100 protein-coding genes, 2 pseudogenes and 1 riboswitch (1 of these 103 cut by a window edge) are annotated in these 113,464 nt (G+C 71.6%); of the genes and pseudogenes, 38 read left to right on the forward strand and 64 right to left on the reverse strand.

All coding sequences use genetic code 11. The annotated features are described in order from the left end of the window. Positions 1–188 (reverse strand): annotated as a pseudogene (locus ACH4YP_RS33795) (cytochrome ubiquinol oxidase subunit I); the annotation flags it as partial. Positions 189–294: 106 nt separating this feature from the next. Between ACH4YP_RS33795 and ACH4YP_RS33800 the strand changes: the two are divergent. Together ACH4YP_RS33800 and ACH4YP_RS33805 are read left to right on the forward strand one after the other, a co-directional pair. Beyond that, a complete protein-coding gene (locus ACH4YP_RS33800) occupies positions 295–858 on the forward strand; it encodes an RNA polymerase sigma factor (protein WP_398494623.1) in 564 nt (187 codons plus the stop codon). Further along, positions 851–1,888, forward strand: a complete 1,038-nt coding sequence (locus ACH4YP_RS33805) for a CU044_5270 family protein (protein ID WP_398494625.1) — start codon at positions 851–853, stop codon at positions 1,886–1,888. The genes ACH4YP_RS33800 and ACH4YP_RS33805 overlap by 8 nt, the downstream gene beginning before the upstream one ends. Here the strand turns inward: ACH4YP_RS33805 and ACH4YP_RS33810 are convergent, their stop codons facing one another. Continuing rightward, positions 1,889–2,737, reverse strand: coding sequence for a bifunctional 5,10-methylenetetrahydrofolate dehydrogenase/5,10-methenyltetrahydrofolate cyclohydrolase (locus ACH4YP_RS33810; RefSeq protein ID WP_398494627.1), 849 nt, complete (start codon positions 2,735–2,737; stop codon positions 1,889–1,891). 21 nt (positions 2,738–2,758) lie between these two features. Next, a riboswitch (ZMP/ZTP riboswitch) is annotated at positions 2,759–2,845 on the reverse strand. Between the two features lie 15 nt (positions 2,846–2,860). After that, a complete protein-coding gene (locus ACH4YP_RS33815) occupies positions 2,861–3,715 on the reverse strand; it encodes a hypothetical protein (RefSeq protein WP_398494629.1) in 855 nt (284 codons plus the stop codon). A 93-nt stretch (positions 3,716–3,808) separates the two neighbouring features. Here ACH4YP_RS33815 and ACH4YP_RS33820 point away from each other — a divergent pair, with 93 nt between their 5' ends. Next, positions 3,809–4,342 (forward strand): MarR family winged helix-turn-helix transcriptional regulator, encoded by a 534-nt coding sequence (locus ACH4YP_RS33820; protein WP_398494631.1) that lies wholly within the window; start codon positions 3,809–3,811, stop codon positions 4,340–4,342. 21 nt (positions 4,343–4,363) lie between these two features. Here the strand turns inward: ACH4YP_RS33820 and ACH4YP_RS33825 are convergent, their stop codons facing one another. Then, positions 4,364–4,738, reverse strand: coding sequence for a nuclear transport factor 2 family protein (locus ACH4YP_RS33825; RefSeq protein ID WP_361073103.1), 375 nt, complete (start codon positions 4,736–4,738; stop codon positions 4,364–4,366). Positions 4,739–4,924: 186 nt separating this feature from the next. Here ACH4YP_RS33825 and ACH4YP_RS33830 point away from each other — a divergent pair, with 186 nt between their 5' ends. Next, positions 4,925–5,221 carry a hypothetical protein gene (locus ACH4YP_RS33830; RefSeq protein WP_361073105.1) on the forward strand — a complete coding sequence of 99 codons (297 nt, stop codon included), beginning with the start codon at positions 4,925–4,927 and terminating at the stop codon, positions 5,219–5,221. A gap of 128 nt (positions 5,222–5,349) precedes the next feature. Further along, a complete protein-coding gene (locus tag ACH4YP_RS33835) occupies positions 5,350–5,577 on the forward strand; it encodes a hypothetical protein (RefSeq protein ID WP_398494633.1) in 228 nt (75 codons plus the stop codon). Between the two features lie 294 nt (positions 5,578–5,871). Here ACH4YP_RS33835 and ACH4YP_RS33840 read toward each other — a convergent pair whose 3' ends face one another. The 3 genes from ACH4YP_RS33840 to ACH4YP_RS33850 form a co-directional block, all read right to left on the reverse strand. Beyond that, positions 5,872–7,110: a hypothetical protein gene (locus ACH4YP_RS33840; RefSeq protein ID WP_398494635.1), complete on the reverse strand. Its 1,239-nt coding sequence runs from the start codon at positions 7,108–7,110 to the stop codon at positions 5,872–5,874. 131 nt (positions 7,111–7,241) lie between these two features. Beyond that, complete coding sequence (locus ACH4YP_RS33845) at positions 7,242–8,318, reverse strand: polyprenyl synthetase family protein (RefSeq protein WP_398494637.1); 1,077 nt, start codon at positions 8,316–8,318, stop codon at positions 7,242–7,244. Beyond that, positions 8,315–9,592, reverse strand: coding sequence for a tetratricopeptide repeat protein (locus ACH4YP_RS33850; protein ID WP_398494639.1), 1,278 nt, complete (start codon positions 9,590–9,592; stop codon positions 8,315–8,317). The genes ACH4YP_RS33845 and ACH4YP_RS33850 overlap by 4 nt, the downstream gene beginning before the upstream one ends. Before the next feature lie 896 nt (positions 9,593–10,488). On the opposite strand from ACH4YP_RS33850, the gene ACH4YP_RS33855 reads away from it, so the two are divergent. From ACH4YP_RS33855 to ACH4YP_RS33880, 6 genes are all read left to right on the forward strand, one after another. Next, a complete protein-coding gene (locus ACH4YP_RS33855; RefSeq protein ID WP_398494640.1) occupies positions 10,489–17,724 on the forward strand; it encodes an SDR family NAD(P)-dependent oxidoreductase in 7,236 nt (2,411 codons plus the stop codon). A 139-nt stretch (positions 17,725–17,863) separates the two neighbouring features. Continuing rightward, entirely contained in the window at positions 17,864–22,732 is a 4,869-nt protein-coding gene (locus ACH4YP_RS33860; protein ID WP_398494897.1) for a beta-ketoacyl synthase N-terminal-like domain-containing protein, read from the forward strand. After that, the gene (locus ACH4YP_RS33865; RefSeq protein ID WP_398494642.1) at positions 22,729–23,076 is read left to right on the forward strand and encodes an acyl carrier protein; all 348 of its coding nucleotides are present in this window, start codon (positions 22,729–22,731) and stop codon (positions 23,074–23,076) included. Before ACH4YP_RS33860 ends, ACH4YP_RS33865 begins: the two co-directional genes overlap by 4 nt. A gap of 3 nt (positions 23,077–23,079) precedes the next feature. Then, positions 23,080–23,928 (forward strand): alpha/beta hydrolase, encoded by an 849-nt coding sequence (locus ACH4YP_RS33870; protein WP_361067259.1) that lies wholly within the window; start codon positions 23,080–23,082, stop codon positions 23,926–23,928. Further along, positions 23,925–25,199, forward strand: a complete 1,275-nt coding sequence (locus ACH4YP_RS33875; protein WP_398494644.1) for a glycosyltransferase — start codon at positions 23,925–23,927, stop codon at positions 25,197–25,199. Before ACH4YP_RS33870 ends, ACH4YP_RS33875 begins: the two co-directional genes overlap by 4 nt. A gap of 80 nt (positions 25,200–25,279) precedes the next feature. After that, positions 25,280–26,338, forward strand: coding sequence for a class I SAM-dependent methyltransferase (locus ACH4YP_RS33880; RefSeq protein ID WP_398494898.1), 1,059 nt, complete (start codon positions 25,280–25,282; stop codon positions 26,336–26,338). A 57-nt stretch (positions 26,339–26,395) separates the two neighbouring features. Here ACH4YP_RS33880 and ACH4YP_RS33885 read toward each other — a convergent pair whose 3' ends face one another. From ACH4YP_RS33885 to ACH4YP_RS33895, 3 genes are all read right to left on the reverse strand, one after another. After that, complete coding sequence (locus ACH4YP_RS33885; RefSeq protein WP_398494646.1) at positions 26,396–26,905, reverse strand: DinB family protein; 510 nt, start codon at positions 26,903–26,905, stop codon at positions 26,396–26,398. Positions 26,906–26,993: 88 nt separating this feature from the next. Further along, a complete protein-coding gene (locus ACH4YP_RS33890; RefSeq protein ID WP_398494900.1) occupies positions 26,994–27,404 on the reverse strand; it encodes a Zn-ribbon domain-containing OB-fold protein in 411 nt (136 codons plus the stop codon). A 107-nt stretch (positions 27,405–27,511) separates the two neighbouring features. After that, a complete protein-coding gene (locus ACH4YP_RS33895; RefSeq protein ID WP_361067279.1) occupies positions 27,512–28,237 on the reverse strand; it encodes a TetR family transcriptional regulator in 726 nt (241 codons plus the stop codon). 241 nt (positions 28,238–28,478) lie between these two features. Between ACH4YP_RS33895 and ACH4YP_RS33900 the strand changes: the two genes are divergently transcribed. Continuing rightward, positions 28,479–29,504: a hypothetical protein gene (locus tag ACH4YP_RS33900; RefSeq protein WP_398494647.1), complete on the forward strand. Its 1,026-nt coding sequence runs from the start codon at positions 28,479–28,481 to the stop codon at positions 29,502–29,504. Positions 29,505–29,575: 71 nt separating this feature from the next. On the opposite strand, the gene ACH4YP_RS33905 is transcribed toward ACH4YP_RS33900, so the two are convergent. From ACH4YP_RS33905 to ACH4YP_RS33915, 3 genes are all read right to left on the reverse strand, one after another. Next, positions 29,576–30,829 (reverse strand): hypothetical protein, encoded by a 1,254-nt coding sequence (locus tag ACH4YP_RS33905; protein ID WP_398494649.1) that lies wholly within the window; start codon positions 30,827–30,829, stop codon positions 29,576–29,578. Between the two features lie 58 nt (positions 30,830–30,887). Further along, a complete protein-coding gene (locus ACH4YP_RS33910) occupies positions 30,888–31,277 on the reverse strand; it encodes a hypothetical protein (protein ID WP_361067239.1) in 390 nt (129 codons plus the stop codon). Positions 31,278–31,559: 282 nt separating this feature from the next. Next, positions 31,560–32,492 carry a MurR/RpiR family transcriptional regulator gene (locus ACH4YP_RS33915; protein ID WP_398494651.1) on the reverse strand — a complete coding sequence of 311 codons (933 nt, stop codon included), beginning with the start codon at positions 32,490–32,492 and terminating at the stop codon, positions 31,560–31,562. A 127-nt stretch (positions 32,493–32,619) separates the two neighbouring features. Here ACH4YP_RS33915 and ACH4YP_RS33920 point away from each other — a divergent pair, with 127 nt between their 5' ends. Then, complete coding sequence (locus tag ACH4YP_RS33920; RefSeq protein ID WP_398494652.1) at positions 32,620–33,156, forward strand: GNAT family N-acetyltransferase; 537 nt, start codon at positions 32,620–32,622, stop codon at positions 33,154–33,156. Between the two features lie 19 nt (positions 33,157–33,175). On the opposite strand, the pseudogene ACH4YP_RS33925 reads toward ACH4YP_RS33920, so the two are convergent. Next, positions 33,176–34,179: pseudogene (locus ACH4YP_RS33925) on the reverse strand (IS5 family transposase). A 181-nt stretch (positions 34,180–34,360) separates the two neighbouring features. Here ACH4YP_RS33925 and ACH4YP_RS33930 point away from each other — a divergent pair. Further along, complete coding sequence (locus ACH4YP_RS33930; RefSeq protein WP_398494654.1) at positions 34,361–35,086, forward strand: ribonuclease H; 726 nt, start codon at positions 34,361–34,363, stop codon at positions 35,084–35,086. Between the two features lie 110 nt (positions 35,087–35,196). Then, positions 35,197–35,391: an antitoxin gene (locus ACH4YP_RS33935; RefSeq protein ID WP_361067233.1), complete on the forward strand. Its 195-nt coding sequence runs from the start codon at positions 35,197–35,199 to the stop codon at positions 35,389–35,391. A 107-nt stretch (positions 35,392–35,498) separates the two neighbouring features. Here ACH4YP_RS33935 and ACH4YP_RS33940 read toward each other — a convergent pair whose 3' ends face one another. The 3 genes from ACH4YP_RS33940 to ACH4YP_RS33950 form a co-directional block, all read right to left on the reverse strand. Further along, positions 35,499–36,395: a hypothetical protein gene (locus ACH4YP_RS33940; protein WP_398494656.1), complete on the reverse strand. Its 897-nt coding sequence runs from the start codon at positions 36,393–36,395 to the stop codon at positions 35,499–35,501. A gap of 452 nt (positions 36,396–36,847) precedes the next feature. Further along, complete coding sequence (locus ACH4YP_RS33945) at positions 36,848–37,726, reverse strand: dienelactone hydrolase family protein (RefSeq protein ID WP_361071876.1); 879 nt, start codon at positions 37,724–37,726, stop codon at positions 36,848–36,850. Positions 37,727–37,797: 71 nt separating this feature from the next. After that, complete coding sequence (locus ACH4YP_RS33950; RefSeq protein ID WP_361071873.1) at positions 37,798–38,952, reverse strand: helix-turn-helix domain-containing protein; 1,155 nt, start codon at positions 38,950–38,952, stop codon at positions 37,798–37,800. A gap of 323 nt (positions 38,953–39,275) precedes the next feature. Between ACH4YP_RS33950 and ACH4YP_RS33955 the strand changes: the two genes are divergently transcribed. Next, a complete protein-coding gene (locus ACH4YP_RS33955) occupies positions 39,276–40,631 on the forward strand; it encodes a helix-turn-helix domain-containing protein (RefSeq protein WP_398494658.1) in 1,356 nt (451 codons plus the stop codon). 35 nt (positions 40,632–40,666) lie between these two features. Here the strand turns inward: ACH4YP_RS33955 and ACH4YP_RS33960 are convergent, their stop codons facing one another. The 3 genes from ACH4YP_RS33960 to ACH4YP_RS33970 form a co-directional block, all read right to left on the reverse strand. Next, positions 40,667–41,401 (reverse strand): ankyrin repeat domain-containing protein, encoded by a 735-nt coding sequence (locus tag ACH4YP_RS33960; RefSeq protein WP_398494659.1) that lies wholly within the window; start codon positions 41,399–41,401, stop codon positions 40,667–40,669. Positions 41,402–41,529: 128 nt separating this feature from the next. Then, a complete protein-coding gene (locus ACH4YP_RS33965; protein ID WP_398494661.1) occupies positions 41,530–42,186 on the reverse strand; it encodes a DUF3105 domain-containing protein in 657 nt (218 codons plus the stop codon). Positions 42,187–42,275: 89 nt separating this feature from the next. Then, positions 42,276–42,656 (reverse strand): hypothetical protein, encoded by a 381-nt coding sequence (locus ACH4YP_RS33970; RefSeq protein ID WP_361071862.1) that lies wholly within the window; start codon positions 42,654–42,656, stop codon positions 42,276–42,278. 160 nt (positions 42,657–42,816) lie between these two features. Between ACH4YP_RS33970 and ACH4YP_RS33975 the strand changes: the two genes are divergently transcribed. Both ACH4YP_RS33975 and ACH4YP_RS33980 read left to right on the forward strand, forming a co-directional pair. After that, entirely contained in the window at positions 42,817–43,413 is a 597-nt protein-coding gene (locus tag ACH4YP_RS33975; protein WP_398494663.1) for a TetR/AcrR family transcriptional regulator, read from the forward strand. Then, the gene (locus ACH4YP_RS33980) at positions 43,410–44,801 is read left to right on the forward strand and encodes an MFS transporter (RefSeq protein ID WP_398494665.1); all 1,392 of its coding nucleotides are present in this window, start codon (positions 43,410–43,412) and stop codon (positions 44,799–44,801) included. Before ACH4YP_RS33975 ends, ACH4YP_RS33980 begins: the two co-directional genes overlap by 4 nt. Here the strand turns inward: ACH4YP_RS33980 and ACH4YP_RS33985 are convergent. From ACH4YP_RS33985 to ACH4YP_RS34020, 8 genes are all read right to left on the reverse strand, one after another. Beyond that, positions 44,792–45,478: a hypothetical protein gene (locus ACH4YP_RS33985; protein ID WP_361071854.1), complete on the reverse strand. Its 687-nt coding sequence runs from the start codon at positions 45,476–45,478 to the stop codon at positions 44,792–44,794. The two genes, ACH4YP_RS33980 and ACH4YP_RS33985, sit on opposite strands and share 10 nt — an antisense overlap. Positions 45,479–45,620: 142 nt before the next feature. Continuing rightward, positions 45,621–46,850 carry a damage-control phosphatase ARMT1 family protein gene (locus ACH4YP_RS33990; RefSeq protein ID WP_398494667.1) on the reverse strand — a complete coding sequence of 410 codons (1,230 nt, stop codon included), beginning with the start codon at positions 46,848–46,850 and terminating at the stop codon, positions 45,621–45,623. A gap of 94 nt (positions 46,851–46,944) precedes the next feature. Then, positions 46,945–47,736, reverse strand: coding sequence for an MBL fold metallo-hydrolase (locus ACH4YP_RS33995; protein ID WP_398494669.1), 792 nt, complete (start codon positions 47,734–47,736; stop codon positions 46,945–46,947). 135 nt (positions 47,737–47,871) lie between these two features. After that, a complete protein-coding gene (locus tag ACH4YP_RS34000) occupies positions 47,872–48,669 on the reverse strand; it encodes an alpha/beta hydrolase (RefSeq protein ID WP_361071845.1) in 798 nt (265 codons plus the stop codon). 19 nt (positions 48,670–48,688) lie between these two features. Beyond that, positions 48,689–49,543, reverse strand: coding sequence for an alpha/beta fold hydrolase (locus ACH4YP_RS34005; RefSeq protein ID WP_398494671.1), 855 nt, complete (start codon positions 49,541–49,543; stop codon positions 48,689–48,691). 110 nt (positions 49,544–49,653) lie between these two features. After that, a complete protein-coding gene (locus tag ACH4YP_RS34010; protein ID WP_398494673.1) occupies positions 49,654–50,478 on the reverse strand; it encodes an alpha/beta fold hydrolase in 825 nt (274 codons plus the stop codon). Positions 50,479–50,574: 96 nt separating this feature from the next. After that, complete coding sequence (locus tag ACH4YP_RS34015; RefSeq protein ID WP_398494674.1) at positions 50,575–53,325, reverse strand: AAA family ATPase; 2,751 nt, start codon at positions 53,323–53,325, stop codon at positions 50,575–50,577. Between the two features lie 153 nt (positions 53,326–53,478). Further along, on the reverse strand, positions 53,479–54,891 hold the full coding sequence (locus ACH4YP_RS34020; RefSeq protein WP_398494676.1) for a S1 family peptidase: 1,413 nt from the start codon (positions 54,889–54,891) through the stop codon (positions 53,479–53,481). Positions 54,892–55,120: 229 nt separating this feature from the next. Here ACH4YP_RS34020 and ACH4YP_RS34025 point away from each other — a divergent pair, with 229 nt between their 5' ends. Continuing rightward, positions 55,121–56,113: an alpha/beta fold hydrolase gene (locus tag ACH4YP_RS34025; RefSeq protein ID WP_398494678.1), complete on the forward strand. Its 993-nt coding sequence runs from the start codon at positions 55,121–55,123 to the stop codon at positions 56,111–56,113. A gap of 3 nt (positions 56,114–56,116) precedes the next feature. On the opposite strand, the gene ACH4YP_RS34030 is transcribed toward ACH4YP_RS34025, so the two are convergent. Both ACH4YP_RS34030 and ACH4YP_RS34035 read right to left on the reverse strand, forming a co-directional pair. Further along, positions 56,117–56,776 carry a response regulator gene (locus tag ACH4YP_RS34030; RefSeq protein ID WP_398494680.1) on the reverse strand — a complete coding sequence of 220 codons (660 nt, stop codon included), beginning with the start codon at positions 56,774–56,776 and terminating at the stop codon, positions 56,117–56,119. Beyond that, positions 56,773–57,990 (reverse strand): sensor histidine kinase, encoded by a 1,218-nt coding sequence (locus tag ACH4YP_RS34035; RefSeq protein ID WP_398494682.1) that lies wholly within the window; start codon positions 57,988–57,990, stop codon positions 56,773–56,775. Before ACH4YP_RS34035 ends, ACH4YP_RS34030 begins: the two co-directional genes overlap by 4 nt. A 132-nt stretch (positions 57,991–58,122) precedes the next feature. Between ACH4YP_RS34035 and ACH4YP_RS34040 the strand changes: the two genes are divergently transcribed. Next, the gene (locus tag ACH4YP_RS34040; RefSeq protein ID WP_398494683.1) at positions 58,123–59,031 is read left to right on the forward strand and encodes an ATP-binding cassette domain-containing protein; all 909 of its coding nucleotides are present in this window, start codon (positions 58,123–58,125) and stop codon (positions 59,029–59,031) included. Continuing rightward, complete coding sequence (locus ACH4YP_RS34045; RefSeq protein ID WP_398494685.1) at positions 59,028–59,894, forward strand: ABC transporter permease subunit; 867 nt, start codon at positions 59,028–59,030, stop codon at positions 59,892–59,894. The genes ACH4YP_RS34040 and ACH4YP_RS34045 overlap by 4 nt, the downstream gene beginning before the upstream one ends. A gap of 87 nt (positions 59,895–59,981) precedes the next feature. Here ACH4YP_RS34045 and ACH4YP_RS34050 read toward each other — a convergent pair whose 3' ends face one another. The 4 genes from ACH4YP_RS34050 to ACH4YP_RS34065 form a co-directional block, all read right to left on the reverse strand. Beyond that, a complete protein-coding gene (locus tag ACH4YP_RS34050) occupies positions 59,982–60,512 on the reverse strand; it encodes a hypothetical protein (protein ID WP_361065527.1) in 531 nt (176 codons plus the stop codon). A gap of 20 nt (positions 60,513–60,532) precedes the next feature. Further along, complete coding sequence (locus tag ACH4YP_RS34055) at positions 60,533–61,417, reverse strand: oxidoreductase (protein ID WP_361065524.1); 885 nt, start codon at positions 61,415–61,417, stop codon at positions 60,533–60,535. A 137-nt stretch (positions 61,418–61,554) separates the two neighbouring features. Then, positions 61,555–62,319: a class F sortase gene (locus ACH4YP_RS34060; protein ID WP_361065521.1), complete on the reverse strand. Its 765-nt coding sequence runs from the start codon at positions 62,317–62,319 to the stop codon at positions 61,555–61,557. Continuing rightward, positions 62,306–62,956, reverse strand: a complete 651-nt coding sequence (locus ACH4YP_RS34065; protein WP_361065518.1) for a hypothetical protein — start codon at positions 62,954–62,956, stop codon at positions 62,306–62,308. Before ACH4YP_RS34065 ends, ACH4YP_RS34060 begins: the two co-directional genes overlap by 14 nt. Positions 62,957–63,118: 162 nt before the next feature. On the opposite strand from ACH4YP_RS34065, the gene ACH4YP_RS34070 reads away from it, so the two are divergent. Continuing rightward, positions 63,119–63,505 (forward strand): PPOX class F420-dependent oxidoreductase, encoded by a 387-nt coding sequence (locus ACH4YP_RS34070; protein ID WP_361065515.1) that lies wholly within the window; start codon positions 63,119–63,121, stop codon positions 63,503–63,505. On the opposite strand, the gene ACH4YP_RS34075 is transcribed toward ACH4YP_RS34070, so the two are convergent. Beyond that, positions 63,491–63,961, reverse strand: a complete 471-nt coding sequence (locus ACH4YP_RS34075) for a GNAT family N-acetyltransferase (protein WP_398494687.1) — start codon at positions 63,959–63,961, stop codon at positions 63,491–63,493. The two genes, ACH4YP_RS34070 and ACH4YP_RS34075, sit on opposite strands and share 15 nt — an antisense overlap. Positions 63,962–64,126: 165 nt before the next feature. Here ACH4YP_RS34075 and ACH4YP_RS34080 point away from each other — a divergent pair, with 165 nt between their 5' ends. After that, positions 64,127–64,633, forward strand: a complete 507-nt coding sequence (locus ACH4YP_RS34080; protein ID WP_361065511.1) for a VOC family protein — start codon at positions 64,127–64,129, stop codon at positions 64,631–64,633. 96 nt (positions 64,634–64,729) lie between these two features. On the opposite strand, the gene ACH4YP_RS34085 is transcribed toward ACH4YP_RS34080, so the two are convergent. From ACH4YP_RS34085 to ACH4YP_RS34105, 5 genes are all read right to left on the reverse strand, one after another. Then, complete coding sequence (locus tag ACH4YP_RS34085) at positions 64,730–65,455, reverse strand: DUF4142 domain-containing protein (RefSeq protein ID WP_361065508.1); 726 nt, start codon at positions 65,453–65,455, stop codon at positions 64,730–64,732. 227 nt (positions 65,456–65,682) lie between these two features. Then, positions 65,683–66,495: an SAM-dependent methyltransferase gene (locus tag ACH4YP_RS34090; RefSeq protein ID WP_361065505.1), complete on the reverse strand. Its 813-nt coding sequence runs from the start codon at positions 66,493–66,495 to the stop codon at positions 65,683–65,685. A 235-nt stretch (positions 66,496–66,730) separates the two neighbouring features. Then, the gene (locus ACH4YP_RS34095) at positions 66,731–67,084 is read right to left on the reverse strand and encodes a hypothetical protein (protein WP_361065502.1); all 354 of its coding nucleotides are present in this window, start codon (positions 67,082–67,084) and stop codon (positions 66,731–66,733) included. An 83-nt stretch (positions 67,085–67,167) separates the two neighbouring features. Beyond that, a complete protein-coding gene (locus ACH4YP_RS34100) occupies positions 67,168–67,818 on the reverse strand; it encodes a hypothetical protein (protein ID WP_398494690.1) in 651 nt (216 codons plus the stop codon). Positions 67,819–67,877: 59 nt separating this feature from the next. After that, the gene (locus ACH4YP_RS34105; protein WP_361065496.1) at positions 67,878–68,363 is read right to left on the reverse strand and encodes a hypothetical protein; all 486 of its coding nucleotides are present in this window, start codon (positions 68,361–68,363) and stop codon (positions 67,878–67,880) included. 216 nt (positions 68,364–68,579) lie between these two features. Here ACH4YP_RS34105 and ACH4YP_RS34110 point away from each other — a divergent pair, with 216 nt between their 5' ends. Both ACH4YP_RS34110 and ACH4YP_RS34115 read left to right on the forward strand, forming a co-directional pair. Next, a complete protein-coding gene (locus ACH4YP_RS34110; RefSeq protein WP_361065494.1) occupies positions 68,580–69,815 on the forward strand; it encodes a histidine kinase in 1,236 nt (411 codons plus the stop codon). Next, complete coding sequence (locus ACH4YP_RS34115) at positions 69,812–70,414, forward strand: DNA-binding response regulator (protein ID WP_398494692.1); 603 nt, start codon at positions 69,812–69,814, stop codon at positions 70,412–70,414. The genes ACH4YP_RS34110 and ACH4YP_RS34115 overlap by 4 nt, the downstream gene beginning before the upstream one ends. Positions 70,415–70,454: 40 nt before the next feature. On the opposite strand, the gene ACH4YP_RS34120 is transcribed toward ACH4YP_RS34115, so the two are convergent. Genes ACH4YP_RS34120 through ACH4YP_RS34165 form a run of 10 tightly spaced genes read right to left on the reverse strand, consistent with a single transcriptional unit; the run spans position 70,455 to position 81,777 of the window. Further along, complete coding sequence (locus ACH4YP_RS34120) at positions 70,455–72,005, reverse strand: ABC transporter ATP-binding protein (RefSeq protein WP_398494694.1); 1,551 nt, start codon at positions 72,003–72,005, stop codon at positions 70,455–70,457. Beyond that, the gene (locus ACH4YP_RS34125) at positions 72,002–72,877 is read right to left on the reverse strand and encodes an ABC transporter permease (RefSeq protein WP_398494695.1); all 876 of its coding nucleotides are present in this window, start codon (positions 72,875–72,877) and stop codon (positions 72,002–72,004) included. The genes ACH4YP_RS34120 and ACH4YP_RS34125 overlap by 4 nt, the downstream gene beginning before the upstream one ends. Continuing rightward, the gene (locus tag ACH4YP_RS34130; RefSeq protein WP_398494697.1) at positions 72,874–73,827 is read right to left on the reverse strand and encodes an ABC transporter permease; all 954 of its coding nucleotides are present in this window, start codon (positions 73,825–73,827) and stop codon (positions 72,874–72,876) included. Before ACH4YP_RS34130 ends, ACH4YP_RS34125 begins: the two co-directional genes overlap by 4 nt. Beyond that, on the reverse strand, positions 73,824–75,401 hold the full coding sequence (locus ACH4YP_RS34135) for an ABC transporter substrate-binding protein (RefSeq protein WP_398494698.1): 1,578 nt from the start codon (positions 75,399–75,401) through the stop codon (positions 73,824–73,826). Before ACH4YP_RS34135 ends, ACH4YP_RS34130 begins: the two co-directional genes overlap by 4 nt. Positions 75,402–75,450: 49 nt before the next feature. After that, the gene (locus ACH4YP_RS34140) at positions 75,451–76,230 is read right to left on the reverse strand and encodes a class I SAM-dependent DNA methyltransferase (protein ID WP_398494699.1); all 780 of its coding nucleotides are present in this window, start codon (positions 76,228–76,230) and stop codon (positions 75,451–75,453) included. Next, complete coding sequence (locus ACH4YP_RS34145; RefSeq protein ID WP_398494701.1) at positions 76,227–77,459, reverse strand: MFS transporter; 1,233 nt, start codon at positions 77,457–77,459, stop codon at positions 76,227–76,229. The genes ACH4YP_RS34140 and ACH4YP_RS34145 overlap by 4 nt, the downstream gene beginning before the upstream one ends. Beyond that, positions 77,443–78,516: a mandelate racemase/muconate lactonizing enzyme family protein gene (locus ACH4YP_RS34150; protein WP_398494703.1), complete on the reverse strand. Its 1,074-nt coding sequence runs from the start codon at positions 78,514–78,516 to the stop codon at positions 77,443–77,445. The genes ACH4YP_RS34145 and ACH4YP_RS34150 overlap by 17 nt, the downstream gene beginning before the upstream one ends. Further along, a complete protein-coding gene (locus tag ACH4YP_RS34155) occupies positions 78,513–79,610 on the reverse strand; it encodes a PLP-dependent cysteine synthase family protein (protein WP_398494704.1) in 1,098 nt (365 codons plus the stop codon). The genes ACH4YP_RS34150 and ACH4YP_RS34155 overlap by 4 nt, the downstream gene beginning before the upstream one ends. Next, the gene (locus ACH4YP_RS34160) at positions 79,607–80,524 is read right to left on the reverse strand and encodes a Rossmann-like domain-containing protein (RefSeq protein WP_398494706.1); all 918 of its coding nucleotides are present in this window, start codon (positions 80,522–80,524) and stop codon (positions 79,607–79,609) included. The genes ACH4YP_RS34155 and ACH4YP_RS34160 overlap by 4 nt, the downstream gene beginning before the upstream one ends. After that, entirely contained in the window at positions 80,521–81,777 is a 1,257-nt protein-coding gene (locus tag ACH4YP_RS34165) for an ATP-grasp domain-containing protein (RefSeq protein WP_361065462.1), read from the reverse strand. Before ACH4YP_RS34165 ends, ACH4YP_RS34160 begins: the two co-directional genes overlap by 4 nt. 347 nt (positions 81,778–82,124) lie before the next feature. On the opposite strand from ACH4YP_RS34165, the gene ACH4YP_RS34170 reads away from it, so the two are divergent. The 3 genes from ACH4YP_RS34170 to ACH4YP_RS34180 all read left to right on the forward strand — a co-directional run bounded on the left by ACH4YP_RS34170 (position 82,125) and on the right by ACH4YP_RS34180 (position 84,502). After that, a complete protein-coding gene (locus ACH4YP_RS34170) occupies positions 82,125–82,871 on the forward strand; it encodes an SAM-dependent methyltransferase (RefSeq protein ID WP_398494707.1) in 747 nt (248 codons plus the stop codon). A 254-nt stretch (positions 82,872–83,125) separates the two neighbouring features. Further along, on the forward strand, positions 83,126–83,863 hold the full coding sequence (locus ACH4YP_RS34175) for a peptidoglycan-binding domain-containing protein (RefSeq protein WP_361065457.1): 738 nt from the start codon (positions 83,126–83,128) through the stop codon (positions 83,861–83,863). Positions 83,864–83,923: 60 nt separating this feature from the next. Beyond that, complete coding sequence (locus ACH4YP_RS34180) at positions 83,924–84,502, forward strand: methyltransferase domain-containing protein (protein ID WP_361065454.1); 579 nt, start codon at positions 83,924–83,926, stop codon at positions 84,500–84,502. Positions 84,503–84,519: 17 nt separating this feature from the next. Here the strand turns inward: ACH4YP_RS34180 and ACH4YP_RS34185 are convergent, their stop codons facing one another. The 3 genes from ACH4YP_RS34185 to ACH4YP_RS34195 form a co-directional block, all read right to left on the reverse strand. Next, positions 84,520–85,503, reverse strand: a complete 984-nt coding sequence (locus tag ACH4YP_RS34185; RefSeq protein WP_361065451.1) for an aldo/keto reductase — start codon at positions 85,501–85,503, stop codon at positions 84,520–84,522. An 88-nt stretch (positions 85,504–85,591) separates the two neighbouring features. Next, positions 85,592–86,287 (reverse strand): alpha/beta hydrolase, encoded by a 696-nt coding sequence (locus ACH4YP_RS34190; RefSeq protein WP_361065556.1) that lies wholly within the window; start codon positions 86,285–86,287, stop codon positions 85,592–85,594. Positions 86,288–86,363: 76 nt separating this feature from the next. Beyond that, the gene (locus ACH4YP_RS34195) at positions 86,364–89,657 is read right to left on the reverse strand and encodes a family 78 glycoside hydrolase catalytic domain (protein WP_398494709.1); all 3,294 of its coding nucleotides are present in this window, start codon (positions 89,655–89,657) and stop codon (positions 86,364–86,366) included. A 319-nt stretch (positions 89,658–89,976) separates the two neighbouring features. Here ACH4YP_RS34195 and ACH4YP_RS34200 point away from each other — a divergent pair, with 319 nt between their 5' ends. Then, positions 89,977–92,577, forward strand: a complete 2,601-nt coding sequence (locus tag ACH4YP_RS34200; RefSeq protein ID WP_398494711.1) for an ATP-binding protein — start codon at positions 89,977–89,979, stop codon at positions 92,575–92,577. Positions 92,578–92,692: 115 nt separating this feature from the next. Continuing rightward, entirely contained in the window at positions 92,693–94,090 is a 1,398-nt protein-coding gene (locus tag ACH4YP_RS34205) for an FAD-binding oxidoreductase (protein WP_398494713.1), read from the forward strand. 96 nt (positions 94,091–94,186) lie between these two features. On the opposite strand, the gene ACH4YP_RS34210 is transcribed toward ACH4YP_RS34205, so the two are convergent. The 4 genes from ACH4YP_RS34210 to ACH4YP_RS34225 form a co-directional block, all read right to left on the reverse strand. Further along, positions 94,187–94,996, reverse strand: a complete 810-nt coding sequence (locus tag ACH4YP_RS34210) for an SAM-dependent methyltransferase (RefSeq protein WP_398494714.1) — start codon at positions 94,994–94,996, stop codon at positions 94,187–94,189. Between the two features lie 35 nt (positions 94,997–95,031). After that, positions 95,032–95,547: a hypothetical protein gene (locus tag ACH4YP_RS34215; RefSeq protein WP_361055946.1), complete on the reverse strand. Its 516-nt coding sequence runs from the start codon at positions 95,545–95,547 to the stop codon at positions 95,032–95,034. Between the two features lie 253 nt (positions 95,548–95,800). After that, positions 95,801–96,046 (reverse strand): DUF397 domain-containing protein, encoded by a 246-nt coding sequence (locus ACH4YP_RS34220; RefSeq protein WP_361055943.1) that lies wholly within the window; start codon positions 96,044–96,046, stop codon positions 95,801–95,803. Positions 96,047–96,049: 3 nt separating this feature from the next. Continuing rightward, positions 96,050–96,871: a helix-turn-helix domain-containing protein gene (locus ACH4YP_RS34225; RefSeq protein WP_398494902.1), complete on the reverse strand. Its 822-nt coding sequence runs from the start codon at positions 96,869–96,871 to the stop codon at positions 96,050–96,052. Positions 96,872–97,161: 290 nt separating this feature from the next. Between ACH4YP_RS34225 and ACH4YP_RS34230 the strand changes: the two genes are divergently transcribed. Next, on the forward strand, positions 97,162–98,592 hold the full coding sequence (locus tag ACH4YP_RS34230; RefSeq protein ID WP_398494716.1) for a hypothetical protein: 1,431 nt from the start codon (positions 97,162–97,164) through the stop codon (positions 98,590–98,592). A gap of 35 nt (positions 98,593–98,627) precedes the next feature. Here ACH4YP_RS34230 and ACH4YP_RS34235 read toward each other — a convergent pair whose 3' ends face one another. Further along, positions 98,628–99,452, reverse strand: a complete 825-nt coding sequence (locus ACH4YP_RS34235; protein WP_398494904.1) for an SDR family NAD(P)-dependent oxidoreductase — start codon at positions 99,450–99,452, stop codon at positions 98,628–98,630. A gap of 153 nt (positions 99,453–99,605) precedes the next feature. Between ACH4YP_RS34235 and ACH4YP_RS34240 the strand changes: the two genes are divergently transcribed. Beyond that, positions 99,606–100,124 (forward strand): ATP-binding protein, encoded by a 519-nt coding sequence (locus tag ACH4YP_RS34240; protein WP_398494718.1) that lies wholly within the window; start codon positions 99,606–99,608, stop codon positions 100,122–100,124. Beyond that, positions 100,121–100,861: a DUF6624 domain-containing protein gene (locus tag ACH4YP_RS34245; protein WP_398494720.1), complete on the forward strand. Its 741-nt coding sequence runs from the start codon at positions 100,121–100,123 to the stop codon at positions 100,859–100,861. Before ACH4YP_RS34240 ends, ACH4YP_RS34245 begins: the two co-directional genes overlap by 4 nt. Positions 100,862–100,893: 32 nt before the next feature. Here ACH4YP_RS34245 and ACH4YP_RS34250 read toward each other — a convergent pair whose 3' ends face one another. Together ACH4YP_RS34250 and ACH4YP_RS34255 are read right to left on the reverse strand one after the other, a co-directional pair. Beyond that, a complete protein-coding gene (locus ACH4YP_RS34250; protein WP_361055929.1) occupies positions 100,894–101,247 on the reverse strand; it encodes a hypothetical protein in 354 nt (117 codons plus the stop codon). Between the two features lie 226 nt (positions 101,248–101,473). Further along, positions 101,474–102,259, reverse strand: coding sequence for a PaaX family transcriptional regulator C-terminal domain-containing protein (locus tag ACH4YP_RS34255; RefSeq protein ID WP_398494906.1), 786 nt, complete (start codon positions 102,257–102,259; stop codon positions 101,474–101,476). A 334-nt stretch (positions 102,260–102,593) separates the two neighbouring features. On the opposite strand from ACH4YP_RS34255, the gene ACH4YP_RS34260 reads away from it, so the two are divergent. Genes ACH4YP_RS34260 through ACH4YP_RS34275 form a run of 4 tightly spaced genes read left to right on the forward strand, consistent with a single transcriptional unit; the run spans position 102,594 to position 106,091 of the window. Continuing rightward, positions 102,594–103,571, forward strand: coding sequence for an ABC transporter substrate-binding protein (locus ACH4YP_RS34260; protein WP_398494722.1), 978 nt, complete (start codon positions 102,594–102,596; stop codon positions 103,569–103,571). Continuing rightward, positions 103,568–104,425, forward strand: coding sequence for an ABC transporter permease (locus ACH4YP_RS34265; protein WP_398494724.1), 858 nt, complete (start codon positions 103,568–103,570; stop codon positions 104,423–104,425). The genes ACH4YP_RS34260 and ACH4YP_RS34265 overlap by 4 nt, the downstream gene beginning before the upstream one ends. Further along, positions 104,422–105,204, forward strand: a complete 783-nt coding sequence (locus ACH4YP_RS34270) for an ABC transporter permease (RefSeq protein ID WP_398494726.1) — start codon at positions 104,422–104,424, stop codon at positions 105,202–105,204. The genes ACH4YP_RS34265 and ACH4YP_RS34270 overlap by 4 nt, the downstream gene beginning before the upstream one ends. Positions 105,205–105,251: 47 nt before the next feature. Further along, a complete protein-coding gene (locus ACH4YP_RS34275; RefSeq protein WP_398494728.1) occupies positions 105,252–106,091 on the forward strand; it encodes an ABC transporter ATP-binding protein in 840 nt (279 codons plus the stop codon). Positions 106,092–106,131: 40 nt separating this feature from the next. Here ACH4YP_RS34275 and ACH4YP_RS34280 read toward each other — a convergent pair whose 3' ends face one another. The 4 genes from ACH4YP_RS34280 to ACH4YP_RS34295 form a co-directional block, all read right to left on the reverse strand. After that, positions 106,132–109,158, reverse strand: coding sequence for an AAA family ATPase (locus tag ACH4YP_RS34280; RefSeq protein ID WP_398494730.1), 3,027 nt, complete (start codon positions 109,156–109,158; stop codon positions 106,132–106,134). A 158-nt stretch (positions 109,159–109,316) separates the two neighbouring features. Further along, complete coding sequence (locus ACH4YP_RS34285) at positions 109,317–109,664, reverse strand: UBP-type zinc finger domain-containing protein (protein ID WP_361055913.1); 348 nt, start codon at positions 109,662–109,664, stop codon at positions 109,317–109,319. Continuing rightward, complete coding sequence (locus ACH4YP_RS34290) at positions 109,661–111,109, reverse strand: ATP-binding protein (RefSeq protein WP_398494731.1); 1,449 nt, start codon at positions 111,107–111,109, stop codon at positions 109,661–109,663. Before ACH4YP_RS34290 ends, ACH4YP_RS34285 begins: the two co-directional genes overlap by 4 nt. Beyond that, positions 111,106–112,782, reverse strand: coding sequence for an FAD-dependent oxidoreductase (locus ACH4YP_RS34295; RefSeq protein ID WP_361055907.1), 1,677 nt, complete (start codon positions 112,780–112,782; stop codon positions 111,106–111,108). Before ACH4YP_RS34295 ends, ACH4YP_RS34290 begins: the two co-directional genes overlap by 4 nt. A 179-nt stretch (positions 112,783–112,961) precedes the next feature. Here ACH4YP_RS34295 and ACH4YP_RS34300 point away from each other — a divergent pair, with 179 nt between their 5' ends. Continuing rightward, positions 112,962–113,464 carry the 5' portion of a DUF1206 domain-containing protein gene (locus ACH4YP_RS34300; RefSeq protein ID WP_398494733.1) on the forward strand. Its footprint extends 325 nt past the window's final position, so the window shows 503 of its 828 coding nt (coding positions 1–503); the start codon lies at positions 112,962–112,964; the stop codon falls past the right edge of the window.

The raw sequence follows: 113,464 nt of genomic DNA on the forward strand, positions 1-113,464 counted from the left end.
CGGGCCAGCTCGGCGCGCATGAACAGCGCCATCACGCCGCCGATGCAGAAGAACGCGAACGACGTGACCAGGTACAACGTACCGATCGTCTTGTGATCCGTGGTGGTCAGCCAGCGGACGGCGGCGAGGCCCGGGCGACGGCCCGCACGCGGGGGCGCGAGCGCCGCGGTGACAGTGTTGCTCTCCATACCCCGCCTGTGTCCGAGGCCCGTCCAGGCGTCACACTTGAGCGGAGCGACAAGGATCACCGCATACGGGTGTGACGATCGAGAGACTGCCGGACACCTACATGACATGAGCAACGACGAGACCTTCGCCGCTGCCTATCGCGAGCACTACTGGGCGGTCAGCCGGTACGTTGCGCGGCGACTGGACGGCCGGACGAGCGAAGTCGAGGAAGTGGTGGCGGAGGTCTTCACCGTCGCCTGGCGACGCCGGTCCGACCTGCCCGCGTCCCCGCTTCCCTGGCTGTACGGCGTGGCACGCAACTGCCTGTCCAACGCGGTACGCGGCTACGGACGCCGACGTCGACTCGTCGACAGGCTCGGTCACGACGAGACCGCGCACGGCCGGCAGATCGTGGACAGCCCCGACTCGGAGCGGCCCGGTGCCTGGGTGCACGACGCGCTGGCCCGGCTGGCGCCCGCCGATCAGGAGGTTCTGCGGCTCACCACCTGGGAGGAACTCGGCATCGAGGAGGTCGCCGTGGCCCTCGGCTGCGGCAACAGGGCGGCGGCGATGCGGCTGCACCGCGCCCGCCGCCGGCTCAGAGCCGAGATCGACGGCATGCGCACCGCAGTGGCCGCCGGTCCCACGACGTCTCGCCGCGACACCCCGAAGGAGCAGCGCCATGGCTGACGAACTCGAACTGCTGCGCCGCGCCAACCCGGTGCCGCCCGGCGACCCCCGCTTCGGCGACGGACCGCTGGGACACGAGGCCGAACGCCGCCTCGGCCGGCTCGTGGGACCGGCGGCCGACGAGCACCCGAGGCCGGGCGGCTTCCTGCTCGACCGTAGCGGCCTCGGCCGGCTGCTGCGCGGTCCCCGCCCCCGCCGTACGCGTCTCGTGTGGGCCATCGCGACGACCGCGGCCGTCGCCGTGACCTCCCTCGCGCTCCTCCTCGCGGGCCCGAGCACCACCCCCGCGGTGGCCGCGCCGCGCCCGCTGGTCGTGCGGGCCGACTCCACCCCCGTACCGCTGGACCGGTTGGCCGAGCGGGCCGACGAGGCCGCGGCGGACGGTTCGTCCGGGCTGCGCAAGGGCACACATGTGCAGTCGTGGAGCATGGGCATGTCGGAGGACAAGCCTCCGATCACGCTCCCCGTGGAGCGCATCGTGCGGTGGAACGCGGACGACAGCCACACGGAACTGGTCGTCGCGACCGACCCGCGTCACCCGGGCCGGCCGGTCCTCGCCGAAGGGGACGACGATTCAGGCCTCGTCGACGACGGACACGTCATCAGCGAGCAGACCTTCCCGCCGAGCTGGAGTGACGCCCCGCCCGAGTCGCCGCCCCCGCACGACGCCAAGCGGCTGCGCGCCTATCTGCAGGACGCGCAGCACACCGACACCCCGCTGACCACGCCCGAACTGCTCGATGCCACACGGCTGTTGCTCGACACCTGGACCCTCGGCACCCGTGAGGACGCGGCACTCGCCCGGCTCCTCGCGGACGACGGCGGACTGCGGCCCGTCGGCCAGGTGACCGATCGCCTGGGCCGGAGCGGTCAGGCGTACGTGTACGACGCGACCGGGGCCCGGCAGATGCTGATCATGGATCCGGTCACCGGTGCCGTCCTCGGCCTGGAGAGCACCGCCACGGTCGCCGAGCCCGAGTACGGACTGAAGGCGGGCGACGTCATGGACTACAGCGCGTGGATGCGGTGATCAGGCGCCGGTCTGCCGGGTGGCCGCCTCGACGGTCTGGGCGAGCAGCGTGGCGATCGTCATCGGACCGACCCCGCCCGGCACGGGGGTGATGAGCGAGGCCTGCTCCCGGGCGCTGTCGAAGTCGACGTCGCCGATGTTGCCGGGGTTGTAGCCGGCGTCGACGACGACCGCGCCCGGCTTGATGTCCTCGCCGCGGATCAGCCGGGGCCGCCCCACCGCGGCCACCACGATGTCGGCCTCCCGCACGACCGCCGACAGGTCGGCCGTGCGCGAGTGGCAGTACGTCACCGTGGCGTCGCGGCCGAGCAGCAGCATGCCCACCGGCTTGCCGAGGATCGCGCTGCGGCCCACCACGACGGCCCGCTTGCCGGCCGGATCGACGTCGTACTCGTCCAGGAGCCGCATGATCCCGCCGGGCGTGCACGACGCGAAGCCCGGCAGGCCGAAGCTCATCGCGGAGAACGACGCCAGCGTGACCCCGTCGACGTCCTTCTCCGGAGCGATCGCCTCGAACGCCGCGCGCTCGTCGATGTGATGACCCATCGGATGCTGCAACAGAATGCCGTGTACGGCGGGGTCGGCGGACAGCGCGGTGAGCGTGCCGATCAACTCGGCCGTTGTGGTCCCGGCGGGCAATGCCACGTGCCGCGACTCGATGCCCGCCTTGCGGGAACGGTTCTGCTTCATGCGTACGTACGTGACGGAGGCGGGGTCCTCACCCACCAGCACGGTGGCCAGACAGGGCGCCACCCCCGTGCGTCCGGTGAGGTCTGCCGCCCGCTTCGCCGTCTCCTCGACGATCCGCCGGGCGAGACCGGTGCCGTCCATCAGCTGGGCCTGGGACATGAGCCACTCCTGAGCGTCGTAAGAAGATGCCCAGGCGCGCGGCGAAGACGTGTGCGTCGGGCCGCTCCCCGGTGGTACTCCACCTCAGCGCCAGTCACGGCCTACGTCCACATTAGCCGAGGTTCAGGACTCGTCCTCGGGCCCCGCCGTCGGGTCCACGCCTGCCAGGAAGCCGGTTGCCTGGGCCTCGATGCGTACGGCTCCGATCGCGCCCGCCCAGCGCGCCACCTCGGTCGCGAGGGCCGCGGCTCCCGCCTCGTCGCCGCGGTCGCGGGCCAGCACGGCCAGGAGCAGCTGCTGGGAGAGGGTGCCGGGGACGTTCCCCGCCCGCGCCCCGAGGGTGGTCGCCCGGGTCCAGCGCTCCCGTGCCCGCTCGTGGTCCAGGTCGTCGTGGTCGTGGTCGCCGAGATGCCGCAATGCCTCACGGGCGAGCAGGTCGTCGCCCGACTCCCCGGCGCTCAGGGCGAGTTCGTAGTGCGCGGGCGCCGCTTCCCGCTCGGCGAAGAGGTTGTCGACGATCAGCCCGAGGTACATCCGCGCCCAGCCCCGGCCCACGTCGTCGGCCGCCCGCTCGCACAACTCACGCGCACACCGCCGCAGTTCCGCCAGCTCGGCGGGATCCTTGCCCGCCGGCCCGAACCGGAACGTGCCATCACCGAGGAGCAGCCGGAAGTACGTGTGCCGCAGCCGTACGAAGTCCAGGTCCCAGAGACCGGCCGGTGCCGTCGAATCGTCCAACTCCTCGTCCGCGGCGGCGATTCGCGTGGCCGCGGTGTCCGTACCGCCGAACCAGTCGTACTCAAGAGCGACCTCCGCCCCGGCGACGGCGAGGGCCGCCCGGCTGTGCGAGTCGGTCGTCACGGCCGCGTCGAGGAGGTCCAGGGCGCGCTGCCATCGTCCGGCCCGGGCCAGCTCACGCGCCGCGGCGACGACCTCGTCCACCGGAAGGACGGCTTGGGTCGTACTCGTCTTCGTCATGGCGAGGAAGGTAGTAATCAGAAAAACTATCCACAAGAAAACTATCGGGCGGCCGTCAGGACATCGGGACGCCGGGACGTCAGGAGGAAACGGGTGGGTGACTCGGTCGACCGGCACGTCGCGCTCTGGTCCAAGGAACTCGGCTGGATGGATCCGGTCAAGGAGGCGATCTTCGCGCGGCTCGCCATCCTGGCGCGGCACGCGGCCCAGGCCCGCCGGGACACCCTGGACTCCGACGGACTCAGACACTGGCAGTTCAAGGTGCTGCTCACCCTGCGCAGGCTCGGCCCGCCCTACGGGACGAGCCCGTCACGGCTCGCCGACCTGCTGGGTCTGACCCGGGGCGCGCTGTCGGCACGGCTGGGCCCGCTGGAGGACGCCGGCCTGATCACGCGCACGCACGACGCGGCCGACCGCCGCCGGGTCCACGTACGGCTCACCCCGGCGGGATACGACGCGTTCGAGCGGCACGCGGCCTCCGAAGAACATGGCGAGAACGCGCTGCTCTCAGTGCTGACAGCAGGAGAGAAGCGGACACTCGCCGACCTGCTCCGGAAGCTGGTCGAGGCCGCAGAGGCCGACCCGGACGCGACTGAGCCGAAAAGGTCCAGGTCAGCCGGGTCGTGATCCGGACCCTCGGCATACCCCTTACTGCTCTTCGTCGTCCCATGCCTGCAGCACCGTCTGGTCGACGATCTTCCCGTCGCGCAGCGACATCATCGAGTTCGCGAGCACCCTGGTGCCGTCCGCGTACTGGCAGGACTCGGTGAAGGCGACATGGTCGCCCTGGATCACACACTGTTCCAGCTTGTGTGTCATGTCGCGGCTGTAGACGTCGTCGAGCATCTCGCGGATCTGCTCGCGGCCGTGCATGACCTTGGGGTGGCTGGGCTGGGTGTTGCGGTCGACGACGCGCATTTCCGCCTCGTCCGCGTACAGCGACAGGAGCGCCGACGCGTCCTGTCCTTCGATGCCCCGGCGCAGCGCTTCGGTGTCGAAGCCGGGGCTTGCCGCAGTGCCCATGATGGACCTCCTTGTGGACCACTGGCGAAGGCCGCGGCCCGGTACGGAGCGGACCGTCGAGGGCCTCCACCTTCGAGACTCCTCCGGCACGGCGCTCGCGGCAAGCGCAGGCGGGCCGATGCGCCTGTCGGGTGAGGGGCCGGGCGCGGCCGTGTCCGTGAGTGGCCCGCCACCGTTGCTGTAGGCATGATCTCAACACGACGTATCGCCGCCGCCGTTGGCCTCGCCATCGGCGTCACGGGCCTTGCCGTACCGTCCGCGAGCGCTGCCACCACCCCGGAGACGGGAAAGGTGAACCCCATCGCGATGCTCGACTCGCTCGCGGTGAGCGACCTTCCCGCGGAGCACAAGGCCCAGATGCCGAGGGTCTCCGACCAGCTCGACAAGCTCAATGAGCTGAACGGCCTCTACCAGCTGGAGCAGCTGCACCAGGTCACCGACCTCGCCGCCCCCGCCATGGGACTGGTCGGGGCGTTCGAGTAGAGCCGTCCCGTACAGAACGGCCCGGTCCGTCGGCGTGTGCCTCGTGGGGAGGCACACGCCGACGTCGTTCTCGGCCAGGTGGTGGGGCCCCGGATGCGCGCCGGGGCGGAGCGGGTGAGGCTGAGGGCATGTCGGAACATCCCGTAGTGGTCGTGCACCCGCCGCAGGAGGAGGGCGGGCGGCGCGTGACGGTCCACGGCGAGTCGATCGGCGTCGCCATGAACCTCCCGGACGTCGTCGAGTTCCTGCGCCGCGCGGGCCTGGAGTTCGACGAGAACGAGCTCGCGGTGTCACCGCTCATCGAGTGGCGTGGCGGAGGCCCCTCCTACTGGGGGCCGGAGCCGAGCCGCCCCTGACAGCCGCGCGCGGGTGAGGGGCCGCGTACAGGGGCCCACGTCCTTCCGGAGGAGTACCTGGTCCCCGGCGACTGCCGCCACGGGACCAGGGCGAAGGCCTCCATGGGCACGATGTGCGGGGCCGCGGCGGCGCGGAGGCTGGGTGGTACCAGGAATGAGGAGGCCGTCATGAACCGCCGGATCCGCATCCGCCCCACCCGCCGCACGACCACCGCCCGAGACACGACGATCGACCGCAGGACTCCCTCGAGCCGACTCCTGCCGTACTGACCGCCGTGCCTGCCCCGGCGGACGTCAGCAGATGCTCTGGGTGCTGTCGACCAGGGTGTTGTTGTGGAACGTGGTGTTGTCACCGCAAGGGCTCTCCCGGATCGAGGAGTTGGCCACCCTCAGGTTCTGGACGGTGATGTCCGAGTTGTTCGGGAACTCCGAGCGTGCGGCCAGCCGGATCTCGCCGCCGCCCGTGACACTGCCGCTCTGGGCGGCGAGGTTCACGTTGTGGCAGTTCTCGATCAGGATCGCGTTGTTGCCGGTGTCGGAGATGGTCACGCGGTCGATGGTCGCGCCGCCGCTCTCGGAGACGCAGAAGACGCCCCGGCCGCCACCGCGCGCGACGACCTCGCCGACCCGCACGTTGGTCGGGTACCCGCTGCCGATCCGGCCGTTGCGGTTGGCCATGCGGAAGGCCGCGTAACCCGTACCGGCGCCCGCGCCGTCCGCGTCGACCTTCGTGACCGTCGCGTTGACGGTCTGGTTCAGCAGGAGACCGGACTCGCCCACGTTGCGCGCGGTGACCGTGCCGATGGTGAGGCCGTCGACCCCGTACGTCTCCACGGCGTGGCTGCTGGCCCCGGAGACGTACACGTCGTCGATCCGGACGTTGCGTGTCCACTGGCTGGTGTCGCCGCGGTTGTCGATGCGTACGCCGAGACCGCGGGAGAGGCGCATGTCGATCTGGCCGAGCACGACGTTGGTGACGTTGCGCATGAAGATGCCGTAGAGCGGGGTGCCGGTGAGGTTCAGATGCTGGACCTCGATGTCCCGGGCGCCGCGTGCGTAGACCGGGGCCTGGTCGCCGGAGCCCGAACCGGTGACGTCGATGCTGCCGCACACGTCGAGCACGGTGTAGCTCGGCAGGGAGACCCGGGAGCCGGCACCGATGGCGCCCGAGCCGCGCACCACGACCCGTTCCTTCGAAGTGCGGCCCGCCGTAAGGCTGTTGACGGCCGCCTGCATCGCGGCCCGCATGTCGGTACCGGTGTACGTGACACTGCTGCCGCGCCGGGCGGTCCAGGTGCTGCCGCTCAGCACGGCCTCGGCCTGGTACGAGCCCTCGCCGCACGCTGCCGCCGCCTGCCGCGGGGCCGCGCTCGCAGGGGCCGTGAGCAGGGCTGCCCCGGTGAGCAGGGCGGTCGCGCATGCGACGGTGACGCCGGCCCGCCTCCCGCGGGCTCTGGCGGTCGTGGGGGGTTGGGCAGCCCTGGTGGTCTGGGCGGTCTTGCCGATGAGGTGAGGTGCGGCTCTGCGTCCCATCTCGTCTTCTTCTCCTGTGTGGGGGTCCGCCGCCCGCGCGACAGCGTCGTAGCAAGCGTTTTCTGTGGCGGGCGGTGAGTGTGGCAAGGGCTTTCTGCGGCGTCAAGAGGCCGGTGTGACAAAGGAGTTGGTCACATCTCGCGACGTACGAGGAAAGCCAGCAGCTCACGCAGATCGTCGGCCGCGTGCGAAGCCGTGGGGAGGCTGTCGAGGCACGCGTGGACGTGGGCGATGTGACGATGGGCTTCGGCCAGTGCGGCGTTCCGGCCACCGGCCTCCTCGATCACGGCCGCGGCCCGGTGGGCGGTCGCGTCGTCGAGCTCTTCGGCGCCCTCCAGGAGGCGGGCGAGGGGGCGGACGGCGGCCGGGGTGTCGAGAGCCGCCAGAACCGGGAACGTCTTCTTGCGCCGACGCAGGTCGGCGTGGACCGGCTTGCCCGTGACGGCGGGGTCGCCCCAGATGCCCAGGAGGTCGTCGATCACCTGGAAGGCCACGCCGAGGTGACGGCCGGCGCGGTCGAGCGCGGTGACCGTCGCCGCCGGGGCTCCGGCGAGTACGGCACCCAGGGCGGCGGCGCAGCCCAGCAGCGCGCCGGTCTTGTGCTCGGCCATCGCCCGGTACTCGTCGGGGCCGACCGCCTCCGGGCCCGTCCAGGGGCGGGACTCGAAGAGCAGGTCGTCGGCCTGACCGCTCACGAGATCGTTGAGCGCGGTGGACAGGTGGCGGACGGCCGACGGGACGTGGCCGCCGGGCGCGGCGGCCAGGGTCTCCACGGCCAGGGCGAACAGGGCGTCCCCCGTGAGGACGGCGGGGCCCGTGCCGTACGCCTTCCAGACGGTGGGGCGGCCGCGCCGGGTGGCGTCGCCGTCCATGATGTCGTCGTGGAGCAACGAGAACACGTGCACCAGCTCCACCGCGACGGCCGCGCTCACTCCCGCACTCGCGGGTGCCCCGGCCGCCTCCGCGCCCAGGACGGCCAGGGCCTGCCGCAGCCCCTTGCCGCCCGCCGCCACGGCGGGCGCGCCACCGGCCTCGCACCAGCCGAAGGAGTACGCCGCCATCTCACCCACCCACGGGTGCAGCCGCCCGACCGCCTCGGCCAGCGCGGGGCGCACCAACGCCCGGCTGTGGTCCAGGAGTTGAACGGCCCGCTCGGCGTCGGCCGTGGCCGAGACGGGCGGATACAGCGCGGAGGTCGTCACCGTCATCGCCGAACCTCCGTGCCTGTGGGGGCGGTTGCGGGGGTGCCCGCAACCGCTGCCGTGTCCGTCTCCGCGACGGTGGTGGCCGGGGTGCCGGGAGTTGGCGTGGCGGTGGCGGTAGTGGTGGCCGTGTCCGCCGCTGCCAGGGCGGAGGAGTGCACGCTCGGCTCGTTCCCGGTCCGGGTGCCTGTGTCCGGCACCGGGGCCGTCCGGACATCCGCACCCGCATCCGCACCCGCATCCGCATCCGTATGCGTCGGGATGCCGAACTCGGCCTGTGCGCGGGCCACCATCTGCCGGGCGTGCCGCAGACCGATGCGTTCCAACACCTCGGCGAGATCGGCCAGTTCGGCGGCCGTGTCGTCGAGGTCGTGGCCCAGGTGGGCGAGGGACTTGGCGAGGCCGAGCCGGGAGAGGGCCTCCCCGCGGGGCTCGCTCATCGCGCGGAACTCCGCCAGCGCCTGGGTGTAGACGTCCCGGGCCTCCGCGTAACGCCCGTCCCGGTAAAGGACGTTGCCGCGCATCTTGTGGTTGTACGCCAGCGCGCTCGACAGGTTCATCTCCCGGCAGGTCACCTCGGCCTCGGCGAGCAGGTCGAGCGCGCGCTCGGCATCCCCGTCGCGGACGGACACGATGTCGGCCAGGCCGCGCAGCGCCCAAGCGTGGCCACGCCGGTCGTCGGCCCGCCCGGCGATCTCCGCGGCCTCCTCGAACATCGCGTACGCGGTGTCGTACGAGCCGGTGTTGCGGTGTATCTGCGCGATGCCCTCCAGGGCCCACACGGTGTGCCGCGCCTCGCCGCGTTTGCGTGCCTCGGCCAGGAGTTGCTCGTGCAGCGCGCCGACCGCCTCGTAGTCGCCCTGGATGCGGCCCGTCTCCGCCATCCCGGCGAGCGAGTAGCCGCGTACGACGATGTCGCCGCCGCGTTCGCCGAACTCGGCCGCGAGCCCCAGCAGCCGCCAGGCGAGGGGGAACGCGCCGCGCTGGCGTGCCAGTGTGCCGCCGCTCCACAGGGCCCATGCCATCGCGGCCGTGTCCCCGGCCTCCCGGGCCGCGCGGTAACTCGCCTTCCACGCGCGGTCGGCGTCGCCCACCTGCCCGAGCCGCCGGTGCGCCTCCGCGACCGCGAGACCCGAGCGCGCCACCTCTCCCCGGGCTCCGGCGCGCTCGGCGGCGGCCAACTGCTCGGTGCCCGCGGCCAGTACGTCGACCAGGGAGGAGTTCACGGACAGGGTGGTGAGCGCACCTTGGTACTCGGGTGCGAATGCCTTGCCGTACATGCGTGCCTTTCGGTCTGCCGATGCTCGAACGAGGCGGCGGGCCTGACTTCGTGTGGGTATACATGGCGTGTATACGCGATGTGTATAGTGTCCTGTTTTCCACCCCTGGGTCATGGGCCCTGGGGTGACGGGTCACCGGCGCCGCCGCGCCATTTCGTTGTCGATCAAGACGTCGGTGTCGGCGGCGGGGTTGCCTCTGCGGTGTAGATCACAGTCGGGGCGGGGCGCGGCCGTGGTGGGTCCGGGCCTCCGGCCGGATTGGCGTGACCGGCTGGAGCGATTGGTTTCTCGGGAGCGATTCGACCGATTGATCCGAAGTGTGATCCGGCGATGTCGGCGGGAGGATTCCTGAAACGTCCTGCGGTTGCGGAGAGGTAAAATCCTGTCGGCGGTTCGGGGGGAGGGTGAGTGAAAGGGAAATCCCCGTGAATGAGCCGGAGCGGTGTCCCGCGATGAAGTCAGATGTGTGGGGATTTGTTTCTCGACATCGCGCCGCGTGCTGATCTTCGGTGTGCGGTCTGACAGGGACTCGTCGTGCGGACATGTGAATTTCACAGAGTGGCGTCACACTGTCGTCCGTGTTTCACGTGGGTGAATCATGACGCTGCTTTTGGCGGACTTGCGGCGTTGTCGTCCGACTAGCGTAGTGACTGATTGCAATTGGCCGGGTTTTCGGTTCTTGAGGACCGACGGGGCCTGGCCGGTTCGATTCCACGGCGTAGCGGGAGGTCGGCGCGATGTTGACCGGCGGGTAAGTATGGCGCTAGCTTCCAACGGGTTGGTTTTCGCGTGGGAGTTTCCTCCGGCACCGCGTAGACGGTGTATGTCCGCGTGGGCCAATTCGTCGTCTCCAGGCACCCCCCACCGTGCAGTCTCACCGATTATTTCGGAGAATCATGACGTCTGCTGTGCGCGCCGAGGACATGATCATTGGAATCACCCCGTTCGGTGAACCCGAAGCCAGGCTTGCCGCCGCCGTCAGCCGTGCGGGCGGTCTAGGCGTACTTGACCTGGGGACCGGTGACCGAAGAGCCAGAGAGGCGCTGGCAGCCCTCCGGCGCTGGGCACCAGGACCGTTCGGAGTACGGGTCGGAACGCACTGCGGGATCGCTCCCGGAGAACTCGTTCCTGGGAAACTCGAACCCGGGGAATTCGCGCCTGGAAAGAAGAACGGAAAGCCGGGAAAGCTCGACGACGATGGCCTCCATACCGTCGTCCTCGGTGCGGATTCGCCATGGCAGATCGACGAGGTCACCGCGACATACCGAGTCCTGGTGGAGGTCGCGGACCTTGAGCAGGCTCTGGCGGCGGTCCGCGCCGGAGCGCACGGCCTGATCGCCCGCGGCGGCGAGAGCGGCGGCCGGACCGGCGAGCTCAGCACCTTCGTCCTGCTCCAACAGCTGCTCGCCGAGCCCGGCGTGGACCTCCCCGTCTGGGCCTGCGGCGGCATCGGCCCCCGTACGGCGGCGGCCGCCGTGGCCGGCGGGGCGGCCGGAGTGGTCCTGGACAGCCAGCTGGCGCTGCTCGCCGAGGCGAGGCTTCCGGAGCCGGCCGCCGCGGCACTGCGGTCCATGGACGGTTCGGAGACGGTCGTGGTGGGCGGACACCGGGTGCTGCACCGGCGGGGCCCGGACACCCCGCGCGTCCCGGCCGACGATCCGCCGCTCGTGTCGGGGATGCTCGGTGCCCAGGATCCGCGTACCCAGCTCCTGCCGGTCGGTCAGGACGGCTTCCTCGCCGCCCGCTTCGCGGAGCGCTGGGGCGACGCGGGCCGGACGGTCCGCGCCCTGACCACCTCCGTACGGGACGCCGTACGCGACGACGGGCCGGGCGGCGCACTGCGTCCCGGGTCCCCGATGAGCCGGGCGCTCGGCACGCGTGTGCCCGTCGCCCAGGGGCCGATGACCCGGGTCAGCGACCAGGCGCGGTTCGCCGCCGCCGTCGCCGGGGACGGCGCCCTGCCGTTCGTCGCGCTGGCCCTCGCGAGCGGCGAGCAGACGCGTGCGGTCCTGGAGGAGACCCGAGCCGCCGTGGCCGACCGGCCGTGGGGTGTCGGCGTGCTCGGCTTCGCACCCGAGGAGACCAGAAACGCCCAGCTCGAAGCCGTACGGGAGCTGCGGCCCACGCACGCGATCATCGCGGGCGGACGACCGTCCCAGGCCGAGGCGCTGGAGCGGGCGGGGATCAGGACCTTCCTGCATGTGCCCTCGCCGGGACTGCTCCGCCAGTTCCTCGACGCCGGAGCCCGCCGGTTCGTCTTCGAGGGCTCCGAATGCGGCGGCCACGTCGGACCGCGCGCGAGCTTCCCCCTGTGGGAGGCCCAACTCGCCGTACTGGAAGACTTCTTGGACGGGGCGGACGCCGAAACGGCCGAACGCGTCGAGGTGTTCTTCGCGGGCGGCGTCCACGACGAGCGCTCGTCGGCGATGGTCGCCGCGCTCGCCGCTCCACTGACCGCGCGCGGGGCCGCCGTCGGCGTCCTGATGGGCACCGCCTATCTGTTCACCGACGAAGCGGTGGAGTGCGGGGCGGTTCAGCCACTCTTCCAGCGGCATGTCATGGCCGCGACACGCACCGCGCTGCTGGAGACCGCGCCCGGCCACGCGACCCGCTGTGTGCCCAGCCCGTTCAGCGAGAACTACCGGGAGTTCGAGGCGGAGTTGCGCGAGCGCGGCGTGCCCGAGCGGCGGATCTGGGAGGAACTGGAACGGCTCAACGTCGGGCGGCTGCGCATCGCCAGCAAGGGGATCGAGCGGGACGCCACCGGTGAACTGGCGGCCGTGGCCGAGGAACGCCAGCTCTCCGAGGGCATGTTCATGGCCGGGGAAGTGGCCGTGCTGCGCTCGGCGGCCACCACGATCGGCGCGCTGCACGGCTCGGTCACCACCGGCGCGGCGGGATTCCTCGCCGCCCGCGCGGCCCTGCTCCGGGAACGCCTCGGGATGGACACGATCGAGGAGCCCGCGGTGCCCCAGCCGCTGGACGTCGCCGTGGTCGGCATGGCCTGCATGTTCCCGGGAGCCCCCGACCTCGCCGCCTACTGGGCGAACATCCTCGGCGGCCACGACGGCGTCGGCGAGGTCCCCGCCGACCGCTGGGACCCCGCCGTGCACTACTCGGACGACGCGAAAGGCGCCACCCCCTCCAAGTGGGGCGGTTTCCTGCCGCGGATCCCCTTCGACCCGCTGCGCTACGGCATCCCGCCGACCTCGCTGGGCAGCATCGAACCCGTACAGCTGCTGGCACTCGAGGCCGCGCGACGGGCACTGGAGGACGCCGGATACGGGGAGCGGGGCCGGGGCTTCGACCGGTCGCGGACCTCCGTGGTCTTCGGCGCCGAAGCGGGCAGCGACCTCTCCAACGCCGCCACCCTGCGCGCCGTACTGCCGTCCTTCTACGGGGAGATACCCGGCGGTCTGGACGGGCAACTGCCCCGGCTCACCGAGGACTCCTTTCCCGGCATGCTGGCCAACGTCATCTCAGGGCGGATCGCCAACCGGCTGGACCTGGGCGGCGCCAACTACACGGTCGACGCGGCGTGCGCGTCGTCGCTGGCCGCCGTCGACGTGGCGTGCAAGGAACTCGTCGGCGGTACGAGTGACGTGGTGCTGTGCGGGGGCGCCGATCTGCACAACGGCATCAACGACTACGTCCTCTTCTCCTCCGTGCACGCGCTCTCCCCGACCGGCCGGTCGCGGGCCTTCGACAGCTCGGCGGACGGGATCGCCCTGGGCGAGGGCATCGCCTGTGTCGTACTCAAGCGGCTCTCGGACGCCGAACGGGACGGCGACCGGATCTACGGCGTGATCAAGGGAGTCGGCAGCTCCAGCGACGGCCGCTCGCTCGGCCTGACGGCACCCCGCCCCGAGGGGCAGCGCGCCGCGCTGGAGCGGGCCTACCGCAACGCGGGGATCTCACCGGCCGACGTCGGCCTGGTCGAGGCCCATGGCACCGGGACCGTGGTCGGTGACCGTACCGAACTGACCGTTCTCAGCGAGGTGTTCACCGAGGCCGGGGCCGAGTCGGGTGGCTGCGCGCTCGGTTCGGTCAAGTCGCAGATCGGGCACACCAAGTGCGCCGCCGGTCTCGCGGGTCTGATCAAGACCGTGCTGTCCCTGTACACGGGAGTCAAGCCGCCCACCCTGCACATGAAACGGCCGAACCCGGCCTGGCAGGAGGAGAGCAGCCCGTTCGTCTTTCACGCGCGGCCACGGCCCTGGGCGGTCCCGGCCGATGAACGGGTCGCCGGGCTCAGCGCGTTCGGCTTCGGCGGGACCAACTTCCATGTGGTGCTCGGCGCCCACTCGGCCGCCGAACCGCCCGCCCACGGCCAGGACAGCTGGCCCGCCGAGTTGTTCACCTTCCGCGGTACGGATCCGGCGGTGGCCCGGCGAGCCGTCGAGGAGGTACTCAAGGCCGCCGAGACCGACGGCCGCCCGTGGCGCCTGCGCGACCTCGCGCTGAGCGCGTCCCGCCGTGCCGACGCCCGCCACGAACCGGTCCAGGTGGCCGTCGTCGCCACCGACGTAGACGGACTGACCGGCCAACTGCGCCGGGCTCTGGCGGGCGAGCACGATCCGGCCGGTGGCATCCACCTCGCGGACGCCGGACGAGCCCCGGCCGGCGGAAGCGAGCAGGGGAACGCGAGCGCGGGGCAGGCGGGTTCGGACGCGGGGCAGGCGCAGCCCGGTCCGCGTCGACCGGCGGCTGCCGACGGCAAGGTCGCGTTCCTCTTCCCGGGCCAGGGCAGCCAGCGGCCCGGGATGCTCGCGGACGTGTTCATCGCCTTCCCCGAACTCCAGCACTACCTGCACCTCGGCCGCGAGCACGCCGACGCGCTGTACCCGCCCGCCGCCTTCGACACGGCTGCCCGGGAGCGCCAGCGGGCCGGGATCACCGACACCCGGGTCGCCCAGCCCGCGCTGGGCATCGCCGGACTCGCCGCCCACGCGCTGCTCACCGCGGCCGGGGTCCACCCGGACATGGCGGCCGGACACAGCTACGGCGAGCTGGTCGCCCTCTGCGCGGCGGGCGCGATCACACCGGAGGCGCTCCTTGAGCTGAGCGCCGAGCGGGCGGCGGCGATCCTCTCGGCCGTCGGCGAGGACCCCGGAACCATGGCGGCGGTCGCGGCCGGTGCCGAAGATGTCGAACGGGCACTTCGCGAGACAGATGCCCCCGAGACGGTTGTCGTCGCCAACCACAACTCGCCCCGGCAGACGGTGATTTCCGGACCGACGGAGGCGATGGCCACCGCTGTGCGGCTGCTGCGAGCGGCGGGGCACCGCGCCGAACGCATCCCTGTCGCCTGCGCCTTCCACAGTCCGGTGGTGGCCGCAGGTGGAGTGCGGTTCGCCGAGTCACTCGCGAGCCGGCCCGTGCGTCCGCCCGAGTTCCCGGTGTGGTCCAACCGCACCGCGGCCCCGTACGGCGACCACGCCGACGAGATCCGCGCGGAACTCGCCGCCCAGATCGGCGCCCCGGTCGGATTCGTCGCACAGATCGAGGCCATGTACGAGGCCGGGGCGAGGATCTTCGTCGAGGCCGGCCCCGGCTCCGTACTCACCCGGCTGGTCACGCAGATCCTCGGCGACCGCCCGCACCGCACCGTCGCGTGCGAGCCGCGCCACGACAGCGGACTGCGTGGCTGGCTCGACGCGCTGGCCCAACTGGCAGTGGCGGGGCTGCCGGTACGCACCGGATGGCTGTTCCAGGGACGCGACGCCGCCGACGCGACCCGGACCCCGGAACCCAAACGGCCCGGCTGGACGGTCGACGGGCAGCTGGTCCGTACGGCCGCCGGAGAACTCCTCCCCGGTGCCCTCGCACCGGCCCGACGCGTTGTGGAGACGACAGTGACGACGAGCCACTCGAACCACGCGAGCCACGGAGACGGCGTCCCGGCCGACAAGGACGCGCTGATCGTCGAATATCTGCGCACCAGCCGGGAGATGGTGGCCGCCCAGCGGGACGTGCTGCTGACCTACTTGGGGGCCACGGCGGGGGAGTGGGTTCCCGGGCCCGGCGCACCCGTCGCGCCCGCAGCGGTCGCCACCCACCAGCAGGCCGTACCGGCCGCTGAGCTGCCCGTGGCCCAACTGCCGGTTCCGGGGCGGGAGATGGCGGCAGCGCCCGCCTCCGCCGAGACGCCCGCCACCGAGGCGGTCACAGCAGGGGCCACGGCAGCCGTCACGGAAGCGGACGTCCTGGCGGTCGTGCTGGAGATCATCAGCGAGCGCACCGGCTATCCCGTGGACATGATCGAGCCCGATCTCGACCTGGAGGCCGACCTCAGCATCGACTCCATCAAGCGGGCCGAAATCGCCGGTGAACTGGCCAGGCGCCTGGGCGCCGGGGGCGGCGTGGACATTGCCGGGCTGGACGACGCGGAACTGGAGGACCTGGCGAAGGCCCGTACGGCCGCGTCGGTGACGGGCTGGCTCGCCGCACGCCTCGTGGGGCCCGCCGAACCCTCCGCCAGCGTGGCTCCGACTCCGGGTACGGCTCCGAGTACGCCTCAGACTCCGAGTACCGCTCCGCGTACGACCGGACAGCCGGAGGTGCTACGCGACGGTGCGGCGGTCGGGCAGACCGAGACGCCGCAGTCGCTGGAGGTCACCGGCGAGGCGCCGAAACGGTTTCAGCTCCGGCCCGTGCTCCTGGAGCAGCAGGACGGTGACGGTTCGGCGGAACCGTCCGCCGTACTGGCCGGAAAGCGGTTCGTCCTCCTCGGCGACGAGAGCGGGGATGTGTCCCAGGAGGTCCACGCCCGGCTTGCGGGGTACGGAGCCGACGCCGTGGTCCTCGGCCCGGAGCACCTGCTGACCGAGGCGGACGGCCGGGTGGACGGGGTGCTGTATCTCGACTCCCTCGCCGATTCCTCGTCACCGGTGCTGCCTCACGCATTCCCCGTGTTCCAGGCAGCCCTGCGCCGGGGCCCGCGCTGGCTGCTCGCCGCCCGGCCCGCCGACGGGGTCTCCCCGGACTCCCCGGACTCCCCGGGCCTCCGGTCGGCAGGGCTGCACGGCCTGTTCCGTACGGTCGCACGCGAGTACCCGGAGACCGTCGCGCGGGTCGTCGACCTCGAAGACACCACGCCGTCCGCGGTCGCCGACGCGCTGCTGGCCGAAGTGCTCGCGCCCGACCCGGCTCCGGTCGTCCTGCGCACGGCGGCCGGTCGCCATGGACTGGACCTCGTGGAGACGCCGTTGGGCCCCCTCGGCACCACCGGCGCCGGACCGGCGGGTGACGGGGCCGCCGAGGCCGCCGCCATCGGTCTCGACCGGGACTCCGTGGTGCTGCTGGTCGGCGGGGCCCGCGGCATCACCGCGACCTTCGCCACCGCGCTCGCCGCGGCTTCCCGGTGCCGTATCGAACTGCTCGGCCGGACTCCGGCGCCGACCGGACCCGAGGCCCCGGACATCGCCGCCGCGGTGGACCGCGCCGCTCTGCGTACGGTGCTCGCCGCCCGTGCGGGCGGTGGAGTGACGCCCGCCGACATCAACCGCGAAGCCGAACTCGTCCTGGCCCAGCGGGAGATCACAGCCACGTTGGCCGAGCTGACGGCGCTCGGCAGTACGGCCCGCTACCACTCCGTGGACTTCCGGGAGCCGGACGCCGCGCTCCAGGCGGTGAAGGAGATCCACGCCGAGCACGGCCGGCTCGACGGTGTCGTCTACGCGGCCGGAGTGATCGAGGACCGGCTGATCGCCGACAAGACCGCCGAGTCCTTCCGGCGCGTGTACGACACGAAGACGAGCGGCGCGGAGACCCTGCTGACAGCGCTGGAGGAGTTCCCGAACGGGCCCGCGTTCGCCGTCCTGTTCGGCAGCGTCTCGGCCGTCCTCGGCAACCGCGGCCAGGTCGACTACGCGGCCGCCAACGACGCCCTGCAGAGCCTCGGCCAAGACTGGGCCGCCCGCACCGGTCACCGTGCCCTGACCGTGCACTGGGGACCGTGGGCACCGACCGGCGGTCACGCCGGAATGGTGACCCCGGAACTCGGACGCGAGTACGCCAGGCGCGGGATCAAGCTGATCGACCCCGAGGAGGGCACCGCGGCGCTGCTGCGTGAACTCGCCTGGGGCGACGAGTCGGCCGGAGCCGTCGTCTACACCTCGTCTGGCTGGTGACATGAGCGACCTGACGGATCGAGCGGACCGGGATCAGGCGCGACGGGTTCAGGCGCAACGGGATCAACTCGGCCGGGATCAATTGGGCCGGGATCAGTTGAGGGGGCGTCAACTTCCGTCCCCCGTCGCCATCGTGGGGATGGCGGTGCTGCTGCCCGGCGCCGCCGACCTCGACGCGTACTGGCGGAATCTCCTGGCGGGCACGGACGCCATCACCGACGTACCCGACGGGCGGTGGGACGCCGACTACTACCGCCCCGGCTCCGCGACCGGGCCGGCCGTCGCCGACCAGGTGTACTGCCGGCGTGGCGGCTTCGTCGACGGGCTCGCCGACGTGGAGGTCACCCGGTTCGGGATCATGCCCAACTCGGTGCCCGGCACCGAACCCGACCAGCTCATCGCGCTGAACGTGGCCGCCGCCGCCCTCGCCGACGCGGGAGGCGAGGATCGGCTGCCCGACCGGCACCGCATCGGCGTCGTCCTCGGCCGGGGCGGTTACCTCACCCCCGGTCTGGTCCGGCTCGACCAACGGGTCCGCACCGCCGGTCAACTCGTACGCACGCTCGGCGAGTTGCTGCCCGACCTGGACGCCGGCCAACTCGACCGGGTCCGGGCGGCGTTCATCGAGCGACTCGGGCCCGACAGCCCCGAGTCCGCCATCGGCCTGGTGCCCAACCTCGCGGCCTCGCGTGTCGCCAACCGCCTCGACCTGCGTGGCCCCGCCTACACCGTGGACGCCGCCTGCGCGTCGTCGCTGGTCGCCGTCGACCAGGCGGTGAGCGAACTCGCGTTAGGACGTTGTGACTTGATGCTCGCCGGGGGAGTGCACCACTGCCACGACATCACGCTCTGGAGCGTCTTCTCCCAACTCCGCGCACTCTCCCCGAGTCAGCGGATCCGCCCCTTCCACCGCGACGCCGACGGCATCCTGATCGGCGAGGGCACCGGCGTGGTGGTGCTCAAGCGACTGGCGGACGCCGAACGCGACGGCGACCGGATCTACGCGGTCATCCGGGGCACCGGCGTGGCGAGCGACGGCCGCGCCGCCGGTCTCGTCAACCCCGACCCCGGCGGCCAGGCCCACGCCGTACGCCAGGCCTGGCGAGCCGCGGGCCTCGATCCCGCCGAGGCCGGGTCCATCGGTCTTCTGGAAGCCCACGGCACCGCGACCCCGGCCGGCGACGCGGCCGAACTGAGCACCCTGGCCGAGGTGTTCGGCCCCGGCGCGGACGGCGACCCCGCGGTGATCGGTTCCGTAAAGTCGATGATCGGACACACCATGCCCGCCGCCGGAGTGGCCGGCCTGGTGAAGGCGGCCCTCGCCGTCCACCACGGGATGCTCCTGCCGACACTCCACTGCGACGACCCGCACCCCGCGCTCGCGTCCACCCGTTTCCGTCCACTGGAGACGGCGACGCCCTGGGAGACCGGCCCCGAGCAGCCGGTGCGCCGGGCGGCCGTCAACGCGTTCGGCTTCGGCGGGATCAACGCCCATGTCGTACTGGAGGAGGCACCCGGCGTACGGGCCACTCGGTACGCGGCGGCCGCTTCCCCGTCCCCGCCGGCGCCCGAGTCCGAGCCTGAGCCCGCGTCATCGTCTCCGTCCCCTTCCGGGACTGTCGCCGCCACGGCCGCCGCCACCGTCTCCGTCGCAGAGCAGGAGCAGGTGCTCCTGCTCGCCGCCGACAGCCCCGAGCGCCTCGCCGCTCTGTTGGAGGCCGACGACTCGGCCGTGCTCGCGGCCGGTCTCGACACCGGCCGGACCCATCCGGACGCGGGCCGGGCCCGGCTCGGCATCGTCGCCCCCACCGCCAAGCGGCTCGCGCTGGCCCGCCGGGCGGTCGCCAAGGGACGCGCCTGGCACGGCCGCAGCGACGTCTGGTTCACGCCGAGTCCGCTGCTCGGCGGCGGAGACGAGACGCAGCTTGGTGGCGGAGACGAGAACAACAAGTGCGGCAAGCTGGCCTTCGTCTTCCCGGGACTCGAAGGCGACTTCGATCCCCAAGTCGACGACGTCGCCGCCCACTTCGGCCTTCCCCACATCCCAGGTCCCACCCCGAGCAACGAGCAGGCGGCCCGGGTCTCGGACGTGGGCCGCCACGGATTCGGTGTAGTCGGTGTCGGCCGGCTGCTCGACGGCGCGCTGCGCCGCATGGGCGTCGTCCCGGACGCGGTGGCCGGGCACAGCGTCGGCGAGTGGACGGCGATGGTGGCCGCCGGGATGTACGCCGGCGACGAAGTGAGCGACTTCATGGCGTCGTTCGACCCAGACGCGCTGACCGTCCCGGGCCTGTCCTTCGCCGCTCTCGGCGCCCCCGCCGGACGTGTCCAGGAGACCCTCGACGACGGGTGGACGGACGCCGGGATCGTCCTCTCCCACGACAACGCGCCCAACCAGTCGATGGTGTGCGGACCGCACGACGCGGTGGAGGAGTTCGTACGCTCCTTCCGCGCCCGGGGCGTGCTCAGCCAGGTGCTGCCCTTCCGGTCCGGCTTCCACACACCGATGCTGAAGCCCTACCTCGCACCCATCGAGGAAGCGGCGAACCGCTTCCGGCTGCATCCGCCGACCGTGCCCCTGTGGTCGGGAACGACCGCGGCGCCGTTCCCCGCCGAAGAGGCCGCCGTACGCGACCTGTTCGTCAGACACCTGCTGGAGCCGGTCCGCTTCCGGCAGTTGATCGAGGCCATGTACGCGGCGGGCCATCGCGCCTTCGTCCAGGTCGGCACCGGACAGCTCGGCTCACTCGTCGGAGACACACTGAGCGGGCGCGATCACCTGGTCGTGGCCGCCAACTCGCCCCACCGCAGCGGCCTCGCACAGCTCCGCCGCGTGGCGACGGCGCTGTGGACCGCGGGCGCGGCGGTCGCGCCCTCGCTGCCACCGTCCGCGGTCCGCTCCGCAAGTCCTCCCACTCCCTCCATTTCTCCCTCCACTACTTCCTCCGCTCCTACCGCCGGTTCCTCCGCACGCTCGGCGGAGTCCGTCGACTCGCCGCGCCCCGCGCCGACGGCCCGGCCGACCGTCCGCCTCGACCTCGGCGGGGCGCTCGTCTCGCTCGACGGCCCGGCCCTCACGCAGCTGCGCGCCGAGCTGCGCGGCACACCGGCGCCGAGCGAGGCCACCACCCCCACGGCGGTCGCCGAAGGCCCGTCGGCCCTGGACGCCCTCGCCGCGCGCATGCCGGTCGCCGCCGAGCTGAGCGCGCTGTTACGGGACACGGCCGACACGGCCGCCGCACTGATCACGGCAGGCAGCCACCACTCCGGCCCTCCCACGGCCCCTCCTCCTGCCCACACCCTGACGCCTTCTCCGGTCCGCGCCCCGGCCCGGGCAGCCCCTCCCACCCGAGCCCCCGCCCGCACGTCCCCCACTGCCGGGCCACCCGCACAGGAATGGCGCACCACCGTCCGCGTATCCCCGGAAGCGATGCCGTACCTCCTCGACCACTGCTTCTTCCCGCAGCGGCCCGGCTGGCCGGACGTGGCAGATCGCTGGCCGGTCGTTCCCGCGACCACGATCGTTCACCACATCATGGAGGCGGCCCAGGACGCGGCCCCCGGCATGCTGGCGGTCGCCGTGCACGGGGCCCGGTTCGACCAGTGGCTCACCGCCACCCCGGCAGTCGAGGTACCGGTCGCCGCCGTCCCCGACGGCCCCGGCCGCCTCGCGGTCTCCTTCGGCCCCCGGGCCCGTGCGGTGGTCGAGCTGGCGGGCCGCTATCCGCAGGCACCCCCGACTCCGTGGCGTGCGGACCCCGCTTCCGAACGAGCCCCGGACCACACCGCGGCCCAGCTCTACGCCGAGCGCTGGATGTTCCACGGCCCCGCGTTCCAAGGGGTCACCGAACTCACCGCGATCGGCGACAGCCACGTACGAGGCGTGATCAGCACACCGCCGGCCCCCGGTGCCCTGCTCGACAACGTGGGCCAGCTCCTCGGCTACTGGATCATGGCGACCCGTACGGAACGGACCGTCGTGTTCCCCGTCCAGCTGCGGCACATGCGGTTCTACGGGCCGCACCCGAGCCCCGGCACCGACGTGGCCTGCCTGGTGAGGATCACTTCTCTCACCGACACCGTGCTCGAAGCCGACGTCCAGCTGGTCGTCGCGGGTCAGGTGTGGGCGGAGCTCACGGGCTGGCAGGACCGCCGTTTCGACAACGACCCGCAGACCAGGCCCGTAGAGCGTTTCCCCGAGCGCAACACCCTCTCCCAGGCGCGGCCCGGCCGCTGGTCCCTGCTCCACGAGCGCTGGCCCGACCTCGCCTCGCGTGACCTGATCATGCGCAACTCCCTGAGCGGCGAGGAGCGTTCGGAGTACGAGCGGCACGCTCCCCGGGGGCGCAGACAGTGGCTGCTCGGCCGGATCGCCGCCAAGGACGCCGTACGGCAGTGGCTGTGGGACCACGGCGAAGGACCGGTCTTCCCGGCCGAGATCCGGGTGCGCAACGAGGAGTCGGGACGGCCGTACGTCACCGGGCTGCACGGCCGGACCCTGCCCCCGCTGGACATCTCGCTGGCCCACCGCGCGGAGGCCGGGGTCGCGATCGTACGGCCGCACAGGCCCGGGCCGGGGCCGGGCATCGACATCGAAGAGGTCGTCGAGAGGGACGCGGGGACCCTGGCCGTCGCTCTCGACGAGGACGAGCTGAAGCTGCTGAGCGCCCGATGCGCCGCCACCGGCGAAGCGGAGGCGCTGTGGTTCACCCGGTTCTGGGCGGCCAAGGAAGCGGTCGCCAAGGCCGAGGGCACCGGCTTCCGCGGACGCCCCCGGGACTTCACCGTGCTCGAAGCGACGACCGGAGACGCCGGGGACGCCGGAGACACCGGGGTCCGGCTGTTGGTCTCGGGGCGCCTCGAACGCGCGTACACCGTGCACTGCGAGCGGACCGGCAACCCGCCCGGACTCCCGGACAGGGACTACGTCGTGGCCTGGACGACCGGACCGACGGACCAGGAACCGACGGACCAAGAACCGACGGACCAAGAGGAGAGCGATCGATGAACCCGAGTCAGCCGACCGGTGCGACCGGCGCGACCGGTGGCGAACGCGTGCGCGCGGACGAGGAGTCGGTCCTCGCCGACCTCACCGGCATGCTCGCGACGCTCCTCGACGAGTACGGCCTCGACGACGCCGAGGTCCGCATGGAGACCACGTTCAACCGCGATCTGGAACTGGAGAGCATCGACCTCGTGACCCTGGCGGGCCTCCTGGAGGAGCGGTACGGGGAACGGGTCAACTTCGCCGAGTTCCTGGCCGGTATGGAGTTCGACGAGATCATCGAACTCACCGTCGGCAGGCTCGTCGAGCATGTCGTGCGGAGCCTCGAAGCGGCGGAGGCGGTCTGAGCCATGGCGATGGTCGACACCGGCGACGTCCGGCTGCATGTCCAGCGGATGACTCCCAAGGGAGGGCGTCCCGTCACCGCGACCGCGGTTCTCGTCCACGGTCTGCTCACCGACAGCCTGGCCAGCTACTACTTCACCCTGGCACCGGTGTTCGCGGTGTCCGGCATCGACGTGATCATGTACGACCTGCGCGGCCACGGCCGCAGCGGGCGCCCGGAGAGCGGCTACCGCCTCGACGACCACCTCGACGACCTGGAAGCGCTGCTCGACCGGCTGGAGGTGACGGGACCGGTCCAACTCGTCGGCAACTCCTTCGGCGGGTCCGTCGCCTTCGGCTATGCCGCCCGTCACCCGGACCGGGCGGCCGGTGTCTCCCTGATCGAATCGGAGCCGGCGACCGCGGGCTGGGCGGCGACCATGGACGGGGTGCTGCGGCAGGTGCTGACCGAGCTGGCGCACAACGAGGCCGCCGCGCTGGCCTGGATCACCGCCAACCGCAGCCAGAACACCGCCCGCCTGGCGAAGGGCGCGGCCCGCCTGGCCCGCGAGACCACCCTCGCCCGGGACATCCCGGTCAGCACGGTGCTGACCGAGGACCAGATCCGGTCCGTACGCTGCCCGGTACTCGCCCTCTACGGTGGCGAGTCGGCCCTCGTCGGGCGGGCACCGTGGCTGGAGTCGCTGCTGCCCGACTGCCGGACCGTCGTGGTGCCGGGGCACGAGCACTCCGTTCTCGTCGAGGCGCCGGGAGCGGTCGGCGGCCATATCCTCTCCATGATCCACGGGGAGGCGGACGAGCGGGGTGCGGCCGGGCAGGGCGTGGCCGAGTTCGCGAGGGTCGAGGGCCGGTGAGCGGCTTCCTGTTCGTCGTGCCGCCCCTGGTCGGCCACATCAACCCGACGGTGGGCGTGGCGGCGGAACTGACCGCGCGGGGACACCGGGTGGCCTGGGTCTCCGCGGATCCGGGGCTCGTCCGGCGGCTCGCGGGGGTCGAGGCAGCGGTGTTCCCGTGCGTTGGACCGGTCCTGACAGGGGAGGACGGAGTCCGGCCGGCTGAACTCCGCGGCCCGGAGGCGCTGAAGTTCCTGTGGGAACGGTTCCTGGTGCCGCTGGCCGAGGCGATGGCCCCCGGAGTGCGGGCGGCCATCGGGGAGTTCGGCCCCGATGTCGTCGTCGCCGACCAGCAGGCCTTCGCCGGAGGGCTGGTCGCCGAGCGGCTGCGGGTGCCGTGGGCCACCTCGTCCACCACCTCCGCCGAGTTCACCTTCGCCGACGCGCTGGCGGGCATGCCCAAGGTCGCGGACTGGCTCGACGCCCTGCTCCACGATCTGCGCGGCCGTATCGGTGATCCCTCGGGCACGGCCGACCCCCGGTTCTCGCCGCACCTGGTGCTCGCGTTCAGCACGCCGGAGCTGGTCGGCGCAGGCGCAGGCGCAGGTGCCGGGTCCGGGTCCGGGTCCGGGTCCGGGTCCGGGTCCGGTGGAGAGTCCGGGGCCGGGTCCGGTGACCGGATCCGCTGGGTCGGTCCCTCGATGGCGCCTCGGCCGTCCGCTGCCGACTTCCCCTGGACCTGGCTCGACCCCGCCCGTGCCACGGTGCTCGTGACCCTCGGCACCGCCAACACCGATGTCGGGGCCCGGTTCCTCGCCGAGTGCCACGACGCCCTGCGCTGCCGTGCCGATCGGATACAGGCGGTGATCGTCGATCCCGCGAACGTGCTCGGCGTGCACGCGGACCGGGACGACAAGGACATACTGATCCGTTCCTCGGTCCCTCAACTCCCGCTCCTCGAACGGGTCGACGCGGTCGTCTGCCACGCGGGACACAACACCGTGTGCGAGGCGCTGTGGCACGGCGTCCCCCTCGTGGTGGCCCCCATCCGTGACGACCAGCCCGTCGTGGCCGGGCAGGTCGTCGACGCGGGAGCGGGCATCCGGGTCAGGTTCGGTCGGGTCACCGCGCCCAGGCTCGGCGCGGCGATCGACGCCGTGCTCCACGAACCCGGCCACCGCGCCGCAGCCGAGCGGATCCGTACCGCGTTCCGGGCCGCGGGCGGTGCCCGCGTGGCGGCAACTCACCTCGAAGAACTGGCCGTCGGCACGCCCTCCAAGGAGGCCCCATGAGCGACGAAGAACACGAACCACGACGGACGGACGACGAGCGGACGCCGAGCCGCGCCGAGCAGGACAAGGACAGCGAGCCGATGCCGAATCGCACCGAACAGGTCGCCGCGCTGCGCCCCGTCTACGAGGCCGACCTGGCCCGCGGCCTTGGCCGCTTCTTCGAACCCCGGCGCTCCGACTGCCCCTGGTGCGGCTCGGCACGGCTGAAGACGCGGCTGCGCACCACCGACCTGCTCCAGCACAAGCCGGGCCATTTCGTCCTCGACCGCTGCCAGGACTGCAGGCACACCTTCCAGAACCCCCGACTGAGCGCCGAGGGGCTGGAGTTCTACTACCGCGACTTCTACGACGGACTGGGGGAGAAGCAGCTCGGCAACACCTTCGGAGGCCGGACCGCGATGTACCGGCAGCGCGCGGAGTCCCTGCTGCCGTTCGCCGCGACGCCCAAGAACTGGCTGGACGTCGGCACCGGCCACGGCCACTTCTGCGAGTCGGCGCGGACCGTCTACCCCGGCACGACCTTCGACGGGCTCGACTTCACCGACGGCGCCGAACTCGCCGAGCGCGCAGGGCGGGTGGAGCGGGGCTACCGCGGCAGCTTTCCCGCGCTGGCGCCGGAACTCGCCGGCCGCTACGACGTGGTGAGCATGTTCCACTACCTGGAGCACAGCACGGAGCCCGGCCGCGAACTGGAGGCCGCGCACCGGGCGATACGCCCCGGCGGCCATCTGCTCATCGAGGTCCCCGATCCCGACAGCCGCTTCGCCCGTCTCCTCGGCCGCTGGTGGCTGCCCTGGCTCCAGCCGCAGCACCTGCACCTCGTCCCGGTCGAGAACCTGCGGCGCAGACTGACCGACCTCGGCTTCACGGTGGTGGCGGAACAGCACGCCGAGCCCCACGACCCGGTCGACCTCCTCGCGGGCGTCTGGCTGGCCCTCGACACGGCCGCTCCCCGCGAGGACCTGCCATGGCTGCCACACCCGCCGAACCGCCTACGGCGAACGCTGCGCACCACGATGCTGATCGCCGGTGTGCCCTTCCTGATCCTGGGCACCCTGCTGGACCGGTTCGTGATCAAACGCCTGTCGCACCGGCTGGGTCTGTCCAACGCCTATCGGCTCCTGGCGCGGCGCGACTGAAGCGGCTGAAGTGGCTGAGAGCGGTGCCAACGTGCTCACCTCACGGCACGGCCGTCCTCAACGGCCCTCCAGGATCCCCCGTGCGAACGCCGCCTGGCCCACGTGCTGCAGGTCGTCGGCCAGGACGCTGACCAGGCGGGCGCCCAGCGTGACGGCCGGGGACCAGTTCTCGTCGACGATCCGGTCCAGGTCGTCGGCGCGCAGCTCGCGCAGGGCGGCCAGGGTCTGCTCGTGGACGGCGTCGTAGTAGCCGAGCAGCAGGTCGCCCGAGTCGACCTGGACCTTGGCGACCTGCCGCGGGGTGTGGCCGTAGCCCGTGTCCCGGCCGGGCAGGCCCAGGGCGAAGCGGTCCGGCCAGTCCTGCGACAGCCAGACCTGCTTCAGGCCGAAGGCGTCGGCGACGTGGTCGTCCTGGACACGGGTGAGATGCCAGACCAGCCAGGTGATCGAGTTGGTCCGGTCGTCGAGGCGTGCGTTGAGCTCGTCGGGGGCGAGGCCGTCGACTGCGGCATGGACCTCTTCCCGGATGCGACCGTACGCGTCGACGAGAACGTCCTTGGCGTGCATGGGCTCCTCCACGCTCTCCGCGGGTTCCTGTCCCTGCCCAGTGTCCCCCGCGGACCCGCCGAGCGCGCCGCGCCAAGGAGGTAGCCGGTCAGTGCCAGCCGGAGTACGGCTCCTCGACGAGCTTGAACACCGGTTCGCGGCGGACCGGGTCCAACGCCGTGGTGAGCTGGACGCGGTCGCCGGTACGGATCGCTATGAGCGGTCCCGTGACCCGGCCCCGGACGGTGAAACCCTCCGCCATCTCGACGAGCGACACATTGCGCGCGCCCGGAGTGTTGCGCTGGACGACGGTGGCGTGGCGGACGACTCCCAGGCCCGCACTGCGCTCCGTGCGCAGGTCGCTGCCCTGGCAGACCGGGCAGAGCAGCCGGTGGAACATGGCGGTCCCGCACCAGCGGCAACGCTGGTAGAGGAGCCCTTCCTCGGCGGCCGGGGCGGTGGTCGTCGTCTCCGGGTCGAGTACGCCCGTCGTGGTCCCGCTTCCTCGGTGGAACACGATGTCATCTCCCTGCGCTGGGCCGGAATCTGAAAAAGTGCGCGGAGCGCCGTGCACGACGTCAGAATATGGCACGCAGTGTCATGCGTAAAGGCACTCAGTACCCTCAATCACTCGGGATCTCGGCCGAGAGCCGTCTCGACCTCCTGGACGACCCGCCACATCGGCGCACCGCGCCTGGAGATGACGACGACCACGTCGTCGTCCGTCGGCTCCTTCGTTGGCTCGTCGGCCGGCTGTTGTGCCGGTCCGACGGGTCCGGGGTCCGGGCCGAAGACCCGCTGGACATGGGCGAGCGCGTGGTCGACCTCCGCGCTCGCGTCGCTCTGGCCGTCCGAACGCAGCCAGGAGCGCAGCCCGTTGTTGTGTGCGGCGACCACGGCCGCGGCGATCACGTCGGCCCGCAGCGTTCCGTCACGACGACCGGCGAAGCGCCCGCGCAGATACTCGGCGAGCGCGCGCTCGTACCGCCAGACCACCGACAGTTCGTACGTCCGCAGTCCCGGGACCTTCTTGGTCAGGCGGTAGCGCTGGACCGAGAAGGTCGGGTTCTCGGCGTACATGCGCAGTACGACGCGAGCGGCGTCGCATACCCGGGCCACCGGGTCGTTCGCGTTCCGGCCGCCGCTGTTGACGTCGTCGGTGGCGAGGAAGTCGTTCATCTCGGCCAGACAGCGCTCGTGGTCCGGGAAGACCACGTCCTCCTTGGACGGGAAGTACCGGAAGAAGGACCGCCGTCCGACCCCCGCGAGAGCCACGATCTCGTCGACGGTGGTCTGCTCGTACCCCCGCTCCAGGAACAGCTGGAACGCCGCCGCGACGAGGGAGTCCCGCATCGGCGGCTTCGGAGGTGCCACGTCGGCCGCCTGGTCAGGGCGGGGTGCCTCGCTCATGGTGGGGAACCTAGCACCGGACGAGGCACGGATGGCACTCGGTGTGCTCCGATCGGGGAACTGAGTGCCATGCCCGGTCGGGGCCGGGTGCGGAACGGTCCAAGGCGCCGAGTAGGGTCCGGGCCTGTGCCCGGCCGTGAGGCCGGAGTGAACGCTGGTGCGGGTGTGACGGGGGTCGGAAACGGTGCGGCGCTGGATCAAGGTGTCGGTGGCGGCTGCGGTGGTGCTGGGCATAGGCGGCTACGCGGCCGAACCCTATGCGTGGGACTGGATGCTGGCCGGCAACGCGTGCGGCGGGGCACTGCCCCGGGACGTCGTGGACCGGCTCACCCCGGACGACGCACACCTGGACAGCGAGGAGTCCCGGCAGACCGGCGCCCTGGGCTCGTACGGCTGCGACCTCACCATGAAGGGCGACGAGGTCGACGACTCACGGCTCATCAGCATGGAGGCGTACACCCGGCGGGACGACCAGGACCGGGAGTTCTTCCGGGTCTTTCCCGAGGAGGGGTTCTCCTCGCAGTCCGCGGTGCCCGAGGGGCTGCCCGGATTCATCGACCGCCTCGGCGTGATCCAGCTCCTGATGCCCTGCCCGGACCTCCCCAAGGACGCCGAAGGGCGGCGGAGCAAGCTCCTGGTACGCACCTGGATGGGCCGGGACACGCTGTACGGGGTGCCGGGAGCCGCGTACCAGGCGGTCGTCGCGCTCGCCAACTCGGCCTCGGACCGGCTGGGTTGTGGTGCCGAGCCGCTCAGGGCGCCGAAGGGAGACGCGGTGCCGCCCGCCCTCGGGGACGAGCCCCGGGCGGTGCCGCTGACGCGGGCCAAGGGAACCGGCTGCGAGTGGGTGACCAGGGCCGGCCTGCCGGAGAGCGGCGACTGGCGCGTCAAGGCGGGCACGAACGACTCCGCGCCCACGGGACAGTGCGTCCTGAGCAGCGAGTCGGGCGACGACGGGAACGACAAGGGGATGTACTTTGTCGCCTGGTACGGCGACTGGAGCAACCGACTCGTCTTCGAGGACAGCGACGGCGAGTTCCTGTCGACGACGGCCACCGCCCGCTGCGACGGCGAGGCCGCCAACTTCGCCCTCAGTGCCTCCGACGACATCCCCGGCGTCGGCAAGACGGCCGAGCAGCGCATGTTCAAGCAGTTCGCGCAGGATCAGGTGGACCGCCGCGGCTGCTCCGAACTCCGGTTCCGCTCCTGACCGTTGGGGTTCGTGCCGTTCCGGCCGGTGGTGGCTCGTCCCGCCGGTGGACGGTCATCCCTAGTAGATCCCTAGTAGATGGTCATCCACAGCGCCCGTACGTACCAGTCGTCCACCAACTGCCGCATTGCGGAGGCGCGTTCGGCGGACACGTTCCGTTCCTCGGCCCACCCTTCGAGGACCGTGAACATCTGGTGTCGGCCGTCCATCAGGTCGCCGCGCACCGGACCGGCGGCCTTCCGGTTCGCGATGTCGCCCATCGGCGGGCGGTCGTCGAGCTGCCGGGACGCGGGGCGGAAGGTGCCACGCGTGTGCTCGCGCACCGCCTTGTCGAAGGCGGCGAGGTCGGGGATCGTCCCGTTCCTGACATACGCGGCGCGGTACTTCATGAGGTTGCCGATCCTGCCGGACATGTCCTGGAGGTCGTTGTCCGGCCAGTCCTGCGGGGTCGACTCGAAGCGCTTGTCGGTCGAGGGGCGGAAGTCGGGGTCGCCCCCCGAGCCGGTCAGCCGCTCCAGGTAGTACGCGAAGTAGGCGCGCTCGGCGTCGTAGAGGATCGCGAACGCCTCGGGATCCTCGGCGAGTTCGGCCACGAGGTACTCGATGTTCGCGTCGGCGTCCGCGTAGCTGTCGCTGTGCTCGAAGACCACGTGTGCCTCGCCCGCCGCCAGGAAACGCCCGTACCGGGAATAGCCGTTCGGGTCGAGCTGGGCCTCCTCGGCGGGCACCGCGGGGCGGTTCGCGTCGTCGTCGCCGAACGAGCCGTCACGCCCCGCGTCCACCACGTACTCGGCCAGCATCCGCGCCACGCCCGGGGCGAGCCCATCGGGGATCTCCACGTCGTGAAGAACCGCTGCCACCGCGTACGCACCGCGGGCCTGGGCCAGGGTGTGCGGTGCGCCCGAACTCTTCGCGCGGGTGGCCGTGTTCACGATGTCACCGAGTACGCGGGCGCCGTCGTCGCACACCTTCTCGTGCGCCAGCAGCTTCCTGACCGAGCCGATGCGTTCGAGGTCCTCGCCGGGATCCAGTGCCCGCGTGGCGGCCGTCGCGTCGTCGGCGAGCGCCCGCTTCGAGTCGGGCAACCGCCAACAGGGCTTGTCGTGCCCGGAGTCGGCGAGCGCGAGCGGAAGGGAGACCCCGGCCGCGAGCACGACCACGGCTCCGCCCACGACGGCCCGGCGACGCTTCCGCGGTTGCCCCCGCAACGAGAACCGCGACGAGAGATGCCTCGTCAACGATCCGAACCGGCCCCGAGGTTCGGCCGACGGCTCCTCGACGAGACCGTCGGAGCCCTCGTCACTCCCGCTTCCCCCATCACGCATCCCGGCAGACTAGCGAGCGTCCGCAGTCGCGAACGCGCCGGGTCCACGGGTGACCGGATCAGTGGCCCTGCCGCGCGTTGTGGCTCTCCACCAGGGCCTGGGAGACGACGCGCACACCCCGGGCGATGTGGTTCAACTGCGTGAGCTCGGCCGCGTACAGCTTGATCGTGTTCTCGATGACCGACTCCGGCATCCCCATGGCGGGCAGCTCGGCCCGGGCGCTGTGCAGCGCCGTGCGCACGACCCGGATCTCGTGCTGGAGCTGGATCTGCGCGTGACGGGCGAGCAGCACGGGCTGACGGATCAGCAGCGGATAGCTGGCGTAGCGGGAGGGCACCAGGTCGCGCAGCCACTTGGCAGCCGATCGTTCCCAGTCCCGGTTGCCGGGCGTCTTGACCTGACACGGCCAATCCGTGCTGATGGGGGAGTACGTCAGGGACATGGACATCGCTTCCGAGGTGGCCGGCGGGTGGTGAGGGTGGTTCTTGGCGGCCCCGGCCTAGGGGATGGACCGGGGCCGCCACGGGCGTGCGCGAGCGGTGCCCGTTCAATGCGCCCGGGGCCGATGCGAGAAGGGAGCGCCGTTCCCGGGCCGACCAGGACCCCACCGGATCCCGATCAGCGAGAAGTATTCATATATACCGTCCGGTACGCAAGGGTATGAAAAAATTCATGTGAAGGTACGGCTGAATCGCCCCTTGCGGACATCGGTCGTCCCATGCCGGAGGGGTCAGTCCTTGACGAAGAAGGCGTGCTCGTCCGCGACCTGTTCGTAGTCCTCCAGGCGGGCCTGCGTACGCTCGGGATCGGCGTCGGTCATGGCCTGGAGCAGGGCCGCGGACAGCACCACGGGCGCCGCGTACGAGTCGAAGACGAGACGTGAACCGGTGCCGGTGGCGAAGACGACGTCGGCCTCGTCGGCCAGCGGCCCGAGCCCCAGGTCGGTGACAAGTGCGACGCTCAGCCCGGCCCGCCGGGCGACCCGCATGGCCGTCAGCGTCTCGTGCGCGTGCCGGGGCATGGTGAAGGCCAGCACCCACGTGCCGCCCGCCTCGCGCGACTGCAGCAGGGCGTCGTACGCGACACTGCCGCCCCGGGTCACCACCCGGACGTCCGGGTGGATACGGCGGGCGGCGTACGCGAAGTATTCGGCCAGCGACCCGGAGATCCGCAGCCCGAGGATGGTGAGCGGAGCCGATCGCGACAGCGCGCGGCCGGTCTCGATGACCTGCTCCGGGTCCGCGAAGTCGCGGCGCAGGTTCTCCAGGTTGTCGATCTCGGCGTCGACGGCCGCCTGCAGTTCGTTCGGCCGGGCCGCCTCCGCCTCCTCGGCGGCCTCTGGCGTGCTGGCCAGCTTGCTGAGCGCGATCGACTGGAGGCGCTCGCGCAGTGCGGGATAGCCGCTGAAGCCCACCGCCGTCGCGAAACGGGTCACCGAGGGCTGGCTCACGCCCACCCGCTCCGCGAGGTCCGTGATCGACAGGAAGGCGGCCTCGGTGATGTGCTCGATCAGGTACTGGGCGATGCGGCGCTGCCCGGGAGAGAGCCGGGGGCCGTCGAACAGTGCCCGCAGCCGTGTGGTGGGAGCGGCCTCCGCCTCCGGGACCGCTTTCCCCGCGCTGATCGCAGACGCCTGCGCACGGGCCTGCTGCGGCGATGGCACCGATGCGCCTCCTTCGTGTCCCACTGAGGTTCAACATAGCTCACAGGAAGGAGGGTCCGGCGGACAGTTGCGCGTGGTCAGAGGGCCGCCGTCCGGGCGGTTTTCCGGGGTGTGCTTCGATGCCACGATGAGAAGCGAGAACGCCGGTGTGCCCGGCGGCGGCCCGGTCCGCCTTCGAAACGACGGCGACCTCGACGCCTGCGTCGCCGTACTCGCCGCGGTCCACGAGAGCGACGGCTACCCCGTGAACTGGCCCGACGCTCCGGAGCGGTGGCTGACCCCGCCCTCCCTTCTGACGTCCTGGGTCGCCGAACTGGACGGCCGGATCGTCGGCCACGTAGGCCTGTCCCACAGCGGCCCGGACGACCTGGCCCCCGGACTGTGGCGCACCCACCGGGGCACGAGCACCGCCGCGACCGCGGTCGTCAGCCGCCTGTTCGTCTCCCCGGACGCCCGGGGCCACGGAATCGGCGCGCTGCTGATGACCGAGGCGACACGGGAGGCGGCACGGCGGGCTCTTCACCCCGTACTCGACGTCGTCGCTACGGACAAGGCGGCAGCGGCCCTGTACGAGCGCCTGGGCTGGCACCGCCTGGCGACGGTCGAGCAGCAGTGGGCCCCGGATCAGATGGTCTCGGTCCACTGCTACGCCGCGGCCTTCTAGGGCGCGTATTGAGTCGTGATCATTTGGTGGTCCGGGTGAGGTCTTTGATCCAGATCATCGAGGCTCGTAAGTGGAGGCCGGCGAGGTAGCTGTCTGGGGTCTTGTCGCAGCGGGTGGCGATGCCTCGCCAGGCCTTCAGCTTGTTGATCAGGCGCTCGACAGTGTTCCTCTCCTTGTAGAGGCCAGTGTCGTGGCTGACGGGCCGGCCTCCCCCGGAGCCCTTCTTCTTCCGGTTGGCGGCCTGGTCCTTCTTCTCCGGGATCACTGCCTTGATGCCGCGTCTGCGCAGGTGGGCCCGGTTGCCGCGTGAGGAGTAAGCTTTGTCGGCGGCGACCGCGTCCGGCCGGGTGCGGGGGCGGCCGACGGGGCCGCGGACCCGTAACTTCCCCAGCACGGGCAGGAACTGCGGGCTGTCGGCAGCCTGGCCTGCAGTCAGCACGAACACCAGCGGACGGCACGTGCGGTCGGCGGCAAGGTGGACCTTGCTGGTCTGCCCGCCTCTGGAGCGTCCCAGCGGGGCGGCCTTCAGCCGGAGTTTTCGCCGACACCGGATGCGTCGTCGCTCCTCCCGTCCAGGATCGAACTCGGCGTCCTGTCCGTCTTGTTCTTCGCGGCTGCCCCTTTTGACCTGGCCTTCTCTGCCTCAGTGGCAGCCTTCTCCAGCGCGGTGAGAACGTCCTCGCCCAGATGCATCCCGGCAGCATCGTGGTGGGCCCGGACGGTGGTGGAGTCGATGCTGATAAGGGACAGATCGATCTCCCCCCGCTTCGCGGCTTCCGCGATCAGGCCCTCCAGCAGAGACTCGAAGACGCTGGCGTCACGCCACTGCCGGAAGCGGTTGTGGACGGTCGACCAGGCACCGAACTCCTGCGGCATCTCACGCCACTGTCCGCCGGTCTTGAACCGCCAGATCACCCCCTCGAACTGCTGCCGCAGCCGCTGCGGGTACGGGCCGTACTCGCCGACCGGCAGGTACGGCTCGATGAACTCCCATTCCTCGTCCGTCAGTTGCACTCGCGTCACGGGAGAAGGTCTACCGGTCCAGACCCCGCCACGAAGGCGAATCCCGCAGATTGATCACGACTCAATACGCGCCCTAGGGGCGCGGGGCTGTGACACTGCGCGGCTCCGTCGCGTGGGCGCGACCAGCCGCGGCGGGTCCGCAACCGAACCCCACCGTCCCGGAGGTGCCCCGACCCCTGGCATGATCGAGACCATGGGTGAACGCGTAATCGCCGCATGCGACGGGGCATCGAAGGGCAACCCGGGCCCCGCCGGCTGGGCCTGGGTCATCGCCGACGGGACGGGCACGACTCCTACCGAGTGGGAGGCGGGACCGCTCGGCACGGCGACCAACAACGTCGCCGAACTGACCGCGCTGGAGCGGCTGTTGACCTTCGTGGCCCCGGAGGTGCCACTGGAGGTCCGGATGGACTCCCAGTACGCCATGAAGGCCGTCACGACCTGGCTCCCGGGCTGGAAGCGCAAGGGCTGGAAGACGGCGGCGGGCAAGCCGGTGGCCAACCAGGAACTCGTCGTACGGATCGACGAACTGCTCGCCGGCCGCTCGGTCGAGTTCCGGTACGTCCCCGCGCACCAGGTGGACGGCGACCCGCTCAACGACTTCGCGGATCGGGCGGCGAGTCAGGCGGCCTTCGTCCAGGAACCGGCGGGCAGCGAGCACGGCTCCCCGGAGCCGCCGAAGTCGCCCGCAGCGAAGAAGACGGCCAAGAGCGCGGGGCCGCCGCGCAAGCGTGCCTCGTCCTCCGCCGCAGCCTCGTCGTCGGCCGGGTCGTCGGCCTCGTCCTCGCGCACGCTCAAGGCCAAGTTCCCCGGCCGCTGCCGCTGCGGTCGCTCGTACACCGCGGGCGAGACCATCGCGAAGAACGCCGACGGCTGGGGCCACCCGGAGTGCCGTACCGAGGCCTAGGACTGCCCTGGTCCTCGGCCCCTGACCTGCGGGTTTCCCGCCCGGATGCGAAATGCTCCACCTGCGGTGACCCTGGAGGCGTGGGGGTGAACTGATCAGGAGGATGACTCATGTCCGTTATGGACAAGATCAAGGGCATGCTGAAGGGCCACCCGGACCAGGCCAACAAGGGTGTCGACAAGGCCGGAGACTTCGTCGACGACAAGACCCAGAACAAGTACGGCGGTCAGGTCGACAGCGCCCAGGACAGGCTCAAGGACCAGTTCGGTTCGAACCCGGACCAGGACCGGCCGCCGCAGTCCTGACACCGGCACACCGCGATCGCGCACCGGCGGCGAGGGCCTGCCTCACCGCCGGCCCGGGCCGGTCCCCTCGTGGGGGCCGGCCCGGTGGTGTTCCTGGCGCCAAGTGGTCAGTGCCCGTGGGCACTTGACGGCGTGCAGGTGATCGTCGGGCCGGCGAGCATGCCTCCGGTGTAGAGGGTCTGGCCCCGGGGCATCCAGTAGCCCAGCTTGGACACGACGGTCGTGCAGGACTCCGCGAGCCTGGCCCGGACGACCACCGTGGAGGGCCGGCCCGGCTGGAGGTCGGTGAGGGCGCAGTCCAGGGCGTACATGCTGCGGGCGCTCGACGGATAGCGGCCGACGAGCGGATTGACGCAGCGCGGGTCGGCCGTCGTCAGCTCCACTCCCGAGGCCTCCTCGCCGATGAGGCCGAAACGGGCGCTTCCGTCCCCCTCGTCGCTGTCGCGGGAGACGGTGTACGTCACCGTCGTGGTCGTGTTCGGCCGCAGTGTGTGCCGGTCGGCCTCGATGCGATGGGTGATGACGGGTTTCGGGCCGGTGAGGGTCAGAGTGGCGCGGACCGTGCCCCGCAGCTCGACACCCGCGGGTGACGAACGGACGTGCACGGTGCCGCTGACCTCGTACGTGCCCGGACCGGGGTTCTCCCTGCCGCCCGGAAGCGGGCCGGTGGCGACGGTCCTGCCGTCGCGCCGCAGGGTCCAGGTGCCGGACGTCCGGCAGCTGTACCGGACGGCGGACCCGGCCCGCCCGCAGGTGGCCGGAGCCGACAGTGACGTACCCACGCCCCCGCCGCTCGCGCACAGACTGACGGAGGCGCGCTGCCCGCCCTCGCCCTTCAGGGTGCCCGCGGGGGCGCAGAGCATGGCGGGCGGGGGTAGCTCGGGCGCCAGGGTCCGGGGTGCGGCTCCCGCCGGCTGGCCCGCGGCGGTCCAGCCCGCGGCGGCCAGTACCGCCATCGCGGTCAGTACCAGGGTCGTCCTGCGTGGCCTGGGATGGGACGGCATCGACTCCTCCTCCGGCTCCGGGGCGCCAACGGCCGGGCAAACATCGGTCGCGTGCGCTCAGATGTGGTCGCATACGGTCGAACGTGGTCGCACGCGTCGAGGAGAGGATGCGGGAAGCGCCGACGGCCGGGCCGTTCCCACGCCGGACCGGACGGGTCAGGGCCGGTACGCGTCGCCCGGATGGTCCAGGTCGTAGGGGCGCGGGTAGGGGGTGGGGCGGTACGCGGTGCAGCGGGCCGGCATCGTCGGATCGGCCTGCGCCGCCCGTGAGTTGAGGGTGTCGGTCCCCGGAGTTGAGGGCGTCGGTCCTCGGGTCGCCGCATCGGCCCGTGTCCAACCGGTGTTCCGGTGTGTCCTCACGGGGACTCGCCGAGGTCCGCCGGGACCTCGGCGAGCGCATGTGGGCCGCGCGGTCCGCGTACGGACCGCGCGGCCGCCCCCCTGGGGTGGGGCTATCCCGTGGGGCAGGTGTTCCGGTATTCGCTGATCTGTGTGTTGGGCGCGGGCGCCGGGCAGAGGAACTGGTCGTACCGCACGTCCTCGTCGACGAACCGCTTCAGCCAGGCGATGCTGTACTTCGCGATCGTCACGTTGGAACCGAGCGCCACGTTGTGATCCGCGCCCCTCAGCTCCAGGTACGCCTTCTCAGGAGCGGCGGTGAGGCTGTTGTAGAACACCTCCGCGTGAGAGGCCGGTGAGGCGATGGCGTCGTTCTCGGCGCCGATGATCATCGTGGGCACCCGGTCTGTCTGCCAGGTCTTGTCGTTGCTCCACGGCATGAGCGGCACGGCCGCCTTGAGCGCGGGGCGCGACTCGGACGCCTTGAGCGAGCCGCCCCCGCCCATCGAATGGCCCATCACCGCAAGGCGGTTGGGGTCGATGCGGTTGCGCACGGAGCTGGACTGGACGAGGTAGTCCAGTGCGTTGAGCATCTGGGTGGCGCGGTCGTCGGGCTGGTCGAAGCCCGAGTTGGTCTCCAGCGTCAGGACGACGAAGCCCTGCGACGCGAGGCGGGGGCCGTACCAGCTGATCAGCGCCTCGGGCGTCACGAAGCCGGGGCTGACGACGACGGCTCCGAACGTGCCCTGGCTGGTGTCGGTGGGGTAGTAGGCGGTGCCCGACTTGAAGGTCGGACCGTCGACCGTGGTCTGAGCCGTGGCGAAGGGACCACGCTCGGCGGTGATGGACTGTTCGGTGGGGTCGGGGCCTCGTTGGAAGTCTCCGGGCCCGGCCTGAGCCTCCTGGGGAAGGAGGCTCAGGCTCACCGCCAGTGCGGCGGCGCCGGAGAGAAGGCCTAGGCGTTTCGCTGCGCGGGTGCTGGCATGTCTCATGCGGCCAGAGCATGCTGACCGAAAGTCAGGACCGCTTCTGGCTCAACTGCTGAATTCCGTACGGAAGTTTGTCAGGGCAGCAAGGAACGACGCACTGACCTGCTGCGCAGCGCGAGCTGAACGTCGAACCGGAATGCCGGGTCGTCGAGTCTGTCGCCGTACAGGGCGGCGAGTTGCCGCAGCCGGTTGCGGGCGGTCTGCGGATGGATGCCCAGCGTGGCGGCGACCTCAGGGGCCGTCCGCCCACCGGACGTGAGCAGCGCGTCGAGTGTGTCCGTGAGCCGTTCGGCCTTGCCCGGCGGCAGGGCGCGCAACGGCTCAAGTACCTGGTCGGTGAGGAGAGTTCCGATCGGCGAACCGTGCAGGAGGTGCAGCTCCGCGAGATGGTCCTCAGCCCGGAGCCGCCCCAGGCGCCGGCCCAGCCGGGCACAGTGCAGCGAGACCCACGCCTCGCTCAGCAGCACGCTCGGGCCCACCGCCGCTTCCGTTCCGTCCAGGACGCTCAGCAGGCTGTCGTCGGGCGTCACCAGATGCAGTTCGCCGCCCCGGCTCACCCGCAGTACGTCCTCGTGCACCGCGGTCAGGTCGGCGGCGGCGGGCAGCACCGCGCACCGCACCCGTTCCGGCAGCGGCCACGCGGCCCTGCGGGCGAGATCGGGAAGCGGTTCCGCGAGCGGATCCCTGTTGCGTTCCAGCAGCCGTGCGGCGAGCAGCCGCCGGGTGCGCAGCATCTCGTCGGCCGCCCCGGCCCGCGCCTCCTCGAAGCCCGCCACCGACCCCTCGGCCATCGCGTGGATGTGCGTGAGCACCGCCTCGCTCAGCGGGACGGCGATCTCACCGGAGAACGCGGCCTCCCGGGCCACGTCCATGTAGCGGCGGCACGCCACCCGGGCGCCGATCCGGTACGCGGCCTGCAGCCCGTCCATGCCGCGCCCGCTCAGGTACTCCAGTCTGCCCAGCCGCTTGAAACGCGGCACGTAGTGCTGCTGCGGCGCGTCCGGCTCCTCGACCAGCTCGGTGAACTGCGTCGCGGCCAGCCGGACCGCCTCGGCGAGGTCGTGGGCGACGGCGGAGCCGATCGGCTGCCGGTAGCCGCGCACCTCTCTGCGGATGGCCTGCACCATCTCCGTGGTGAGTTCCGGAAGTCTGGCCCGGAGGAGCGGGGCGAGCGCCGGAGGCAGATCGTGCCAAGGGCGCCTGGATAAGAGCGGGTCGACAGCTGACACGTCCAACTCCCTTACTAGGCCCTGTAGTCGAACTCGCGCCTGCCCGTGCGACGCGGTGCGCGCAGGCGCGCACCACACACCGAGAGCACGATTGTCCGAGCTCTCGACTTCGCTCGACCAGGGGGACCCCCATGCCGCCGAAGGGCCCGCCCTCCGGGGCGGACGACGGGAGTTGGCGACAGGGCCTAGCACGGGACAGTGAGTCGTCGTGGCTGGAGTGTAAGCGGGGTGACACTTTCGCCGCCGGTTCGCGCGCGGAATCTGGCGTACGTCACACAGGTCCCGGAGGCTGCCAAGCCCCACGGGAATCGACGGGAGGCTCCTTGACCCCCACGCACGAACGGGCCGCGCGCACCAACACGCACGAACGGGCCACGCGCACGAACGACCCGCACCCTCAGTACGCCGCGCCGCTCCCGGACGAGGTGTGCCGGATGCTGCTGCGGCACATGCCGGCCGCCATAGACGAGATGGAGGACGCCGTCCGCACCGGCCTGCCGCACTACACGCACATCGTCGACGGCACCTACGGCTACTCGGTGCGCCAGATCATCGACCGTACGGTCAACTGTTTCGTCTCGCTCTATGACACCGGTCGGCCCGGCCCGGCCGCCACCGCCGAGATCATCGCCCTGTACGAACGCATCGGCGCACGTCACGGCCGCCTGGGCTGCCCCCTCGACGTGTTGCGGGACGCCCTCGACCTGGCGGGGCGGGTGGCGTGCCGCCGGCTCATCAAGGACGCGTACCGCCTGCACTGGCCGGCGCCCCTGCTGGCGACGCTCACCGAGGACACGTTCACCCTGATCGGGACGGCCATCGCGGCCGCGACGCGCGGCTACGCCGAGGAGAGCCACCGCGCCCCGCTCGACGTACAGCGGGACCGGCTGCGGGACGCCCTGGTCGCCGAGCCCGACGACAGATCCCGGCCGCTCGCCGAGCTGGCGGCGGCGGCCGACTGGCGGCTGCCCGGCACGCTCGCGGTCCTCGCCCTGCCACCGGGCGACCATCCGCAGACCCACGTCCTGCCGCCCGAGGTACTCGCCGACCGCAGCCCCGCCGCGCCTTACCTCATCCTGCCCAACCCCCGTACGCCGGGCCCGCGTTGGCTGCCGAAGACCAAGGGGGCGGTCCTCGGACCCGTGGTGCCCGCCGACCGGGGAGCGGTCTCGCTGCGGTGGGCGCGGCGCGGTCTGGAACTCGTCGAGCGTGGGACTCTGCCCGCCGGCACACCGCTGCGCTGCGTCGACCACGTGGCTGTCCTCGCCGCGTTCCAGTCGGGCGACCTCCTCGAAGCCGCCGCGGCCGAGCTCCTCGGGCCGCTCCTGGAACTCCCGCCCCGCCGCCGCGAACCGCTCCTCGAAACCCTGCTGGTGTATCTGCGCTGCGGCGACAACGCCGTCCTCACGGCGGAACGCCTGCACGTCCACGAACAGACGGTCCGCTACCGCCTCCGCCAGATCACCCAGCTCACCGACGGCAACTGCCCGGATCCCGAACGCCACTTGGAGACGATGCTCGTACTGACCCGGCTGCTGTCCCCCGGTGTGACGGACGGGGGCACAGTGAACCGGGGCGCGACGGCCCGGGGTGCGGTCGGATGGCGGGCCGGGGCCAGGGCCGGAGAGGCGGGCGACGCGGCCCGCGCGCACTCGCCCGCCCGGCCGAGACAGGCGTAGGCGCGGGCGCCCTGCCCGGATCCCGGTGCGAACGGTCAGGGCAGTTCGGCGCGGCTCTTCGCGCCGAGCTCCCGCAGCCACTGGACGACCCCGTCCGCGTCCGTCGTCCGTGCGATGTCGAGGGGCGTCTTGTTGTCGTAGCCGACCCAGTCGAGATCGGCTCCCCGCGCCAACAGATAGTCGGCGGCGGCCAGTTGGCCACCGTGGCAGGCACCCCAGAAAGCACGCGTGACGGCGTCGGCGCCCGGCGGTTCGAGGCCCTCGACGGCCGCTTTGACCCGGTCCAGCAGACCGAGCGTCGCGGCGTCCATGAGCGTCGTACACGCGCCCAGTTCGACCAGCCGGTGCGCCGCCCGCCACTGGCCGAAGCCGCGGGCGTCGGCCAGTGGAGTGCCGCCGCCGATCACGGCACCCGTGGCCTCGATGTCGGCGCCCGCCTCGACGAGGGCGTCCAGTACGGGCACGTCGTTGCTGCTGGCCGCCCAGTGCAGCGGGGTCTCCGAATGGGCGCCCTCGAATCGGGAGTCGGGGTCGGCGCCCGCCGCCACGAGGGCGGCGACGACGGCGGGACCGTTCGGGTAGTGGCCGGGCCAGTCCGCGGCGACGTGCAGCAGGCTGCGCGTCCCCGCTCCGGCGCCGCGCCGCACGATCCGCGTGTCGGCGAGGCCGGGGTGTTCGGTGAGGCACTGCCGGAGCGTCGGCAGGTCACCGCCGCGGATCGCCTCGGTCACCGCGACGGCGAGCGGATCCTGCGAGTCGAGCGTCTCCATCTCACGCCTCCTGCCCAGGACGTCGGGGACGTCCTGCTCGGGATCGGAACGATGCGCCTGGGGTGAGCCTGCCAGAGACGGAGGTACGGCGTGGCGCCGGGCTCCCGGAAGAGCCCGGCGCCGGCTCGTCAGGACGCCTCGATCCCGTTCGTGCACGCGGCCCCCGGCTCCGGGGTCTGCGCACCCTGCACGTACTTCGTGAGGAACTGCTGGACCCGCGGATCGGACGCCTTGTCCACGGTCAGCTGCTTGCCCCAGGCCGACAGCATGATGGCCCCGGCCTGGTCCTTCACCGGACTCATCAGCGTGTACGGGGTCTTGGCGACCTTGCCGGAGAGCGTCTTCACATCGGCGTCCGCGGCCTTGTCGTTGTACGTCACCCAGACCGCGCCGTGCTCCAGCGAGTGCACCGCGTTCTCGTTCGGTATCGCCTTCGTGTAGACCGAGCCGTCACAGGTCATCCACGCCTGGTTGTGGTCGCCGCCGACCGGCGGGTTCATCGGGTACGACACGGCCTTCGCGACATGGTTCTGCGTCAGCTTCTTCGCGTTCCAGGACTTCTCGCCCTTCACGGGCTTCTTCACGGCCGCCTGCTGCTGCTCGTCCTTGTCGTTCGCCTTGTTGATGCCGTAGGCGCCGAAGACGACCAGCCCCGCGACGATGGCCGTGCAGATCGTGATCGTGAGGACGCGGTTTCTGCGCTCGCGGGCCTTCTCCGCCCGCCGCAGCTCCTCGACACGCGCCTTGCGCGCCGTGGCGGCCGACTTCTTGCTGGTCCTGCTCATGGGAATGCGTTCCTTGTCCCCGCCGCGCCGGTTCCTTCGGGCGGCGGTGGGTGAGGGGTCGGACGGACGTCTCGGTCATGGACGTCGGTCTAGATCCGCTGCACCTGGAGGACATGGAGATCGGGAGCGCCACGCGCCGGCGGCAGGACGGGGACGTGCGAGGCCACCACCGGGCGGGCCGCGACCGGCATACGCGGCAGCACCGCGGGCAGCGGGTGCGCCCCCACGGGCAGTACGGCCCGCGCCTCCCGGGTGGGCAGGCCGCAGCACCGGTCGTGCTCGGCGGGGGAGCCCAGCCGCTCCTGGGCGGCGGAGACGGTGACGACGGGATCGGCGACCGGAGCCGCCCGGCCGTGCGAGGGCACGTAGCCCAGACATATCACCAACGCCGCGAGCAGCACGGCGAGGGCAGGACGCAGCACCGCGTCCCGCGTGACGCGGTGCGGTCGCTGTGGCGTCCTGCTGCTCATCACGGTGATGGTATGCGGTGCGCGCGACGGTGGTTCGCGGACCCCGAGGATCGGCCGGGCTCGCGCCTCCGCTCAGCGGGGAAGGCGCCTCCAGCCGCGAGCAGACACTGTCCATAGTCGTCAGTAGACACTGTCTACTCGCGACTGGTAGACAGTGTCCATGACCGAACAGGAGGCGGGACTTCGGGCCCGCTTGGTGGCCGTGGGCGTGGACCTGGTGACCCAGGAGGGGGTGCAGGCCCTCTCCCTGCGGGAGATCGCCCGCAGGGCTGGTGTCTCACACGGCGCCCCACGCCGTTACTTCCCGACCCACCTGGAACTGCTCTCCGCGATCGCGCGAGAGGGCTTCGCCGAACTGGGGGCCGAGGTCGCCGAGGAACTGCGGGGCGGCGAGGAGCCGGGCGGCGGCAAGGAGAGCCCGCGTGCCCAACTCGCCGCGCTGGCCCGGATCTACGTCGGCTTCGCGGTGTCCCACCGCGGTATGTACGAGCTGATGTTCCGTCACGACCTGCTGGAGAGCAACAGCCTGGGCCTGCGCGAGACCAGCCTGCCGCTGTTCAACTCCCTTGCGGACCTGGTGAGTCGGGTGCGCCCCGACGTACGGGCACCGGACGTGGCGGGCGCCCTCTGGGCCAACCTGCACGGCATCGCGCAACTGTGGGGCTGGGGCAGTCTCCAGCTCGCCACAGGGGCCGACGACGTCGAACCCCTCGTACGAGCAGCCCTGGACGCCCACCTCGGACCGGAGCCCCGGTGAACTCGGTCCGCGACCAGCGCCTCACACTCGCCGCGGGCATCACCGGGGCCGCGCTCGTCGCCCTCGACGGGACCGCGCTGACCGTCGCACAGCCCAGCCTGGGACGCGATCTCGACGCCTCGTTCGTCCAGATGCAGTGGACGAGCACCGGCTATCTCATCGCCGTCGCGAGCCTGCTCGTCTTCTCCGGCCGCCTCGGCGACCGGTACGGACACCGACGGGTCTTCGCCCTCGGAATGCTGGGCTTCGCCGTCACCTCGGCGGCGATCGGCCTGGCGCCGGGCGTGGGCTGGGTCATCGGCCTGCGCGTCGTACAGGGGGTTTTCGGCGCGCTGCTGCAGCCGGCGACCCTGGGAATGCTGCGCGCCGCGTATCCGCCCGATCGCCTCGGGATGCCGATAGCCGTGCGGACGAGCGCCATCGGGGCCGCCGCCGCGCTCGGCCCGCTGGCCGGCGGGGCGCTCGCGACCCACTTCGGCTGGCGGTCGGTCTTCTTCCTGGGCCTCCTGCCGGCGCTGGCGGCGGTGGTGCTCGCCCTGGTGGCACGGGTGCCGGGGGAGGCCTCGGACGTCCGCCTCGACCTGCCGGGCGCGTGCCTGCTGGGGGTGACACTGGTGTGCCTGGTCCACACCCTCGTCGGTCTGCCGGACACCGGCTGGACGGCCGCGAGCGGGCTCGGACTCCTGTGCACGGCAACCGCGTGCGCCGCCTTCGTCCGCCACGAGCGGCGTACGACAGGGCCGTTGGTGCCGCCCGACGTGTTCCGCTCGACCACGATCACCTCGGCACTCGGTGTCCTGCTCACCGCGTCGGCGGTGCTGTTCGGCACGCTGTTCCTCAGCACGTACTACCTCCAGGACGTACTCGGCCTGGACCCTCTCCACGGCAGTCTGCACGCGCTGCCGCTCGCGGTGGCCATGGTGGTCGGCGCACCGGTCTCGGCCGTACTGCTGCGTCGCCTCGGTCCGCGCCGAACGACCGTGGCGGGCATGGTTGTCGTGGCCCTCGCCACCCTTCTGACGTCCCGGCTCGACCAGACGTCGGGATCCGTGGCGATCGGCGGCTGTTTCCTTCTGCTGGGGGCCGGCTTCGCCCCCGTGATGGTCACCGCGACGGCGGTCGTCGTGCGGGAGGCGTCCGTGCGGTCGGCGGGCGTCTCCGGCGGACTCCAGCAGACCGCGATGAACATCGGCCCGGCCCTCGGGGTGGCCGTGGCCACGACGCTCGCACCGGCCGGGGCCTCCGCGAGGGGGACCGCGCTGGTCGTCCTCGCCGCCATCGCCGCACTCGGCGTGCTGCCGGCCACCCGACTCCCTGCCTCGGCCGGGAAAAGGCGCCCGGACACCGCCGAGGGTCCGGGCGCCAAGAGCACAGCGGGTCACCCGTAGAACGGCCCCGGCGTACTCCACGTCGTCGTACCGAAGACGTTCGCGTCGTCAATGCTGATGTTGACATTGCTGACCTTCAGCCCGTACTGGGTCGCCGTCATGCCCGACGGGCAATTCACCTCCACTGGAGGGAAGTTGACGAAGAAGTGCGGGCCGTACTCGCCCTCGTAGTTCCGATGCGCGGACAGGATCCAGTTGCTGTCCGGCTCGTAGTACGTCGAGCCGAGGCGCTGCTGCTCGGTGCGGACGACGAAACTCGTGCCGTGGTCGAAACTGCCGTCGGCACGGAGGCACCCGAAGGTACGGGCGGTGTCGGCGTGCGCCTGGAAGTAGTTCCCGGTGCTGTTGAGGCCGGCCAGATAGCCGGGCTGATTGCGGACGTTGTGCAGGACGACGCCGAGCTTGAAGCCCCCGCAGCCCGCCGTCGGGTCGTAGTCGTGGTAGATCAGCCGGCACTTGCGGTCGCCGAAGTAGGCGGTCGGATCCGGGTTGTAGGGCTGAGGCACCACGGTCCCGTAGAACTTCACGGTCGCCGAGATGCCGCCCTCGGCGGCCGCCGGGATCTCCACGGTGGTCGTGGCGTGGGCGGCGCCCGTGCCGGTCAGGACCAGAGCGAACCCGGCGAGCAACGCGACGATCAGCCGCGCCGGATGTCTCAGCACACGCTTGTTCCCCATGCTCCCCATAGCTGACTTCCCCCCTGTGCATGTCATGCACATTCATGCGAACGGTGACCAGCGAACGCTAGCGGTGCCACCGCCCCATGACGGGACAAACAGCCCAGTCCTCACAACCGGAACGCTCACGCGCCGAACCGGATCAGCATGCGCCGAACTGGATCAGGGCGTGTGTCCCGCTCGTGCGCCACGCCTCCTCGCCCGCGTCCAACTCCTCCAGTGTCCGGGGCGTGAGCCCGGTCACGACGTCCGACTTGAGCGTCCGCAGCGCCGCCACCGGGCCCGGGAAGTACGCGGTGGCCTCGGCGAACGGTGTCGTGGCCGGCCAGTGGCGGTCACCCACCAGACGGCGGTAGTTGAGGTCGCCCTTCATCACGGTGACCGTGGCGGACGCGAAGTCCTCCCGGAGGTCGGCCGGCATCCGCTCGTAGGGATGCGGCGCGCACGAGAACGCGTGGGTGCGCAGGATCAGCCGGCCACCGCTGACAGCCTGCCGCAGCCGCTCGCCGACCTCCGCCGCATGTCCGGACGCCCCGGTCATACGGTCGAGACAGGCCAGGGTGTCGGTGGTGGTCGCGTCGGACACGTAGTACGGGTACGGCTTGAGGTGCAGGACGACGGTGGCCGCCCGCCGAGTGGTCAGGAGATGGTCGGCGAGGACGAGGTCGGGAAGCAGCTCGGGACCGGCGTTGTCGGCGACCAGACAGACCTTTCCGGGCTCGCCCGCTTCGAGGGTCTCCAGGAGTGCGGGGGAGTCGTCCACGACGAGGCCGGTCACACGCTCGCCCAACCCCTCGGCACCGGCGGACAGTTGGAAGCCGAGATCGGCCCGGTTGCCCCACAGGGAGGAGAGCAGGAGGGTGCGGTCCCGTTCCGCCGCCGGGAGTTCGGGCAGGCGGTCGAGCGCGGTGAGCTCTTCGTCGACCTTGGAGCTCGTGAGTTCGGCGTTCTTGAAGGGGGCGAAGGGGTCGATGCTCTGCCAGGGCCCAGGCGTGAAGTGGCCCAGGGCGGCCAGGAGTTTGCGGTAGAAGAAGCTCTCCGCCCACAGGAACGGCACGTCCGGCCAACGCTGCCCGTAGTAGGGCTCGTCCCGCCACCGCCCGGCGCCGGGCTCGCTGTGGTCGAGCCGCTCGATGACCCCCTTGTCGATCTCCTCCAGGAGGGAGTCCAGCGCGCGCTGCTGCTCGGGCGGATACGGAGTGGCCCGCCGTACGCGCTCGATGAGGGCGGGGTGCCGCTCGTCCAGCACACTCCGGGCGAACGAGCCGGGGGAGCTGGTGATCACGGGGGCACGGTCCTCGGCGGTGGCGTCGGTGGCGGTGGCGGTGGCGTCGTCGAGGGCTCGGCCGGGGCTGTGACTGGGGCGGGTCATGCCCCCAGTAAACCGTCCGCACTTCCCGGTGGTCGGGAACGGGGAGGGATGCGTCGTGGACCGCCGGGCGGAAGGAACCTCCGTGGTCCGGGTGTCACACCGTGACGGCCATGGCCCTTCCGGTGGGCAGCCAGCGGAAACGGTCGCGGAGGTCGGCCGGGGCGCCGGCGAGTTCCGCCTCGATGGCGGTCCGGCCCTCCTGGAAGTGGCCCCAGCCCTCGTAGTGCACGGGCAGGACCGTCTGCGGCCGCAGCTCGCCGCACAGGCTGACGGCCTGCGCCGCGTTCATCGTGTAGCGGACCGGGCCCGTCAGCGGAAAGCGGACGCTGCCCAGATGCAGCAGGGCGGTGCCCACGTCCAGACGGCGGGCCACCTCCCGTACGCCGTCGTACAGGACGGTGTCGCCGGAGACCCACACCACGCCGTGCCGCTGGCCCTCCCAGCGGAGCGCGAAGCCGATGACGTCCCCGATGATCGGCCGGGACAGCGGCGGGCCATGGCGGGCCGGAGTCGCCGTGACGTCGATCGTCGGCCGTCCGGGCGCCTCCAGCCGCGTGCTCGACCAGGCCGCCAGGCCACGCGCGTTGCCACCGAGCCGACCCGCACCGGACCGTGTGGTGAGTACGGTGCCGACGCCCGGCAGCAGGGCACGTCCAGCCGTGTCCAGGTTGTCGCCGTGGTGGTCGTGGGTCAGCAGGACGGCGTCGATCGGCGGCAGGTCCGCGACGGCGAGGGCGGGGCCCGTCAGCTTGCGGGAGGAGGTGCCCCAGCCGAACGCGTACCGGCCGCCCGGCGGATCGAACGTCGGGTCGGTCAGCAGCCGCCAGCCGTCGGCCTCGATCAGCGTGGTCGGACCGCCGATGTGAGTGACACGGACCTCGGTCATGCGGTGACCCCCTCCGAGGGCATGCGGTGATCTCTTCCAGCCCAGCCCAGCCCAGCCCAGCCCAGCCCAGCCCGTTCCGGTCTCTCTCGGTGGCCCGGGGCGGCCTGTGCGGTCGCCCCGGGCGCACTGTGTGCCCTACTCGGCGTGCTCCACGGCCCAGGACAGGGCGTGGTCGGCGATCTCCTCCCAGCCGGGCGAGGCCGGCATGAGGTGCGGCTGCCCCGGATACACCTTGACCTCGGTGAGGGTGTTCGACTTGTAGTGCTTGGCGTTGGACTGCTGGACCTTCGGCGGCATCAGATGGTCCTCCTCGCCGGAGAGGAACAGCAGCGGGGCCCGGTCGTCGTTGTGGTAGTTGACCCAGATGTCCTGGTGGCCGGGCTGGAGGTTGGCCAGCACGCTGTTCCACAGGATGCGGCCCGAGGCGGGGATCGCGTACCGCTCGTACAGCGCCCGGGACTCCTCCTCGGGGAACGTGTTGGTGAACGCGTAGTGCCACTGCTCGAAGGTGAGGCCGACCGCCTTGTGGTGGTTGGCGGGGTTCTTGAGCACGGGGAACGTGGACTTCACCTGGCTCGGCGGGATCACCCGAACGCCCTCTGTGGGCGCGGAGTTGATGGCCACACCGGCCGCGCCGAAGCCGTGGTCGAGCAGGACCTGGGTGAAGGCCCCGCCCGCGGAGTGGCCGATCAGGACGGGCGGCCGGTCGAGTCCGCGGATGACGGTGGCGAGGCTCTCGACGATCCGGGGCGCGGTGATCGCCTCGATCGGCGCCGGGTCGGCGTTGAGGGACTCGACCTCCGCCTCGAACCCGGGGTATGCGGGCGCGATCACGCGGTAACCCTGCTTCTCGTAGCGGTCGATCCAGTGTTCCCAGCTGCGGGGCGTGACCCAGAAGCCGTGGATCAGGACGACGGTGTCCGGCTTGCTCATGGGCTTTCCTTCCGGGAGGTCAGCGGGTGGCGTGGTGGGCGGCCAGGATCTGGCGGACGACGACGGCCGGGCGGGACATCATCACGACGTGCGAGGCCCCCTTGACCTCGACGACCCTGCTCCCCGCCCGCTGTGCCATGAAGCGCTGAACGGCGGGCGGGATCACCTTGTCTGCGGTCGGGATCACGTACCAGGACGGCAGCGACTTCCAGGCCGGTACGCCGCTCTTGCCCGCCAGACCGCCGACGCTGCCCGGGCGTTGGGCGGCCGCCATCAGCCTGGTCTCGGAGCGCGGCAGATCGCCGGCGAAGACCTCGCGGAACTTCGCCGGGTCGATGTAGCCGTCGAGGCCGGGATCGCCGGGAGGCGCGTCGGCGGGGAGCGGGAACGGGCGGGTCACCAGGGCGCCGGGCAGCTGACTGCCGGGGAACTGCTCGGCCAGCTGCAGTGCGCTCTCGCCCTCGTCGGGGGCGAACGCGGCCACGTACACCAGTGCCTTGACGTTCGTGTGGCCGCGCCCGGCGTTGGTGATGACCTCGCCGCCGTAGGAGTGGCCGACCAGGATGACGGGGCCGGGGATCGTGTCGACGATGCTGGAGACGTACGCGGAGTCGCCGGCCAGGGTGCGCAGGGGGTTCGCTGCGGCGATGACCGGGAAACCGGCGTCCTGGAGTCCGGCCATGGTCCTGTACCAGCCGGACGCGTCGGCGAACACGCCGTGGACCAGGACGACGGTCGGTTTGGCACCGACGGCCGCGGGTCTGCCTCCGGCTGCCGACGCGGAGGGCAGCGCGCCGCCGAGGCCGAGCGCGCCGGTGCCGGCCGCGAGCATGCCGCCGAGGACGCGGCGGCGGGGGTGACGGTCGGACGTCATGTGATGGGCTCCTTCTGGGTCGGGGCATGTCGGTGGCGGGGCATGCGGACGGAGCTTCGGGAGTGCGTCGAGGCGCCTCACCGGTGCATCAGAGATGCCGCAGGGGTGGCTCAGGAGTTGAGGAACTCCAGCAGATCGGCGCTGAGTTGTTCCTTGTGGGTGTCGGTGATGCCGTGCGGCGCGCCCGGATAGACCTTGAGCGAGGCGTTCTTGATCCGGGCGGCGGAGGCCTTGCCACCCACCTCGAACGGCACGACCTGGTCGTCGTCGCCGTGGATGACGAGCGTGGGTACGTCGAAGGCGTCCAGGTCCGCACGGAAGTCGGTGGCGGAGAAGGCCGCGATGCATTCGTACGCGTTCCGGTGTCCGGCCTGGAGCCCCTGGAGCCAGAACGCGTCGCGGATGCCCTGGGACGGGGCGGCGCCGGGCCGGTTGCCGCCGAAGAACGGGCCGTCGGCCAGGTCGCGGTAGAGCTGCGAGCGGTCGGCGACCGAGCCGGCGCGGATCGCGTCGAACACCTCGACCGGCACCCCGCCCGGGTTGTCGTCGGTCTTGAGCATGAACGGCGGTACGGCGGAGACGAGCACGAGCTGGGCGAGCCGGGCGGTGCCGTGCCGGCCGACGTAACGGGCCACCTCGCCGCCGCCGGTGGAGAACCCGACGAGCGTCGCGTCCCGCAGATCGAGCGTGTCGACGAGCGTGGCCAGGTCGTCGGCGTACGTGTTCATCTCGTTGCCGAGCCAGGTCTGGGTGGAGCGGCCGTGGCCACGGCGGTCGTGGGCGATGACGCGGAAGCCGTTCGAGGCGAGGAACAGCTGCTGCGCCTCCCAGCTGTCCGCGTTCAGGGGCCAGCCGTGGCTGAGCACGACCGGGCGGCCCTGTCCCCAGTCCTTGTAGTGGATCCGTGCACCGTCGGAGGCGGTCACGTACGGCATGGGGGTGCTCCCGTCTGCGGGTTCGTTCCGACCGCCCGATCATCGGCCGGGGCGGGTCGTCCTCGAATCCCGTGGAGCGCGTAGTCGTGAACCGGTTCAGAGGTCCGGGGTGCGGGCGAGCTGGCGCCGGGAGGTGACGTCGAGCTTCCGGAAGATCTTCCTGAGGTGGTAGTCGACGGTGCTCGCGCTGATGAACAGCTGGGCGGCGATCTCGGCGTTGGTCGCGCCCGACCTGGCGAGGCGGGCGATCGTGAGCTCCTGCGGGGTCAGCGCGTCGGTCGTCCCGGCCGCACCGCGGTGAGGGTGCTCGCCGGTGGCGGCGAGTTCCTGGGCGGCGCGGGCGGCGTAACCCATGGCCTGTATGGCGTCGAACATCGCGACGGCCGTGCGCAGTTGCTCGCGGGCGTCCTTACGGCGCTTGCGGCGGCGCAGCCACTCGCCGTACAGCAGATGGGCGACGGCGAGATCGGAACGGGCCCGCGTCTTCGAAAGCAGGCCGATCGCCTCGCGGTACAGGGCCTCCGCGTCGTTCGTGGCGGCGAGCAGGGCCCGCGAGCGTGCCAGCAGCCCCAGCGCCCAGGGGGTGCCGGAGGCCGACGCCCGGGACGTCAGTGTGCGCAGGGCCGCCGTGGCCAGGACGCGGTCGCCGCAGCGTACGGCCGCCTCGACGAGATGGGGGAGCAGCCGGGAGTGCACCCCGAGGACGTCGTGCTCGATCAGCTCATGGGTGGTGCTGCGCGCCCGGGCGTAGTTGCCGCGGCTCAGGGCCAGGACGACCATGCCGATGCGGGCTATGGACTCGACCGCGCCGTTGCCCAGCCAGGTGCCGGCCTCCATCGACCCGTCCAGGACCGTGGGGAGGTCGTCGAGTTCGCCGTGCCAGGCGAGCAGTTCGGGATGACGGTAGATGGCCCACACGTCGTCCGTGGCGCCGATCGCCGCGCGGATCTGGCTGCCCTCGGCGCGCAGTTCGTCGGCGGCCGACAGCTCGCCGAGGTTGGTCTCCGACATCACGCCGCAGTACAGGGCGATGTCGAGCTGCATCAGGGCGCCGGTCGCGCGGGCGGCGTCCGCTGCCCGCAGGATCACGGCGGAGTGCGTCACCTCGTCCCACAGCATCATCGACAGGGTGACGACCGGCATATAGCCCCGCAGCACCTGCTCGTCGGTGGTGCGCGGGTCGAGCAGCACCGCGCAGGCCCGCCGCACATGGGGCACAGCGCGTTCGTACCCCTCGGTGACCAGGACGGCGAACGCGCGCAGCACCAGGTCGATGCCGGTTGCGTCCCCGGTGCGGGGCACCAGGTCGTCGATGGCCCGGGCGATCTCGGCCACCGTGGTGTCCCGCATGAGGTGTTCCGCGCTGATGGCACGCTCGACCGCTCTCAGCAGCGCCTCGCGGGCGAGTTCCGGCGCTCCGCCGGCGAGGAAGAGCGCGGCCCGCAGACACAGCGCGGGAGCCCGCGCGAACGAGTCGGCGTCGCCCAGCGCGATGACCGCGTGCGCCCGGACCAGCAGGGCCCGGCCCCGGCCGACGTCGCCGAGCAGCTCCACGTCGATCGCGTCGAGCAGCGACTCCGCCTGCAACGGCGCCCCTGCGCGCAGCGCGGCCTCGGCCGCCGAGAGCAGCCGCGCGGCCCGGACAGCGCCCTCGGGCGTCAGCTCGGCGGCCCGGGTCAGAAAGGTGGTGCGGGCCGCGTACCCGCCGCGGGAGCCCGCCCGGTCGGCCGTCCGCTCCAGTTCGGTGGCGACCGCGGCGTCCGGACCGATCGCGGCCGCGGCGAGATGCCAGGCCCTGCGGTCGGTGTCGGCCGGGCGGTCGGTGACCTCGCCCAGCGCCTGGTGCGCCCGTCTTCGCTCGGTACCGGTGGCCCCGCCGTACACCGCCGACCGCACCAGCGGGTGCCGGAACTCCGCGGCCGAGCGCAGCACCACGAGGCGGGCGGCCTCGGCCGGACCCGAGGCCTCGGCACCGATCCCCAACTGCCGCGCCGCACGGGTGAGGTAGCCGAGGTCGCCGCTCGGTTCGGCCGCGGCGAGCAGCAGCCAGGTACGTGCGGGTCCCGTCAGCTCCCGCACCCGCTGAAGGTAGTGCGCCTCCAACCGGCTGCCCACGGGCAGGGGTTCGGGCAGTGCGAGCCCGCCGGAGAGCTGGTCGGCGGAGAGTTCGAGACCGAGGTCGGTCAGCGCCAGCGGGTTCCCGGCGGTCGAGGCCACGATCCGTGCCGCGACGCGGGCGTCGAGCTGTCCGGGCACGGCTTCCCGCAGCAGCTCCAGCGCGAACTGCTCCTCCAGACCGGCGACTTCGACGGCGTCGGGCAGGCCCGCGGGTACGTCGAATCCGGTCCGCGCGGCGAACAGCAGGCCGACGCCCTCCGCGTGCACCCGGCGGCCCACGAAGGCGAGCACGCCGAGGGACTCCTCGTCGAGCCACTGCGCGTCGTCGACGAGCGCCAGCACGGGCCGCCGCTTCGCGGTTTCCGCGAGGAGGGTGAGCGTCGCGTGCCCCACCAGGAACCCGTCGGGCGGCGGTCCTTCGGCCAGTCCGCAGGCCACCCGCAGTGCCGTGTGCTGGGCCGAGGGCAGCGCACCGGGCTCCTTGAGCCCGTCCAGCAGGGGGACGAGCAGCCGGTGCAGCGCGGCGAACGGGAAACCGGACTCCGCCTCCACGCCCACCACCCGCAGCACCCGCAGTTCGGCGGCCTCGGCCACCGCGTGCTCCAGCAGGGCGGTCTTGCCGATACCGGCGTCGCCCCGCAGCACCACCACACCGCTGAGTCCTTCGCGCAACTCCCTGACGAGCAGGTCGAGTTGGTCGCGTTCCCGGGCCCGCCCCTTGAGGGTCATGTCGAACGATTGAACCAGCGCCGCGGCCACGATGGACGACAATGGGCACTATCGACTGTTTCGGTTATGTGAACCGGCATATATACCGGGTTTAAGTCATGCCCGTCTCAGCCACGACGGATCCCGGCCGGGCCGATCCCGGCCGGGCTGCCGTCAGCCCCAGCTCTGCGAGTACTGGTTGCGGTACCGCCTGCGCCCGCGTTCCGAGCGGATTCGGAGGGCCACCAGGGCGACCAGACTGCCCGCGATGACGAACAGCCCGGGGCCGAGGTTCCTGAAGTCCGCGACCCGCTCGAGCGCCGAGGCCAGGCTGTCGGTCTGCCCCTCCGCCGCGCCTCCCGATCCTCCCCCTGCCCCGGGCAGGACGGCGCCGCCGGGAGCGGTCGAGGCCGTGCCGGGAGGGGCCGCCGCGCCCGCGCCGTTGTTGGCGCTGCCCGTGCTCCCGGCGGAGGGCGAAGCCTGGTCGTCGGCCCCCGGTTCGGTCACCAGCTTCACACCGAGCGAGTCCAGCGCCTTGGAGACCGGCTGGAAGAACGTCGTACCGCCGCTCTGACAGTCCCCGTTGCCGCCCGAAGTGATTCCCATGGCAAGCCCGTTGGCGAACATCGGGCCGCCGCTGTCGCCCGGTTCGGCGCACACCGTGGTCTCGATGAGTCCGGTGACCGTGCCCTCCGGGTAGTTCACGGTGGCGTTTAATCCGGTCACCTCGCCGGACTGGAGACCGGTCGTGCTGCCGCTGCGGAACACCTTCTGTCCGACGGCGGCGTCGGCCGATCCGATGATCCGTATGCCCTGGCCGTCGCCGACGGCCACGAGGTCGGCGCCGCTGAGATCCACGCCGGGGCTGTACTGCACGAGCGAGAAGTCGCCGCCGGGGAACGAGCCGGACACGGTCGCGCCGACCTGCTGGCTGCCCTGCTGATCCGAGAACCACGTCGTGCCCACCGGGCCGCAGTGTCCCGCCGTGAGAATGAAGTTGGCCTGACCGTTGGTCACGTTGAAGCCCGCCGAGCAGCGTCCGGCGCTCGCGAAGAGCGGCGAGGCACCGTTCACTCGCGGGGTGAACGTGCCCTCCGTACGCTCCATCCGCACGGACTTGCCGAGGCTCTCGGCGACCTTGGCCAGCCGGTCCCACTCGGCGGCGGAGACGGTGGTGTCGGCACGGACCACGACCTGGTTGGAGGCGTAGTCCATCGCCCATGAGGTGCCGGCCACCTTGGGCGCGTCCTTGAGGGTGTCGGTGACGGACCGCAGATCCTTCATGGCGTAGTGGACGACCTTGGGGACGGCACCCGCGCCACGTACGTCGGCAGCCGCCTCCTCGTCGGTGACCGCGACGACCGGGCGTCCCTTCGCGTCGATCCAACTGCCGGCCGTACGCGACGTGCCCAGCTCGGTGACCAGTTTCTGGCCGGTCCGGGCGGCCAGGGTCTCCGCGTTCGGAGCCTTCGGATCGTCAGACGTCTCGCTCGCCACGGCATGCGAGACCATCAGCCCCCCGCACACCAGTCCGCCGATTGCGGCGAACCGTGCGATCCGCTGAACGTTCCGTCGTGCATGCCTCATCCACGGCTCCCGTGCGACTGTCCTGACCCAGCGTCACTGCTGTGGGCGCTTCCGCTAGGTGAACGCCCTCCTTCAGTACGTGCCGTCCCACGGTCTGGTTCACCGGCCCGGCCGAGTGTTCGCCGGTCGGCGAGAACTCGCCTGTGTTGCCGAAACAGCAACGTCCCTCGCGCCCTCTCGGAACCGGCGCGATGATCGGAATCAGTACACCCCAGTCCGAGGAGGACCCATGTCGCAGGCCGCAGACCCGTTCACCCCGGCGGGCGCCCAGCATCGACTGGTGGACGTCCCCGGTGGCCGGATCCACCTCGTGGAACAGGGCACCGGCCCCCTTGTCCTGCTGGTCCACGGCTTTCCCGAGCTCTGGTACTCATGGCGCCACCAGCTCCCCGCACTCGCCGGGGCGGGCTACCGCGCCGTCGCCATCGACGTACGCGGCTACGGGCGCTCGTCGGTGCCGGACGCCCTGGAGGCGTACCGCATCGGGGCGCATGTCGAGGACAACGTCGCCGTCGTCCGTGCCCTCGGCGAGGAGACCGCCGTGATCGTCGGCCACGACTGGGGCTCGACCATCGCAGCCGACTCCGCGCTGCTCAGGCCCGATGTCTTCTCCGCGGTGGGACTGCTCGGCGTGCCGTACGCGCCGCGGGGCGGGATCCGGCCGACCGACGCCTTCGCCATGATCGGCGGGGACGAGGAGTTCTACGTCCGCTACTTCCAGGAGCCGGGCCGTGCGGAGTCGGAGATCGAGCCGGATGTACGGGCGTGGCTGGCGGGCTTCTACGCCTCGCTGTCGGCCGACACCATGCCGGAGGAGGGAGAGGCCGGCGTCTTCTTCGTCCCGAAGGGCGGCAGGCTCTCCGACCGGTTCGTGAAGGACCGGCCGTCCTGGCTCTCGGACGACGAACTCGACTTCTGCGTAGGCGAGTTCGAGCGCACCGGATTCACCGGCGCCCTCAACCGCTACCGCAGCATGGACCAGGACTGGGAGGACCTCGCCGAGTGGGACGGTGCCCCGATCGCCCAGCCGTCGCTCTTCGTCGCCGGCCAACTCGACGCCTCCATCGCCTGGTTGGCCAGTGCCATCGAGGCGTTCCCCACCACACTCCCCGGCCTGGTCTCCTCGCACCTCGTCGAGGGCTGCGGCCACTGGGTGCAGCAGGAACGCCCCGAGGAGGTCAACCGGTTGCTGACCACCTGGCTGCGCACCCTCAACGCGTAGACCTCAAGGCGTTGACGCGACCAGCCCGGCCTCGTACGCGATGATGACGAGCCGCACCCGGTCCCGGGCGTCCAGCTTGGCGAGCAGCCGGGTCACATACGTCTTCGCGGTGGCGACGCTGATGGACAGCCGCGCGGCGATCTCGGTGTTGGACAGACCGTTTCCGATGAGGGTGAGCACCTCGCGCTCGCGGTCCGTGATGCCCAGGGCCGTGCGCGGCGCGGGCGCGGCGGACACGGGACGCTCCGCGAACTCACTGATGAGACGGCGTGTCACACTCGGCGCGAGCAGCCCGTCCCCGGTGGCGACGACCCGGATCGCGTCGAGGATGTCGTCCAGGGCCATGTCCTTGACCAGGAATCCGGCCGCGCCCGCGCGCAGCGCCCCGTACAGATAGTCGTCATCGTCGAAGGTCGTCAGCATGATGACCTGGGTCCCGCCGGACCCCTGCGTGACCAGCCGGGTGGCCTCGATGCCGTCCATGCCGGGCATGCGGATGTCCATCACCACGACGTCGGGGCGCTCCGTCGCGGCCAGCTCGACCGCTCGGGCTCCGGTACCCGCCTCGCCGACGACCTCAAGGCCGGCGGTCTCGGCGATCACCATGCGCAGGGCCGCGCGGACGAGGGGCTGGTCGTCGGCCAGGACGACCCGTACCGTCATCGGGCACCCGCCGGCACGGGCAGCCGCGCCGCCACCCGGAAACCGCCCTCGGGACGCGGCGCGGCCGAGAACTCCCCGTGCAGCAGACCGACCCGCTCGCGCATGCCGAGCAGCCCGTAGCCGGTGGCCGCGGCGTGCCCGGGGCCGTTCCCGCTGTCGAGAACCTCGATGGCCAGCTCCTCGTCGCGGCAGTCGACGGTCACCTGGCAGGAGCGGGTGCCGGCGTGGCGTACGACATTGGTGACGGCCTCCTGCACGATCCGGTACGCGGACATGCCGATCTCCGGGGGCAGCGTGTGCCGTTCGCCCTGCCAGCGGACCTCGACGCGGATGCCCGCGGCCGTCGTCCGCTCGGCGAGGCGGTCGATGTCGGCCAGACCGGGGGCGGGGGAGGGATCGAGCGGAGCGGCCTCGGGGGCCTGGCCCGGTTCGGCCCGGCGGAGCGCGCCGAGCATCCGGCGCAGGCCGGACAGCGTCTCGCGGCTCGCGTTCTCCACCTCGCCGAGCGCCTCGCGCGCCAGGTCGGGCCGGGTGTCGATGACCCGGCGCGCGGCACCGGCCTGGAGGGCGACGATGCCGATGGTGTGGGCCACCATGTCGTGCAACTCCCTTGCGATTCGCAGCCGTTCGGCGGTGACGGCCTGGGCAGCCGCCTGTGCGCGCACCTGTTCGGCGTGGACCCGGGACTGGTGCATCGAGTCGCCGATGAGCCAGGCGATGACGGCCGTGAGGCCCACGATCAGCTCGGTCGTCGTTCCGATGACCCATTTGCTCAGCACCCGGACGGCCAGGTACCCGGCCAGTGTGCAGAGCGCCATGGCGATGGCCACGATGCCGGTCCTGCGGGTCCGGGCCGCCGCGATGAAGTACAGCGTGAGATCGACTGCCAGGAACTGCAGCAGTGGGATCGCGCCGACGCTCAGCGCACTCGTCGCGGAGATGGAACCGGCGAGCATCAGGGCGAGGGCCCACAGCGGGCGACGGCGCATCAGGACGCAGCCGCCCAGCGTCAGGGCGGTGCCCAGGGCGAGAAGCGTCCAGCCCTCCCACCTGGCGCTGCTGAGCAGCGAGGTGCGATAGGCGTCGGCCTCTTCCTGACCGGGCAACCGGAATCGCATGAGCATGGTGAGCGCCAGCCCCGCACACCAGATCGCCGCCGTCCAGACGCCCGGCGGTATGCGCTTGAGCAGCGGAAGTCGCGGTGTGGCGGGCATGCACCGATCGTAACGACATGATCCGGGCAGGGCATCGGACCGTGGGTGTACACCCGTGGTCGACACCGCCCCGCGCGATTGTCGGCGCCGGTCCGATGCCGAACCGCCGTGCTCCCGGGGACCGTTGGACCCGTGATCGAAGTCAACGAACTGACGAAGCGATACGGCGGCACCACGGCCGTCGACCACCTGAGTTTCACGGTGCGGCCCGGACACGTCACCGGGTTCCTCGGCCCGAACGGCGCCGGGAAGAGCACCACCCTGCGACTCGTACTCGGCCTGAACGACCCCACCAGCGGATCCGTCACCATCGACGGCCGCCGCTTCCGGGACCGCCCGCGCGGCCTGCGTCACGTCGGCGCGCTGCTCGACGCCCACGAAGTGCACGGCGGCCGCAGCGCCTTGGCGCAGCTGACCGTGCTGGCCCGCTCCAACCGCATCCCGCGCCGCCGGGTGGACGAGGTGCTGGAGGAGGTCGGCCTCGCGGGTGCGCGGCGGCGCCGGATCGGCGGGTTCTCGCTCGGGATGAAACAGCGGCTGGGCATCGCGGCCGCGCTGCTCGGCGATCCGCCGGTGCTGCTGTTCGACGAGCCCCTCAACGGCCTTGACCCGGAGGGCGTGAAGTGGCTCCGCGGTCTGTTCCACCGGCTGGCCGCCGATGGCCGCACCGTCCTGGTCTCCAGCCATCTGATGTCCGAGATGGAGAACACCGCCGACCAGCTCGTCGTCATCGGCCGCGGCGCGCTGATCGCCGCCGAGAGCCTCACGGAGTTCGCGGCCCGCGGCACCCGTCCGACCGTGACCGTGCGGACGCCGGACCCCGCGACGCTGACGGCGCTGCTCACCGGGGCGGGAGCGGAGGTGCGCCAGGACGTCGACTCGCTGACGGTGACCGGCATGGACGCGGACCGGATCGGTGAACTCGCCCACCGGCACCGGGTGCTGCTGCGCGAACTCACCACCCGGACCGCCTCTTTGGAGGAGGCCTTCATGGAACTGACCGCCGACAGCGTCGAATACCTCGCGGGAGAAGCCCGATGACCACCACCGACAGGGCTGTTGCCGTCGCCACTGCCACGGTCGACCCTGCTCAGGGCGCCGAGCCCCGCGCCCGGTTCGGTGACCTCGTCGCCGCCGAGTGGATCAAGCTTTGGTCGCTGCGCTCCAACACCTGGGCGTTCGTGATCGGCGCTCTGGCGGTCATCGGGTTCAACGTGGGAACCGCCTGGGACACGTGCCGCTACTGGACGGAGCGGGACGCGGGCTCCCGGGCCGACTTCGTCCGGGACGGGATTCCGTTGTCGATCGCCTTCACCGAGAACGCCGCCATGGTCCTCATGCTCGCCCTCAGCGCCATCGGCGCCACGGCGATCGTGGGTGAGTACAGGACCGGAACGATCCGCACGACGTTCACGGCCGTCCCGGCCCGGCGTTCGGTGATGGCGGCGAAGGTGTGTGTGGTCACGGCCGTCACGACGGTGTTCGGCGCGGTGGTGGCGGCGGCCTCGTTCGGTCTGACCCAGGCCGTTCTGTCCGGCCGGCACATCGGCGTCCCGATCGACCATCCCGGCGCGCTGCGCGTCCTCGTGGCGTCCGCGCTCCTCGCACCGGTGTCCGCGCTCATCGGTATGGCCCTCGGCGCCCTCATCAGGAACACCGCGGCCACCATGACCGCCAGTGTGGTGATCCTCCTGCTGCTGCCCCTGGTGTTCAGCGCCGACCGCTACTGGGCAGCCGTCGTCGACCACGCCCTGCCGGCCGGCGCGTGGATCCGCCTGGTCGACGTCGACCAACAGGCGGTCGCGTACCCGTGGACACTCACCGGCGCCTGGACCGTCTACGCGCTCTGGGCCCTGACCACCGCCGCTGTCGCCGTGCTCTCCGTGCAGCGGCGCGACCAGTGAACGCCCTGACCCGCGAGCCGCCTCATGCCTGGCGTACCTATGCCTACGTCTACATGTCTACATGTCTACACACGTGTCTCGTGATGTCTACGTACGTGTCTCGTGCAGGGCGGTGCGGGCGAGGTCGACGAAGTTCACGACCGACTCCCAGAACGGGCGGTAGCAGTCGCTGAACCGCTCTCCAGCCCCCTCCTCGCCCTCGATCATCGCGCGGAGCGCCCGCCAGTTGTCGCCGGTCGCGAGGCGGATCCGGTCCGCGGCCGAGGCGGCCTCCGCCGACCCCTCCAGGTCCACCACCCAGACCCGCTGACGCAGCACGGCGTACTCGCTCTGAAGCCGTGTCCGCAGATCCTTGAGGGCCGCGAGCCGCTCGTCCGGGTCCTGGATCCGATCGGCGTCGGAGACCTTCCAGTAGAGGTCTCCCATGCGCTGGGCCTGCTCGATGACGTCGACGTACGCCGAGCGGCGGGTCGCCCGGAGCCGGTCCGCCTGTACGGTCGCGGAGGCCACGTCCGCCTGGATGCGGGCGGCCCGGTAAGTGCCGCGGCTGGTCACCCAGCTCGCGAGCACGGCGGTCCCGGCCGTCAGTGCGGCCACCCACAGTGTGCTGTCCCCCATGTCGAAGCGATCCTCAACCCTCAGGCGAGCCGGGCGAGTTCGTCGTCCGACAGGCTGATCGCGCCCGCGGCCACGTTCTCCACGAGGTGGTCCGGATCCCCGGTGCCCGGGATGGCCAGGACGTGCGGGCCGCGGTGCAGTGTCCAGGCCAGCCGGATCTGCGCGGGGCTCGCGCCATGGGCCCGGGCGATGTCGAGGACCGCGGTTTCGTGGGTGCCGTCGGCGCCCTTCCTGCCGCCCTCGCCGGCTATCGCGAAGAACGGCACGAAGGCGATGCCCTGTTCACCGCAGATCCGCAGGACGTCGTCACCGACCTCGCTACGGGTGTCGAGGGCGTACCGGTTCTGGACGCAGACCACCGGGGCGATGGCCTGCGCCTCGGCGAGCTGCTCGGGGTCGACGTCGGACACCCCGAGGTGGCGGACGAGCCCCGCCTCGCGCAGCGCGGCCAGTGCGCCGAAGTGCTCGGCGATCGAATGGCGCCCGTGCGTCCGGAGGTTGACCACGTCGAGGTGGTCGCGGCCGAGCTGACGCAGGTTCTCCTCCACCTGGCCGCGCAGCTGCTCGGGCCTGGCCCAGGGCAGCCACTCGCCCGACGGATCCCGCCCCGGCCCGACCTTGGTGACGATGACCAGGTCGTCCGGATACGGGGCCAGCGCCGAGTTGACCAGCTCGTTGGCCGAGCGCAGGGACGAGAAGTAGAAGGCGGCGGTGTCGATGTGATTGACGCCCAGTTCCACCGCGCGCCGGAGCACCCCGAGTGACCTGTCGCGGTCGCTCGGCGTGCCCGAGTGGAAGGCGCCGCTCCCGGTCAGCCGCATGGTCCCGAAACCCAGCCGGTTGACCGTGAGGTCGCCGAGCCGCCACGTGCCCGCTGCCGCCGCGTTGATCGTCTCCGAGGTCATCTTCGGAGTCTTGCACGGAGATTCGGACGACGGGGGCGGACGATGAAAAGCGATCTTCGCGGGCCCGGCGGGCATGAACGCCCGCATGAACGCCTGTGTGGACCGCCTGCGTGGCCCGTCGGCGTGGAGCCGGTCACCTAGGCGGGGCGATCCGGCTCGCGCGTCCCGGTCAGATGCGCGAAGACGACGACATTGCTCCGGTAGCCGGTCCTCCGGTCGTACGCCCCGCCACAGGTGATCAGCCGCAGCTCGGGACGCTTTCTGGCGCCGTACACCTCCTGGCTGGGGAACCGTTCCTTGTCGTACGTGCGGACGGTGTCCACCGTGTAGACGGCGGTGCGGCCGTCGGTGCGCCGGGCCTCGACCAGCCGGCCGGGTGTCAGTCCGCTCAGGCCGACGAAGACGGCGGGCCCGGTGGCGGTGTCGAGGTGACCGACCACCACGGCGGTGCCCGCCTCTCCGGGCGAGGGGCCGCCCTCGTACCAGCCGACCAGTTCGGGGTTGTCCACCGGCGGCGTGGTGAGCTGCCGCTTCCGGTCCAGGCGCAGCCCGACGACCGGCGCCTCCAGACCGAGATACGGGATCCTCAGGACCGTCGCCCTGGACCGCGGGAGCGGCCGGGGCGCCGGGCTGGGGCGGCGGACGGGAGGCGGCACACGGACGTGGCCGCGCCGGGGCTCGGGTGTCGCGGCGGCGGAGGGACCGGGGGCGGGAGAACCCGGGGACGCCTTGGCGTCCCCGGGCTCGGCGGCCGGGGCAGCGGCCGGGTCCGGGGACCGACCGTCGTCCTCGGCCCACCAGAGGCCGCCCACGACCAGCGAGACCGCCAGCACGGCCGTCCTCGTCAGACGGTAGGCGCGCGTCCGGTACCAGGGCCTGGGCGCGCGCCTACGCGGCGCCATCGGGCCGGCGACGCAGCATCCGGAAGTAGACGAAGCCCGACACCCCGACCAGGCCCAGCGCCGCCGCGGCGCCGACCGCCGACACGCTCGGTGGCTCGGCGAGACCGCCGCCGCCCGCGGGTACGCCGCCGTTGGGGCCGCCGGGTGCCACTCCCTCGGACCCGCCGGCGGGCGGGGCCTTCTTGCAGTCGACCTTGAACACCTTGTGCTTGCCCGCGCCCTTGCCGTCCACGATCTGCCAGGTGAGCTTGTACTGGCCGTCCGGCAGGGCCAGCAGGCCGGTTGTCCGGCCGGTGCCGGTGGGCAGTGCGAGGGTGCCGGTGAGCGTGGCACTGCCCCGCTTCGCCGGCTGGGGCTCGATGATCCAGGTGACTCCCTGCCCCTGGTCGAAATTGAAGGCGGCGAGGTAGAACTGGCAGACCTTCGGGTTGTTGCGCTGGTCGGCGTCGGGCGTCGTGTCCGCGTGGATCTTCACGTCGCCGTTGTCGCCGGGAGCGGCGAAGGCGGCGGGGGCCCCGAGAAGGGCCGTTCCGGCGAGAGCGAGCGCCGTGAGCGCGGCGGCTCCCGCGCGGGGGCGGGCGGTACCGGCGCCGGAGGTACGGGCGCGGGCGGTACCGGGGCGTGGCGAGGTGGGCATGCGAGATCCTCCGAGCGGGATGATTGTCGTACAAATCGACTCTTCGTCCGACTCTCTTTCACATCCCGAGCCCAAAAGCCGAGCGCATCGCTGACGAACCGTCAGAGATAGCTCGTCCGGCCCAGGCTCCCGCCGGACCCGCCCGCCGCCTAGACTCACCGCGTGGACAACACAGCGTTGGAGCGGCTCGGTGCAGGCCAATACCTGCTGGTCACCAGTTTTCGGAAGAACGGCACGCCGGTCGCGACGCCGGTGTGGGTGGTCCGCGACGGCGACACGCTCGGCGTCTGGACCGTCGCGGACTCGTGGAAGGTGAAGCGGATCCGCAACCGCGCCGACGTCCTGGTCGGCCCCTGTGACATCCGCGGCAACCCGACCGGCGAGCAGCTCCCCGCCACCGCCGAGGTCTGCGACCCGGACGTCACCGAGCACTATCGCCGCCTCATCGCCCGCAAATACGGCATCTCCGGCCGCCTCGGCCTGCTCGGCAGCCGACTGCGCCGCGGGAAGAAGGGGACGCTCGGCATCCGGGTGTCACTGGTGCCGTAGCCAGACGTAGTCGACGGGCTGTACGGCGTTCCAGGCCTCCGTCAGTTCCGGGCCGACGGGGACGAAACCGGCTCCCCGATAGCAGTGCAGTGCCCGGTCGTTGTCCGGGTGCACCCGCATGAACACGTCCGACAGCCCGGAGTCACGGGCCTCGCCCAGCAGGCCCCGGACCAGTTCACGCCCGAGGCCACGACCTCGGGCGCCGGGTGCCACGATGATCCGCGCCAGCTCCACCTCGTCCTCCTCGGCGTCGAACCACAACTCCCCGTACGCGACGGGCCGTTGGTCCTCGACGAGCAGGCGGGCCGTCACGTCCGTGTCCTGCTGCCACGCCGCGACGGTCTCTCCGGCCATGGGGAACTCCCGCCGCCCGCACCACATCGCGACCTCCGTGGCGGAGACCGGCCAGCTCGCCACGGTCGTCGCGTGCGCGGCGCTGAAAGGAAGCAGATCCATGAAGTGACTCCGTTCGTCCGGCTCCGCGGCTCTTGACCGGACCGAGGGGATGCCTAGAGTGACCGGTGGTTGAACGGCAAATCGCTTTTCGCGATGCCGGTGACGCGTCGGCCTCGGCCGTCGCCGCAAGCGTCCCATCCCATTGTGCGAGGAGCGTTCGCACACGTGTCGAGCCAGGAGGAGAACCCCTTGGACCTGACGGCGATCGAGACCGAGAGGGCACGGATCCGGGACACCTATCTGGCCCCGGACAGGCAGCCCAGCTCGGCCCGGGGTGTGCACCATGTCGCGCTGCTCTCCGGCGACGTCGAGAGGACGGTGCGCTTCTACCAGGAACTGCTTGAGTTCCCGCTAACGGAGATGTTCGAGAACCGCGACTACAAGGGTTCGACCCACTTCTTCTTCGACATCGGCCACGGCAACCTGCTCGCGTTCTTCGACTTCCCGGGCCTCGACCTCGGCCCCTACGCGGAAGTCCTCGGCGGCCTCCACCACCTGGCCATCTCCGTCGAACCGGCTGCCTGGCGGCGGCTGCGCGACCGGCTCGACGCGGCCGGGGTGGACTACCAGGAGGAGAGCGACACTTCGGTCTACTTCCGCGACCCCGACGGAACCCGCGTCGAACTGATCGCGGATCCGCTCGGGGAGATGTACGGCACCAGCGTGCGGTGATACGGCACGAGCGTGCGGTGATACGGCACGAGCGTGCGGTGATACGGCACGAGCGTGCGGTGAGTCGCGCGGGACGGCCTGCGCCCGGCCGGAGGCCTACCGCACCGTCTCCGACGGTGTCGGGGAGGCGCCCGCCTGCGGGGTGAGAGCGAGGACCGGCGCACCTGGCTGGGGCGCGGGCGGTGTGACATCGCCGGCGGGCAGCTTCGGGGGAGCCGTCTCCTGGAACAGGACCGAGTCGAAGTCGACCATCCCGGTCTTCTCCAGGACGGAGATGTGGTCCAGGACGGTGTCGTTGGCCTGGTCGGCCAGTTCACGGACCAGGCTGTTCTCGGTGGTGGCACGGATCTTCGCGACGGTCGGGAAGATCTGGCCGTGGGTCACCCGCAGGATGTTGGCGAGGTCCGTGTCGAACTGCTTGCCGTGGTCCGCGGTCAGGGTCGCCACGAAACCCTGCTGCTGCGGTGACGCCTGGTTGGGCAGGGTGATCCCCAGCCGGGGAGCGATCAGCCGGCACTCGGCGTCGAGTGCGGCGTGACCCGAGATCAGGTGCTCGCCCGCCGTTCTGACGGGCTGGGTCGTGCCCTTCGTCAGAGCCAGCTCGCCGGAGGGGAACTCCCACAGCCCGGCGGCGCGCACCTTCACGACGAAGTCGCGGTCCGCCTCCGTGAGCGGGCCGGTCGGGGTGCGGGCGATGATGCGCGACGGGGAACTCGACGCGTTCTGCACCCCGAGCATCGCTGGATACGCGAGCGCGACGAGGGTCAACGTCAGGCTGCCGACGACGAAGACGGTTCCCGCCACGTTCCGGGACATACGCATGGCTCCTCCTGGCCCAGGACATCCGCCCCCGGAGTGGAGTACTCCAGAGGCGCTGCTTTCGCCCCGCGTGAGCGGTGCGGATGCCGGGGAATACGGCGGCGCCGGTTCAGGAGATCCTTTGGTGCGGGCAAAGACTGAGCCATGGAGGGCCCGGACCGGCCGGACCCGCCGACGGTCGCGATGCCGGTGGTGGGCCGCCGGTACGGGGACCTGCCGGGCCTTGCGGCCTACGGCTTGCGGCCGACGCCGCCGATGGCGATCACCTCGGACGGGATCGCGGCGGCGCCAGGGTCGGGCCGCCACTGAGCGAGCGGGACCACGCCGGGCTCCAGCAGCTCCAGGCCCTCGAAGAAACCGGCCAGTTGCTCCGGGCCGCGGAGGAAGTACGGGACGGCGCCGCTCTCGTTGTAGCGCCGGGTGGCCTCGGCGTTGGCCTTGTGGGTGTCCACGCTGTCGTTGAACGCCAGGAAACTGCCGGACGGCAGGGCCTCCAGCAGCCGGGTCACGATGGACCGCGCCTCGTCGTAGTCGGCGATGTGCCCGCTGACCTGCATCAGGGTGAGCGCCACCGGCCGGGTCAGATCCAGCGTCGTGGCCGCCTGCCGCAGGATCTCGTCGGGATCGTGCAGATCCGCGTCGATGTAGTCCGTCACCCCCTGCGGGGTGCTGGTCAGCAGCGCCCGGGCGTGCGCGAGTACCAGCGGGTCGTTGTCGACGTAGACGATGCGTGCCTCGGGGGCCACACGCTGGGCTATCTGATGTGTGTTGTCCACGGTGGGCAGTCCGGTACCGACGTCCAGGAACTGGCGGACGCCCGCCTCGCCCGCCAGATGGCGCACGGCCCGGCCGAGGAAGGCCCGGGAACCCCGGGCGAGTTCCTCGATGCCGGGGAAGAACTCACGGAACGCCTGGCCCACCTGCTGGTCGACGGGGTAGTTGTCCTTCCCGCCCAGCCAGTAGTTCCAGATCCGGGCCGAATGCGGCACAGATGTGTCGATCTTCGACCACGGGCCCGCGGGTGCGGACGAATCATGAGTCACTGAACAGCCTCCTCAACACGCGCCATCGCAAGTCTCACCACACAACGTAGAGCCGCGGCCCCGGCTGCCGGACGGGTTCCGGCCAAGTGCCAGTGGCAAAGGACAGGAGCAAGGACAGGAGCAAGGACGAGGCCGAGGGAAAGGGCAGCGGATCGGGCTGCGTGCCCGGCCTGAGCAACCGTGCCCCTTCCTGTGCTTCTTTCCGCGCCACCGCCTGAGCCTTCCCCCGTGCCTCTCAGCGGAACTCGTGGACGAGCTGAATCTCTCCCACGATGTGGGCGTTGAAGTCGTCGAGCTCTTCGGCCGGGACCCACAGTTCGAGGATGGTTCGCCCGCCGGCCTGCTGGACGGGATACCGGCGCAGGAATCCCGACTCGACCTCGAATCGCGTGACGAACCCGGCGCCGTCGTGCTTCACGTTCCAGTCCCGCGCGATCCTGATCGCGTAGTCCTCGTTGAGGACCGGGTAGAAGATCGGCTGCTCGGGGAGACGGGGCGGCCAGGCACGCCAGTTCAGTTCCCGGACCAGGTCCAGTTCCTTGGGTCCGACCGGGCGCCAGAGGGTCGTCGTCGCGTGCCGGCTGGTCATGAGTGTCGCTCTCCGAACGTGGAGGTCCGCTGAATCGGCTGGTCAGGAGATCGAACGATAGCGGCACGGGGCACGGCGAGCGGTCACAGCAGGAGGAGCAGGTGGACGGCGACCAGGACGTCCACGACTGCGCACCACTCGGCGAACGACCGGGCGACGACCTTGTCGAGCCTGAGATGGACGAAGTCCCAGACGCCGTGGAAGAACCAGCCGGCCGCTACGAGGTAGCGGCCCAGGTCCGGATCGACCGCGAGTCCGACCAGCGCGAGCGCACCGAAGGCGAACGCTCCCGCCGCCTGGACGCCGAAGGCCGCCCGTCCGTGCGGGGTTCCGCGTACGGCACCCCAGACCAGGACCGCCAGCGCGATGGCGACGAGCGCGACGGGCTGCGAGACCACGTCCTGCGCCCCGAGGGCGACCATGGCGGCCACGCCGGCGCCGAGCACGGGCCAGGTCACGTGCGGCCTGCCGATCTGATGGATGACCACGTACAGCAGCGGGAGCAGAGGCAGGGCGTCCCCGAACGCGCCGACGATGTCGGCGAGTTCACCCGAACCGCCGGCCGTCGTCAGGATCACGAGCGCGACGGCCAGGGCTGTCGGCCAGCGTTGCTTGAGCATCTCGACGGGGCGTCGCCCGTCCGATGCCGCAGCGGATGTCGTGCGGGATGCCGTGCCGGACGTCGGGGCGTCGGTGGTCCCTTGCCGAACCGTGGTGGCGGGCATGGCGGGCATGGCAACTCCTGTAGATCAGACGGTAGTTGGAAGGGGTGGTTGTGCGAGCGTGGATCCGGTCAGCAGCCGTACTCGCTCCGGCGGCGGAGCATGACGAGGAACATCAGCGGGAGCATCACGAGGTGTTCCAGGGCGATCAACGAGTCACCGGCGATGACGCCGAGCCAGAGCAACGGGAACAGCGCGAGCGCGGGCACGAACATCGCACCGCACATCTCCAGCGTGCTCGCCCAGCCGTGGCCGCGCAGGCGCATCCAGACGGCCATGCCGACCGACATGTCGAACGCCATTTCCAGGGAGGCCAGTTCGGGATGCCGACTCGCGGAGAGCTCGGTGCCGGCGAGTGCCAGGACACCGCGAGTCACCGCGCCGAGGACCAGCATCCCGACGACCATCGCGACCACCATCTCCAGGTAGTGGCGGGCGAAGCGCCGCTTGCCACCGTGCCGTTCCGCGCCGTGCCGCTCGGCCGGCGTCCGTCCGGAGCCGACCGGTACGACGCCCTGGGTGCGCTGCGTCCGCTGCCGCTTGGGCGGGGTCTGCATGACGGGCTCTCCTTCTGCACGGGCCGTACGGGCTCTCCCCGTACCGGGGGTGGGTGTCTGCGATGGATCCAGACTGCGCCGGGGCGAAGGCCGCGCGTAGTGCCGAACCCCCATGCGGGCGCGTGGAGTTGTCACGTCCGTGGATGGCATCTGTCATGCCGGGACCGGCCGCACGGCAACCGCGCCCGATCGGCCCTCTTCGGGGACAATGGCCGGATGGGGGACGGGGCGAACGACCGTGGTGCCGGGCTGACGAGCTTCCGGCGCCATACGTGGCTGACCGTGCCCGGTACGGCCGCATGCGTGCAGCTCCTCTTCGTCGGGGAGTGGATCCTCGACGAGGACGTCGAGGTGTGGGCCCGGGGCCCGGCCGCCGTCGCCCTGGTGGTCGCGGTGGCGGCGAGCGTGGTGCTGCTCGGCCGGCGACTCGCGCTGCTGCCGGTGGCCGGGACGCGCCCCGGCAGGCTGCCCGCGGGGTGGCTGATCACCGCGTGCGCGGCCGGTGTCGTGCTCGCGGTGTGCCCGCTGGCCGTGCGGAACTACGGGTTGTGGGCGGTCGCGCCCGCCATGGTGGTGGCGATCGTCGCGACCTACCTCGCACCGAGCAGCAGACGGCCGCTCATCGCCGGCGCCGTGGTCCTCGCGTCGCTGCCCGGCGGTGTCGTCAGCCTGGTCGCCGGGGACGGGGAACTGCTGTACGCCGCGCTGTTCCCGCCCGGGCTGGTCGCGTTCACCGTCTGGGTGATGCTCGGCCCTCTGTGGGCCTGGGACACCGCGTGCCGCCTGGACGAGGCACGGCGGCTGGAGGCCGAGATCGCGGTGAAGGACGAGCGTCTGCGGTTCGCCGCGGACCTGCACGACATCCAGGGCCATCATCTGCAAGTGATCGCGTTGAAGAGCGAGTTGGCGGCACGGCTCGTAGAGGTGGACCCCGCTCGCGCCGCCGCCGAGATGAAGGAGGTGCGGCGGCTGGCCGCCGACGCCCTCGGCGACACCCGGGCCGTGGTGCAGGGCTACCGCCGCACGAGCCTGGACGACGAGATCACCAACGCGACCCGGGTGCTGGCCGCGGCCGACATCGACGCCCGGATGACCGTCGAGCCCGCCACGGCCGTCACCGAACTCGCCGAGCCGACCCGCCATCTCCTTGGCCTGGTGATGCGGGAGACCACCACCAACGTGCTCCGGCACAGCAGCGCACGGCACGCCGAGGTCGACTGCCGCGTCACCGGCGCCCTCGCCCGACTGCGGGTGAGCAACGACGGCGCCGACCAGCACCCGCCCGGCACCGACGGCACCGGACTCGGCACACTCAGGGAACGATTGCAGGCCGCCGGGGGCGAGTTGACCTGGAGCCGCGACGGCGAGCGCTTCGTGGTCGAGGCCGCGCTGCCGGTGAAGCCGGGGGAGTCGTCCAAACCGGAGAACACCGGGAACGGAGCGGCGCGTTGATCCGACTGCTGATCGCCGACGACGAGGACCTCCTCAGAGGCGCGCTGGCCGCGCTGCTCGGACTGGAGCAGGACCTCGTCGTGGTCGCCGAGGCGGCCACGTCCACCGACGCGGTACGGCTGGCGCGCGAGCACCGCCCCGACATCGCGGTCCTCGATCTGGAGATGCCGCCCACCGACGGGCTGCGCGCCGCCGAGGAGATCCGCGCCGAACTCCCCACCCAGATCGTCCTGGTCACCCGGCACGCCCGCCCCGCCGTGCTGCGCCGCGCGCTCGCAGCCGGCATCCGCGGCTTCGTGCCCAAGACCACCGCCGCGGCCAGACTTGCGGAGATCATCCGCGACGTCGCCGCCGGACGCCGGTACGTCGACCCCGACATCGCCGCCTCCGCGCTGACCGAGGACGACTGCCCCCTGACCGACCGCGAACTGGAGGTCCTGCGCGCCGCCCGCACCGGAGCGTCGGTCGTCGAGATCGCCGCGGCTGTCCATCTGGCCCCGGGTACGGTCCGCAACTACCTCTCCGCCGCCATGTCCAAACTGGGAGCGTCCACACGCCACGCCGCCGCGCATCACGCATGGGAACAAGGCTGGATCTGATCCCTGGTACGAGCTGACCCCGCCGCTTCTCCACCAATGGCTACTCCACCAACCGCTTCCCCGCCGATCGCTTCCGCATCGCCTGTCTCTCCGTCAATGACACGGTGAACGGATGCACGGGCGCCGTCAGGATGTCCTCGGCCGCCCCCTGCTCGACCACCTCCCCGGCATCCAACACCGCGATCCTGGAAGCGAGTCGGGCGGTGTCCAGATCGTGTGTGATCAGTACGAGCGACAGGTCGTCGCGGTCCCGCAGCACCCCGACGAGCAGGTCGAGGATGCCCCGGCGGGTGACCGTGTCGAGCCCGGAGGTGATCTCGTCGCACACCAGGACCCGCGGCCGGGCGAGCAGGGCCCGGGCCAGTGCCGCCCGTTGGAGTTCACCACCGGAGAGCCGCGCAGGGGAGCGGTCCGCCAACTCGTCCGCGAGACCAAGGCTGTTGAGCACCTTCGACGCCTCGGCCAGCGCCTCCCGAGGAGACACCCCACGCAGCCGAATCGCCGTACGGGCCACCTGGTCGAGCACCGGCCGACGCTCGTCGAAGGAGGCCCGCGCGTCCTGGAACACGTACTGCACGGCGGCCAGTTGATGCCGCGCACGGTCTCGCAGACTCCGCGGCAGCGCGACCCCGTCGAGCAGCACCGCTCCCTCGTACGTGCGATGGAGTCCGGCCATGCAACGGGCGAGCGTCGTCTTTCCACTGCCCGAGCGGCCGAGGACGGCTAGACACTCGCCGGAGCGCAGGGCGAGCTCCGGCGTGTGCAGCACCTCGACGCCGCGGTACCGGGCGCGGAGATCGCGGACCCGCAGCACGGTGCACGAGTCCGAGGCTGCCGGTGTGTCGCCCCCCAACGGCGGCTGCTCCGAGAGGAGTTCACGAGTCCACGGCTGCGAGGGAGCGAGCCACACCCGCTCGGTCGGCCCGGACTCCACGACCCGGCCGTCCCGCATGACGAGTACCTCGTCGGCGAGCGCGCGTACGGTCTCCAGGTCGTGGCTGAGCAGGACGACGCCGATGCCCCGCGCGGCGACCGCCGCCAGCTCGTCGACCACCCGTCGCTTCGTCAGCGCGTCCTGCCCGGTGGTGGGCTCGTCCGCGACGACGACCCGCGCGCCGAGGAGCAGGGCCTGCGCGATGACGACGCGCTGCTGCTGACCGCCCGAGAGCTGATGCGGGAAGCGCCGCAACAGCTGTGCACCATCAGGGAGTTGTGCCGTCTCCAAGGCGTCGAGTACCCGCTCTCTCGCCGCGGCCCGGCGGGCACGGCGAGGCAACTCGCGCACCTGGCCGCGCGCGATGTCGTACAGCAGCGCACCCACCCGCCGCGCGGGGTTGAGCACCGCCGCCGGATGCTGCGGGACATAACCGACCAGGGCCTCGTCGACCCGTACGGAGCCGGTCACCCGCGCGCCCGACGGGAACTCGCCAAGGAGCGCACGCCCTGTCGTCGTCTTCCCGCTGCCGGAGGCACCCACCAGCGCGGTCACTCTCCCGGGCAGAACCCGCAGGCTCACCCCGTCGACAATGCGCCGCCCGCCGACCTCGACAGTCAGCTCCTCGATCTCCGCGACCACGGTCGACTCGCTCACAGACGCGACTCCTTCACCCGATCACGTACACCGACCCCACGGCGAACGACATCGCGTTCAGCAACGACGTCCCGTTCAGTCCTCAGCAGTGCGTCGAACAGCAGATTGCATCCCATCGTCAGCGTCACGATGAGCAGTGCCGGGACCACCACGGCCCACCGCTGCACGAACAGCCCCGTACGGTTGCGGTCCACCATCACCGCCCAGTCGGCCACGTCCGGGGCCACCCCGATGCCCAGGAAGGCGGCCGTGGCCACCAGATAGAGGACCCCCGTCAGCCGCACGCCCGCGTCGGCGGTGAGCGTCCGCAGGATCGACCGGCCGACATGCCCGACGGCGATGTGCCACCACGACTCGCCCTGCATCCGCAGCGCCTCCACCGCCGGACGCGAGGCCACATCCGCCGCGGCGGCGCGCACGATGCGGGCAGCGTCCGGGATGTTGACGAGTGCCACCAGCAGGGCGAGACCCGCCGCGCCGGGTGAGAACACGGACGCGACCAGCAGGATCATCAGCAGCGACGGCACGGCGAGGAGCACGTCCAGCGGTCGCATCAGCACCTCCTCCAACCAGGTCCGGTGGGTGAGCGCGCTGATCAGCCCGACCGGGACCGCTACCAGATAGGCCAGCGCCGTCGCCGCGAACGCGACCACCACCACGGGCCGGCCGCCGAACAGCACCTGCCGCCACACGTCACGCCCCACGAAGTCCGTGCCGAGCCAGTGCCCGTCGCCGAGCGTGAACGAGACGGCCCGCGGCCCGGGTTCACTCGCGAACAGCGGCCCGAACAGGGCGAGGACCAGGGGTACGCACACGAGCGCGGCCCCGAGCGCGAAGCGCCCCGACGGCAGCCATTTCGTCCGTCTGCTCACGCGGCCACCTCCGCTCGCGGCGCGAACCGGTGGGCGACGAGATCGGCTCCCAGGTTCAGCACCACGGTGATCACCCCGAAGACCACCGCGAGCCCCTGCACCACCGGCACATCCCGTTCGGCGACGGCGTTCATCAGTACGGTCCCCAGCCCGGGAATCACGAACAACGCCTCCACGACGATCACCCCGCACAACAACCAGTCGACGGTGCGGGCAAGTTGCTGTGCGGCGGGCGCCACCGCGTTCGGCAGCGCGTGCGCGTATCGGACCCGGGCACCCGGGATCCCGTATCGCCGGGCCTGCGCGACGTATGGCGAGGCGAGCGCGTCGATCATGCCGGCGCGCACCAGCCGGGAGAGCGAGCAGACCGGCCGGGACAGCAGGACGAGCACCGGCAGTACGAGCGCGGCCGGATGCCCGAGCAGATCCGTGCCGTAGCCGACCGCCGTCGGCGGCAGCCAGTCGAGGCGCAGTGCGAAGACCGTCACCAGCAGCACCCCGAGCGCGAACTCCGGTACCGCGTACACCCCGAGCGTCACCGAACTCACCAGCCGGTCCACGAACCGCCCCTCGTACCGAGCGGCCAGCACCCCCAGCCCGACCCCGACCGGCACCAGCAACGCGACCGTGAGGCCGGCGAGGAGCAGGGTGGGACCGAAGGCGCCGGAGATGTACGAGGAGACGGGCCGCCCGGACGTCAGAGAGTTCCCGAAGTCCGCGTGCAGCAGGCCCGTCGCCCAGTCGGCGAGCCGCTCGTACGCGGGCCGGTCCAGGTCCAGCGCCTCGCGGATGGCGGCGATCCGCGCAGGATCCGGCTGGTCCCCGGCGAGGGCCACCGCCGCGTCTCCCGGCAGCGCCTCGGTGAGTGCGAAGACCAGCACCACCACGGCCACGGTCTGCGCGCCACCGAGCAGCAGCCGACGGGCGGCCCACGAGCCCAGTCCGCTCACGCCAGCCAGACCTTGTCGAACCGCGCCCAGTCGAGCGTGTTCGCAGGAGCCTTCCGCTCAACTCCCTTGACCCCACGGGCCGTTCCGATGATCCAGTCGGCGAACCCCCACACCAGGAAGCCGCCCTCGGCGTACAGCTTGCGCTGCATCCGGCCGAACACGGCGGCGCGTTCGGTCTCGTCCTTCGTGGACTGCGCCTGGTGGTAGAGCGCGTCGAAGTCCTTGTGGTGCCACTTGGTGGCGTTGGTGGTGGAGTCGGTGAGCAGCCGCTGCGAGATGTGCGACTCGATGGGCATCGCGCCCGACCGGTAGCAGCACATGGTTCCGGAGTCGAGGATGTCCGCCCAGTACGAGTCCTTGCTGCCCATCTTCACCTCGACGGTGACACCGGCTTTTGCGGCCTGGTCGCGGAAGATGCCGGCCGCCTCGGTGAACCCGGCCGCGACCGCTGACGTGTCCAGCGTGACCTTCAGCTTCTCCGCGCCCGCCTTCTTCAGGAGGGAACGGGCCCGGTCGAGATCCTGCTCGCGCTGCGGCAGACCGTCCGCGTAGTACTCGTACCCCTTCCCGAACAGGTCGTTGCCGACCACCCCCGCCCCGGACAGCGCTCCGTCGATCAGCTCCTGGCGGTCGGCGATCAGGAAGAACGCCTCCCGGACCCGCTTGTCGTCGAAGGGCGGCCGGTCCGTCTTCATCGCGAAGGCCTGCATGGCGCTGTTCCGCAGCCGTATGATCTCGATCTGGCCCTTGCCCTCATGGGCGCGCGCGGTCGTCGGGTTGAGCTCATGGGCGTACTCGACCTGCCCGCCCAGCAACGCGTTGACCCGTGCGGACTCCTCGTTGGCGACCACGAACTCCAGCTCGTCGAGGTACGGGGCGCCGTCCCAGTGGGCCTCGTTGCGCCGGAAGACCGCCGAGCGGCCCGGCGCGAACGACACGAAGCGGAACGGCCCGGAGCCGACCGGCTTCTTGTCGAAGTCGGCGTCCGACGTCCCGTCGGGCACGATGTACGCGCCGAACGCGGCCAGCACATTGGGGAATTCGGCGGTCGGCCGCTTGAGGACGAACTCCACGGTCCGCTCGCCGACGGCCCGGCTCGCCTTGAGGTCGATCGGTTCGAGGGAGGCCTTTGCGCGGAACGCCTTCGCGGGATCGGCGATACGGCGGAAGCTGAACAGGACGTCGTCGGCGGTGACGGGCTTCCCGTCGTGGAAGTCCGCTTTGCGCAGGGTGACCTTCCAGCGGTCCAGGCCCGCGTTCGGCTCCCAGCCGGAGGCCAGGCGCGGCCGGGCGGAAAGGTCGTCGCCGTAGTCGGCGAGCTTGTCGAAGAGCGCCTTCGCGCGGGCCACGTCGGCGAACAGATTGGCCAGATGCGGATCGAGCGTCTCGCTCGCGCTGCCGCCCGCGAAGGCGGCCCGCAGCCGCCCACCGCGCCGGGGCTTGCCGTCGTTCCCGCCTCCCGCGCCCGCACCCGAGCCGTTGTCCGAACTACCGCAGCCGACGAGGGCGAGGGCGCCCACCCCCGAGGCGGCGGCGAGGAAGCCTCTACGACGGAGGCCGGGGTATTCCCGCATGACGATGTCCTTGCTGTGTGAGGTGGATGAGCAGCGGTGTGCCGTGGAGTCAGGCGTCGAGCCGGGCCACCACGTGCAGCCGGTCGGCCTCGGCCGCCGTCCCGGGCAGGTCGCCCTCCTCCCACGGCGGTTCCGTGCGTGGCCCCGGACCGTCGTGCAGCGCGAGCACGGTGAAGCCGTGGGAGGTCAGAAGGTGACGCAGTTCCTGCGGGAGCAACAGCCGCCAGGCGGACCGCTGTTCGACGGGGGCCGAGTCGTCGTCGGCGGTCCATACGCGGGTACGCCGCAGGAGTTGCGCGGTGCGGTCGACGTACAGCGTGGTCGTCGACCGGTACGAAGTCCCCAGCCAGGCAAAGGCGTTGACCTTCGGCGTGTTCAACAGGCCGTCGCGGCCCAGGAAGTAGGCCCCGTTGCGCATCTCGGCGACGAGCAGCCCGCCGGGTGCCAGGCTCCGGCGACAGGAGGCGAGGAAGCCGTCGAGGTCGTCGTTGCTGTGGCAGTACAGCAGCGAACTGTCCAGACACACCACGGCGTCGAAGACCCCGAGAGAGAAGTCCCGCAGATCGGCGCGCACATACTGCGGGCCGGGGTGCCGGTCGCGGGCGTACGCCAGCATCGCCTCGGAGAGGTCGGCCCCGACGACCGTCCGCCCGGACGCGTGCAGTTGGGCCGCGTCCCGGCCGGTGCCGCAGCCCAGGTCGAGGACCCTCGGACCGGCCGCGTACCGCCGCAGGCAGTCCTCGGCCCACCGCCCGGCCAGCCGCTCGGGATCGGGGAACCGGGCCTCGTACAGTTCCGGGTTGTCGGTCAGCAGGTTCCCGCTCGTCATACCGTCGCCCCCACGGGCACGGGACGCTCGGGCAGCGCCTTGAGGCGACGCAGCCAGGTGATGCCGGCCGCCGACATCAGCCCGAAGACCAGACAGCAGGCCCACGGCAGCCAGGAAGCTCCCCGCTGGTCACCGGTGTCCATGGCCCAGCCGACGACCGTGTTGCCCACGGCCGCCGCGATCCCGGACACCATGTAGAAGATCCCGAAGTACGTGCCGGTCAGCTCCGGCCGCCCGAAACCGGGGATCAGCTCCATCACGAAGGGCTGGGCGACCATGACTCCGACGTAGAGGAACAGGACGCCGACGAGGACGGGCACGGCGTGCCACAGCTCCGGTGAGGCCCCCGACACCAGCATCGGCGGCAGGAAGGCCAGGCCCATGAGGGCGAGCCCGACACCGATCGCCTGATTGCCGCGGCTCTTGAGAGCCCGGGTCAGACGCAGCTGGAGAGCGAGATTGACGAGCGTGCCCACCAGGAAGACGAGGCCGGCCGCGCCGTCCCAGCCCGTCGCCCGGCGGGCGCCGTCGGGCAGCAGCAGATACAGCTGGTTCTCCAGGGTGAACATGCCGACCAAGGCCAGCGAGAAGGCCAGGAACGCGCGGTTGCCCACCACCTCACGCCAGTCCGCGAGCACACCGCCCGTGCTCTGTGGTACCGCCCGCGCGGGCAGTACCAGCGCCTGCGCCACGGTCAGCACCGCGAAGATCCCGGCGGCCGTGAGTGCGGAGGCCCGGAAGTCGAACAGCAGCAGGACACTGCCGAGCAACGGCCCGATCAGTGCACCGGTGGTCGCGAACACGTTGAACAGCGCGAACGCCTCGGCCTTGCGCTCACCGGCCTCCTGCGCGAGGTAGGCGCGTACGGCCGGGTTGAACAACGCCCCCGCGAGCCCGCTCAGCACGGACGCGGCCAGCAGCACGGCGAGCCCGTCCCCGAGCGCGAACAGGGCGAAGCCGACCGTGCGCACCGCACACCCGGCGATGATCACGCCGCGTGCCCCGAGCCGGTCCGCGGCCGATCCGCCGATGAGGAACAGCCCCTGCTGACTGAGGTTGCGCACCCCGAGCACGATCCCGACCACGGCCGCCGACATCCCCAGGTCCTCGTCCAAGTGCGTGGCCAGATAGGGGATGAGCAGATAGAAGCCGGTGTTGACGCCGAGTTGATTGACCAGGAGCAGCCGGATCGCGGGCGAGAAGCCACGTATCTCATGCAGCGTCTTCACGGCCCACCTGCCTCTCCCGCACGCCGAGCCCGGGCCGGTCACTCGCCCGTACGACACCGTCGGCGCCCCCGATCCCGGACCACGGGTCGTCGGCGAGCAGCAGATGCCCGTCGAGGTCGGCCCAGCGGGCGCGGTCGGCGAGATGCACGGCGGGCGCCAGGCCGAGGGTGCTGGCGGTGAGGCAGCCGAGCATCAACTCGGTGCCGCTGCCCTCGATCAACTCGGCGATCCGCAGCGCCGCGTGGGGACCGCCGCACTTGGCGAGCTTGACGTTCACGCCGTGCACCCGGCCCGCGAGACGGCGTACGTCCTCGTACGTGACGGCGTCCTCGTCGGCGATCAGGGGGAGTGGCGAACGCTCGGCGAGCCGCGCCAAGGCCTCTGGATCACCGGGGGCTAGGGGCTGTTCGACGGCCTCGACACCCAACTCGGCGTAACGGGGCAGCAGTTGGAGTGCCTGGGCGGACGTCCAGGCCCCGTTGGGGTCGAGGAGCAGTCGGGCCCGGGGCGCGGCGGAGGCTATGGCTCGTATGCGGGCGAGGTCGTCCTCGGGGTCCGGGGCACCCGCCTTGACCTTGATGACGGTGAAGCCGCTGTCCGCGAGTGAGCGGGCCTGCGCGGCGGCGCGCTCGGCGGGGACGATCCCGATGGTGCGGGCGGTCCGGGCGCTCGGAGCGCTCGGAGGCGTCCGGGCGGTGCGAGCACTCCGCGCGCCGAGTAGCCGGTGCACGGGGACGCCGGACCGCTTGCCGCACAGGTCGAGCAGCGCCGCCTCGACGGCCGCGTTCACCGCCGGTGGCCGGTCGCCGGCGGGCCACTCCCGCAGCGCGTTCTCGGGGTCGCCGAAACGGCTCAGTTCCAGACCGGCCTCGTGCAACCGCCGTTCCAGTACAGGCGTGTTGAGACCGTAGTAGACGCTGCTGACGGCCTCGCCGTGGCCGGTCAGGCCGTCGTGCTCGACCGTCAGCCAGACGGCGTCACGGGCGGACATCGTCGAACGGGAGATGCGCAGCGGCTCGGCGAGCGCGAGCCGCACGGTGCGCAGGGTGGCCTTCACGGGCTCCCTTCCAAGGGGGTGTGCGCAGGGGTGTGCAGGGGGTCGGTGACCGTGGTGCAGCGGACCCAGCCGGTGGCCTCGACGGCACGCGGATGCGGGATCTCGACAGGCTGGGTGGCGGCGCCGGCCGGGTCGAGGCCGTGGGCGGCCGTGAAGTCGTCGTCGTAGACCGTGCCGAGATAGCGGTGCGGCCCGTCGGGGAAGACGGTGGCGACCACGGCCCCGGGATGGACGCGGGCGGCCCACGCCGAGACGAGTGCGACCGCCCCGGTACTCCAGCCGCCGCTGACGAAACTCCCGCGCGCGAGGCGTCGACAGGCGTCCGCGGACTCGGCCGGGCCGACCCAGTGCACCTCGTCGAACGCCTCGTACGCCACATTGCGCGGATGGATGCTGCTGCCGAGGCCGCGCATCAGACGGGGCCGGGCGGGCTGGCCGAAGATGGTGGAGCCGGTGGCGTCCACACCGATCAGCCGCAGCCCCGGCCAGTGCCTGCGCAACGGCCCCACCACCCCGGCACTGTGGCCGCCGGTGCCGACACTGCACACCAGTACGTCCAAGTGGTCGAGCTGGGTGGCGAGTTCGGCGGCCAGCGACGCGTACCCGGCGATGTTGTCGGGGTTGTTGTACTGGTCGGGCCAGTACGCGTCCGGCAGCACCGCGAGCAGCTCCCGCAGCCGGGCCAGCCGCGCCGCCTGCCAGCCGCCCACGGGCGCCGGACGGTCGACGAGTTCCAGACGGACCCCGTACGTGCGCAGCAACTGCCGCATGGACGGCTCAAGTTCGCTGTCGCCGACCAGCACGACGGGATGCCCGAGTGCCTGCCCGGCGAAGGCGAGACCGATCCCGAGCGTCCCCGAGGTGGACTCCACCACCGGTGCGCCGGGCCGCAGTTCACCCCGTTCCTGGGCGCCGAGCAGCATGGACACGGCGGCCCGCGCCTTCATGCCACCGGCGCCGAGCCCTTCGAGCTTGGCCCAGAAACCCGGCTGGGGGCACGGCAGATCGGTGGTCACCCGGGCCAGCGGGGTGCGGCCGAGGAGCGCGAGGAGATCGGGGTTGGCGGTGAGGGGGCGCAGCGCGGCCGTCGTCACAGCGAGGCCTCCGTACAGCCGTCGCGATGTCCGGAGCCGGATGGCCGGCGGGACCGGTGTCCGTGTCCGTAGTGGTGGATGACGCCGGGACCGCCGTCCAGCCAGAAGAAGGGGTACGGCTCCGCGCATACCGCGCTCACCCCGGCGCCGAGGAAACGCGGCAGGACGGCACTCCCCGTCTGCGCGAACATCACCAACTGCTTGTCGGTGCGCAGGGCATGCTCGCGCAACGGCTCGAAGGACCCGTTGCCGAGCGTCATACCGGACGCCAACACGGCATCACAGCGGTCGAGTTCGGCGAGGGCATCCGTCTCGATCGGCTCGCCCCACTCCGTCCGGCCGCCCTTGAGGTCGCACGGTATGTACGGGACATCACGTGAACGAAGCGCCTCCAGAAGGGAGTTGACGACACCGACGACGAGTACGGTCCGTCCCGGCCGGATGTCCAGCAGCTCGACGACGGCCTTCGCCCGTGCGCGGGACTTCTCCAGGGAGCTCCCGGCGGGCAGCGGCCGGGGGAGTGCCCCGTTCTCCGGCGTGTGCGGGGTGACATGCATCAGATACGCGTCGAGCGCCGCCACCCTGACCGGCGTCAGCGGATGCTCCAGCAGCCGCGCCACGTCCGCGCCGACACAGTCGTGCACCGCGTCCTCGGACAGCGCCCCCGGTTCCACCGCACACGAACCGACGGCCCGGTCGAGGCGCAGGCTGAGCACCTCGTTGCGGTATCCGCCGCGGCGCCCGTCATGACGTACGACCTGGCTGGTGGTGAACGCCACGGCGATGCGCAGGGTGCGGGGGTCCGGGCCGAGTCGGCCGGCGATGACATGGCTCACCAGGTCGTCGTACGAGGCCGGGGCGGCCTTGTCCTGGAGGGAGGGAACCACGGACCCCCCGCCGATCGCCCCGCTCATCGGGCGGTCACCCGTGGACGCAGCCCGGACAGCAGCGACTCGACACGGGCCCGTGCGCAGAGCCCCTCCGAGTCGCCCGCCATCACATGACCGAGGTACTCGTTGTTGCTGCCCGCGGCCTTGACCGCCCGCCCCGGATCGGCGAGCTGGACCTCCAACACGCCCTGGGCGTCCCGCACTTGATCGCGGCCGTCGATCGACACCAGTGTCCCCGTGGTGTCCGGGACCAGGAAGCCGACGGCGGCGCTGCGCAGCCCGGTGTCGCTCCGGCGCAGGTCGGGGGCGTGGCCGAGGGCAACGTCGACGCAGGCCGCGGCCAGGTCGAGTCCGGTGACGTGCCGGATGAGCTCGGTGATGCGGTTTCCGGCCGGGCGGGGGTTGACCTCGACGAGGCGCGGACCGGCGGCGGTCAGCTTGATCTCGGTGTGGGCGACCACGGAGTCGAGACCGAGCGCCTTGATCGCCTGCGCAGCGGTGTCCTGGGCCGCCTCCGCGTCGCGCGGGGCCAGCGCGGCCGGGAACATGTGGCCCGTCTCGATGAACGCGGGAGCTCCGCCGACGCTCTTGTCGGTCACGCCCACCACATGGGTCGTACCGCCGAACGACACGGTCTCCACGCTGACTTCGGGCCCGTCGAGAAGTTCTTCGAGCAGGAGGACGGGCGCCCGGACCTGGCCGCGGGCGTTCACCGGGAAGTCCGCGATCGCCCGACAGGCGTCCGCCAGCTCGCGCTCATCGTCCACGCGCCGCACATACATGCCCGCGCACAGGTCGACCGGCTTGACCACCAGCGGGAAGCCGAGCCGGCGCGCGGCCTCCTCCGCCTCGGCCCGGTCGGCGCAGACGGCGAAGCGCGGGCCGGGGACGCCGGCCTCGCCGAGGACGCGGCGGGTCGTGTCCTTGCGGCAGGCGTTCTCCACCGACTCCGGCGTGGGGCCGGGGAGCCCCAGCCGGGCGGCGACGCGTGCCACGGTCGGCAGGTAGTAGTCGCAGGACGTGACCACCCCGTCGAAGCCGAGGGCCCCGTGCAGCCGCTCGATCTCCGGCAGCAGGGCGTCGACATCGTTCGTGTCGGCGGTCAGTACGTTGCGGGCCGCGAGCAAGGGGTGGGCCGTGCCTTCAGGGGCGGAGCGCAGGTAGTGGTGCAGATCGCGGGTGAGGAACGTGAACTCGTGCCCGCCCTCCCGGATCGCCCGTGGCAGCAGTCTGCTCATCGACCCGACCCAGCTCTCGACCACCAACAGATGAGCCACAACTCCCCTTTCGTGCACTCCGGTTGAGGTTCCGGGCACGCCGGGGGCACCCCATGGCGGGGCGCGGACGACGTGGCCGACGCACACGTTATCGACAATCATTTTCATTGTCATCCGATGGCTCGCCCTTTGTTGCCGACGCGGCAAAAAACCGTTGGACAGGGCTGGACGGGCGGATCTAGCCTCGCCCGGTCCGAGTGATGGCGTGCCTACCGAACGGCGTGCCTACGGCATGGTGTTCCTACCGAATGAGGTGCTGGAGATGACGGTCCGGACGAGCGCGGCCGGTTGCGACGGGCCGCGTACTCCAGCCACCACGACCTCCTCGGACCGAAGGAATCCCAGAAGTGGATCTGCCACGTAGCTTCACCATCCGCGAGAGCGGACACCGCATTCACAACCCGTTCACCAGCGAGAAGCTGGCCACCCTGGGCCGGGCCCTCGGCCTGGCACCCGGGACGAGCGTGCTCGACCTCGCCTGCGGCAGCGGCGAGATGCTGTGCACCTGGGCACGCGACCACCAGGTGACCGGCACCGGAGTGGACATCAGCACCGAGTTCCTCGCCGGGGCGCGATCCCGGGCGACGGAGCTCGGGGTCACCGACCGCGTCACCTTCCGGCACGGGGACGCGACGGGCCATGTCGCGGACGAGCCTGTCGGCGTCGCGGCATGCCTCGGCGCCACCTGGATCGGCGACGGGGCGGCCGGCACCGTCGAACTGCTGCGGCGGAGCCTCGCCCCCGGCGGGATCATGCTGATCGGCGAGCCGTACTGGCGCCGAGAGCCCCGGGACCAGGCGACCGTCGAGGGCTGCTACGCCACCACGAAGGACGACTACCGCCCGCTCCCCGAGCTGCTCGAACTCTTCGGCCGGCTCGGCTGCGACGTGGTGGAGATGGTCCTCGCCGACCAGGACAGCTGGGACCGGTACGTGGCCGCGCAGTGGCTCAACACCCGGCGCTGGCTGGACGCGCATCCCGACGACGAGATGGCGGACGAGATGCGCGAGGACCTCGCCACCGGACCCGTACGTCACGTGCGCCACCAGCGCGAGTACCTGGGCTGGGGCGTCTTCGCGCTGATGAACCGCTGATGAACCGCTGATGAGCGGCTGATGGAACCGTTGATGAGCCGCTGACGGGCGCCGGGTGGGCTCCGCCGGTACGACGCACGTACGGTGCGGAGGAGCCCACCCGGCTGCCGGCTTCAGGAGGCAGCCGGTCCCGTCGAGAGACCGGCCTCGTTCGGGGTCGCCCCGCGCGGGGCGATCAACTCGGCGGGCCGCTGTTGAACTTCCGGGCGGGGGTACCCGTATCACTCCTCAGAACCGCCCGGAGGGAGAGCAGGTTGTCGACACCGTCCGACCCACAACCGCCGCCGAACCGGTCGGCGTTGGAACCGACCCACGTCATGCGCCGCCGCCGGTCCGGAGCCCTGTCGGAGCTGGTGCGGCAGGTCCAGGAGAGGGAGCGCGACCCGGACGACGGGTACGAGTTCATCGAGGTCCCGGGAACGGACACCGCCGCGCTGCCTCGGCCGGCGGAGGACGACACCCAGGAACTGCCGCCGTACATCGTCGACTTCGACGGTGACAAGGACTTCTACCAGGGCGATACACGCGGTCGTGAGGTCGCCCGCACGGCGGCGCACGGCCATACGTTCCTGTTCCGCCGCACGGCGATCGCCATCGCCGCGGTGGCCGCCGCCCTGGCGGGATTCAGCGCGGCTCTTCTGCTCACCTGGGACCGGGACGGCACCGACGACAAGGCGCAGGCTCCGCCGCCCCCGGCCGCGTCGTCGGCACCGGCACCGACCCCGTCCCAGCCCGCCGCGGCCCCCGAACCCGACCCCGATGGCGCCGGCACGCTCCGCGAGGGCGACAGCGGCCCGGAGGTGAGCGACCTCCAGGAACGACTCCTCCGCATCCCCAACGTGTACGACGGCGGCACGGCGACCGGCAGCTTCGACGCCACACTCGCTGCGGCGGTGGCCCGTTTCCAACTCTGGTACGGCATCCGGGGCGACGAATCAGGCGTCTACGGCAACGACACCCGCACGGACCTGGAATCGCGTACGGCGTCCTAGACCGCACTCTCGGTGCGGACGGGCATGATGATGCCCGGCCCGCATTCGAGGGGGAGGCGCATGGCAACCGTCGAACGGGAGCGCTGGGAAGGGCACTTCGCGGTGGGCCACGGCTTCCGTCGCGTCGACGACGAGGAGACGCGCCTGCTCGCGGAACACCTGAACCTGAGCCCGGGCCAGCGGGCCCTCGACGTGGGCTGCGGCCTCGGCGGCTGCGCCGCGGCGCTCGCTGGCCTGGGCTACCGCACCCTCGCGGTCGACTGGGCGGAAGCCTCGGTGGCCGCGGTCCGCGACCGGTACGCGGACGTGGAACCCCGAATCGCCGCGCGGCGCCTGGACTTCGAGGACGACCTGGCCGTACGCGACCAGTTGCCGTCGAACAGCTTCCACCTGGTGACGATGCGGCTCGTGCTCGCGTTCCTGACGGACAGGTCCGGCGCCGCGGAGCGCGTGCGTCGGCTGTTGGTGCCGGGTGGTGCCTGGGTGGTCACCACACCGCTGGCGGCCCGGCTCCCCGAGGAGCGCCGGCACATCGGGATGACGGCGCAAGACGTGTCGGACCTGATCGACAGCTGGGGCCAGGGCAGTTGGTACGACCTGGAGGCAGGCGGAGTGCGTTGTCTGGTCCTGCGCAAGTGAGAAGGCCGACGCGCGAACTAGCCTTTCGTAGGAGCCCGTTCGTCCAGGAGGCCATCCGTGCGGAGGTCGTCCCACAGGGGCTGCGGGACGTTCGTGGTGAGGGACGCGAGGTTGCTGCGTACTTCTTCCGCCGCGCGCATGCCCACCACGATGCCCGCGACCGTGGGGTGGAGGAGGGGGAAGGCCATGGCGGCCTGGGGGAGGGTCACGCCGTGGGTTTCGCAGATGTCGGCGATGCGGTGGGCTCGCTGGAGGAGGGCCTGAGACGCGGGGGCGTAGTCGAAGCGGGCCCCGGGGGTGGGGCGGGGGGTGGCCAGGAGGCCGGAGTTGAAGACGGAGGCCGCCAGGACCGAGACGTCGCGGGCAGCGCAGGCGGGGAGGAGGTCGTCGAGGGCACTGTGGTCGAGGAGGGTGTAGCGGCCGGAGAGCATCACCACGTCGACGTCGGTCTCCTCGACGAGCCGGGTGAGCATACCGGGGTGGTACATGCCCGCGCCGATCGCACCGACGACTCCCTCGGCGCGCAGCCCGGCGAGCGCCGGGCAGCCGTCACGCAGCGCGGTCTCGAAGTGGGACTCGGCGTCGTGGAGGAACAGCACGTCGATCCGGTCGACGCCCATACGGGTGAGGGAGTCCTCCACGCTGCGGCGGATCCCGTCCCGCGAGAAGTCCCACACCCGGCGGTGCGTCGCGGGCACCTCGAAACTCTCGTCCTTCCGCCCCGCCGGATCCTGTGGCACGAGCAGCCGGCCGACCTTCGTCGACAGCGTGAACTCCCCGCGCGGCATCGTCCGCAGCAGCTCACCCACGCGCCGCTCGGAGTGCCCGATGCCGTAGTGCGGCGAGGTGTCGAAATAGCGGATGCCGCCGTCCCAGGCCTCCGTCAGCGCTCCCGCCGCGGTCGTGTCGTCGAGCGGCTCGAAGAGCCCGCCCAACGGCCCGCCCCCGAACCCCAGCTCGGTGACCTCCACAGCGGTACGTCCGAGCCGGTTCCTCTTCATCCAGCGGGTCCTCTTCCTCAGGAGACACAGCACCGTCAGGACATGGTGTCCCGGCGGCGGCGTGACGCCAACCGCTTTTCCAGGGTGATCAGATCCAGCCCTCCAGTGACTTCATGAAGCCCTCGAAGTCGTCCCGGTGGATGGTGTGGCCCGCGCCGGGGACCGTGCGGACCTCGAAGTGGCTCGTTCGTAGGCGGGCGGCGTCCTCGGGGCCGACGAGGAAGCTCGGGTCGGCGAGTTGGACCAGTGAGGGGACCACCGGCTGTGCGGGAAGGAAGCCGAGCAGGGGGCGGCCGCCGAGGAAGTGGGCCGTGTCGGGATCCCAGTCCGCGAGGGTGGCGAGTTCGATGTCGACGTCGGCCTCGTCCCAGCGGGGGTTGAGCCGGGCGATGTGCTCGCGGGTCGCGTGCTTGCCCTCGACGAACGCGGCAGCGTTCACCCGCCGGTCGGGCGCGGACGTCGCCCAGACCGGGTCGCAGTACACCGCCCGAGACGGCCGCAGCCGGTCGACGGCCAGCGAGAGCGCGAGTCCGCCCAGGGAGTGCCCGATGGCCACGTCGGCCCGCTCGGTCAGCGTGTCCACGAGGTCGCGGGCGAAGAGCGCGGGGCTGTACTCGCCGCGAGGCGAAGCACCGTGCCCGCGCAGATCCACCGCGACCACCCGGTACCCGCGCTCGGCCAGCGCCGGTCCGACCCGCCGCCAGGTGCGGGAGTCCGACATGATTCCGTGGACGAGCACGGCGCTCTTGTCGCCGGATCCCCATGTACGGGTGTTGAGCTGCACGTCGATGCCCTTCTCGGTCCGAGGTCCAAGGTCCAAGGCCGCGGTGAGCGGCCGCCGTTCCCGCCACCGACTCACATCAGCCGGCGGTCCCGGCACGGGCCCGGGCCACGAACTCCCAGCCGCCGTGCGCCACTTCATACACCACGAACCCCGGCTCCACCCGCACGAATTCCGCCCCGCCCGGCGCCTTCACGGCCGATCGGCTCGCCGCGGGCACGTACACCTCGGCCGTGGAACCCACCGGCACCCGCACCGACAACCGTGTCGAACCGTCCACGACCGACCATGCCGCCGAAGCCTCGCCACGCACCGTACGGACCGACGTGCGGGCCCAGTTCACCCCCGTACGACCGTCCGGGCGGACCGTGAAGGTCCGGTAGCCCGCGTCTCCGGGACGCAGCCCGGCCACGTTCTCGTACAGCCACTGCACGACCGTGCCTTGGAAGTAGTGGTCGCGGGAGCGCGAGTCGAGCGGCCACATCTCCCACATGGTGTCGGCGCCGTTCTCGAACCAGTAACCCCAACTCGGGTACGTGCGCTGCGTGGCGATCGCGTGCGCCACCTCGGGATGCCCCTGCGCGGACAGCTGCCGCAACAGCACACTCGTCCCGAGCGCGCCGGTGTTGAGATGGTTGCCGCGCCGCTTGATGTCGGCGAGGAGCGAGTCGACGACCGTGGCCCGGGCGCCCGGCGGGACCAGCCCGAAGGCGAGCGGAACGCAGTTGTTGGTCTGCCGGTAGCCGGGGTCCTTCGCCGTGCGGTAGTGGCCGTCCGGGCCCAGGAAGGCCGCGTTGAACGCTGACTTGAGCCCGTCGGCGGCCCTGCGGTAGCGGTCCGCGACCCCGGCGTCGCGCAGCAGATCGGCCAGTTCCGCCGTGTCCGTGAGTGCCCGGTGCAGATACGCCGTCGCGGTCAGCCGGGTGTCCTCGGGCGGGTTGCCGCCGTACCCCGGCGGCAGATAGTCGCCCAGGGCGGTCACCGCGAGCCCGTCCCTCAGCCGGGAGATCTCCCAGTCCAGGTAGCGCGTCAGCGGCGCCCAGTGGTCGCGGGCCAGCCGCTCGTCACCGTAGACGCGGTACATCTCCCGCAGCAGGAAGGGGTACACCGTCGTCCACTCCGGTGACGGGCCGAGGTCGCCGTAGCCCCAGCCGCCGCTCGGCACGATCACCGGCAGCTGCCCGTCCGGGTTCTGACTGTCCTTCAGGTCACCGAGCCACTTCGACAGGAAGCGGTGCACTCCGAGGGCGTACGTCATCACCGGCGCACCCAACTGGGCGTCACCGGTCCAGCCGTTCTTCTCGTACATCGGTGTGTCCGTCGGAATGCCGTGCAGGTTGTTGAGGACCGTGCGCCGCATCGCCCCCTCCAACCGCTCGTAGAACGGCTCGGAACACGCGAAAGCACCCGTCTCCGCCACGCGCGTATGGACGACCCGGCCCAGCACCTGCGACGGCTTCGGCTTCACGGGCAGCCCGCTGACCTGCACGTAACGGAAGCCCTTGTACGAGAACCTGGGCTCCCACACCTCGTCGGCGCCGCCGCCCGCGCACACGTACTCGTCGGTCTGGAACCGGCCCGGCACATGCCCGGTCTCGGCGTGGACGCTCCCGTCGGACTTCAGCTTCTCTCCGTGGATCATGCGTACGGTCGTCCCGGCGTCGGCCCGTACGGTCAACTTCGTCCAGCCGGCCATCGTGCGGCCCATGTCGACGACGTACACGCCCTCGGTCAACTCCTCGACGGCGACCGGGCGTACGGTCTCGACGATCTCGATCGGATCGTGCGGCTGCGCGTGCAGGGCGCCCTTCGGGGCCGTCTGCCGCTGGACCTTTCGCCAGCCGCTGTCGTCGAAGCCGGGGCGGGACCAGGACGCTCCGGGTGCCTTGCGCGCGTCGTAACTCTCGCCTGCATAAAGGGAGTTGGAGAGGGTCGGGCCTTCGGTGATCCGCCACCGGTCGTCCGTGGCGACCGTGGTCCGGGAACCGTCCGGGTGGTCGATCTCCAGCTGGCCGAGGAGCCGCGGCTCGCCGTGCCACGGAGGGCGGTGCCAGTTCCACACGTTCGGTGTCGTCATGCCGAAGAAGCCGCGGCCGAGGGTCACCCCGATCGCGTTGGTGCCCCGACGGAGGAGGTCCGTCACGTCGTGCACCGCGTACAGCACGGTCTCGTCGTAGTCGGTGAAGCCCGGGTCCAGGACCTGGCGGCCGACGCGTCTGCCGTTGATCTCGGCGTCGTAGTAGGCGAGTCCGCTGATGTAGAGGCGGGCGCGCGCCACGGGCTTGGGGACGGCGAACTCGCGTCGCAGCAGCGGAGCCGGCTGCTCGGTCGCCGTGATCGACACACCGTTGCCCCAAGGGCCTTGTCCGTACGGCGCGAGCACGGCCGCCTCGGGCCACCCGCTGTCGTCGAACTCCGGCCGCTGCCAGCCCTCTTGCTCACTCTCGGCGCAGCGCCACCCCTCACCCGTGACCAGTTCGACCGTGTCCGATCCGGTCTCCACGATGAGCCGTACGAGCAGTCCTCCGGGGTTGACGGAGGCGCTGCCGCGGTTCGTCGCCAGCGCGGCGACGACGATCGGGCCGGAGTCGGCGGCTCGCAACTGCTCGGTGACGTCGACGAGATGGCCCTGCCGCCAGGCATCGGTCTGCTCGGGCTGGTGCACCACCCGCTCGCCGTCGACATACAGGGTGAAGTCGTCGTCGGCCGTGGCGAGCAGTGTCGCCTTCCGGACCTCCGCGCCGACGGGCGGAGTCAGCGCGCCGCGGAACCAACGGGGCCCGGCGGGCGCGTCGTTGGAGGTCGAACCGGGCGACCAGATCCAGGACGAGCCGTCGAACGTCGGCGGCTCGGGCGCGGCAGCCGCGCCGATCCAGAACCCTTCCCAGGCATCCGTCGACAACGTTGTCTCCCACCAGCGTGGCGCGCTCCACGCCGACGGTCGGCCCTCGCCGTCCCACACCCTGACGTGCCAGTGGTAGCGGGTGCGCGGATGGAGAGCCGGGCCGTCGTAGGCGATCCCGACGGTACGGTCCGACGTGACCCGCCCCGAGTCCCAGACCGCGCGCCGCCCCTGACGCAGGCCCTTCTCGCTCAGCGCCACTCTCACCTGGTACGCGCTCTGCCGGGCCCCGTGCCCCTCGGCGGCCAACTCCCAGGTCAGTCTGGGCTTTTCGACCTCGGTGCCGAGCAACGTCTCGGCGTACTCGACGGTCGTGCGCCCGATCCGCAGCCGGCCGGCCCCTGAGGCGCCGGCGGCCGTCCCCGCCGACGCGGTGGCGGTCTCGACGCTCCCGGCGCCCAGAGCGGCTGAGGCGCCCACTCCGGCGGCCGAGGTGCGGAGGAAGGCGCGGCGGTTCCAACCCTTGGTCATCTGGGGCCCCTTGGTTGCGTACATGCGTGCACGGATGCGGGTGGCGAAGCGATGAGGGTGTTTGAAACGATTCATTCGACTGTGAACGATCCTATGCAGTGCGACTGCCGGGCTTCAAGAGGCGTGCACGGTGTGGCGGTCGGTGCCGCAGGGGACGGTGAGGTCGGGAACAGGTGTCTCCTGCCGGGCCCCCTCGCTGCCGGGCGCCGGGCCCCCTCGGTGCCGGGCTCCGCGTCGAAGGCGCCGCCGTCCGAGTCTCCGCGCGGTTCAGGTGGTTCGCGACCGACCGGAACGGCCCGGCGCGTGCCAGAATCACAGCGTGGATTGGGGGATCCTCGAACGAGACGACGAGCTGGATCAGCTGGCCGTCGCCGCGCGGGACGCGGCCGACGGAGCCGGTTCGGTCGCGCTCGTCTTCGGCGAGGCGGGTATCGGCAAGTCGAGCCTGGTGAAGGCCATGCCCGCCGTGCTGCCCGAGAAGGCACGCGTCCTGGTGGGGGAGTGCGACGACCTCGCGACGCGACGGCCGCTCGGCCCCTTCCGCGACCTCGTCGGCAGCGTCGGCGCCGAACTGGCCCGGGCCCTCACGGTGGGCGGCGACCGGCCCCGGGTGTACGACGCCCTGCGGGCCGAGCTGACCGCCGCCCCGCACCCGGCCGTCCTCGTCGTCGAGGACGTGCACTGGGCCGACGAGGCCTCGCTCGACGCCCTGCGCTTCCTGGTGCACCGGGTGGAACGCCTCCCGGCCCTCCTGGTCCTCACCTACCGCGACGACGAACTGGACCGCCGCCATCCCCTGCACCATCTCCTGGGCCAGGTCTCCCGGGCCGAACGCGTGCACCGCCTCCCGCTGTCCCGCCTCTCCGCGGGCGCAGTGCGGCAGCTGAGCGCGGTGAGCCGCCTGGACCCGGCGGAGGTGTACGAGGTGACCTCGGGCAACCCGTTCTTCGTCGCCGAGGTGGTGGCGGCCGGTGGCACGGGCGGGGTCCCGCCGACCGTCGTCGACGCCGTCCTCGCCCGGCTGCGCGGCCTGGACGACCGTACCCGCGACGCTCTTGAGCAGCTGGCCGTGGTGCCGTCCGCCGTCGAACGGCCCCTGGTCGACGCGCTCTTCACGGACGGAGTGGCCGAACTGGCCGCCGCCGAACAGCGCGGACTGCTCACCGTGACACCCGAACGGGCCGGATTCCGCCACGAGTTGATCCGCCGGGCCGTCGCCGACTCACTGCCCGCCGCACGGCGCATCGAGCTCAACCGTCACGTCCTCGCCGCGCTCGTCGCGAAGTCCGGCTCCGACCCGGCCCGCGTCGTCCACCACGCGGCGGAAGCCGGCGACCAGGAGGCCATCGCACGCTACGGTCCCGACGCCGCCCGGGACGCCTTCGGCGCGGGAGCCCACCGGGAGGCCGCCGCCCACCTGCGGCTCGTCCTGCGACAGCGCGACCGGTTCGAGGCAGCCGAACTGGCCGACCTGCTGGAGCGGTACGCCGTCGAGAGCTACACGATCGCCGACTCCGCTGCCGCCGTGGACGCCGAACGGGACGCGGTCGCACTGCGCCGGTTCCTCGGCGACACCCGGGCACTCGGCGCCGACCTGCGCTGGCTGTCCCGCATCCACTGGTGGGCGGGCAACGCCGACGAGGCCCAGCGGGCCGCGCGCGAGGCCATCGCCGTACTGGAGGACGCGGGCGACGACAGGCTGCTCGCGCTCGCCCTCAGCAACACCTCCCAGCTCCACATGCTCTCCGAACGCACCGCCCTGGCCATCGACTTCGGCGAGCGTGCCATCGCCCTGGCCCGCCGCACCGGCGACGACGCGATCCTCGCGCACGCCCTCAACAACGTCGGCTCCGCCCGCTGGCGCGACGGCGACCCGCTCGGCCGCGCCCAGCTGGAGGAGAGCCTGAAGGTCGCGCTGGCCGCGGGCGAGGTCGAGCACGCCTGCCGCTCGTACGCCAACCTCATCTGGACGCTGCTCCAACGCCTTGAGTTCACCGAGGCCGACCGCTTCCTGGCACCCGGTATGGCGCTGGCGGACCGGGCGGAACACGTCGGCTTCCTCAGCTATCTCCATGTCGCGACGGCGCTGCGCAGTTTCGCCGCCGCGGCCTGGGACGACGCGGAGCGGCACGCCGAGATCGGCGCCCACGACTTCGTGCCCGCCCGCTGCCCCGCGCTGACCGTGCTGGCCCGGGTCCGCGTCCGCCGCGGACGCGAAGGCGGGGAGGAACTGCTCGACGAGGCCTGGGACATCGCCGTACGCACCCGCGAGCTGCAGCGCACCGGGCCGGTCGCGGTCGCCCGTGCGGAGGCGGCCTGGCTCCGGGGCGATCACGCGGCGGTGGTCGCGGTCGCCGGTGAGGTCTTCGATGAGGCACGCCGACTGTCCGCCATGCCGCACGTGGCCGAGCTCGGCTACTGGCTCACCAAGGCCGGCAGCCCCGTACCGGCGGACGGCTGGGACCATCCGTACGCGCTCCAGGCCGCCGGACGGTGGCGCGAGGCGGCGGAGGTCTGGCGCGCGGCCGGCTGCCCGTACGAGGATGCCGCCGCCCTCGCCGAGAGCCCGGACCCGGACGACAAACTGACGGCCCTCGCCGGTCTGGACGCGCTCGGCGCGGAGCCACTGGCCCGGCTGGTCCGCGGCGAACTGCGGCAGCTGGGCGTGCGCCACATCCCGCGCGGCCCGCTCGCCGCGACCCGGGACAACCCCGCGGGCCTCACCGAGCGACAGCTCCAGGTCATGCGGCTGCTGGCCCAGGGGCTGACCAACCCCGAGATCGCCGAGCGGCTCGTGGTGTCGGTCCGTACGGTCGACAACCACGTCTCCGCCGTACTGGACAAGCTCGGTGCCCGTACCCGGCGCCAGGCCACCGCCCGCGCCACGGAGCTGGGGCTGGTGCCCGGACGCGAGACATAGGTAGCCGCCGACGCCGAGCTGAGTGACCGGCACGGATGTCCGCGCACGGGGGACGGGACTAGAAACAGGCCCATGGAAGGGGCCCGGAAGCCGGGTCCCGGATCGGGGGATGCACATGTCCGTCACACCGGCACAGGCGGCCCGGCAGGAACTCACCCAGTTCAAGGGCCAGTTGATCGGGCCGGACGACTCCGGCTACGACGAGGCCAGTCCCGTCTACAACGCGATGATCGAGCGTCGGCCCGCCCTGGTGGCCCGCTGCACGAGCGCCGAGGACGTCATGCACGCCGTCGGCTTCGCCCGCGCCCACGACCTGCCGCTCGCCGTACGCGGCGGCGGGCACCACGGCGCGGGCCTCGGGACCTGCGACGACGGCGTGGTCGTCGACCTGTCCCCGCTCAAGGACATCGAGGTCGACCCGGAGGCCAGGACGGTCCGCGTCGGTGGCGGCTGCGTCTGGGGCGAGGTGGACCGGGCCACCAACGCGCACGGTCTGGCCACCCCGAGCGGGATCATCTCCACGACCGGCGTCGGGGGCCTCACGCTGGGCGGCGGCCTCGGCCATCTCACCCGCAAGTGCGGGCTGGCCATCGACAACCTCCTGGAGGCCGAGCTGGTCCTTGCCGACGGCCGGCACGTGCGCGCGAGCGCAGACGACAACCCCGACCTGTTCTGGGCGATCCGCGGCGGAGGCGGCAACTTCGGCGTCGTCACCTCGTTCCTGTTCCGGCTGCACGAGGTGGGCACGGTCGTCGCGGGTCCCACGTTCTGGCCCGTCGAGCAGTGCGCCGAAGTACTCGCCGCCTACCGCGACTTCATCCCGCACGCGCCCCGCGAACTCAACGGCTTCTTCCTCATCGGCGCGGTCCCGCCCGCCCCGCCGTTCCCCACGGAACTCCATGGGCGCAAGGCCTGCGGTGTCGTGTGGTGCTACGCCGGAGAGGACGCGGACGCGGCGGCGCGCGCGATGGCGCCCCTGCTCGACGCCCTGTCGGAACCGATGCTGCACGGCCCCGCGCCGATGCCGCACCCCATGATCCAGGGTGCCTTCGACGGCCTCTACCCGCCCGGCGACCAGTGGTACTGGCGTGCCGACTTCGTCAACGAGATTCCCGCCGAGGCGATCGACCTGCACGCCAAGTTCGGCGCCGAACTGCCCACCATGAAGTCGACCATGCACCTGTACCCGATCGACGGTGCCGTCCACGACCACGCGCCGACGGACACCGCCTGGAGCTACCGCGACGCACGCTGGGCCTCGGTCTTCGCGGGCGTGGACCCCGACCCGGCCAACGCCGACGACATCAAGCGGTGGACCGTCGACTACTTCGAGGCCCTCCACCCGTACTCGGCGGGCGGCGCCTACGTGAACATGATGATGGACGAGGGCCAGGAGCGCGTACGGGCGAGCTACCGCGACAACTACGCCCGGCTGGCCCGGATCAAGGCCGAGTACGACCCGGGCAACCTGTTCCGGCTCAACCAGAACATCGAGCCGGCCGCACGGCCCTGACCGACCGGAACCGGGATCGGCCCTGGCGCCTACGGGGGGCGCCAGGGCTCAGGGCTCACGGCTCACGTACTGGGGCTCACGTTTGAGGGCTCGGCCTCAGGACTTGCGGGCGACGCCCCCGTACACGTCCGTCGCCTCCGGAGTGGTGCCCGGCTCGGGGCGCCACAGCGGGCAGGAGACGATGCCGGGCTCCAGCAGTTCCAGGCCGTCGTAGTAGACGGAGATCTCCCGCGGGCTGCGCAGCACGTACGGGACGGCGCCGGTGTCGTCGTAGCCTTCCTGGGCCCGCTTGAGCTCGGCGTCCGTGTCGGTGCTGTCGTAGTGCACGAAGTAGCTGCCCGGCGGCAGGGCGGCCTGGAGGCGGCGGACGATCGACCGGGCCTCTTCGTGGTCCTGGATGTGGCCCAGGATGCCCATCAGCATCAGCGCGACGGGCCGGCCGAAGTCGAGGATCTTGCCCGCGGCCTCGATGATCTTCTCGGGCTCGTGCAGATCCGCGTCGATGTAGTCGGTGACGCCCTCGGGGGTGCTGGTGAGCAGCGCCTGGGCGTGCCGCAGCACCAGCGGGTCGTTGTCCACGTAGACGATCCGCGACTCGGGCGCCACACGCTGGGCGACCTGGTGCGTGTTGTCGTAGGTGGGCAGACCCGTGCCGATGTCCAGGAACTGGCGGATGCCCAGCTCACCGGCGACGAACGTCACGGTACGGATCAGATAGCCGCGGGAGGCGCGGGCCATCGTCTCGATGTTCGGGGCGATCTCGCGGTAGGCGTCGCCCGCCTCCCGGTCGACCTCGTAGTTGTCCTTGCCGCCCATCCAGTAGTTCCAGATGCGGGCCGAGTGCGGCACCGCGGTGTCGATCTTGGACAAAGCGTCCTGGTCGGGAGTGGACTGGCCGTCTGCCATGCGAGATCTCCTGCCGTGCGTCACGCGGTCTGCTTCTAACCTACCGTCAACTGCCCTTTGCATCGCCCCAGTTGAAGATCGGGAGCAGAGGGCGCACGGATGGGAGGGCCGGGGCCGCCGACGTCCAGAGTGACGACGGGGACATGCTGGGCGAGTGTGCGGAACGCCCGGCGGTAGGCGTCGGCCGCCTCGGCGTTCTCGGAGCCGGGGCGGTGCCCGGAGTCCGTCAGCTGGAGAAGGGCGCCGTCCCGCTCGGCCACGGACTCGGCGAAGTCGAGCGCCTGGATCCAGGTCACCCGGGAGTGTCCGCGGCGCAGTGGCCCGTAGACGAGTTCGTGGATGATGGAGCCGTCGACCGCCAGCCGGCCGGGGGCGGCGAGGAGTTCGCGGTACGGACGGGTCGGGTCCACGTGGTGCAGCTCGCCCCGCGAGCGCCTGATCGTGAAGCCGCCTCGGACCAGTTCGGCGAGCAGCCCGCTTCTGGCGATGCCGTCGGGGCCCTCGACGACCAGCGTCCGGCACCGGTCGACGGCCTCGTGGAGCGTGCGCATACCACTCCCTCCAGGACGACCGACTTGCCCAGTGTGGCCGGACGACCCGCACGGCGGGAGTGCGCGTGCGGGTTGTCCGGTTGTGCGGCCGTAGTGGTGGATGGTCGTGCGGGCGTAGTGGTGCCGTCCGGTCTCCGCCCGCACGCCCCTGCCGGCACGGGCGTCCGGGCGTGTGAGCGCGGCGGAACGCGGGCTCGCGACGCGGGAGTTCAGCGGGTGTCGGGCGGCGAGACGTGTCGGGCGACGAGGAGCGTCAGGCGACGAGGAAGTCGGCCTGGCCGGACTTCGCGCCCTCCAGGAACGAGATCATCTCTTCCCGGGTGTAGACCAGTGCGGGCCCGTCCGGGTCCTTGGACTGGCGGAACGCGACGCTGCCGTCGGGCAGTCGCTTGGCCTCGACGCAACTGCCGCCGTTGGTGCCGCTCCAGGGCTTCTGCCAGCCCTCGGTGCCCAGATCGATGGCGGGCATACCGCTGTGGATGGGGTCCATGGAAGTCATGGCTCACAACTCCTTACGCAGTTCAGCCAGGATGGCCCTGGTCCGAGCGACCGGCTCCGCCTGCACGGACATCCGGTCCATTACTTCGAGGTACGTCACGACGTCGGCCGGCTGGTCGACGTAGACCGAGCCGACGAGGCTCTCGGTGTAGACGATGTCGGGAAGTTCGGAGAAGCCGAAGCGGAAGTAGTGGAAGGGGCCGAACGCGCCCGGATGGGCTCCCACGGAGTACCGCAGTATCTGGATCCGGACCTTCGGCATGTCCAGGACCTCGTTCAGCCGGTCGATCTGGGCCCGCATCACCTCGGCCCCGCCCACCGGGCGGCGCAGCACCGTCTCGTCCAGGACGGCCCAGACTGCTGGTGCCTCGGACTTCGCGAGCAGGTCCTGGCGCTTGAGGCGCAGGGCGACGCGGCGGTCGATGTCCTCCTTCGTCTCGTTGGGAAAGCCGATGTGCATGAGCGCGGCCGCGTAGTCGTGCGTCTGCAACAGGCCCGGGACGTAGTGGGGTTCGTAGAGACGGATGACGCTGGCTTCGCTCTCCAGGCTCACGTAGGCGCTGAACCAGTCGGGCAGCACGTCGCGGTACTTGTACCACCAGCCGGGCTGGTTGGCCTCCCTGGCCATGGAGAGGAAGTCGTCGACCTCGGACTCCGGGACTCCGTAGGTGTGCAGCAACTCCCTCACGTAGGGGATACGGAGGCCGACCTCGGCCTTTTCTATCCGGCGGACCGTCAGAGGAGTGACCTCGATGGCCCGTGCGGCGTCCTCGAAGGAGACTCCGGCCCGTTCCCGCAGATGCCGGAGCCGCTTGCCGAGAACCATCCGCAGGACGGTCGGTGCACTGCCGCCCGAGCGGTTGTCGCTCACGTCCTACCTCCCGGAACGGCCGTCACAGCGTGCAGTGTGCCACGAGGTCGCTGACACAGACAGAGCTATGAGGATCGTTCTGAAATTATCAGAACGCTTGTTGCGGGTTGAGTGTGTCGGCCATCATAGTGATCGAGTGACCTGCCGCACAGTCCGGCGGCGACCGCGCACAACAGCGCACCGCCTTCCCGGACTTGACGCTCCGGCAGGGAGGGCAGACCGCAGCACAGCGATGCGACACCTGGATGGCCACCGTGACCGACGGACAATCGAGGAGCCCCGGCAGGAGTCCCGCCGGGGCCGACAACGCGCTGGCGGCCGCCCTCAGAGACGCCGGCTGCTCCTATGCCTCGCTAGCCCTGCGGGTCAACGAACTGGGGCGCAGGCAGGGCACGGACTCGAACTACGACAAGGCGTCGGTCACCCGCTGGCTGAACGGCCAGCAACCCCGGGGAAACACCCCCGAGTTGATCGCCGCCGTCCTGTCCGAGCGACTCGGCCACGCCGTCTCGCCGACGGACCTCGGCTTTCTGCCCGACCAGCAACGCCCGGTCGTCGGCAGGGCACTCGTGTACCGCGAAGACCTGGCAGACACCTTGCACACCTTGGCCGAACTCGGCTCCACCGACATCTCCCGCCGCAGCCTCCTCGGCGCGGTCCCCTTCGTCGCGGGTGCCCTGACGAACCCTCAGCGCGACTGGCTGCTCTGGCTGGTGGAGCACGCCGGGCATGCCGGGCACCACGACGTCACGCGGCTCGCGCCTGCCACCGGCGGCGGGTCCGTCGAGCAGGTCCACGCCATGATCAGCATGTTCGACCAGATGGACAACCACTTCGGCGGCGGCGGAGTGCGCACCAGCATCGTGCACTACCTGTGCACCGAGGTCGTGCCCATGCTCCAGCGCCGCGGCACACCCCCGCACCAGCAGCGCCTGCTGTACGCGGCTGCCGCCCGCCTCGCGGCGATGGCCGGCTGGAGCTCGTACGACGCGGGGGAGTACGGGCTCGCCCAGCGCTACATGACCCAGGCGCTGCGGCTCTGTGCCGAGGGCCGCGACCGCGTCCTCGGCGGGCAGATCCTGGCCGGACTCTCCCACCTCGCCACCAACCTCGGCAGGCCGGACGAGGGCGTGGCGCTGGCGCGGGCCGGCATCGCGACCGCGAAGGACTCGGGCAGCCCCCTCGGTCTGATGCGGCTGTACGCCATGTCGGCGCGCGGCCACGCGGCGCGGGGCCGCTCCGGTGAGACGGCCGAGGCGCTGAGGCTCGCGGAACAGCAGTTGGACGCGAGCCGTGGCGCCGCGCAGGAGTCCGTGTGGGTGCGTTTCCTCGACCACCACTACCTCCAGGCCGAGTCCGCCCTGTGCTTTCGGGACCTGGGCCTGGCCGCGCAGGCGGAGCGCACGGCCGGTGAGTCCATCGACGCGAACGCCGACCGGCGAAGGCGCCAGGCCATCAGCCGTTCCGTACTGGCGACCGCGCACCTCCAGCAGAACCGCCTCGACGAGGCGATCGGTACGGCGAACAAGGCGCTCGACACGCTCAGTGCGGTGCACAGCGAGCGGTCCATCCAGGCCCTGCGCGACTTCCGTAAGAGGCTGGAGCCCCGCAGCCACGAGCCACTGGTCCAGGAGTTCGAGCGCAGGTCCCGACCGGTGCTGGGGGCGGTGGCATGACCATCGGTACCAGCGTGACCGGCCTGCCCGACGGCTTAGTAACCGTCGGGCGAGGGCGCGTTCTGGGCGCGGTCGACGGGCAGATTGGCCCCGGAGATCCCGCTCGACCAGTCCGACAGGAGGAACGCCACCACGCGTGCCACCTCCTGCGGCGCGACCGGCTCCCCGCCCGGCAGCTCGGCCGCCGCGAACGCGGCGAAGGCCTCGGGTTCCTCTCTGCGCATCCGGTCCCAGCGGCGGCCCGGGATGAGCATCGACCCCGGCGAGACGGCGTTCACCCGGATCCCGTCCGGGCCGAGCTCGCGCGCCAGCGAGGCGGCCAGATGGATCTGCGCGGACTTCGCGGTTCCGTACTGTGCGTCGGGCCCCGGCTTCCAGCCGGAGATCGACGAGATGACGACGACCGAACCACCGCCCGCCGTACGCAGATACGGGACGGCGGCCCGTACCAGCCGCGCGGTGTGTCCGACGTTCAGCTCCCAGGTCGCGGCCCAGTCCCCGGCGTCCGTCTCTTCGAGCCCGCGTCCGCGAGAACCGCCCGCGCAGGCCACCACCCCGTCCAGGCCCCCGAAGCGATGCGCCGAGGCCGTGACGAACTCCTCCAGCCGCTTCGGTTCGGTGACATCGAGGGCTCGGGTGAACAACTCGTCGGGCGCCGCGGCATCGACCGTGCCTCTCAGCGTCTCCAGGTCCCGTGCGGTACGGGCGCACGTCGCCACCCGGGCGCCCTCGGCGGCCAGCAGCCGCACGATCTGCTCGCCGAGCCCGCGCGTGCCGCCGGTGACGAGCACCCGCTTGCCGCTCACACCGGACCAGCCGCGGGCACCCTGCCCGCTCTCGATCGTCCGGCCTTCGCTCACTTTGCTCACGCTTTCGAACATACATGCCACGCCACTACGCGCCTGCAACCGGACAACCCCCGCACCCCCTGGTCCGTCGCCGCTCCGGCCGGTTGGCTGCACGAGCAGCCACCGAGACCGTCCCCCACCCGTGCTGCACACGAAGGAGGCACGATGACGGCATCCAGGGCACACCGCCGTCGGCCGTCGCCCTCGCTGACGCGCGGCGCGGACCATGACTCGCCCACCCGTCGGCCCTGGGCCGGTGAGCCCGCCTCCGTGAGCGCGGCCCGTGTCCTTCGCACCGTGGTCCCCGTGCAGCCCTCGCGCGCCTCGGGCGTACGACGGACGGTCGCCGAGCAGCTGTCGTACCTGCGGTTGCCGGCCGAGCGGCTCGACAACGCCGTCCTGGCCACCGACGAACTGTTCGCCAACGCGGTCAGGCACGGCAGTCCCGACGCCGGTGACATGGTCACGGTCAGCGTCGAGTGCACCGACCACGAAGTACGGGTGACGGTCGCCGACCACTCGCCCGACCTGCCGCGCCACCGCACGGCGGACGCCGCAGACGAGTCCGGACGCGGGCTCGCGATCGTTGCCGCACTCGTCGACGACTGGGGTGTCGCGCCGCCCGACCCCGGTGAGTCGGAGAAGCGGGTGTGGTTCTCATTGGAAATCCAGGGGGCGTCATGAGCGGTTCCGGCATGCCGGGCCACGTCGCGCACGACACGGCACGCGAGGGGCGTACGGGGGTCGCTCCCCGTCCGGGTCGCGACGGGCCCACGGAACCGACGGGTGCCCCGGACGACCCGGGGCACCCGTGCCGGGACGGGCACGCGGGGCGAGTGCACGACACGACGGAGGAGGACGGCGCGGGGCGCAGCCACGACGAGATACACGACGAGGTGCGGGAAGTGCGGCCGGTCGTCGTGCCGGCGCTCGCGGCCGCCCTCGCCCACGAACTGGTCCGCAGGGCGGACGAGGACCGGAGAGTGACGCGGGCGGCGCACCGCAGCCCCACGCAGGTCGCGCGGCGCCGTATCGCCGAGTGCCGCAGAGGAAACGCCGAAGCGCTGAAGACCATCGTCAAGCGTCATGCCTGGCCGACCGCCGACCTGGTCGGCGCGCCCGCCTCCACGGCGGCTCTGATGATCCTCCTGCACGCTCCCGACCTCGACTTCCAGCTCGCCTGTCGCGACCTGATCGCCCATGCCACGGCGGACGGACGCTGCCCGGCGCCGCACCACGCGTACATCGCAGACCACTGCGCCGTCGAACTCGGCCAGCCGCAGTTCTACGGCACCCGTGTGGACCCCGCGACCTTCCGCCCGTATCCGGTCCGTCAGCCCCGGACGCTCGACGAGCGTCGCGAGGACGTCGGGCTGTGCCCGCTCGACGAGCAGATGCGGGCGCTGCGCCTCGGCGGCTGAGGCCGCGGCTCGGCGCGACTGCGGAGGCGGCGCTACGGCTCCAGCCGCAGCTGCCATTCCTGCTCCTGGTCGCCGGAGACCATGCCCTCCTCGCGCACGGTGAAGACGGAGGTGAGGGTCTCGTCGGCCCGCCGTACCGCCTCGGGGCTGCCCTGGAGGGTGACGGTCACCGGGGCGGAGAGCGGCGGTGCGGTCGGCGGCGCGATACCGGTACCGACCGGTACGTCGTTGTCGAACGCGGCCGTGTAGACCGTGGCGCCCCCGTCCCCGGGCAGGTCGTCCGCCGTTCCGAAGGCGGATTCGAGGGTGTGGACGACCGCCCGCGCGTCGGCGGCCGTGCCGCCGCTGAGCGTGAGCGTCAGAGCGAGATGCGTGCCAGGCGTCATGACCAGCCACCTTTTCCTGTGCGGGCTCTTCTCGTGCGGGCTCTTCTTGTGTGGATGCGCGCCGTCCCGTTGGTGTAACCGGTGCTCCGGGCCACAAACGGCGGCTCGGCCCTGCGTGGGGCGTATCTCCATGACACCGCCATCCACCGGACCTCGCAGCCGCACCGCCGGGGTGTCGCGAGCCGCCGCCGGCTTCCCGTCGGCTTTCTGTCGGCCTTCCGCCGGGTCAGGACGGTCGCAGCGGGGTGGTCTCCATGAGGCGGGCGGTCATCCGGCGGGCGGGGGCCTCGGTCCGTTTCGCGACGCGGCGGAAGGTGTCGTGTGCCGACCGGGCCGGCCAGGCGGCGGGCAGATGCCTGGCGGGCAGCCGCGGGTCCGTGCGGATGATCCGGAGCCACTCGCTGGTCAGGCGCAGTCGGGTCCCGAGCGGGTCGCCGGAGTCGGAGCCGAGCCGGTCGGTCCAGCGTCTGTCGAAGTCGGTGTACCGGGCGCCGACGCCGTCCAGGTCCCAGGTGTCACGGATCATCAGACCGATGTCGGTGGCGTCGTCGGCCGTGGCATGGAAGATCTTGACGTGGGCCGCGAGCCCGAGTTCGGAGACGAGCGCGGACACGTCGAGGTCGCCGGGCGCGATCCACAGCCCGCTGTAGAGGGGGCCGAAGCCCGACCAGGTCAGCCGGGAGCGCAGATCGTGCCGCTGGCGCTGCCAGGACTCGGGCAGTGAGAAGCCGAGCAGCGTCCAGGTGCCGTCCCAGTCGTCGTTGACGGCGCCGGTGTCCCAGAGCCGCTTCTTGCCGTTCCAGAGGATCTCCGTCGCCTGCGGGGTCAGGCCGAAGTACATCCGGCGCCCCTCCCGCTGACGTCGCAGCAGACCGCGGTTGACCATCCGGGTCAGCGTGGACCGCACCGCCTGCTCCCCGACCCCCGCGCGCGCCAGCACCTCGATGACGCTGCCGGAGTACACGCACAGCGGTCCCTCCTCCAGAACGTGGCCGCCGAAGAAGGCGAACATCAGTGACTGGGGGCGCAGTTGCGGTCCTTCGGGGAAGTCCTTGGCCGCGCGTGGAGTCTCGTCGTGCACGTCGGAAAGGGTACGGCCGGCCACCTCCCAACCTCCCTTGTCCGCGGTACTGACAGCGCGAACATAGGTGTGTAGATTGCGGCCGTCAAGAAAGTGCACAACGTATGGATGGTCTACGGGCCGACAAGTCTCGGCGAGGCAGCGGTAGCTACTCCCCGCTCCGCTGCCTCGTCGTCCGAAGTCCGCGGTTCTCTGCTCGATCCGCTGGGCCTGTCCGCGCACAGCGGGTGCACGCCACCACAGGTCTTTCCGTCAGGAGGAGCCCATGCAAAGGCGCGTTCTCGGGTTAGCCATAGCCGTGGTCACGGTCGCGGGCGCGGCCGGATGCGGGTCCTCGTCCTCTTCGAGCGGCACTTCGTCGTCCTCGGGCGGAGGCAAGACCACGGAGGTCAAGGTCGGCATCATCCCGATCGTCGATGTGGCACCGCTCTATCTGGGCGACAAGAAGGGCTTCTTCAGCAGCCGGGGCATCAAGCTCAAGATGGAGAGCGCCCAGGGCGGCGCGGCGATCATCCCCGGTGTGGTGAGCGGCCAGTTCCAGTTCGGCTTCAGCAACACCACCTCGCTGATGCTCGCCCAGACCAAGGGCGTCCCCGTGAAGTCGGTGGTCAACGGCGCGGCCTCCAACGGCAAGGTCGGCGCCGACGTCACCGGAGTCGCGGTCAAGAAGGACAGCTCGATCAAGACGGCCAAGGACCTCGCCGGGCAGACGGTGGCGGTCAACACCCTGCAGAACATCGGGGACACGACCGTCCGCGAGTCGGTCCGCAAGGCCGGCGGCGACCCGTCCAAGGTCAAGTTCGTCGAGATACCGTTCGACCAGATGCCGGCAGCCCTGGACGGCGGGCAGGTGGACGCGGCATGGATGGGCGAGCCCGCGACGACGATCGCCAAGGCCCAGGGCGCCCGGGTCATCGCCTCGCCGTTCGCCGAGACCGACCCGAAGCTCACCGTGGCCACGTACTTCACCTCGGCCAAGGTGACGCAGGAGAACCCGGATCTCGTGAAGAAGTTCAGCGAGGCGATGGCCGAATCACTGACCTACGCCTCCGAACACCCCGACGAGGCACGCCAGATCCTCACCTCCTACACCAAGATCAGCGGCGACGTCCTCGACAAGCTCACCCTGCCCAGTTGGCCGGCGAAGGTCGACATGGCCTCCCTGGAGAAGCTGGCCGCCCTCGGCGAGGAGGACGGCATCTTCGGCGACAAGAAGCCCGACCTGGACGCGCTGTTCTCATGACCGGCCCCGGTCCCACCCCCGTACTGGCGGAGCCCGCCGGGACCGGATCCCGTCCCGGCGGGACACCCGCCCGGCGCGGTCCGGTCCCGGTCGCGGTGCTGCGCGGCCTCGCCGGTCTCGCCGGACTGGTCGCGGTGCTCGAAGTGCTGCCGCACACCGGCCTGGTGTCGGCCGACTACCTGCCGCCCGCCTCGGAGACCGTCCGCACGCTGGGGACCCTGCTCGCCGAACCGACGTTCTGGACCGCGCTCGGCGACACCCTGACCGGGTGGGGCCTGGGGCTGGCCGTCGCCGTCGTGGCGGGCGTCGCAGTCGGAGTCGTCATCGGCTCCGTGCCCGTACTGCGCGCGGTGACCGCGTCCACCATCGAGTTCCTGCGCCCCATCCCGTCCGTGGCCCTGATCCCCGTCGCGGTCCTGCTCTACGGCACCGACCTCAGGTCGAAGCTGCTGCTCGTGGTGTACGCCGCCTTCTGGCAGGTGATCGTCCAGGTGCTGGCCGGAATGCAGGACGTCGACCCGGTCGCCGAGGACACCGCCCGCAGCTATCTGCTCGGCACCTGGGGCCGGGTCCGCCACGTCCTGTGGCCGACCGCGCTGCCGTACGTGATGACGGGGGTACGGCTGGCCGCCACCGTGGCGCTCATCCTCACGATCACCGCGGAACTCGTCATCGGCGCCCCGGGTCTCGGCCACGAGATCGCCGTCGCGCAGGTGTCCGGAGCCGTGCCGCGCGTCTACGCCCTCGTCCTGGTCACCGGCCTGCTCGGCGTCGCCGTCAACCTGGCGGCACGAGCGGTCGAACGACGGGCACTGCACTGGCACCAGTCCGTACGCAGGGAGGTGACCGCATGACCGCCCTTGCCATGGTCCGACGCGGCCTGCTCGTCCTGGGCCTGCCCGCCGTCCTCTTCACCGTGTGGTGGTTCGCCACCGCCGGCAGCACCGACTTCTACTTCCCGCCCCTGGCCACCATCCTGGACAGCTTCGGGAAGGTCTGGACGACGGAACGGCTGCTGTCGGACGTGGTCCCCAGCCTGCTGCGCCTCGCGGCCGGCTACCTCCTCGCCGTGGTCGTCGGAGTGGGGCTCGGCCTGGTCGTCGGAACGCGGCGGGCCGTACGGGACGTCCTGGAACCGGTCCTCGAACTCTTCCGGGCCATCCCGCCACCCGTGCTCATCCCGGTGATCATGCTGTTCGCGGGCATCGGCGACACCATGAAGATCCTCGTCATCGTCAGCGGCTGCATGTGGCCGATCCTGCTCAACACCGTCGAAGGCGTCCGCGCGGTCGACGAGGTGCTCGGCGACACCTGCCGCTCCTACGGCATCACCGGCGTCGCGCGCCTGCGGTATCTGGTGCTGCGCGCGGCGAGCCCCCAGATCGTCACGGGCATGCGCCAAGCCCTGTCGATCGGGATCATCCTCATGGTCATCAGCGAGATGTTCGCCGCCAGCAACGGCCTGGGCTTCACCATCGTGCAGTTCCAGCGCTCCTTCGCCATCCCCGAGATGTGGAGCGGGGTCCTGCTGCTCGGCATCCTCGGCTTCCTCCTGTCCCTGCTGTTCCGGTTCGCCGAGAACCGGGCCCTGGCCTGGTACCACGGTCTGCGCCGCGCGCAGCGCAATCCCTGACGCACCCCCGACGCGATCCCTGAGCAACGCCTGACAAGGAGACGTCGATGCTCGACGTACAGGACCTGCAGAAGATCTACACCGGTCGGCACCGCAACGTCGAGGCGCTGCGCAACCTCACCTTCCACATGGCCGAGGGTGAACTGGTGTGTCTGGTCGGGCCGTCGGGCTGCGGCAAGACCACCCTGCTGAAGTGCATGGCGGGCCTGCTCGCCCCCACCCGCGGCGAGGTACGCCTCGACGGCCGCCCGGTCGCCGGACCGCCGCCGGGCATGGCGGTCGTCTTCCAGGAGTACGGCCGCTCGCTGTTCGCCTGGATGAACGTGCGCGACAACGTCGCCCTGCCGCTGCGCGGCAAGAAGCTCGGCAAGGCGCGCGAGCGGGAGCTGGTGGACCACGCCCTGGAGGTGGTCGGCCTCTCCGACGCCCACGAGGCGTACCCCTGGCAGCTCTCGGGAGGCATGCAGCAGCGTGTCGCCATCGCCCGCGCCGTCGCGTACGAGCCGAAGGTGCTGCTGATGGACGAGCCCTTCGCGGCGGTCGACGCGCAGACCCGCGCCGAACTGGAGGACCTCATCCGGAAGTTGTGGCACGAACTCGGCGTCACCGTCCTGTTCGTCACCCACGACATCGACGAGGCGGTCTACCTCGGCCGGCGCACCCTGATCCTCTCCAAGTCACCGACCGTCGTGCTGGAGGACCTCACCATCGACCTCCCCGACGAGCGCGACCAGTTGCACACCCGCTCAAGCCCCCGCTTCGCCGAACTGCGCGCCCACGTCTACGAGCAGATCCAACGGGCCAAGCACCACAGCGGGGACACGGCCCCGGACCCGGTGGCCACGGACCGGGCCATCGGTCCCGTACTCCAGAAGACCGAGTCCTGAGCGCCCTCGGTGTTCTCCGGAGCCGACGCCTCTTCGGTGATCAGCCGGAAGCGGACGACTCCGGCTCGACCAACCCCTCGCGGTAGGCGATCGCCACGGCCTCCGTGCGGCTGGCGGCGCCCAGCTTGGCGAGGATGTTGGAGACGTGCACGCTTGCCGTCTTCCCGCTGATGAAGAGCTCCTCGCCGATCTGGCGGTTGGTGCGGCCACGGGAAAGGAGCAGCAGGACGTCGTTCTCCCGTGCCGTCAGGACGGGTGCCCGGTCGGCCGTGGAGGAGGTCTCCGCGAGGCGGCCCCGGCGGATCAGCCGCTCGACCTCGTCGCCCAGCGGTACGGCGCCCAGCCTTACGGCCGTGTCGCGCGCGGCACCTGCGTGCGCGGCGGCCTCGTCGCGCCGCTCCGCCCCCAACAGGGCCTCCGCCAGCCGCAGTTGACAGCGGGCCTGCTCATAGACGTCCCCGTAGCCGAACGCCGCGACGGCCTTCTCCCAGGCCCCGACGCTCAATTCGACGCCCCCTCCGCCGTCCGGCCGGGCACCGGCCCGTGCCCACTCCGCCTCGGCGCGCGCCAGCCATGCCAGCCCCTCGGGGCCCTGCGGCGTTCCGTCCTCGCCCTTGGCCGCCGTGACCCGGGCCAGCTCCACCAGCTCCTTCCCGGTCCCCGTCCAGCGGCCGGCCCCCTCTTTGTCGCCGGTCTGCCGGGACTCAACGGCCGCGTCCCCGATGGCGGCCAGGGCGAGGGCCGCGAGCCGTACGGCCACATGCGGCGTGGTGCCGGCTTCGTCGATGAGCGCCGCGAGCGTCGTACGGAACTGTTCGAGAGCCCCCTCCGCGTCGCGTCGCAGTACCGCCGCGTCGGTCAGGAGGAGGCCCGCGACGAGCGTGGCCATCCAGTCGAACGGCCCGTCGAGCAGGGCCCGGGCCCGCTCGGCGGCATGCTCGTCACCGCGCGCCAGGGCCACCGACAGGGCGGGCCCGATCGCGTACCTGCCCGCAGTCGGCAGCCCGTCGAGCTCGGTCTCCGCGGCCCGGAGACACTCGTCCCACTGGCCCAGGGTGTACAGCATCAGGGAGCGCAGATAGCGCATCTCCACCGGGTACGGAGACGAGAGGAGCCCGGCGCGGCCGGCGCGCTCCAGCCCCTCGGTGAGCCAGGTCAGGCATTCGTCCAGGTCACCGGACTCGTGCGAGCCGATGGAGAGGTTGAAGAGCGCGCGCATCTCGACGGAGGCGTTGCCGGCGCGGCGGGCCAGCTCACGTGCCTCCCGCAGCCGGGCCCGCCCCTCGGGCGTACGCCGGCTGTGCCCTTCGAGGCCGACCAGGGAGATCAGCAGATCGGCCTGCGCGTCGGACACGTCGAGTTCCTCGGCGACGCGCAGGGCCTTGCGGGCGACACGGTGGGCGGCCTCGCCCTCGCCCATGTACGTCGCCGCCATGACATGGGTGGCCGCGGCCCACACCCAGGTGCGTGACGGAGGATCGGCGGGGATCATCGCGAGCGCCTCGTTGCTGTACGTGAACGCGGCCGCGAGGTTGTCGATGCGCATGAGGTTGCCCGCGAGCGTGTAGCGGACACGGGCGGCCAGTTCGGAGTCCTCGTCGTTGCCGACCCTCGCCAGCGCGGACCGTGTCAGCGAGACGGCCCGGTGGGTCTCACCGGCGTGCGCGGCGGCCGCGGAGGCGCGCAGCGTCAACGTGACTGTGTCGAATCCCTCGGGCCGTGCGGCCGCGGGCACCGCCGACCACAGATCGAGGGCCGCTTCCAGATGCCGCAGCTCCTCGGCGGGCGCCCGGACGCGGCCCGCGTGGTCGGCCGCCTCCAGCGACGCGGCCAGCGCGTCGGCCAGGTCGTGGCTCTCCCGGGAGTGATGGGCGCGCTCCGCCGCGCTCTCGGCCCGGTGGCCGCGCCCGGCCAGCACTCCGGCGAACGCCCTGTGCAGCCGTACCCGTTCACCCGGCAGCAGGTCGGCGTAGACGGCCTCGCGGATCAGGGCGTGGCGGAACGAGTACGTGTCGTTCTCGCCGGGGACGAGGAGTTGCCGCCCGACGGCCTCGCGCAGGGCCGACTCCAGCTCCTCCTCGGGCAGTCGCACGGTGTCGCGCAGCAGATCGTGCTCGACGCGGCGCCCCGCGACGGCCGCCGTGCGCAGCACCTGCTGAGCGGTCGCGGTCAGTTGCTCGAAGCGGATGAGGAGCACGTCGGCCAGCCCGCTCGGCACGGCGGACGCCGCCCCGGGCACGGCCTCGGAGGTGGCGGCGAGCAACTCCTCCGCGTAGAACGCGTTGCCCTCGGCGCGCTCGACGATACGGCGGACGGTGGCCTCGGGCAGCGGGGCGACCTGCTGGGCACGGACGAGACGCGCCACCTCGCCGTCTGGCATCGGCCGCAGTTCGAGCCGCTCGACGACGGGCAGCCGCACGAGCTCGGCGAGCAGTGGGCGCAGCGGGTGTCTGCGGTGCAGATCGTCGGCGCGGTACGACGCGAACACCGCGAGCCGCTGACCGGGCGTGCCACCCGCGACAGCGTCCTCTCCTCTCGACCGGATCGACCGGACCCGGGACTGGAGGATCCCCCGGCTGAGCAGGAAGCGCAGCAGGTCGCGGGAGGACTGGTCCGCCCAGTGCAGGTCCTCCAGGACCAGCAGCAGCGGGGCGGACCCGGCGAGATCGGTCAGCAGACTCGCCATGCCCTCGAACAACTGCAGCCGTCCGCCCGCGTCCCCCGCGCCGCCGCTGCCGTCGCCGAGCAGCCGGTCCACCACGGGATGCGAGGCCAGGGCGGCGGAGAACCGCTCGTCGTCGGCGAGCACACCCACGATCTCGGTGAACGGCAGATAGGGCAGACCCACGTCACCCAGGTCCACACAGTGCCCCGTGACGACGGTCGTGCCCACGTCGGTGGCATGCCCCGCGGCCTCGGCGAGCAGCCGGGTCTTGCCGACTCCCGCGTCCCCCGCGACGAGCACGGCACGCGCCTCACCGGCCCTGGCCCGGTCCAGGACTCGGGTCAGTCGGGCGAGTTCGTCCTCGCGGCCGATGAACGGCGTGGTGAATGAGGTGGTCGGCACACATCCATCCTGGCACGCACCACCGACACGGACACCGACGCGACTATCGACCCAGCCCACCGACCCATCCACCGGCCGACTGCCGACGACCTGCGAGGCCGTGCCCTCGGCAGGGCGGACGAGCGCCCCGCACGCCATCCGCGCGGGCCGCCCGCAACTCAGCGCAGCGTCTCGGCCCAGTTCGCCGGAACCCGTCCAGCGGGCCCGGGCGCGGGCTGGTCCGCCGGGTGGGCGAGCGGGGGAGCGAGCTGCGGACCGGACTCGTACAGCTCGGACGTCTCGAAGTTCCAGAACCAGCCCTCGCCCGGCTCGAAGCTGCGGATGATCGGATGGCCGGTGGTCTGGTGATGGGCCGTGGCGTGCTTGGCGGGGGAGTCGTCGCAGCAGCCCACGTGACCGCACTGGGCGCAGCGCCGCAGATGGAACCACCAGCCGCCCGCCTCGTCGCATTCGACGCAGCCCGCACCGCTCGGCGGGACGCCGGGGTCGATTCCGTCCGTGGTCATGAGGCCTCCTGAGGGGCGTCGGGTTCGGCGGCGGTGAGCGGGAGGAAGACCTGGAAACGCGTGTCGCCGGGCTCGGAGTGGACCTGCAGATGTCCGTGGTGCTTGTTCACGACGATGCGCCAGGAGATGTCGAGCCCGAGCCCGGTGCCCTCGCCGACCGGCTTCGTCGTGAAGAACGGGTCGAAGATCCGGCCGCGGATCTCCTCGGGCACCCCCGGTCCGGTGTCGCGGAACTCGACGAGCAGCTGATCCCGTTCGAGCGCGGTGCGTACGGTCAGCACGCCCTCGCCGCCCATCGCGGAGGCCGCGTTGTCGATGAGGTTCGTCCACACCTGGTTCAACTCGCCCGGGTAGGCGGGGATCCTGGGCAGTTCGCGATCGTACTCCTTGATGATCCTGACGCCGGAGCCGATCTTCCCGGCGAGCATCATCAGCGTGCTGTCCAGGAGTTCGTGCACATCGGCGACCTGGTAGGGCGCCCGGTCGAGCTGGGAGTACTGCTTGGCCGCGTTCACGAGGTTCGAGACCCGGGTCGTGGAGTCCTCGATCTCCTTCATGAGGAGCTCGGTCTCGACGGTGTAGTTGAGCCACCCGACGGCTCCCGGCAGGATCTCCTGGTCGACGGCACCCGAGACCTGCTCCAGCCAGTCGGTGTCGAGCCCGGCCTGCACGAAGGTCGGCGCGATCCGCCAGCCGCCCTCGATGCCGTGGTCGTCGAGCCAGTCGGCGAGCGCGTCCTCCCGGTCGGAGGCCTCGAGAGGGCTCAGGGAGGGTGCCTTGGAGACCCGTTCGGCAGTGCTCTCCTGGATTTCGATCAGCGTCTTCAACGTCTCGCGCTGGTACGGGCCGGAGGCGATCACACCGAGTTTGTGCCGCATGTGCGCGACCCGGTCCCGCAGCGCGGACGTGGCCCGTACGGCTGCCGCGGCCGGGTTGTTGAGCTCGTGCGTCAGCCCGGCCGACAGCGAACCGAGCGCCAGGAGCCGCTCGCGCTGCCCGATGGTCCGCTGGGTGTTCTGGCTGCCGAAGAACAGCCCCTCCAGCAGATGCACGGCCATCGGGAACCACTCCCGCAGGACCGCGGCGAACGTCTCGGCGGGCAGGATGAAGAACCGCGAGGGCTCGGTGACCCGCAGGGAGCCCTTGTAGCGCGCGTCGTCCGGGACGGCCAGATAGGCCTGCATGGCCCCCGCGTACACCCCGCGCTGGGACGTACGGCTGATCTCGACGTCGTCGCCGCCGACCCGCCGCGACATCACGAGCGTGCCTTCGAGAAGGACGAAGAAGCAGGTGGCCGGCTCGCCCTCCTCGTACACATAGCCGGGCTCGAACTTCTCGACGCGGCCCTCGCTGCACAGCCGCCCGAGCTGTTCCGGGTCCAGCTTCTCGAACAGGAACAGCGTGCTGAGCTCCGTGATGTCGCACGGCATCGGCTGCCCGCTCACGACTGCTCCAGATACCGGTGTACGAGCATCACGGCCATGGCTCCCTCTCCGACGGCGGAGGCGACACGCTTGGCGGACTCGGCCCGGGCGTCACCCGCCACGAACACCCCGGGCACATTGGTCTCCAGGTGGTACGGCGCCCGGTCCAACTCCCAGTCGGGCGGCGGCTGTCCGCCGACGGCCAGGTCGGGTCCGGCGACGATGAACCCGCGTTCGTCCCTGAGCACGGTGCCGTCCAGCCAGTCGGTCAGCGGGGCCGCGCCGATGAACACGAACATCCACTGCGCGTCGACGAGTTCGGTGTGCCCGCTCTCGATGTCGCGCAGGGTCAGCTGCTCCAGGTGGTCGGAGCCGTGCGCCGCCTCGACGACCGTCCCCGTGCGCACGGAGATGTTGGGCGCCTCCGTGATCTGCCCGATCAGGTAGTGCGACATCGAAGCGGACAGGGAGGAACCGCGCACCAGCAGGGTGACCGACTTCGCGCCCCTGGACAGGTACATCGCGGCCTGCCCCGCGGAGTTCGCGCCGCCCACGATGTACACGTCGTGCCCCTGGCACGAGGCCGCCTCGGTCAGCGCCGACCCGTAGTACACCCCGCACCCGGTCAGGTCCTCCGTGCCGGGCGCCCGCAACTGCCGGTACGAGACGCCGGTCGCCAGGATCACGCAGTGCGCGGCGATCGCGGAACCGTCCGAGAACCGCACGGTCCGCGAGGAGCCGTTGACCTCCAGACCGGTCACCTCGCGCGCGGTCAGGATCTCGGCACCGAACTTCGACGCCTGACGCCGTGCCCGCTCGGTGAGCTGCCCCCCGGACACACCGTCCGGGAAGCCCAGGTAGTTCTCGATCCGTGAGCTCTGGCCCGCCTGCCCGCCGGTCGCGGAGCGCTCCACGAGCACGGTCCGCAGCCCCTCCGAGGCCCCGTACACCGCCGAGCCCAGCCCGGCGGGTCCGCCGCCGATGACGACGAGGTCGTAGAAGTCCGCCGCCGGGGTCGTGGCCAGCCCCACCTGGGCGGCCAGCTCCGGGTCGTCGGGCTCGACCAGCACGGTCCCGTCCGCGGTGATCACCAGCGGCAGCCGCTCCCCGTCCTGGTCCGCGCAGGCCAGCAGCCGCTTGCCCTCCGGCTCGTCCGAGGAGTACCAGCGGTACGGCACCTGGTTGCGGGCCAGGAACTCCCGTACGTCCGACGAGCGCGCCGACCAGCGGTGCCCGACGACCTTCGTGATCGGAACCGCCCGGTGGTCGGAGGCCCGCCAGGCGTCCAGGAGGTCGTCCAGGACGGGATAGAGCTTCTCCTCGGGCGGGTCCCAGGGCTTGAGCAGGTAGTGGTCGAGGTCGACGACGTTGATCGCGTCGATGGCCGCGTTCGTGTCCGCGTAGGCGGTCAGCAGCACGCGCCGCGCGCCCGGGTACACGTCCAGGGCCTGCTCCAGGAACTCGATGCCGTTCATCTGGGGCATCCGGTAGTCCGCCAGGATCACCGCGACGAGGTCACCGCGCAGCTTCAGCTCCCGCAGGGCGTCCAGGGCGCTCTCGCCGGACTCGGCGCGCACGATCCGGTACCCCTCGCCATAGCGACGCCGCAGGTCACGGGCGACGGCACGGGAGACTCCAGGGTCGTCGTCCACGGTCAGGATGACGGTCCGTGCTGCGTCCGTGCCTTGTGCCATTCGTCTCCCACCCCGAGCGGTCCGCGTCCCGGGGCTGCCTGTCGGCGATGCCACCCCAGCGCATGCCCATCGTATGTTCGATCGTCCTGCTTCGCTCCGAAACCGGGAGGTACCGCACGGTCGGCGCCCGCCGGGGTGTCGTACCGCAGGGCAAGGGCACCCGGGGACGGGAGGCAATGATGAACGCAAGTACGTTGACGCGAGGCGGCAGGGCGGGGAAACGAAAGGCCGCCCCGGCGATCGAGGGCGCGGCCCGGGCAGGTTTCACCGCACGCGGTGTCATCTACCTGCTGGTGGGCCTGCTGGCGCTGCAGATCGCCTTCGGCGGCAGCGGGCAGCAGGCGGATCAGGGAGGCGCCCTCGAGGAGGTGGCCGAGAAGCCCTTCGGTGGGGTCATGCTCTGGGCGCTCGGTATCGGTCTTGTCGGTATGGGGCTCTGGCGGCTGTCCGAGGCGGTCTTCGGCGCGGCGGGCCCCGACGGCGGCAAGGCGAAGAAGAGGCTGGCGTCGGCCGCACGAGCCGTGTTCTACGGCTTCGTCGCCTACACCGTGCTCTCCTTCGCCGCCGGTACCGGGGGGAGCGGATCGAGCGACGGCAAGTCCCGGGACGCGACGGCCAGGGCCATGGATCTGCCCGCCGGGCAGTGGCTCGTGGCCGCGGCGGGCGTGGGCGTCCTCTGCGC

It is taken from the genome of Streptomyces sp. NPDC020747 (assembly GCF_044334695.1).
Classification (GTDB): domain Bacteria; phylum Actinomycetota; class Actinomycetes; order Streptomycetales; family Streptomycetaceae; genus Streptomyces.

Bases quoted from the DNA above. Each gene is read 5' to 3' on its own strand.
- ACH4YP_RS33800 (WP_398494623.1), top strand. From the start codon at position 295: ATGAGCAACGACGAGACCTTCGCCGCTGCCTATCGCGAGCACTACTGG.
- ACH4YP_RS33805 (WP_398494625.1), top strand. From the start codon at position 851: ATGGCTGACGAACTCGAACTGCTGCGCCGCGCCAACCCGGTGCCGCCC.
- ACH4YP_RS33810 (WP_398494627.1), bottom strand. From the start codon at position 2,737: ATGTCCCAGGCCCAGCTGATGGACGGCACCGGTCTCGCCCGGCGGATC.
- ACH4YP_RS33815 (WP_398494629.1), bottom strand. From the start codon at position 3,715: ATGACGAAGACGAGTACGACCCAAGCCGTCCTTCCGGTGGACGAGGTC.
- ACH4YP_RS33825 (WP_361073103.1), bottom strand. From the start codon at position 4,738: ATGGGCACTGCGGCAAGCCCCGGCTTCGACACCGAAGCGCTGCGCCGG.
- ACH4YP_RS33830 (WP_361073105.1), top strand. From the start codon at position 4,925: ATGATCTCAACACGACGTATCGCCGCCGCCGTTGGCCTCGCCATCGGC.
- ACH4YP_RS33835 (WP_398494633.1), top strand. From the start codon at position 5,350: ATGTCGGAACATCCCGTAGTGGTCGTGCACCCGCCGCAGGAGGAGGGC.
- ACH4YP_RS33840 (WP_398494635.1), bottom strand. From the start codon at position 7,110: ATGGGACGCAGAGCCGCACCTCACCTCATCGGCAAGACCGCCCAGACC.
- ACH4YP_RS33845 (WP_398494637.1), bottom strand. From the start codon at position 8,318: ATGACGGTGACGACCTCCGCGCTGTATCCGCCCGTCTCGGCCACGGCC.
- ACH4YP_RS33850 (WP_398494639.1), bottom strand. From the start codon at position 9,592: ATGTACGGCAAGGCATTCGCACCCGAGTACCAAGGTGCGCTCACCACC.
- ACH4YP_RS33855 (WP_398494640.1), top strand. From the start codon at position 10,489: ATGACGTCTGCTGTGCGCGCCGAGGACATGATCATTGGAATCACCCCG.
- ACH4YP_RS33860 (WP_398494897.1), top strand. From the start codon at position 17,864: ATGGCGGTGCTGCTGCCCGGCGCCGCCGACCTCGACGCGTACTGGCGG.
- ACH4YP_RS33865 (WP_398494642.1), top strand. From the start codon at position 22,729: ATGAACCCGAGTCAGCCGACCGGTGCGACCGGCGCGACCGGTGGCGAA.
- ACH4YP_RS33870 (WP_361067259.1), top strand. From the start codon at position 23,080: ATGGCGATGGTCGACACCGGCGACGTCCGGCTGCATGTCCAGCGGATG.
- ACH4YP_RS33880 (WP_398494898.1), top strand. From the start codon at position 25,280: ATGCCGAATCGCACCGAACAGGTCGCCGCGCTGCGCCCCGTCTACGAG.
- ACH4YP_RS33885 (WP_398494646.1), bottom strand. From the start codon at position 26,905: ATGCACGCCAAGGACGTTCTCGTCGACGCGTACGGTCGCATCCGGGAA.
- ACH4YP_RS33895 (WP_361067279.1), bottom strand. From the start codon at position 28,237: ATGCGGGACTCCCTCGTCGCGGCGGCGTTCCAGCTGTTCCTGGAGCGG.
- ACH4YP_RS33905 (WP_398494649.1), bottom strand. From the start codon at position 30,829: ATGCGTGATGGGGGAAGCGGGAGTGACGAGGGCTCCGACGGTCTCGTC.
- ACH4YP_RS33910 (WP_361067239.1), bottom strand. From the start codon at position 31,277: ATGTCCATGTCCCTGACGTACTCCCCCATCAGCACGGATTGGCCGTGT.
- ACH4YP_RS33920 (WP_398494652.1), top strand. From the start codon at position 32,620: ATGAGAAGCGAGAACGCCGGTGTGCCCGGCGGCGGCCCGGTCCGCCTT.
- ACH4YP_RS33930 (WP_398494654.1), top strand. From the start codon at position 34,361: ATGATCGAGACCATGGGTGAACGCGTAATCGCCGCATGCGACGGGGCA.
- ACH4YP_RS33935 (WP_361067233.1), top strand. From the start codon at position 35,197: ATGTCCGTTATGGACAAGATCAAGGGCATGCTGAAGGGCCACCCGGAC.
- ACH4YP_RS33940 (WP_398494656.1), bottom strand. From the start codon at position 36,395: ATGCCGTCCCATCCCAGGCCACGCAGGACGACCCTGGTACTGACCGCG.
- ACH4YP_RS33945 (WP_361071876.1), bottom strand. From the start codon at position 37,726: ATGAGACATGCCAGCACCCGCGCAGCGAAACGCCTAGGCCTTCTCTCC.
- ACH4YP_RS33960 (WP_398494659.1), bottom strand. From the start codon at position 41,401: ATGGAGACGCTCGACTCGCAGGATCCGCTCGCCGTCGCGGTGACCGAG.
- ACH4YP_RS33965 (WP_398494661.1), bottom strand. From the start codon at position 42,186: ATGAGCAGGACCAGCAAGAAGTCGGCCGCCACGGCGCGCAAGGCGCGT.
- ACH4YP_RS33970 (WP_361071862.1), bottom strand. From the start codon at position 42,656: ATGAGCAGCAGGACGCCACAGCGACCGCACCGCGTCACGCGGGACGCG.
- ACH4YP_RS33975 (WP_398494663.1), top strand. From the start codon at position 42,817: ATGACCGAACAGGAGGCGGGACTTCGGGCCCGCTTGGTGGCCGTGGGC.
- ACH4YP_RS33985 (WP_361071854.1), bottom strand. From the start codon at position 45,478: ATGGGGAACAAGCGTGTGCTGAGACATCCGGCGCGGCTGATCGTCGCG.
- ACH4YP_RS33990 (WP_398494667.1), bottom strand. From the start codon at position 46,850: ATGACCCGCCCCAGTCACAGCCCCGGCCGAGCCCTCGACGACGCCACC.
- ACH4YP_RS33995 (WP_398494669.1), bottom strand. From the start codon at position 47,736: ATGACCGAGGTCCGTGTCACTCACATCGGCGGTCCGACCACGCTGATC.
- ACH4YP_RS34000 (WP_361071845.1), bottom strand. From the start codon at position 48,669: ATGAGCAAGCCGGACACCGTCGTCCTGATCCACGGCTTCTGGGTCACG.
- ACH4YP_RS34005 (WP_398494671.1), bottom strand. From the start codon at position 49,543: ATGACGTCCGACCGTCACCCCCGCCGCCGCGTCCTCGGCGGCATGCTC.
- ACH4YP_RS34010 (WP_398494673.1), bottom strand. From the start codon at position 50,478: ATGCCGTACGTGACCGCCTCCGACGGTGCACGGATCCACTACAAGGAC.
- ACH4YP_RS34015 (WP_398494674.1), bottom strand. From the start codon at position 53,325: ATGACCCTCAAGGGGCGGGCCCGGGAACGCGACCAACTCGACCTGCTC.
- ACH4YP_RS34020 (WP_398494676.1), bottom strand. From the start codon at position 54,891: ATGAGGCATGCACGACGGAACGTTCAGCGGATCGCACGGTTCGCCGCA.
- ACH4YP_RS34025 (WP_398494678.1), top strand. From the start codon at position 55,121: ATGTCGCAGGCCGCAGACCCGTTCACCCCGGCGGGCGCCCAGCATCGA.
- ACH4YP_RS34030 (WP_398494680.1), bottom strand. From the start codon at position 56,776: ATGACGGTACGGGTCGTCCTGGCCGACGACCAGCCCCTCGTCCGCGCG.
- ACH4YP_RS34035 (WP_398494682.1), bottom strand. From the start codon at position 57,990: ATGCCCGCCACACCGCGACTTCCGCTGCTCAAGCGCATACCGCCGGGC.
- ACH4YP_RS34045 (WP_398494685.1), top strand. From the start codon at position 59,028: ATGACCACCACCGACAGGGCTGTTGCCGTCGCCACTGCCACGGTCGAC.
- ACH4YP_RS34050 (WP_361065527.1), bottom strand. From the start codon at position 60,512: ATGGGGGACAGCACACTGTGGGTGGCCGCACTGACGGCCGGGACCGCC.
- ACH4YP_RS34055 (WP_361065524.1), bottom strand. From the start codon at position 61,417: ATGACCTCGGAGACGATCAACGCGGCGGCAGCGGGCACGTGGCGGCTC.
- ACH4YP_RS34060 (WP_361065521.1), bottom strand. From the start codon at position 62,319: ATGGCGCCGCGTAGGCGCGCGCCCAGGCCCTGGTACCGGACGCGCGCC.
- ACH4YP_RS34065 (WP_361065518.1), bottom strand. From the start codon at position 62,956: ATGCCCACCTCGCCACGCCCCGGTACCGCCCGCGCCCGTACCTCCGGC.
- ACH4YP_RS34075 (WP_398494687.1), bottom strand. From the start codon at position 63,961: ATGGATCTGCTTCCTTTCAGCGCCGCGCACGCGACGACCGTGGCGAGC.
- ACH4YP_RS34085 (WP_361065508.1), bottom strand. From the start codon at position 65,455: ATGCGTATGTCCCGGAACGTGGCGGGAACCGTCTTCGTCGTCGGCAGC.
- ACH4YP_RS34095 (WP_361065502.1), bottom strand. From the start codon at position 67,084: ATGACCAGCCGGCACGCGACGACGACCCTCTGGCGCCCGGTCGGACCC.
- ACH4YP_RS34100 (WP_398494690.1), bottom strand. From the start codon at position 67,818: ATGCCCGCCATGCCCGCCACCACGGTTCGGCAAGGGACCACCGACGCC.
- ACH4YP_RS34105 (WP_361065496.1), bottom strand. From the start codon at position 68,363: ATGCAGACCCCGCCCAAGCGGCAGCGGACGCAGCGCACCCAGGGCGTC.
- ACH4YP_RS34110 (WP_361065494.1), top strand. From the start codon at position 68,580: ATGGGGGACGGGGCGAACGACCGTGGTGCCGGGCTGACGAGCTTCCGG.
- ACH4YP_RS34135 (WP_398494698.1), bottom strand. From the start codon at position 75,401: ATGCGGGAATACCCCGGCCTCCGTCGTAGAGGCTTCCTCGCCGCCGCC.
- ACH4YP_RS34140 (WP_398494699.1), bottom strand. From the start codon at position 76,230: ATGACGAGCGGGAACCTGCTGACCGACAACCCGGAACTGTACGAGGCC.
- ACH4YP_RS34160 (WP_398494706.1), bottom strand. From the start codon at position 80,524: ATGAGCGGGGCGATCGGCGGGGGGTCCGTGGTTCCCTCCCTCCAGGAC.
- ACH4YP_RS34180 (WP_361065454.1), top strand. From the start codon at position 83,924: ATGGCAACCGTCGAACGGGAGCGCTGGGAAGGGCACTTCGCGGTGGGC.
- ACH4YP_RS34185 (WP_361065451.1), bottom strand. From the start codon at position 85,503: ATGAAGAGGAACCGGCTCGGACGTACCGCTGTGGAGGTCACCGAGCTG.
- ACH4YP_RS34195 (WP_398494709.1), bottom strand. From the start codon at position 89,657: ATGACCAAGGGTTGGAACCGCCGCGCCTTCCTCCGCACCTCGGCCGCC.
- ACH4YP_RS34205 (WP_398494713.1), top strand. From the start codon at position 92,693: ATGTCCGTCACACCGGCACAGGCGGCCCGGCAGGAACTCACCCAGTTC.
- ACH4YP_RS34210 (WP_398494714.1), bottom strand. From the start codon at position 94,996: ATGGCAGACGGCCAGTCCACTCCCGACCAGGACGCTTTGTCCAAGATC.
- ACH4YP_RS34215 (WP_361055946.1), bottom strand. From the start codon at position 95,547: ATGCGCACGCTCCACGAGGCCGTCGACCGGTGCCGGACGCTGGTCGTC.
- ACH4YP_RS34220 (WP_361055943.1), bottom strand. From the start codon at position 96,046: ATGACTTCCATGGACCCCATCCACAGCGGTATGCCCGCCATCGATCTG.
- ACH4YP_RS34225 (WP_398494902.1), bottom strand. From the start codon at position 96,871: ATGGTTCTCGGCAAGCGGCTCCGGCATCTGCGGGAACGGGCCGGAGTC.
- ACH4YP_RS34230 (WP_398494716.1), top strand. From the start codon at position 97,162: ATGGCCACCGTGACCGACGGACAATCGAGGAGCCCCGGCAGGAGTCCC.
- ACH4YP_RS34240 (WP_398494718.1), top strand. From the start codon at position 99,606: ATGACGGCATCCAGGGCACACCGCCGTCGGCCGTCGCCCTCGCTGACG.
- ACH4YP_RS34245 (WP_398494720.1), top strand. From the start codon at position 100,121: ATGAGCGGTTCCGGCATGCCGGGCCACGTCGCGCACGACACGGCACGC.
- ACH4YP_RS34250 (WP_361055929.1), bottom strand. From the start codon at position 101,247: ATGACGCCTGGCACGCATCTCGCTCTGACGCTCACGCTCAGCGGCGGC.
- ACH4YP_RS34255 (WP_398494906.1), bottom strand. From the start codon at position 102,259: ATGTTCGCCTTCTTCGGCGGCCACGTTCTGGAGGAGGGACCGCTGTGC.
- ACH4YP_RS34260 (WP_398494722.1), top strand. From the start codon at position 102,594: ATGCAAAGGCGCGTTCTCGGGTTAGCCATAGCCGTGGTCACGGTCGCG.
- ACH4YP_RS34265 (WP_398494724.1), top strand. From the start codon at position 103,568: ATGACCGGCCCCGGTCCCACCCCCGTACTGGCGGAGCCCGCCGGGACC.
- ACH4YP_RS34270 (WP_398494726.1), top strand. From the start codon at position 104,422: ATGACCGCCCTTGCCATGGTCCGACGCGGCCTGCTCGTCCTGGGCCTG.
- ACH4YP_RS34275 (WP_398494728.1), top strand. From the start codon at position 105,252: ATGCTCGACGTACAGGACCTGCAGAAGATCTACACCGGTCGGCACCGC.
- ACH4YP_RS34285 (WP_361055913.1), bottom strand. From the start codon at position 109,664: ATGACCACGGACGGAATCGACCCCGGCGTCCCGCCGAGCGGTGCGGGC.
- ACH4YP_RS34295 (WP_361055907.1), bottom strand. From the start codon at position 112,782: ATGGCACAAGGCACGGACGCAGCACGGACCGTCATCCTGACCGTGGAC.